Consider the following 114820-nt stretch of genomic DNA (forward strand, 5'->3'; position numbering starts at 1 on the left):
GTCGGATTTTGCTGGACGTTGAAGATCAGGTTGACCGTATCGCTCGCGCCGTTGCCGTCGGTCACGGAGGGCGTGACGGTGTCGGTCGGCGCGGTGCCGGGGTGATAGGTGAGTGCCGACGATACCAGCGCCGCGTTGATGTCGGCGAGGTGCCCCGCTTGCGCGGGCGGTGTCACGCTGCTGCCCGAACCGACCGTCGTCGCCGCCAGCAGAAAGTTCTCGGTAGCCGTGGCGTCGATATCCGTCACGGTGAGGCCGGAGATCGTGTCCGTCCCGTTTGGATTCTCGGTGATGCTGATGTTGTCGGTGTGGATCACAGGCGCATCGTTGGCGCCGATGACGTCGACCGTCAGCGTCGCCGTTCCGACGGCGCCGTGCACGTCGACCGTCTCGACGGTGAAGGTGTCGGCATAGGTCCCCTTGGGCAGCGCGTTGATCGCGGCAGCATCGGGAACGTAGCTGTAGGTGCCGTTGGGGTTGACGGTGAGCAAGCCGTAGAGACCTGTGATCTGCGTGACCGCGGCGTGGTCGGAATTGAGGGCGGCATAGGTCAGCGTCGCCGTCTCGCCGTCGTCGACGTCGTGGCCGTGCAGCGTGCCGGTGAGTGGGCTGAACGTGTCGTAGGCGGCGGTATCGGTCAGCGTGCCGGCATTGACGTCGGCGAGCGTCGGCGCGTCGTTGGCGCCGTGGATGGTGATCGTCACGGGCGTGTTGACGATGCCGCCATGATGATCGTCGAGCTGGATCGTGTAGGTCAGCGTCAGCGTCTCGCCGGCGGCGAGATAGTCGAAATTCTTGTCCGCGGCCGAGAACGTCCAGGCCTGCGATCCGGTCATCCCGTTCGTCGAATCCGTCAGCGTCCCCAGCGACAGCCAGTTCAGGATGGTGGATTGATCCTTGGGCAGGCCTGCGGTCGCCCCGGCTTCGGCGACGCCGGTGATGGTCATCGTGTGGGTGTCGCTGAGGTCCACATCGGTGAAGGTCACCACGCCCGATGCGCTGTCCGGCTTGGATGAGCCCGTGGTGTTGGGCTGCTCGGCGATGCTGGCCGTCTGCGCCGCCGACGTGACCGTCGGCACGTCGTTGCTGCCGGTGATCGTGATCGTCACCGGCTGGCTGACCACACCACCATGATGGTCGTCGACCTGGATCGTGTAGGTCAGCGTCAACGTCTCGCCGGCGGCGAGATAGTCGAAACTCTTGTCCGCGGCCGAGAACGTCCAGGCCTGCGATCCGGTCACATGGCCGGTCGAATCCGTCAGCGCCCCAAGCGACAGCCAGTTCAGGATCGTTGGCTCGCTCTCAGGCAGGCCCGTGGTCGTCCCCTGCTCGGTCACTCTGGTGATGGACACGGTGTGGGTGTCGCTGAGATCGACGTCGGCAAATCCCACCACGCCCTGGGCCACGTCCGGCTTCGATGAACCCGTCGTATCGGGCTGCTCGGCGATGGTCGCGGTCTGCGGCTCGGTGGTGAATGTCGGAACGTCGTTGGTGCCCGTGATGGTGATGGTGACGGGCTGGGTGACGACGCCGCCATGATGGTCGTCGACCTGGATCAGGTAAGTCAGCGTCAGCTTCTCGCCGGCCGCGAGATAGTCGAAACTCTTGTCGGCGGCCGAGAAAGTCCAGACGTCCGTTCCGGTCACGCCGCCGGTCGAATCCTTCAGCGTGCCGAGCGACATCCAGCTCAGCACCGTCGCCTGATCGGGGAGCCCTGACGTGACGCCGGCTTCGGTGACACCGGCGACGGTGACGCTGTGGGTGTCGCTGAGATCGACGTCGGTGAAGGTCACCGTGCCGGACGCGGTATCGTGGCTCACCGAACCGGTCGTCTCCGGCACCTCGGTGATGGTTGCCGCCTGCGTCGGCGACGTGATCACCGGCTTGTCGTCGGTGCCGACGATCGTGATCGTGACGGGGACCGTGACGACGCCGCCATGCTGGTCATCGATCTGGATCGTGTAGACCAGAGTCAGCGTCTCGCCGGCGGCGAGATAATCGAAACTCTTGTCGGTTGCCGAGAACGTCCAGGCGCGCGATCCCATCACGCCATCGGTCGAATCGGTCAGCGCGCCCAGCGACAGCCAGCTTAGCACGGTGGCGTGGTCGGCGAGTCCCGTGGTGACGCCGGCTTCGGTGACGCCGGTGATGGTGACCGTATGCGTGTCGGTCAGATCCGCATCGGTGAACGTGATCGCGCCGTGCGCGGTATCCGGCGCGGCGGAATTCGTCGTCCATGGCAGCTCGGTGATCGAAGCGACCTGCGGCGCAGATGTCACCACCGGCGTGTCGTTGGTACCGGTGATCGTGATGGTGATGGTCTTGAACGCGGTCTCGTTGCTCGGCGCATAGTTGTTATCGACGCGCACCAGATAGGTCAGCGTCAAGGTCTCGCCGGCGGCCAGGAAGTCGAAGGCGCCGTCGGCAAGGCTGTAGGTCCAGGTCGCCGAGCCGACATTGGTGTTGTTCGGATCGCTCTGCAGCAGCAACGGGATCTCGACCGCCTTGATGGCCGCCAGTTCCGCCGCCGTCAGCTGCGAGGTCACGTCCTTGCCGCCGGCGTCGTGGTAGCTGAACGTGCTGAAGCTGACCGCCGCACTGGGCCTGTCGCCGAGATTGACGTCCGTCCAGGTGATCTGGCCGGTCACCGTGTCGGGCAGCGCGCTATGGGTCAGCCCGGCCTGTTCGGTGAACGAAGCATTCTGGGTCACGACATGCGGCGCACCGGGAGCGTGGTCGGGCTTCGCGGAAGCGGCCTCTGGCCCGGCATTGCCGGTCAGGGCCAGCAGCAAGCTTGTCGGCAGGATCACATCGCCGGTCGCGAGCTTGAGGATTGTCGTGACCGGGACGATGCTGTCGGTGAAGTTCGTCGTAAGCTTGGTGTTGGGATTGTTGTTGTCGGTAAACTTCAGCGCGAAGACGTCCGAGATCAGCTTCTGCGCATCGGTCGACAGCTGCGCCGACGAGACGAAGCTGACGCTGCCCTGGCCGTTGACGATGGTCTGGGTGCCGGCCTGATCGACGGTTGCGATCGGATTGAGCGTCGTCTTGTCGAACAGGATGTAGGAGCCGGTGCTGCCGTCGGGCTCGACCAGCACCTGAAATTTGGCCGGCGGCACGCCGCCCGAGCCCTGCACGTCGAAATCGATCTCGACCAGCACCGCGGTGCCGCGGATGCCCATGGTCGCGACCGGCGTATCGACCTTCATGTCGCCATGCTTGGCGGTGGCGCCGGCGACGAACGAGATGGTGCCCGAGACGAGGCTCATCAGCGACGAATTGCTCGACCCGTTCGGGTCGTAGATCATCTCGTTCAGCACCATCTTGGCGTTCGGTCCGAGACCGAACACGGTGCCGTCGATGAAGGTGATGCCGAGCGTCGAGTCGCTGCCCGACTGCACCACATCGCCCTTGTTGACGTTGTCACCCTGGTTCAGGACAACAGCGACGCCGTTGCGGATGGCGGTGGCGCCGCCCGTGAGCTTGGTGACATGGCCGATGACCTTGGCCGGCTCCGCCGCGCCGCCGGCCTGGGCATATTGGGTGTAACCGGTGAGTGCGTTGACGAGGTTGCCGGTGAGGTGCGCGCCTTCAGGCGAGGCCAGCGCCGCGCGCTTCTCGCCCTTGAAATAGTCGTGCAGGACGAGTTCCCGATCGTCCTTCGAGATGACGAGATCGAGCCCGGTTCGCTTGAAGTCGCCGGTGAACAGCAATTGCCCGTCGTCGACCGTGATCGCGCCAGGCGGAGCATTCGAGGTAACGCTTTCGACGTATGCCGATCCGCGGGCGTAAGCGTCCGCGCTCGGCAAATGGCCGTCGAATTTCTCGACAAAGTTCACTGCGGATCACCGCACGAGGGTTAATATTGGTAAAATATCCGAATGATTACGCCTGCATATCATCGGATAAAGCTTGGCGAAACCATCCTTTGCTTTCGCAAGGTGCTCCGGTCGCGCGGTTTGAGCGGATGTGACTTGGCTCACTCTCACATGAGTCGTGTATTCCGAACTCGCCTGACGGTACCATGAGATGGGATTTGAGCCAAGATGGGTAGTGAGCCACGTATTCGTGGTATTGACTGGCATTTCTGTACTTGCCTTTATTTCCCCGCAGCCCCGAGAGGGCATTTGACCCGATTTTTCCGGCTAAAGCTGTGACTTGGCTTACAAATCGCAGCTATCCCATGCGCGGATTGGCCGGGTTAACCAGTAGGCAAGGATGAGGCGTTTCGCGGTGGAAAAAGGTTCGCGGGTTCGTTTCACAAACCGGTAAAGTTTTCGGGACCCGGGCCACGCGCCCTTCAGCCTCCTGCCCGGATTTCCCACCTCTTAAGTCGATTCGAAGGGTCGTTTGCGATGCTGTCGGCATCAAACGATCCGTCGCGTGCGCGGTGTAATCTCCACCCGCCGATGAGCGGACAGGGGGTGTCACATGGGATTCTCGCTTCGCTCGTTTGCGCTGCGCTCCGTCGTGTTAGGCTTCGGCCTGGTTCTGGCCGCGCCAATTGTCGAGCTCAATGCCGCCTCGCTCCTGTCGCCCGGCCCGGCGACCCTGCTCAGACAATCAACCGAACCGTTCGGCCTGGCGACCAACCTGCTTGCCGGCGGCGGCCTGCATGACAAATGGCGCGGGGTGCAGCGCCAGCTGGCCGACGAATTGGCGCAGCTTGCAGCCTGCGAAAGCGACCGCGCGGGCTGCGCATCGCCTGAGGCGCTGCGGTTCCTGGCGATCGTCGATGCCGGCCGGGCACGCGATGGCCGCGCCCGGTTCGGTGAGATCAACCGCGCGATCAATCTGGCGATCCGCCCGGGCAGCGATCTTGCGACCTACGGCGAGCCAGACGTCTGGTCCACGCCGCTCGCCACATTCGCCCGCGGCAGCGGCGATTGCGAAGACTATGCGATCGCGAAGTTCGTCGCGCTCGCCAAGGCCGGCGTCGCGCCGGACGATTTGCGCATCGTGGTCATGCATGACCTGCTCGGCGGCGAGGACCACGCCGTAGTCGCGGCGCGGCTCGACGGCCACTGGCTGATGCTCGACAACCGCCGCATGGCGATGATCGAGGACACCGATATCAGGAGCTTCCGGCCGACCTTTGTGATCGACCAGAACGGCGTCAACCGGTATGGCGATGCGCGGCTCGTCGCCGAGACCGCGTGGCGGCCTCAAGCGCGGTGAACTGAGGCGACGCCTGCCGCCGGCGGCGACATCGGAATGCTGAGCCGGACCTAAAGCGCGATGAGATTTGGTTGAATCATCATCGCGCTTCAGACCTTTGTTTGAGCATGATCTTTTCGGAAAACCGCTTCGCACTTTTCCGGATCATGCTTTAGAGCAGCTGGCGCGCCGCGAAGTCCGCGAACGGGCCAGGGCGCGCGACAAGTTCGGCGTAACTTCCCACCTGGACCACCTTGCCGCCCGACAGCATGATGATGCGGTCGGCCTGGCGTACGGTACTCAATCGATGTGCGATGACGAGGCGCGTGATAGGAAGCCGCTCCAGCGAAGCTGCGACGATCGCCTGTGTCCGATTGTCGAGCGCGCTGGTCGCCTCGTCAAAGAGCAGGATCCGAGGCGCCCGCGCAAGCGCCCGGGCGATCATGACCCGCTGCCGCTGGCCGCCGGAGAGCGTGTTGAAGCCTTCGGAAACCAGCGTATGCATACCCATCGGCATCTGCTGGATGTCGGTGTCGAGACCGGCCTGCCTCGCTGCCTCCCAGGCCTTGTCCTGCGACAGATCGATGCCGCCGCAGATGTTCTCGTAGAGGCTGCCCGTCGCCAATTTGGTGTCCTGAAGCACCACGCCGAGTTGTCGGCGCACCGCACTGATGTCCAGCGTGTTGAGCGCCTTGCCGTCATAGAAGACGGAGCCCGTCTCCGGCTGCTCGAAGCCGAGCAGCAATCGCAGCAGCGACGATTTTCCGCTGCCCGACGGGCCGACGATGGCGACATATTCTCCGCGCTGAATCTTCAACGTGACATCGTCGAGCACCGGCGGACCACCTTGCGCATATCGGAAGCCGACGCCGGAAAGCTCGATCTCACCGGACAGCGCTCCGGGTGGCCTGCGCTCTTCGCCGATCTCGGCGGCAGTTGACATCAATGGCTTCAACCGCGCCAGCTGCGGGACGGCAACCAGCGCTTCACTGATGCTCGACGCCCAGTTGCCGACCGATGCCAAGGTCTGGCCGAAAGCCGCCAGGAAGCCGAGGAAAGCGCCGAGATCGCGCAGGATCTCGCTGTTGTCATGGAAGGCAATCGCGAAGATGACGAGCGTCGCAAGTGTCGGATAGGAACTCTCGAACGCGCTGAGCGCATTCGAGACCTTCTGCGACGCGGTGAAATAGCGCTTCTGGACCGAGAAGCGTTCCGACCACAGGGCGAGCGCGCGTCCGGTCGCCCGGGCCACACGCAGCTTGCCAACGCCGGTGATCAACTGGAGAACGAAGCCGCCGATCTTTCCCTGCAGATCGAGGTAGCGGGCTTCGTAATAGATACGCAGCCCGCCGGCGGCCATGATCGCGGCCGCACGCACCGCCACCAGCAGAACGGCGATGCTCCCCAGCTTGACGTCGTAATACAACATCAGGGCGATGCTGAAGAGGCAGAACAGAAGCGCCGTGAGGCCGCGGAGATTATGGACGGTCAACGTCTTGCGGACGGCGTCGATGCCCATCGATCGATCCACCAGATCGCCTGCCGTGTAATCGCGAAACAGGGAGGCCGGCAACCTGAGCAGCCGATCGATCAGCGCCGCCTGAAGCCTGTATTCCGCGAGGCCCTCGAGCCGCAGCATCGCCATCCCCTGCACGACCTGCAGGCCGGCGATGGAGAGCGCAGTTTTGTGATGGAGCGCACGCGCGGCCACGCGCCTCGCCGCAAGCGCGGCCGTGCAGGGCGTTCCTGAGAGGCTTTGCAAGCACCGCTCCCAGCGCAACCGTCTGGGTCGTAGGCGGACAGGGCTGCTGACGGCCGGTCGCCTGCCTCCATCATCCCACGATCTCAGGAGAACAACATGCGTTCGAATACCACGTCCTAGTCAGATCCTCGCCTCGCGTTGACCGCTGAGCAGTTCGAGGCCGTCAGTGGCGGCATGAGGAACATGGATACTCCCGCCTACAAGGCTTTCGCCCCGGGTCTGATGCAGGGCTTCGCCGAGGCCGGCGGAGTTGTCCTCCTCAGTTCGGATGGTTGCTAGCTCGATCCCATCCGACGAAGAGGCCGCTTCGCTTGAGCGGCCTCTTCCCACAACGCCATGATCCTCTCGGGAATCCAGTGTCAGCTTTTCCGGATCATGCTCTGGACTAGAACATCAGGTTATCCTTCACCAGAACCCAGCGGCCGCCCTTGACCTGCTGCACCTGGGTGATGGTGTTGGCGAGATGATCCGTCTTGGAGAACTTGGTCGGCGGCGAACTGAAAATGTCGAGGAACTTGTCGCCTGACTCCAGCGCATCCAGCATCTTCTGGCCGGTGAGATCCTTGCCCGCCTTCTGGGCGTAGAACGCGAACGTCATCACCGCGTTGTAGCCGATGATCGCCTGGGTGTTGGCGTCGGTGTTGAACATCTTCTTGTAGTTGACGAGCCAGTCCTTCACCTTGCCCTTGGCGGTGTCCTCGTAGGGAATTTCGAAGCCCGAGGCCGCATAGAGGCCCTCGACGGCTTCCTTGCCGAGCGCGGGCACTTCGAGCACGTTGGTCGGCGTAGCGCCGAGGAAGGTCACGTCCCAGCCGAGTTTCCTGGCCTCGTTCATCGCGCCGATGGTCTCGCGGATCACGGTGCCGAGCACGACGAGATCGCAGCCGTCGGCCTTCATCTTGGCAACCTGCGCCGAGAAGTCGGAGGCGCCGCGCTTGTAGCTTGTGGTCGAAGCCGGCTGCACCTTCATCGCAGCGAGCTGCTGATTGAAGCCGTCGAGCACGTTCTTACCGTACTCGTCGTCCTGATGCAGGATGCAGGGCTTCTTGAAGTTCTTCCAGTCCATCATGTATTTGAGCGCGGCGCGCGTGCTTTCGACATAGGGCAGCAGGTTGTTGAACTTCAGCCGTTCCTGCGGCTTGCTCGGATCGAATTTGAAGGTGAATTCGGCGGCTGTCAGCGGGAACAGCTGCAGCACGCCGGCATCGAACAGGATGTCCTGCGCGGCCAGCGTCGGCGCCGAACCCATCGAGCCGATCATCGCAAAGATCTTGTCGCGCTCGACCATCTTCTGCGAGGCCAGCACGCCCTTCTTCGGGTCGTAGCCATTGTCCTCCAGAATCATCCTGATCTTGCGGCCGTTGATGCCGCCGCTGGCGTTGATCTCCTCAACCGCCATCTTCATGCCGTTGGACACCGGAACACCCCAGACCTTGATCGGGCCGGACAGGTCCTGATGCGTTCCGATCACGATCTCGGCCGGCGAGATGCCTTCATTGGTGACCTTGGTCTGGGCTGCGGCCGGCAGACAGGTCAGCGCCAGCGCGCTGACCGCAAAGCCCAGCGCCTTCAGCGATTTCGACATTGCAGTCTCCTCCTTCACAACGGCCCATGGTGAGCGAAGGGTCGGGCCTTCTCGCTCCTTCGCCAAACGTCTTATCGCCTGCTACGCGACTGCGCGTTCGCCATACATGGCGTCGATCTCGGCCGCGTAGCGCTTGTTCACGAAGCTGCGCTTCAGCTTCATGGTCGGCGTCAGCTCCTCGTCCTCTGGGGTGAGCTGACGTTCGATCAGGTAGAATTTCTTGATGGTCTCGACCCGCGCGAACTTCGCGTTGACCGCCTCGACCTCGCGGTGGATCAGGTCCTGGATCTCGCGGGCACGGCACAGGCTCGCGTAGTTGGTAAACGGGATGTCCTGGTCCTGGGCGTATTTCTCGACATTCTCCTGATCGATCATGATCAGGCAGGTCAGGTATGGCCGCTTGTCGCCGATCACGACCGCGTCCGAGACGTAGGGCGAGAATTTGAGCTGGTTCTCGATCTCGGACGGCGTGATGTTCTTGCCGCCTGACGTGATGATGATGTCCTTCATCCGGTCGGTGATCTTCACAAAGCCTTCATTGTCGATCGTGCCGACATCGCCGGTGTGCAGCCAGCCCTTCGCGTCGATCGTCTCGGCGGTCTTCTCCGGCTGGTTGAGATAGCCCATGAACAGGTAGTCGCCCTTGATCAGGATCTCGCCCCTCGGGCAGATCATCACCTCGCCCCAGGGCGCGGCCTTGCCGACCGAGCCGAGCTTGATGCGGTCCGCCGGCATCATGGTCGCCACGCCGCAATTCTCGGTCTGGCCATAGACCTCGCGCATGTCGATGCCGAGCGCGAGATACCAGCGGATCAGATCCGGCGAGATCGGCGCCGCGCCGGTCAATGCGATCCGGCAACGGTCGAGCCCGAGCATGCGGCGGATGTTGCGGAACACGAGCCAATAGGCGGCACGGTTGGCGAGCCGCAGCGACAGCGGCGGCGTCTCGCCCTCCAGCCGGCATTCGGTCATCCGGTTTCCGATCGCGAGCGCGCGGGCGTACATCCAGTTCTGGAACGGGGTCGCGTCCTTCAGCGCGATGGTGATGCCCGAATAGAACTTCTCCCAGATCCGCGGCACCGCGAGGAACGCGGTCGGCTGCACCTCGCGCAGATTATCCGGCACCGTCTCCGGGCTTTCGGCAAAATTCATCACCGAGCCGAGCGCGAGCGAGATGTAGTAGCCGCCGACCCGCTCGGCGACATGGCAGAGCGGCAGGAACACCAGCCGTTCCTCGCTGTCGGTCGAAGGGTAGAGATCGTTGGCGTGGCGCATCTGGTGCGTCACGCTGCGGTTGGAGTGCATCGCGCCCTTGGGCGGGCCCGTGGTGCCCGACGTATAGACCAGGATCGCGAGATCGGACGCGGTGCGGCTGCCGGTCATTTCATCCCACAGGGCATCATTGCCCTGCGCATGATTGCGGCCGAGTGCCGTGAACTCGGCGAGCGACAGCACCATCGGATCGGAGAAGCCGGAGAGGCCCTCCATGTCGAACACCACGATCCTGTCCAGCGTCGGACAGCGCGACCGGCAGGTCAGCACCTTGTCGAGCTGCTCCTCGTCTTCGACGAAGATCACCCGGGTGCAGGAATCATTGAGAAGGTATTCGACCTGCGCCGCCGCATCGGTCGGGTAAATGCCGGAGGAGACGCCCCCGGCGCACAGGATGCCCATGTCGGCATAGACCCATTCCGGCACCGCGTTGGCGATGATCGAGGCGACGTCGCCGGGGCGGAAGCCGGTCGCATGCAGGGCGCAGGCGATGTCCCTGGATATCTCAAGCCATTCGCGCCAGCTGGTCGGCTGCCAGATGCCGAACTTCTTCTCGCGGATCGCGGGCCTGTCGCCGCGCGTTTGCACCGCGAGCAGAAAGCTCCTCGCGATCGTGTCGGCGACCGTCAGCACCGCTGGTCCTGCCATGCGCGCTCCCTCCTCTGCCGCCCGTCTCACGCGCCGGCCTTGTTGCCGGTCTTGTTCGCGAAACAGGCCTGAAATCTAACTCCGACTCGCTCTCAGTGCCAAACCAACTTTAGTCAGCACCAAACCTCCCTAACGCCACGTCTTCTTCTTTTTCCAGCGCCGCTCGCCCCGCGCGCCGGCTTCCTTGGCGCCGAGATAGAACTCCTGGATATCGGGTGAACTCATCAGCCGCTCACAGGTATCGTTCATGACGACGCGGCCGATCTCCAGCACATAGCCGTAATGCGCCGTCTCCAGCGCGATCTTGGCGTTCTGCTCGACCAGCAGGATCGACATGCCGTGCTCCTGATTGACGCGGCGGATGATGGTGAAGATCTCCTTCACCAGGATCGGCGACAGCCCGAGCGACGGCTCGTCGAGCAGCAGCAGCGTCGGCCGGTTCATCAACGCCCGCCCGATCGCCAGCATCTGCTGCTCGCCGCCCGACAACTGCCCGGCGGGCTGGCCGAGCCGCTCCTTCAGCCGTGGAAAATAGCCGTAGACGCGCTCGAGGTCCTGCGCCACACCGTCGCGGTCCCGGCGCAGATAGGCGCCCATCATCAGGTTCTCGCGCACCGACAGGAACGGAAACACCTCGCGCCCCTCCGGCACATGGCTGAGGCCGAGCCGCACGATCCGATCGGCCTCCATGCGCTGGATCGGCTTGCCGAGGAATTCGATCGAGCCCTTCTGCGGGTCGAGGATGCCGGAGATCGTCTTCAGCACCGTGGTCTTGCCGGCGCCATTGGCGCCGAGCAGCGTCACAATCTGGCCGCGCGGCACCTGGAGGCTGATGCCGCGGATCGCCATGATCGGCCCGTAATAGCTTTCGACGTTGGAAAGCTTCAGGATGATGTCCGGTGTGCTCATGGCATCATCCTCATGCGCCGAGATAGGCTGCGACGACGTCGGGATGGTGCTGCACCTCGGACGGCGAGCCCATCGCCAGCACGCGGCCGTAATTCAGCGCAATGACGCGATCGGAGACCCGGTTGACCAGTGTCATGTCGTGCTCGACCATCAGCACGGTGATGCCGAGCTCGCTCTTCATGTCGCGGATCCAGAACGACATGTCGTCGGTCTCCTCGACATTGAGGCCTGACGACGGCTCGTCGAGCAGGATCAGCTTCGGCTCCGAGCACAGCGCGCGCGCCAACTCGATCACCTTGCGCACGCCGTAAGGCAGGCCCGAAATCAGCTTGTCGCGGTAAGGCTCGAGGTCGAGGAATTCGATCACCTGCTCGACCCGGCGGCGATGCGCCTTCTCGCCGGCGCGGACGCTCGGCAGGAATAGCAGCTCCTGCCAGAGCCGGGTGGTCGAATGGCGATGCCGGCCGACCAGGAGATTGCTCAGCACGGTCGCGTTCTCGAACAGTTCGATGTTCTGGAAGGTGCGCGCGATGCCGAGTTTCGCGATATCGTAGGCCGGCTGCTGGGTGATGTCCTGATCCTCGAAGAAGATCCGGCCCGAGGTCGGCGGGTAGATGCGCGAGATCAGGTTGAAGATCGAGCTCTTGCCGGCGCCGTTCGGCCCGATGATCGAGAGGATCTCGCCCTTCTCGACCGCGAAGCTGACGGCATCGACCGCCTTGAGGCCGCCGAAATGCAACGACAGGTTCTCGGCGCGGAAATAGCTCATCGGTTCCGCTCCGATTTCACATAGATCTTCTGCCGCTTGAAGGTGGCGCGCTTGTACAGCGGGAAGAGCTGGAAGAAGAGTTTGATCTTGAGCCAGCGGCCGTAGAGCCCGAGGGGTTCAAACAGCACGAACACCACGATGATGATGCCGTAGATCGCGCCCTTCAGCCCGTTTGCCGAGGCGAAGGCTGCGACCGCATCCTGGATGCGGCCGGCGCGCTCCGTGCCCGCGCCCAGTGCGGCCGCGGTGCCAGCGATCACGCTGGGCATGTCGTCCTTCAGGTAGGTCAGGAACGGATCGATCATGACCAGGAAGATCGCGCCCAGCACCGCGCCGTGCAGGCTGAAGGTGCCGCCGATCAGGATCACGATGATGAACTCGATCGAGAGCTGCAAGGTGAACATCTCAGGCGAGATGAAGGACAGCTTGTGCGCGAACAGCACGCCGGCCAAGCCGGTGATACCAGCCGAGATCGCGAACGACTTCACCTTGTAGAGCGCGACATTGATGCCCATGCTGCGCGCTGCGGTCTCGCTGTCGCGGATCGCGACAAAGGCCCGTCCGGTCGGGGAGCGCAGCAGATTGAGCGTGCCGACGATGGTCAGCACCAGCACCGCAAGGCAGATATAATAGAAGGTCGGGCCGTCGCGCGACACCGTGGTGCCGAGCAGTTGCATGGCCTTGATCCGCATGCCCTCATTGCCGTTGGTCACGCTTTCCCAGCGCGCCAGGATTTCCTCGACGATGAAGGCAAACGAGATCGTGGCGATCACCAGATAGATGCCCTGCAGCCGCAGCGCCGGAAATCCGACCAGTGCGCCGACGACGCCGGTCAACAGCCCCGCGGCGAGGAAGTAGACCGGAAACGGCACGTTGAACTGCTGCAGATAGGCCGCGGTGTAGGCGCCGATCGCCAGGAAGGCGGCGTGGCCGAGCGAGGCCTGTCCGGTAAAGCCGGTCAGGATCATCAGCCCGACGCCGACGGTCGCATAGATGCAGACGAAGACCAGCTGGCTCATCAGATAGCTCGACAGCACGTAGGGCGCGATCAGCAGCACCGCGAGCAGCAGGCCGTAGGAATAGACGTAGCCGGAATGCGGCAACAGCCTGATGTCGTCTTCGTAATCGGTCTTGAAGAGAAACCGCATATGTCGCTCCTCAAACCTTTTTTCGGACGTGAAGGCCGAACAGGCCTTCGGGCTTGAGCAGCAGCACCGCGAGCAGCACGATATAGGGCGCGACGTCCTTCCATCCTTGCGGCAAATAGAAGCCGGCCATGCTCTCGATCACGCCGATCAGGACGCCGCCGACCACCGCGCCCGGGATCGAGCCGAAGCCGCCGAGCACCGCGGCCGGAAACGCCTTCAGTCCCAGCACCAGGCCGACATTGGAATGGATGAAGGTGATCGGCGCCAGCAGCACGCCGGCGCAGGTTGCCACCGCCGCCGAGATCGCCCAGACGATCGAGACCACGCGCTTGACCGGGATGCCCATGTAATAGGCAGCCAGCATGTTCTCGGAGCTGGCGCGCATCGCGGTGCCGAGCGTGGTGCGATTGAAGAACAGATAGAGCAGCGCGCACAGGATGATGGTCGCCGCGATCACCGACAATTTGTCGTAGGCGAGCACCAGGCTGCCGATCCGCAACACGCCCTGGCTGAACGGCGTCTCGATCTTGAAGTCGTCGGTGCCCCAGATCATGCCGGCGACCGAGCGCAGGAAATAGCCGAGCCCGATCGTCGCCATGATGATGGAGAATTGCGGATAGCCGAGGATCGGCCGCACCACGAGCCGCTCGGCCAGCATGCCGAACAGCGCCATGCAAATCACCGCGCCGGCGAAGCCGACCCAGTAATTCAGCCCGAGCATGCCGATGAAAGTGAAGGCGAAAAAGCCGCCCAGCATCATCAAATCGCCTTGCGCGAAATTGACGACTTCGGTCGCTTTGTAGACCAGCACGAAGCCGAGCGCGATCAGGCCGTAAACGCAGCCGAGCGCGATGCCGCTGACGAGCTGCTGAACGAAGTCCAGCATCGTTCCCTCCCCGATGCCCGGCGATTCTTATCCGATCGCTCGTTGCATCCCGCCTTCACGCCCTTGTGTCGGAAGCGCTGAAAGCCACCTACGTCCGCCCGGATTGAGCCAAATGGCCCGATCCCTGTCAACAAACCCCTGATCCCGCTGTATCATCACATTTGCGGAGGTATGCCGCAGCACGGAGTAATACGGATATCGCCTGCGATTTGCCCCGTGCGATTCACTGCACCGAAACGGTTTTTGTCCAAGTTGCGCAACCGACGAGCGAAATCCGGGATCGCCACACAATGACGTCGCAACTGTCCGCACTGGCCGTGCGAGGGTTAACCAAGCGTTTTGATCGCCCGGCGGTCGACGCGCTCGATCTCACCATCCGTGTCGGCGAGTTCTATGCGCTGCTCGGGCCGAACGGCGCCGGCAAGACCACAACGCTGCGCATGGTGGCCGGGCTATTGCGGCCCGATGCCGGCTCAGTGTCGATTTTGGGCATCGATGCGTTGGCCGATCCGGTCGCCGCCAAGCAGATCATGGCCTGGGTGTCCGACGAGCCGATGATCTACGACAAGCTGACGCCGCTGGAATACCTCGAATTCGTCGCCGGCCTGTGGGGCATCGATCCCCGCACCTCGGAGAAGTCGGCACGCAATCTCCTGATCTCGCTCGGGCTCGAGCCGCATCTGAACGAGCGCTGCGAAGGCTTCTCCAAGGGCATGCGCCAGAAGGTGGCGCTCGCCGGCGCGCTGGTGCACGACCCCCGCCTAATCATTCTCGATGAACCGCTGACCGGCCTCGACGCGCTGTCGGCGCGTCACGTCAAGGGGCTGCTGCAGGAGCGCGTCCGGGCCGGCTGCACCGTGATCATGACGACCCATATTCTCGAAGTCGCCGAACGCATGGCCGACCGGATCGGCGTGATCGCGGCCGGCAGGCTGATCGCCGAGGGCACGCTTGCCGAGTTGCGCGAGCAGAACGGCCGCAACGACACCACGCTCGAAGACATGTTCATCGCGCTGGTCGATACCGAAGCGGCGGCCGCGTGAGCTCGACCGCCCATCTCACCTGGTTCGCCCGCCACGAATTCCGCCTGGCCTGGCGCGAATGGCTGGCGATGATGACCGGCGGCCGGCGGCGGCGCAATCACGCCGTGATCGGCCTGTTGGTCTTCGCGGCGATCCTGCATCTGCCGGCCTATGCCGTGGTCGCCCGCTATGTCGACTTGCGGTTTCCGCTCGATCCGTCCTCGCTGATCGTGCTGACCGCGACGATCTTCCTGTCCTGGGCGCTGATGCTTTCGCAGGCGATCGAGTCGGTGACGCGGGTATTCTATGCCCGTGCCGATCTCGATCTGATCATGTCGTCGCCGGCCAAGCTCACCAACATCTTCTCGATCCGGATTGCCGCGATCGCGCTGACGGTGAGCAGCATGGCGCTCTTGCTGTCGACGCCGTTCATCGACGTGCTGGTCTATCTCGGCGGCGCGCGCTGGCTCGCCGGTTTCGGCGTCGTCCTTGCGATCGGGCTATCGGCGGCTGCCGCGGCGATCGCCGTCACCGCGTTGCTGTTTCGCGTGATCGGGCCGAGCCGGACGCGGCTGGTGGCGCAGATCGTCTCCGCCGTGATCGGCGCCGGGTTCGTCATCGCCCTGCAGGTCGTCGCCGTGCTGTCCTACGGCACGCTGTCGCGCTTTGCTTTCCTGACCTCGGATACCGCGGCACGTATCGCCCCTGCCCCCGATAGCCCGCTCTGGTGGCCGGCGCGCGCAGCGCTCGGCGATCGCGAAATCATGCTGCTGCTGCTCGCAGCAAGCCTCGTGCTGCTCGGCGCCGTGATGGCGGCGTTCGCGCCGCGGTTTGCCGACACGGTCGCCCGCGTTGCCGCCAATCCGGCTGCGGTCGCACAGGGCCGTGCCCGCACGTTCCGGCCCGGCTCGCGGCAGCAGGCGCTGCGCCGAAAGGAGTTCCTGCTGCTGCGCCGCGACCCGTGGCTACTGTCGCAGAGCCTGATGCAGATGCTCTATCTGCTGCCGCCGGCGCTGATGCTGTGGCGAAGCTTCTCCGGCACGTCGACCGCGATCGTGCTGATCACGCCGGTCGTGGTGATGGCCGCGGGCCAACTCGCCGGCGGGCTCGCGTGGCTGACCATCTCGGGCGAGGACGCGCCCGATCTGGTGGCGACCGCGCCGCTGCCGCCGTCACGCGTGACCCGCGCCAAGGTCGAGGTCGTCCTGATCGCCATCGCCGTCGTGTTCGCGCCGCTGGTGGCCGCACTGGCCTTCGCCTCGCCAGGGCAGGCCGTGGTCACGGCGATCGCGATCATCATCGCGACCGCATCCGCCGCCGCGGTCCAGCTCTGGTTCCGCGCGCAGGCCAAGCGCAGCCAGTTCCGCCGGCGCCAGACCTCCTCCCGCATCGCGACCTTCGCCGAAGCCTTCTCCTCGATCGGCTGGGCCGCGACCGCGGCGCTGGCCCTGACGATCCCGGTGGTCGCGCTCGCCAGCGGCATTCTGACGCTGTTGACGCTCGCCATCGCCTGGAAGATCAGCCCGCGACAGGCGTGAGACCGAGGTTAGGCCCTCATCACCTCGATTACCGCCGCGGCAAATGCCTCCGGCGCCTCTTGCGGGACATTGTGGCCGGCGCCCGGAATCACGCGATAGGCCAGGCGGCTTGTGTATTTTGCCGCGGTGCGGCTGCCGTCGCTCACGTACGTCACGCCATCATCGGCGCCGTCGAGCGAGATGGCTGGGACCGTGATCACAGGCAAGGCGTCGAGCCGCCGCTGCACAGCGGCATATTGCGGGTCGCCTTCGACAACGCCGTAGCGATGCCGATAGCTATGGATCACGACGTCGACATAATCAGGGTTGTCGAACGCCACTGCCGTCCGCTCGAAGCAGGCCTCGTCGAACGTCCAGGTCGGGGACCATTGCGACCACAGGATCCTTGCGATGCCGCGCCGGTTCGCGGCAAGCCCCGCCCGGCCGCGCTCGAGCTGGAAATAATACTGATACCAGAGCGGCACTTCGCGCTCCGGCGGCGCCGGCTGCATTGCGTGCGCGATGTCCTGGATCATGTAGCCGTTGGTGCAGACCAGTCCGCTACAGCGTTGCGGCCACAGCGCGGCGCCGATCGATGCGGCACGGCCGCCCCAGTCATAGCCGGCGAATACCGCACGCTCGATGCCGAGCGCATCCATCAGCGCCATCAGGTCGGCGCCGACCGCGGCCTGCTCGCCCGAGCGCGGCGTTGCCTTGTCGCGGAACAGTGTCGGTCCGTAGCCGCGCAGATACGGCACGATGACCCGGCAGCCCTGCCCGACCAGGATCGGCGCGACGTCGACAAAGGAATGGATATCGTAGGGAAAGCCGTGCAGCAGCATCACGGCGGGGCCGTCGGCCGGACCAGCCTCGTAATAGGCGATGTTGAGCACGCCTGCGTCGACATGGCGCAATGGCTCGAGCCGCTTGGTCGATGACGCGCGCGGCGTAGGGGCAACGTCGGTCACGCAGAACTCCCTGATCTCCGATGTCTGCGCGGCATGGTAGCGCGTCCCGGAGCAAGAATCGCCTGGATCGTGTTGCAGTCAGCGCCATGGAGCGATGCGCCGGCCTCATCATGACGGCAAGCCAATTGCGCGATAGTCTCGTATCGGCCGATATCGCCGAAGACGGAACAGCTCATGCTGAGATTGCTTGCCGCGCTCGTCTTGCTGGGATCATTGACCGTCCATGCCTTCGCGCAGGACGCCCAGCGCAGCGAATGCCTGGCGATGGCCAATGCTCCGCCGCGCGCCGTCCCGGTGAATTATCGGCGCGTCGCAGCGGCTAAAGCCGACGAGGTCGCGATCACCTATGCCGGCCATTCGACCTATTATATCGACACGCCCGGCGGCGTCCGGATCGCGACCGACTACAACGGCGTTTACCAGACCGGGCGCTTGCCCGACGTCGCGACCATGAACCGCGCCCATGCGACGCATTACACGCTGTTCCCCGATCCCAGGATCGCCCACGTGCTGCATGGCTGGGGCGAGAACGGCCAGGCCGCGCATTACGCCGAGCGCATCGGCGACGTCTATATCCGCAACGTCACGACCGACATCCGCCGTTATTAGGGTGAGGACCCCGGCGGCGAGATGATCAAGGACGGCAACTCGATCTTCATCTTCGAGGTCGCCGGCCTCTGCATCGGCCATCTGGGCCACCTCCACGTCAAGCTCGACGACAGCCAGTTCGCGGCGATCGGCCGGCTCGACATCGTGATGGTGCCGATCGACGGCACCTACACGATGTCACTCGACGGCATCTCCGCGATCACCAAGCGGCTGCGGGCATCGGTGGTGCTGCCGATGCACCGCTTCGCCACCCCGCTCGACGAGTTCATGCACCTGATCGGCCAGCAATTCGAGATCGACCGCCGCGGCGGCGAGCGGACTTTAAGGATCTCGCGCGACACGCTGCCCATGACGCCGACTGTCATCATCCTCGACGGCGTGTAAGGTCTCTGTTCAAGAAGAAGCAAAACCAAACGGGAGTGAAAAATCCATGGCCAGCACCCTGCCCGCCTCTGCCAGCGGGCTCTATGCCAATCCGCGCGAAGACTGGCTCGCCCAGTACACCGAGGCGATCATCGATCCCGACAGGCCGATCGTCGACCCGCACCACCATCTCTGGGATCGCGGAGGCTTGCGCTATCTGATCGAGGAGATGCGCGACGACATCGCCTCGGGCCACAACATCGTCGCCACCGTCTATGTCGACTGCCGGTCGATGTATCGCGCCGACGGGCCGGAGGCATTCCGCCCGGTCGGCGAGGTCGAGTTCGCCAACGGCGTCGCGGCGATGGCGGCGAGCGGCGGCTACGGCAGGGCGGCGATCTGCGCCGGCATCGTCAGCCATGTTAACCTCCTGATCGGCGACCAGGCCAGGGCGGTGCTGGAGGCGGAGATTGCCGCCGGCAACGGCCGGTTCCGCGGCATCCGCCACTCCTCGGCCTGGGACGAGGATCCGAATGTCGCGCACATGTATGCGAACCGGCCGAAGGGCATTCTGCTGGATTCCACCTTTCGTAGGGGGTTCGCGTGCCTGGCGCCGCTCGGCCTCAGCTTCGACGCCTGGTTGTTCCACCCGCAGATCGGCGAGCTCACCGACCTTGCCCGCGCCTTTCCCGACACCCGGATCGTGCTCGACCATTGCGGCGGGCCGGTCGGCACCGGCCGCTTCGCCGGCAAGCGCGAGGAGACCTTTCCGGTCTGGAGGGCCTCGATCCAGGAGATCGCCCGGTGCCAGAACGTCGTGGTCAAGCTCGGCGGGCTGGCGATGTGCCTGCTGGGCTACGACTTCCACCTTCGCCCCCGGCCGCCCTCGTCCGAGGAACTCGCCGCCGCCTGGCGGCCTTATGTGGAGACCTGCATCGAGGCGTTCGGGCCGAACCGTTGCATGTTCGAGAGCAACTTCCCACCTGACAAGGGACAGTGCAGCTATCAGGTGATCTTCAACACCTTTAAACGGCTTGCATCACAATATAGCGAAGTCGAGAAGACGGCGTTGTTCTTGAATACGGCAAAGGATGTCTATCGGCTCGACATCGGGTAAACTTGCGACTCATGGATGACGGCATCACCATCCGGCCGCTTCGAGAGGCTGATGCGGAAGCGGTGGTCGAACTCTACGCAAAGGCAGCTGTGGTGGAACCGCGGCTGGGCCCTGTTGCGCTGCCGCAGTGGGACCAGTTCCTGAAACTGCCGCAGAACCGTGGCGGGCGCGACTTCCGTGTTGCCGAGCGAAATGGCCGACTGGTCGGTCTCGCCGAATCCTCGTTGCGCGATCAGGGCGCGCATCAGTCCCGGTTCCTCAAGATCGTCGTGGCGCCCGAGATGCGGCGGCGCCGGATTGGTCTGGCCCTGTTCGACGACATCATCGCAATCGAGACCGATCCCGACCTGATCGTGCAAACATTGGTGAGCAGTGACTGGCCGGCCGGAATGGCCTTCGTCTCCGCTTTCGGGTTTGTTCATCTCGAGTCCGAGATCGGGATGAAATGCGTCGAGCCATTGCAGCCGGCGCGCACCCTCGCGGCGGCCCGCGCCACCATCGAACAGGTCAGCGACGTGACCGCCTGCGCGGCCGAGGTCGCGCGCATCCACAACGCCGCCTATGCCTCGGACGCCGCCTTCCGCCTGTACTCGCCGGAGGAGATGGCGCAGGTCCTGACCGAGACCGAGGTCTGGATCGCGTCGGAAGACGGACAGATGTCGGGCTACTGCCTGACCGAGCCGGAGCGGAACTCGATGTGGATCGAGTCGGTCGCCGTCGACCCGGCGCGGCAGGGACGCGGGCTCGGCCAACTCCTGGTCTACCGCGTACTCAGCGCGCATGACGTCTCGGTCGAGCATCCCTGCTGGCTCAACGTCTCGAGCCGCAATGCCCCCGCGCTGAAGATCTATCGCCGGCTCGGCTTCCGACCGCAGCACGAGACATGCCGCTTCAGCGCCACGCGGGGCGACCTGCTCGCCGCGCGGGAGCGGAGGTTCCGCTAGCGGGCTGTTACGCCCACTCGCCCTTGCGGAACACCGGCACGCTGCGGCCGTCGGCATGGATGCCGTCGATGTCGGTATGGGCGGAGCCGATCATCCAGTCAATATGAATGAGGCTCTTGTTGCCGCCCTGCTCGGCGATCTGTTGCGGTGTCAGTCTGTCGCCGTTGACGAAGCATTTCGAGTAGCACTGGCCGAGCGCGATGTGCGAGGCGGCGTTCTCGTCGAACAGCGTGTTGAAGAACAGCAGGCCGCTCTTCGAGATCGGCGATGAATGCGGCACCAGCGCGACCTCGCCGAGACGGCGCGCGCCCTCGTCGGTGTCGAGCACCTTGTTCAGCACTTCCTCGCCGCGCGAGGCCTTGGCCTCGACGATGCGGCCCTCTTCGAACCTGACCGAGATATTATCGATCAGCGTGCCCTGATAGGACAGCGGCTTGGAGCTGACGACATGGCCGCTGACGCGGCGGCAGTGCGGCGTGGTGAACACCTCCTCGGTCGGGATGTTGGCATTGCAGACGATGCCGTTCTTCGCGGTCGAGGCGCCGCCTTCCCATTCATGACCGTCGGCGAGGCCGATGGTCAGGTCCATGCCGGGGCCGGAATATTTCAACGCGTGGAAGCGCTGGCCGTTCAGCCATTCGGTGCGCTCGCGCAGTCTCGCGTTGTGCCTTTCCCAATTGGCGACGGCGCCGTCCTGATCGACCCGGGAGGCGGAGAAGATCGCATCCGCGAGCTTTGCCACCGCAACGTCCTCGGCATCATCAGGGAATACCTGCTTCGCCCAGGACGTGCTGGGATAGGCGATGATGTTCCAGTTGGTGTCGAAATTGACGATCTTCTGCAGCGCCGGCTGGTAGGCGATCGAATTGGCCTTGCTGGCGCGGGCCACCTTGGTCGGATCCTCGCCCGACAGCAGCATCGGATTGTCGCCGACGATCGCAAGCCTCGCGGTGTTGGCGCCGAACGCCTTCGCCATGCCCTCGTAGAGCCAGCCGGCGGCGCGATCGAAACTCGCATCGTTGCCGTAGCGGTAGCGCGCCAGCGTGAGCTCCTCGTCCGAGAAGAACGGGGTCACGAGACCCGCGCCGGCCTTGTAGGCATGCTCGACGACCCGCCGCACCAGCGGCATCGCCGCGGCGGGCGCCGTCAGCAGCAGATCCTGCCCCGGTTGCAGCTGCAGGCCGACCTTGATCGCGACTTCGGCGAGCCGATCGAGCTTCACCGGATCGATCGAGGCGGAAAGGTTGCGTTGATGTGCGGTCATGAAGCGCCGTGTCGTTTGAGGATCTCTTCAGGATTCGTAGTCCAATTCGATCCGCATCCGCAAGGTTCCAGCCTGCCGCGCCCGATCACGCGGCAGCGAGCATTCGCGTCGAATTTACCGCTCCGGCGCGTGTCCGCCTGTTTGGCCCCGGCGCGAACCCTACGCCTTCGGAGGCGCCTCGCCGAACACCTCGGCCGCGATCTTGCTGGTCTCGATCGCAGCCGGAATGCCGCAATACATCGCAACCAGCAGCAGCACGTCCTGCACCTGCGCGGCGGTGCAGCCATTGGCCAACGCGCCCTTGGCATGAACGCGGAACTCGGCGGGCTTGCTGCTCGCCGCGGTGATGCCGAGCATCACGAGGCTGCGGATCTGGTCAGACAGCCCACTGCGCTCCCAGACGTCGCCATAGACGTAGGCATTGATGATGTTTTGCAGCGGCGTGCCAAAATCGCCGGCGGCCGCCATCCGCTTGGCGACATCGACCTCGCCGAACATCTTCTGGCGCCGGCGCAGCCCGCGCGCATGGAGATCGCTGATGTCCACCATCGTCATCTGGCTCCTCTGAATGGGCTATTTATACGGATAAATTTGCCGCGTCTCAATATTCCGACGGGCCATCTGCTTGCATTTCAGACTTATTTGTCCGTATAAATTTGGGAAAAGCAGGCACGGGAAGGGACCGGGATGAAGTTACGGCTGGGGCTGCTCGTCGTCCTGCTCGCTGCGCTTCGGGTCCTGCCGGCGGTCGCCGCGGACGATTTCCCGCAACGGCCGATCCGGATCATCGTGCCCTTCCCGGCCGGCGCCGGCCCCGACAATGTCGCGCGGCTGGTTGGCCAGCATCTGCAGGATGCGTTCGGCCAGACCGTGCTGATCGAGAATCGCGCCGGCGCGCTCGGCAGCATCGGCACCCAGGAAGTCGCCCGCAGCGCGCCCGACGGCTACACGCTGCTGATGGGCACCAACACCACCCATGCCAGCAACGTCGCGACGTTGAAGAGCCTGCCCTACGACCCGGTGAAGGATTTCGCGCCTGTCATCCGCACCACCACGACGGCGATGGTGCTGCTGGTCAACCCGAAGCTTGCGGCCAAGGACCTGCCGCAGTTCCTCAGCTACGCCAAGGCCAATCCAAATCTGACCGCGGGCTACGGCTCCGGCGCATCGCAGATCTCGGTCGCGCAGCTGCAGTCCCGCGGCGGCCTGTCGCTGATCGCGGCATCCTACCGCGGAGTGCCGCAGGCGATGACCGACGTGATGGCGGGGGTGATCGACCTGACCTTCGGCGATTTCTCGGTCGCGATCCCGCAGATGCAGGGCGGCACGCTGCGCGGCATCGCAGTGACGTCGGCGGCCCGCAACGAGCTCACCCCCGGCCTGCCCGCGCTGTCGGAAGCCATGCCGGGCTTCGAGGCCACGATCTGGTACGGGCTGTTCGCGCCGGCCGGCACGCCGGCCCCCATCGTCAACAAGATCCATGCGGAGTGCGCGAAGTACCTCGCGATGCCGGAGACCAGGAAGAAGCTCGCCGATGTCGGGGTGATCGTGGCACCGCTGACGCCCGCCGAGTTCGGCGCCTTCGTCAAAAGCGAGGTCGTGCGCTGGTCGGCGGAGGTCAAGGCGGCCGGCATCCAGCCGCAATAGCGCGAAGCGGCGGCGCATCATGGCTCGCGAGACACCTGTCGGCATGATCGGCCTGGGCCTGATGGGATCAGCGCTCTCGGCACGCCTGATCGATGCCGGCATCGGCGTGATCGGCTTCGACGTCGATGCTGCGAAGCAGGATGGACTGCGGGCCAGCGGTGCCGAGTTCGCGGCCTTCGCTGCCGACGTCGCGGCGCGCTGCCGCGTCATCGTCATCGCAGTGTATGACGCGGCCCAGGTCGAGGGCCTGCTGCCGGACCTTGCGAACACCAGGCCGCCGCCGCTCGTCATCTGCACCACCACGTGTGCGCCGGGCGAAATCACTGTCATCGCCGAATTCGCGGCGCGCTCACGCCTGCCCTTCATCGAAGCGCCGATCTCGGGCACCAGCGCTGAGGTCGGCGCCGGCACCGCCACCGCGCTGGTCGCCGGCGACGCCGACATCATCGCCGCCGCAGCAGCGACGCTCGACGTCCTCTGCCCGCGGCGGATCAATGTCGGCGCGATCGGTAATGCGAGCCGCACCAAGCTCGCCATCAACCTGATCCTGCAGAACAACCGCGCCGCTTTGGCCGAAGGCCTCGCCCTTGCCGAAGCGCTCGGCCTCGACGGGGCGACGTTCCTTGCGACCGCGCGGCAATCGGCGGCATATTCCAAGGTGATGGACAGCAAGGGACCAAAGATGCTGGCGCGGGACTTCTCGCCGCAATCGCATCTCGCGCAGACCTTGAAGGACGCCGAGCTGATTCTGCGCGAGGCAGGTCGATGCGGCCTGCGCTTGCCGCTGACGTCAGTGCAGGCCGAGTTGCTGCGCGCGGCGATCGCGCTTCGGGGCCCGGACAGCGACAGCGCCGCAGTGATCGAGGCGATCCGGGCCGGACGCAGTCAGGACAAGGAACATTCATGATCAATTGTGCGATCGCGGGCCTCGGCCGCTGGGGCCGCGCGCTGGTCGAGGCTGCGCAAGGCGAGCCACGACTGAGGATCACCAGCGCGGTGGAACCCGATGTCGGCGGCGCCGCGGGCTTTTGCGCGACGCATGGCCTCTCCCTCACCCCCAGCCTGGACGATGTCCTCGCCGAGCCCGGCATCGATGCCGTGCTGCTGGCAACACCGCATTCGCTGCACAAGCGCCAGGTCATCGCGGCCGCCGGAGCCGGCAAGCAGGTGTTTTGCGAGAAGCCGCTGGCGCTGCGGCGCGACGATGCGGCCGAGATGTTCGCTGCCTGCCGCAATGCCGGTGTGTTGCTCGCGGTCGGGCATAACCGAAGGTTCTGGCCGTCGATGCAGGCGCTCCGCGCGATCACGGCCAGTGGCGAGCTCGGCACGATCCTGCATGTCGAGGGGCACAACAGCAACGAGAACTCGCAGGCCATCATGCAGGGCTGGCGGTTGTCGCCCGAGGAGTCGCCTGGCGGCGGGCTGACCGGCGCGGGCCTGCATGTGCTCGACGGCTTCGTCAGCCTCCTTGGTCCTGCCCGACAGGTTTATGCCCGCTTGAATGAACGCGAGGCCGGACCGCCGCCGCTCGACGCTGCAACTTTAGCGATTGAATTTGTGAATGGCGTGAGTGCAACCCTTGCTACGGTCCGCGCAACACCGTTCTATTGGCGCGTGCATGTGTTCGGGATGAAGGGATCCGCAGAAGTGCTCGACGAGGGGACGATGGTGCTACGGAAATCCGGCGAGGCGCCTGCAACGACACGCTATCCGGCAGTCAACACGCTGACCGCGGAACTTACCGCCTTTGCCGACGCGGTCGAACGCAAGCAGCCGTTCCCGGTGCCCCAAGCTGACGTGCTGGCGACGCTCGCGGCATTCGAGGCCGCGCTGCAATCGATGCAGTCGGGACATCCAGTCGCCTGCCATTTGGCATACCAGTGATCTGCCATGTCTGAACAACCGGACAGGGCGAGATCGTCCCGCTATCGCGACATCGCCACCGGGCTGCAGAAGGATATCCGCCTCGGCACCTACGCGGTCGGCAATCTGCTGCCGACCGAGACCGAACTGATGGCGAGCTACCAGGCGAGCCGCCAGACCGTGCGCGAGGCGCTGCGCATCCTGATCGATCAAGGCCTGATCGTGCGCCGCGCCGGCCTCGGTTCGGTGGTGATCGCCTCCGAGCCGCCGGTGCTGTTCACCCACAGCGTCAAGTCGCTCGGCGAATGGCTGCGCTATTCCAACGAAACCTACCGCGACGTGGTTGGCAGCAGCGACATCGTCGCCGATCGGAAGCTGGCCGCGCAGTTGAAATGCGAGCCCGGCAAGAGCTGGTTCCTGATCGAGGCGGTGCGCCGCTCCGACCAGTTCGCCGCCCCGCTCGGCTGGACCGAGATTTACGTGCTGCGCCGATTCGCCGATGTCGTGACCCGCAGCGACCACGGCCGCACCCCGGTGCACGAGCAGATCGCGAAGATGTACGGCCAGGTCACCGAGCGTGCGCAGATGGAAATCTTCGTGCGGGGGATGCCGGCGCCGATCGCCAAGGCGCTCGACGTCAAGACCGGATCGCCGGCGCTCACCGTGGTCCGCCGCTACTACGGCCTGCGCGAGGAACTGTTCGAGGTCACCATCACCACGCACCCGGAAGGGCGCTACACCTACACGATGGATATGCAGCGCTCGCTGCGGCCGAAGCTCTAGCGAGCCCGCGCCAGATGCGTGGGGGCAGATGTATGTGCCATCTGCGGCGCGCCGCTCACGCCCCAGATCGCGACCGCGATCAGCGCGGCCGCCCAGACATATGGCACAGCATTCGGCTTCTTCATTTCCGAGATCATCCCCAGCGTCTGACGAGTACTGATTGCACGACCTCGGTCGTGAATCTCACGACCGCATTGTCAGCGTCTCATCAGGCACCCGTTGTTCACAACGCTACTAAGGTTAGACCTTGTCGGTTTCAGGACGTCTTCGTGCGATTTCGGAAATGATTTCGAGGGAACCGGGCACTCTCATCCGAATTGATGAGAGCGCAAGCCCGACCGGACGCGACTCCATTCGAACCAAGGCATAGGTCGAGGCCAGGGAGAATTTCCTGCTCAAATTGGAGTCAGATGCCCAACAAACGTTCCAAATGGCGTCCGCTGAATTCTTTTTGATTGTCGCCGCGACTCTGGCCGTGGCATGCCTGCACCTGTGACACTGTGATGACAAAGGATCCCCGTGACTGCCCAACCGGCCAAACCGCATGGCGGCTCCCGCCGCCACTCCCAGCAAACCCAGGACGAGGTTGCGCGGTCGCTGGAACGGGAGCTGAGGTTCTTGTCCGAAGAACGCCAGGAGCGCGCCCTTCAGCTCGGGCTCGACATGTCGGCCAAGACGCCGAAGACCGACCACTAGAGTCTGCTACCGGTTCGACTGTCAAACAGCCCCATGTTCTCGGTGTCATCACCCGCGCATGCTGCGCGGGTGATCCATCAAGTGAGTCCATGACTCCTCGCGGGCGTCGTCCCGGCGAAGGCCGGGACCCATAGTCCGCGGCGGATGTCGTGAAGCGGACTCGTCGTCCCGGCATCGCTCAACAATGACCATCGGTGGTTATCGGTCCCGGCCTTCGCCGGGACGACAGTGAGCGTGTGGCATTGTTCGTGAGCCGTATGTTCGCATTCTCAAGACAGGAATTGTCCGAGCATTGCATTTCGTTTCGCCCCTTCAGCGCCTTCCCGATTCCGGATTCTCGCCTTTGCCGGCGCCTCAATCACGCTATTGCGCACCGGGCGTCTCCGCATCGACCTGCACGTCGTGGCCGAAGCGATCCTTGCCGCTGAGCCTCGCCTTGCCGCTGCCAAACGAGAGCAGCCATTTGCGATCGGTGTCGCCGCCGACCAGGCGCAGGTCGATCGCGAGCCTCTCACCGTCCAGCCACGTCCCCTTGAGCGCCATCACGCCGAGCGGCGTCGGCTGGCCGAGACGGTAGGTCCCGTCGAGCCCGATCGGTCCCGTCAGTTTGATCACCGGCCGCGCCGGATCCGGCGTCGCCGTTTCCAGCTCGTAGCGCGCGGACGGATCGGTCAGATGCAGTGTCAGCGCCCGCAGGTTGAGGCCGTTGGCCGGGAAGCGCCAGGTCTTGCCCGAGATGGCGGCAGCGGTCTCGGGCATGGCGCCGACGGCCGATGGCTTTTCCGTCGCGATCTCGCGCAGCGCGGCAGCAAGCTGATTGCCGCCGGCGGAATTCACCGGCAGCGCGGTGTCGGACTTGACCGCGCCGGAAATGTCGTCGGCCATTCTGCCGAACGAGCAGTAGTCACGCGCGGTCACCACCGCGACGATGTCGAGCGCGAGAAATATCATGATCAGCTGGCAGCGATCGCCCACCGCCATGACGACCTGGCGCTTCGGCATCACCCAGAAGAAATTGGCATAATGCAGGGAAGGATCGAATGAAGCGTGCATGTCTGTCGTCGCGTGCCTGATGCGATCGACCCAGCCCGACTGCAGCAGCCGCTGTCCCTCCCATTCGCCGTCATGCAGATAGAGCAACCCGATCTTGGCGGCGTCGCGCGGCGCGAGCAGCAGTCCGCCGCCGCCCTGGGTCAGCCCCGGCCCGATGCTGTGCCAATAGGGCGCGGCAATTCCGAGCGTGCGAAACAGCTTCGTCACCGCATAGTCCCGCGCGCTCATCCCGGTGAGCTTGTTGATGATCGCGGCCAGGAGCTGCGGATTGCCGGTGTTGTAATAAAACGCCTCGCCCGGCGCCTTCGCCATTGGACGGTCGAGGATGAACTGGATCACGTCGGGGCTACGCTCCCATTCGATCAGCGAGTCCGGCCGCCCGCCCTCGACGCCTTCGGTCCACGCCATGCCGGAAGTCATGTCGAGCATGGTCTGGACCGTGATCGCCCGCTTGCGGTCATCGAGATTTGCAATGGTGCGGTCGCCGAAGAAATCCACCAAGCGATGGTCGAGGCTATCGAGCACGCCCTCTTTAAGCAACATCGCAACCAATGTACCGGTCACCGCCTTGGTGACGGAATTGAGGAGGTGCGGGATCTCGGGCGTGTACGGCGCATAATAGGCGTCGAGCACGATCTGGCCGTGACGCGCGATCAAGAGGCTATCGAAGCTGCGCACCGCGCCATAATTGACGAGCCTCGCCAGCGCCGCAGAGTCCATCCCCTGTTCTTCCGGTGTCGCGGTCTGCCATTGCCGGCTCGGCCACATCGGATCGGGGGCACCACCCTGTGCGCCAGCAGCACCCGACAGAGCCAGGACCGCAAGCCCGGCAAGCATCGACAGAGCCCATCGTTGAACTTGCATCGGTGTCTCGCTGCGATACGGCCGTGCCGCCGCACCATCGGCGACGCATCGCGTTCCTGTCAATCTCCGCCCTCGCTAATATTCGGATAATTGGCCCTGGCAATGCACGCCGTGACACTGCCGTTGACGAGCATCGGGCTTCCGTCGATATGGCCGCAACCGCTTTCCAGCGGGCGTACCGGCCGGAATATCCAGGCAAGTGGCAGCGCCAAGCCGTGCCTGCATCTCCCGGGACCGGCGATACACCCCCGTTGAAGTTCGATGGGTTGAAGTTCAACGCCAGCCTTCCGGAGAAACCACATCCGGACAGATTGTTCGAACAAATGCAGGTCGTCGCGTCTGCGTTCGATACGAGAAGACCCGCGGCAAGGACGACCAATGCCGCAATCCTGCGCATCGCCGACTGCGATCCAAACCTTTGTTCATCAATGTCGCACCGATCTGCGATCGTGACCACTCGGCACTTGCAAATCGATCTGTAACTCCGCCAAATCCGGGAGATTCGATACGCGATCAAGCTACGCTTTTTAAAAGCGCGGAAGTGCACTGGCAAAGTCAACGGAGCGTTTGAGGCCAAGCACGATGCGGAAGCCAGCCAAGGAAAAGGCAGTCGATCAACTCGAATATGAACGCCTGTCACTCTCGTTCAAGGCCATGGGAGGCGGCCTGTGGGATTACGATATCGACGCCGACATGCTGTTCTGCAACGAGCGCTGGTACGAGATTTTGGGGCTGGATCAGGCGACGCACCCGATCACGTCGATAGAGGCTTTCAAGCCCTATATTCATCCTGACGATCTGGAGATCGCGACCAGAATAGACGACGCCGAAGTATCCGCGTTGCTCGCGAGAAACGAATACTACCGCGTCGAATTCAGGATCGTGCGGCCATCCGGAGAAATACGTTGGCTGCGTTCGGTCGCCTGCCTGATCCTGGATTCCTCCAGCCATCACCGTCGCGCGATCGGCTGCGTCACCGACATCACCGAATTCCGGACGGCCGCAGCAGGACAGGCCGCGCGATGGCCCGACGAGCCCAACGACCCGCCGGCCGCTCGAAATGCGGCAGACGACTATCGCCGCGAGACCGTCGAAGGCGATCTCACCGACAAGGAGCGCGAGTGCTTGAAATGGGTCAGCGCTGGCAAGACCGCTGGAGAAACTGCAGCAATCATAGGCAGAAGCGCCAGAACAGTTGAATTCCACCTGCGCAACGCCACGCGCAAATTGAATGCGACGAACAAGGTGCATGCTGCAACCATCGCGATCCGCCTGAAGCTGTTGTAGGATGTGCGGCACGATCACGGCGCGCAGAACTAGTAAAGTTACGAGGTGAATTGCGCACGCGACGTATTACGCTCCGCGCGATGTTTCCGATTTCGTGACCGGCCTCGGGCTGTTCCGATTTCTTGGTGCCGATCGCGGCCTGATGTTTCCGCTCCGAAACACTCAGCGCAACGCATTGGCCGAACTCTTCTTTTGTACGCGGACGAGCGGGACTATGCTTTGAATGGGACGCATCATCGATCTCCAGCAGTTCCGCAATCGCGCCCATCTGTCGAAGCAGACGGCTTCATCGGCGAGCCGGCCGCAGGGAGATATCTCTGCGGCCCTGTTGGCCTGCCTCTCGGTCCGGCGCCAGATCGGTGGCATTCTCGAGGTCACGACGGCCATCGAGGAACTAATCGAGCGCCAGGCTGACCCTAGGTCGCGCGACGAGTTGCTCGAAAGACTGTGGATCTCCCGCAAGGAGTTCATGGCCGCATTCAAGAGCCTATCGACGACCATCGAGATGCTCTCCAGAGCGACGGCCTCCAGCGCTCGTCACGCACCGACGCCGCCGGAAGGTCCCTAGATGCAGACTGCTGCGAACTCCCGGAGACTCGAATGCTTGGACGCCCCGACGACAAGGAAGCCCTGCGGCTCACGCTGGCGTTCTATTGCATCATGGAGCCGGACAAGCGCGCAATCGTCCTGAGCCTTGCCGAACAATTCGCGCGTACGTCGCAAACCGTCGAAGGCTGCGTGCACTTCCTGTTGCTGGACGACAGCCTGCCGGCCAGTCACGACGCGATGCAGGAATTCCTGAACCGAAAGCGGCTGACCTGAAGCGTGATGCGATCAGGTTGAACTGGATCGGCAGCGGAGGCTCCATGATCGTCAATGATCGGCGCAGCGCTCGCTTCGATCACATCAGGAAATGCGGCCCGCCAGTCTTACGGCGCGGACGGTGCCGCAAGGCTCGGCAGCGGCGCGAATTGCATCTCTGCGACGGCCGAGCCTGCATAGGCGCTGGCGATCAGGATCATGACTCGAATGGCGACGAACATGGTGGCCTCCTCAGTCTTTTTCTTGATCCCTTGATGCCAGAGACTCCTTGCAGGCTGGTGAGCAAAGCTGGTTGCCGTAACCTTGAGGGCGTTGGTAAGCGAGCCGTTTACGTCCGCATTCATGAGTTGAGAACCTTACCGGCCGATCGGCCGGGCAGCTAAACGCGCGGTTCACCGTCGCCGGGCATTGTCCGCCTCAATCAAGAAGGCGCAAACACAATGCCGTTTTTCAGAACGATCCTTGTTGTCGTATCGATTTTTCTTGCCGTTTTGTACGTCTACGACACCTGCCGCAGCGACGGCCTGCTCATGGCGGCACCCGTCGGCGACATCTTTGTACGGCGATGGCCTAACCCGGATGAATTTCGTGTCGCGGCCGCCCCTGCTTCTGCGACCGCCCCCGACGCGACGCCGGCGGCGCGCGTTAGGGAAACGTTTGCGATGTTCATCCCCAGAGACGCGCGACGTCACACGATGCAGCGCAGCCTCTAAAGCGCGATGAGATTGGGTTGAATCGTCATCGCGCTTTAGCCCCTTCTTGAGCATGATCTTTCCGGAAAACCGCTTCGCACTTTTCCGGATCATGCTTCAGGGCCTCCGGTTCAGCCCAGCGATACGCCGGCCTTGGCGCGGCTGATTCCGAGTGTCACGATCCGGTTCAACAGACCCGGGTAATCGAGCCCGACATGCCCGGCCGCCATCGCGAACTCCTGGCTCTTGGCGATCTCGGGATTGGGATTGGCTTCGATGAAATACGGCACGCCGCTGGTCGACAGGCGGAAGTCGATGCGCGCGTAGCCGTCGAGCCCCAGCGTCCGGTAGATGCGTTTCGCCAGCCGCTGAATATGCGCGGATAGTTCGGGCGTGAGGTCGTCGGCCGGGCCATCCGCAATCCCGATGCGCTCCTGATAGTTGGTATCGTGCTTGGCTTTTTCGGTCGCGATATGCCGCGCGCCGGGGCCGCCCATGCTGCCGAACTTCAATTCCCACACCGGCAGCACCCGCAGCCGGTTGTTGCCGAGCACGCCGACATAAAGCTCGCGGCCCTCGATGAACTGCTCGGCGATGGCCGCGGTTCCGATCCGCTCGTGGATGAAGGCGACGCGCTCCACCAGCTTCTCGTCGGTATCGACGATCGACGCCTGCGAGATGCCGAGCGATCCGTCGCTGCTCAGGCTCTTGACGATCAGCGGCAGTTCGAGACGCGGCGGCCGCTTGACCTTGCGGCGCATCGGAAACACGGCGAAGGCCGGCACCGGGACCCGGCGATGATGCACCAGCGTCTTGGACAGATCCTTGCCGCGCGCCAGGATCAGGCCGCGCGGGTTGCACCCGGTATAGGGGATCTTCATCAGCTCGAGATAGCTCGCGATGTGCTGGTCATACACCACGTCGTAGTGAAACTCCTCCAGCAGCGTGAACACGATGTGCGGCTTGAAGCCTTCGATCGCGTCGCGCACCGGCTTGATCTCCTCCTGCACGCCGAGCGGCCGAACCTCATGGCCGGCCGTACGCAGGGTGCTGACGACATCGTATTCGGTCTTCCACTCGTTGATTTCCCGCGCGGAATATCCATCGCTGCTATCGGGCGGCACACAGTCGGGATGCATCAGCACCAGGATGCGGAAATGCTTCATAGCGCGATCCATTTGCGGCGCGACGGACCGAACAGCGCGTGCATGGTCTTGGCGGTCAGCAGGATGATGAAGTTGGTCACGAGCTTCTGCTCGGGGCCGACGGCACGCAGATTGAGCTCGCGGCAGCGCGAGATCATGTCGTCGAGCACGGCATCGAGCGTCAACTGATTCTCGCCGGTCCAGCGCGCGACCAGCTGCCTGATGTGAGCACGATGCCGCCTGATGAACACTGCAGCCGGCTGATACCGCTGATGCCGCGGATCGGCGGAGAACAGCTTGGACAGATCGCGGTCATAGGTCTTCGGCGGCGTGAATGCGTAGAACGCCTGCTTCTTCTTGTAGTGCTCGCCGAGCGTCTGCTTGAGCTCGCGCAACGGATCGACGCGCTCGCGCGTCGTAAGCAGCGGCCGCTTGCCGGCGATCTCGCCCATCAGCTCGTCGACATATTCGAGCTTCTTCAGCGCCGGCCAGCCGGCATAGCGCGTCCGCCAGTTCGAGCGCGGCCGCAGCCACACCGCGAAGGTCTCGGCGAAATCCTCGTCCGGATGGCTCTGCGCGTACCAAAGCCGCAGATGCTGGACATAATTGCGGCTGGCCGGATTGGGCCGGTAGTAGCGCGGGTAGTGCTGCGACGATGGACCGAACAGCTGCTGCCAGCGGCGGCGGCGTTGCAACTGGTAGCCGTGCTGCACGGCGTGGCCCGCCTCGTGGCGGAGAATGGCCATGCACTCGGACCACGAGGCGCCCTCGACGTCGAGCATCATCTTCTTCTCGAGCTTCATCAGGCGCGGATGGGCGAGATAGAACGGAATCGCGATGCCGGGCACATCCGCCGGGCTGAACCATTCGCTCGAGATCCAGGTGTGCGGCCGCAGCCTTATGCCGCGCTCCTCGAGCTCTTCGTAGAGCGTGCCGACGCAATCCGCGAGCCAGGTGCCTTCGACCGCAACCCTCAGACTGCTGAGGCGTTGCTTGAGCAACTGTTCGTCCGTGAGCTGCTCCCAGGCATATTTGCGGCGCGGCATGGGCTTCCAAAAGTCAAGAACAAACCGGAATCGGGATGGTGTCATAGGTTGCCGCCGGCAACAACCGCCGGGCTTCTGCAGCAGGCCGTGGTCCGTCCCGGTTTTGGGGCAGCCACGGCCGCTGCGACCCCAGGTCACTGACGGACGGCTTCGTCCCGTCTGCTATGATCGGCCATTGACCGGGCGATCATTTGAGGGGGCGGGAATGGATTATCGGCGACGGCTGCTGTTTCACGGCATGGCCTTGTTCCTGATCGGGCTGTTGACCGGACTTGTCGAGCAGCATTTCACCAACGTCCGGATGGGACTCGCGGCCCATCTCGAAGGGGTGATGAATGGCACCTTCCTGCTCGCGGTCGGGGCGATCTGGAGCGAGGTCAGGCTGGCGTCGGGCCCGCGCGCTGTCGCCTATTGGGCGCTGCCCTGCGGCACCTACGGCAACTGGGCGGTGACGACGCTCGCCGCCATTCTCGGAACCGGCGCGCTCTCGCCGGTCACCGCGCCCGGGCGTAGTGCCCCGCCGTGGCAGGAGACGCTGGTCACCGCCGGGTTCGTCTCGATCGGCCTTGCGATCATCGCGGCATCGGCCCTGCTGCTCTGGGGGCTGCGCGGCAAGGCGGCGCTTGTCCATGACGTGCGATGATCTCTCCTGACGACCACCGTCAGTGCTGCTCGCGCTCCTGCGCCGCGCGCGCGGCGGCCGCGGCGCGGCGCTTGAGGAACTCACGCTCGCGTGCGTTGCCGGCCAATGCGGCGGCGGCCTCGAACGCTGATTGCGCCTCCGCGAAGCGGCTCAGCCGTTGCAGCAGATCGCCGCGCACGCTCGGCAGCAGGTGATAGGATTTCAGCGCCGGCTCGTCGGCGAGACCGTCGACGATCGCAAGCGCGGCCTGCGGCCCTTCGGCCATGCCGATCGCAACCGCACGGTTGAGCGCGATGACGGGCGAATCGAGCAGCGCAGCGAGATCGCCATAGAGCGCGGCGATGCGGCGCCAGTCGGTCGCGGCGGGCGCATCGGCCTCGGCGTGGCAGGCGGCGATCGCGGCCTGCAGCACATAGAAGCCGCCGGCGCCGCCGAGCTCGCGGCCGCGCGCCAGCGCCAGCTGGCCGCGGCGGATTTGCAGGCGATCCCACAGCGCGCGGTTCTGGTCCATCAGCAGGATCGGCTCGCCGGCCGCATCGGTGCGCGCCGCCATCCGCGAGGCGTTGAACTCCATCAGCGCCAGCAGGCCGTGTGCTTCCGGCTCCGATGGCGCGATCGAGGTCAGCACGCGGCCGATGCGCAGCGCCTCGTTACAGAGCTGCGGTCGCAGCCATTCGTCGCCGCGTGCGGCGGTGTAGCCCTCGTTGAAGATCAGATAGACGACCTCGAGCACCGAGGCGAGCCGTTCGGACAGCGCCTCGCCGCGCGGCGTCTCGTAGGCGAGGCCCGACTCCGACAGCGTGCGTTTGGCACGCACGATGCGCTGGGCGACGGTCGCTTCCACCTGCAGGAAGGCGCGCGCAATCTCCTCGGTGGTGAGGCCGCAGATCATCCGCAACGCCAGCGCGGCGCGTGCCTCGCGCGACAGCAGCGGATGACAGGCGGTGAAGATCAGCCGCAGCAATTCATCGCCGATGTCGTCGTCGAGCGCGGAATCGAAATCGGGCATGGTCTCCTGCTCCCACGCCAGATCATGCGCCAGCATGCCGTGCTTGCCGGTCAGCATGCTGTTGCGCCTGATGTGATCGAGCGCACGCCGCTTGGCGGTCGCCATCAGCCAGGCGCCCGGCTTCTCCGGCACGCCGTCGGCCGGCCAGTGCTCGAGCGCGGCGACCAGCGCTTCCTGGGTCAGATCCTCGGCGAGCGGCACGTCGCGCAGCATCCGCGACAGGCTGGTGATCAGCCGCGGCTGCTCGATGCGCCACACCGCAAGGATCGTGGACTGGATGTCGGCGGCCGTCATCGCCGCCGACTTGACGTCTTGCCGTGTCGCGCCTTCTTCACGCGGGCTGGAAGCCACTTCGCTCGAAAACGCTCCCTCCGCGGCCCGTCAGGCGACGGCGGACACATCGACCTGGCAGGCGACGTCAACGCCCGGGGTCGCGAGGTGGCGCACCTCGCAGGTCCCTTCCCAGCCCGGCATATGCTCCTTTTGCAGCTGCATGAACTCCACGGCGGCCGCGACGGCCTCTTCCTTGTTGCGCAGCTCGAAGATCGCGTAACCGCCGATCATCTCCTTGGTCTCGACGAACGGCCCGTCGATGACGTTGAGCTTGCCGTCGGTGATGCGGACCTGGGCGCCCATCGCGACCGGCAGCAGCCCGCCGGTGTCGATCATGCGGCCGGCCTTGATTTCCCGCTCGGCGAGCTTGCCCATCGCCTCCATCAGCGCCGGCGTCGGCGGCCGCGGGGGCTGGGACGAGGTGACGATATACATGAACCGCATCGGAAAACTCCTGTTTTAGGCGAGAAGCGACGATAACCGCCGCAAAACCGGCTCGCTACTGGTGACGACGATCCGGCGCGAACCGGATCGACAGGGAGTGGGGAATTATTTTCGGGCTGGACGACGGAACAGGGCAAACTGCGGACGCATCGGCGGCTTTACGCCGCCGCGGATGCGCGGGGTCAAAAATATCGAAAACAACCCCATGCAAAGCAGCCGGCGGGCTGCCGGCGTCCGATACGGGGACCTTGACACGTCGGGCAAATCAGGGAGATATTTCCAATATTCCGAAATCGCGCAAATTTGTCGGCGAGTACCGCATGCGGAGGCGGTGATATTTCGCCGGCCCCCTATTGCTCCCGCAACATGATCAGCGGATCGGCGCTGTCGGGGATGCGGCGCCACTGGGCGTTGTCGTCGGCCTCGAACTGCCAGCTCTCGCCCTTGGGCGACATCAGGATCATCTGGCCGTGGTCGAGCCGCCACAGCGTCGGGTTGAAGGTCGCGACCGCGGGATCGCATTTGCCTTTCATGAACACCTGGAAATTGTCGTTGCCGGCGTCGGTGTTGGTCAGCACCAGCGCGCAGATCGCCTGGCCGTTGCCACGGACCATCGACCAGTCGCCGATCATCTGGTCCATCGACTTGGCGAGCGAGCGGGCGGCGGCGAGATTCTGCAGGATGTAGACGCCCTCGTTGGTGCGCATGCCCTCGAAGATGCCGGCCTCGACTTCTGTGAAATCGATCACCGCCTCGCCGGCCGCGTTGTGTAGCCGCACGATGTCGCCGAGGCCCTTGATGCTCCAGCCGGTGATGTCCTTGGTGAAGGGCAGCGCGGCGGCGCAGGCCGGCTCGAGCTCGAGCTTGAAGCCTTGCGGCGTCGCGTCGCTCTTCAGCGTCACGACGCAGGTCTTGCTGCGCTCGGTGGTGGCGAGCTCCCACTGTCCGATCATGTCCTTCTTCAACGTCGTGACGTCCTGCGCGGCGGCTGGACCGGATGCGGCCAGCAGCGCGAGCAGCACGACGCTGAAGCGGGACAATGCCATCAGCGATCCCTGACCGGGGTTTCGGCGACCGGCGTCAGCGGCGGCTTGCCGGCGAACCAGTTCCTGATGTTGTCGACCACGAGCTGGTCCATTGCGTTGCGCGTCACCACCGAGGCCGAACCGATATGCGGCAGCAGCACGACATTCTGCATCGCCTTCAATTCGTCCGGCACGTTCGGCTCGGCCGCGAACACGTCGAGACCGGCGGCGAGGATGGTGCCGGATTTCAACGCCGCGACCAGCGCCGGCTCGTCGACCACGGAGCCGCGCGCCACATTGATCAGCACACCGCGCGGGCCGAGCGCCTTCAGAACGTCGGCATTGATCATCTTCGCGGTCGAGGCGCCGCCCGGCACGATGACGATCAGGGTGTCGACCGCCTTCGCCATTTCGATCAGGTCGGGATAGTGCTTGTAGGAAACGTCCTTGGATGGGTTGCGCGAGTGATATGACACCGGCACCCGCGAGGCTTCCAGGCGACGGCCGATCGCCTGGCCGATCCGGCCCATGCCGACGATGCCGATCTTGCGATCACGCAGCGAGCCGACGCTGAGCGGATAATTCTGGGTCTGCCACAGGCCGGAGCGCACATAGCGGTCGGCCTTGACGAATTCGCGCAAGGTCGCAATCAACAGACCCATCGCGACGTCGGCGACCTCCTCGGTCAGCACGTCGGGCGTGTTGGTGACCACGATATTGTGATCGCGCGCATAGGCGGAATCGACGTGGTCGTAGCCGACGCCGAAGCTGCCGACGATCTCCAGCTTGGGAAACAGCGCCATCGCGGTCTTGTCGGTCGCCATCGTGTGATAGGTGACGGCGATGCCGCGGATCTTGGCCATCGTGTCCATCGTCAGCCGTTCGAGGTCGCCGCGGCTCTCGGCCTTGTGCAGCACGTATTGATCGGAAAAGCCGTTTTCGAGGATTGGCCGGATCGGTCCGTAAATCAGCAGATCGATCTTTTCGGAAGAAATCGGGGCCATCAACTGTCCTTTCCTAACGCGCTTTCATGCCAACGCCGCAACAAGAGGTGCGAAACTAGCGCCAGCACCCCATAGATGACAATCCCGGCCAGCGATAGCAGCAGAAGGGCTGCAAACATGCGGGGAATATTCAGCCGGTAGCCCGATTCAGCGATCCGGAACGCGAGGCCCGAGCCGGCACCTGCACTGCCCGCTGCGATCTCCGCGACCACGGCGCCGATCAGCGACAGCCCGCCGGCGATGCGCAGGCCGCCGAGAATATAAGGCAGCGCCGCAGGCAGCTTCAGGAACAACAGCGTTTGCAGCCGTGACGCGCCATAAAGTTGAAACAAACCGGCGAGGTTGCGATCGACCGAGTTGAGCCCGAGCGTGGTGTTCGACAGCACCGGAAAGAACGCCACGATCCAGGCGCAGACGATCACCGCGGTCTGCTGCTGCAGATAGATCAGGAGCAGCGGCGCGATCGCGATCACGGGCGTGACCTGCAGCACCACCGCATAAGGAAACAGCGAATATTCCAGCCATTTCGATTGGTTGAACAACAGCGCCAGCACCACGCCGCCGACCGCGGCGGCAACGAAGCCTTCGAGCGTGGTCAGCAGCGTGACGCCGAGCGATTGCGACAGGATCGGCCAGTCTGCAACCAGCGTCTTCAGCACCAATAGCGGGCTCGGCAGCACGTAGGGCTGGATGCCATAGGCGCGGACGATCGCTTCCCAGAGCGCGAGCCCCGCAGCGAACACCGCGACCGGAAGCAGAAAGCGGATGAGGTCTTGCGGAGACTTCATGCGCCGGCCTGCCCCGCATAGGACGGCGCCAGCGCATGCGAGACCTCGCGGCAGTAGGCGGCATATTCGGCCGAGGTGCGGAACTCCTCGCCGCGCGGCTCGGCCGAGTTGATATGAAACTCGGCGCCGATCCGGCCCGGCCGCGCCGTCATCACGATCACACGCTCGGAGAGATAGACCGACTCGAACACCGAGTGCGTCACGAAGATGACGGTCTTGTGCAAATCGCGCCACAGCGACAAGAGATCGTTGTTGAGGCGAAAACGCGTGATCTCGTCGAGTGCCGCGAACGGCTCGTCCATCAGCAGGATATCCGGATCGGTGACCAGCGCGCGCGCCAGCGACACCCGCATCTTCATGCCGCCGGACAATTCGCGCGGATAGGCACCGGCAAACTCCGCCAGCCCGACCTGATCGAGCGCCGCCTCGATGCGGGCATCGGCATCGGTCGCCGGCGCGCGGGCGAGCTTCAGCGGCAGGCGGACATTGTCGCGCACATTGGCCCACGGCATCAGCGTCGGCTCCTGGAACACGAAGCCGATACGGTGACTGCCGCGCCGCTCGACGTCGTGATGCGCGAGCTCGACCGTGCCTGTGCTCGGTGTGGCGAGGCCTGCGATAATTCGCAGCGCGGTGGATTTTCCGCAACCGGAGGGCCCGAGCAGCGAGACGAACTCGCCTTGCCGGACTTCGAGGTCGAGCGGCCCGAGCGCCATCACGCCGCTGTCATAGGTCTTGGTGACGCCGCGCAGGCGCACGGCGGAGCTGCTGGCGGCGATTTCCGACACGATGCTCTCTACCATCGACGGCTGGATTTTGCTGAGCGCGATCGTGCCGCGGGGAGCACCTCTCCCCATCGGGGAGAGGTCGGCGCGAAGCGCCGGGTGAGGGGGCGCAGGTCCCACGAGAGAGCGTCACCCCTCACCCGGATCGCATCTGGCGATGCGACATAGCCGAAGCGTTGCTTCGGCGTCGCTAGGTACGGCCGCCATGGGCGGCCTATGCCTCTCCCACAGGGGGAGAGGTGGACTACCGACGCTGCAACATTCGCGTCAAAGTTCATCGCGTCCGCACCGTCAGTTCTTGGGCCGGAGCTCGACGCCGACCGCCTTGTTGACGAAGCGCAGCGTATAGCCCTGGCGATAGTCGATGGTGCTCTTGACCACGCCGGCGCGCACCATCTTGTCGAAGAAGCTCGCCATCCGCTCGTCGGTCATGGCGCCGATGCCGTTCTTGATGGAATCGCCGGAATCGACGATGCCGTACTCGCGCATCTTGGCGACGCAATAGGCCAGCAGCTCGTCGTTCATGTCGGGATTGAGCTTCTTGATCATCGCATTGCCGGCCGAATTGTCGCCGTACACATAGGTGTACCAGCCGACGATCGAGGCATCGACGAAGCGTTGCACCAGGTCCGGCTTCTTGTCGACCAGGTCGCGGCGGGTCTCGATCAGCGTCGAATAGGAGTTGAAGCCGTAGTCGGCGAGCAGCAGCACGTTCGGCTTGAAGCCGGCGGCCTTCTCGACCGCGAAGGGCTCCGACGTGACATAGCCCTGCATGGCCGTCTGCTTGTTCACGATGAAGGGCTGCGGGTTGAAGGTGTAGGGCTTCACCTTGTTCTCGTCGAAGCCGTACTCAGATTTCAGCCACTGGAAGTAGCTGGTGATGCCTTCCTTCGAGATCAGCAGCGTCAGCGGCTTCAGATCCTCGATCTTGCTGACCTTGACCTCCGGGTGGGTGAGGAAGACCTGCGGGTCCTTCTGGAACATGGTCGCGACGGCGACCAGCGGCACGTTGTTGGTGACGGCGTCGAAGGTCTGCAGCGAGTTCGCGCTCATGAAGAAGTCGAGCTTGCCCGCGATCAGGAGCATGCGGTTGTTCTCGTTGGGGCCGCCGGGCACGATGGTGACGTCGAGGCCGTATTTCTTGTAGGTGCCGTCGGCCAGCGCCTGGAAGAAGCCGCCATGCTCGCCCTCGGCGACCCAGTTGGTGCCGAACGAGACCTTGTCCAAAGACTTGTCCGAGCTCTGCGCCCGCACCGGGAGGACACCTGCGGAAACGCCGAGGGTGGCGGCCAGCAGGGCTGTGGTTAACGCTCGCAGCAAAAAGGCCGGGATCATGGTTGGACTCCGTCTGATATAATGGCCCATGATGGAAGGCGGCAGGAGGTGGACCGCGCCCGGAGACGCGAACGCCTCACGATGTTAAACAAACTAGCCTGCAAATCCATCCCATGAAACGCTTGTATTGAAACGACAGCCTTGATGACCTCGACGCTTCCGCCCCGTGACTGGACCGCCATCCATTGGCCCGACATCGCCAAGGGCGCGGCCGCGCGCTGGATCGTGGTGCTGCCACTGGCCGCGACCGAGCAGCACGGGCCGCATCTGCCGCTCGGAACCGACGTCATGATCGGTGAAGCGTATCTGGCGCGGGTGCAGGCGCTGCTGCCAGCGGCCATCCCGGCGACGTTCCTGCCCGTGCAGCCGGTCGGCATCTCCACCGAGCACATCGATTTTCCGGGCACGCTGACCCTGCCGACCGAGGTGGCGCTGAACAGCTGGATGGCGCTCGGCGAGAGCGTGGCACGCGCCGGGGTCAGGAAGCTCGTGATGGTGACCAGCCATGGCGGCAACTCCGCCGCGATGCAACTCGTCGCGCAGGATCTGCGCGCGCAGCACAAGATGCTGGTGGTCACCACGAGCTGGTCGCGCTTCGGCACACCCGACGGGCTGTTCGATGCCGACGAACTGCGCCACGGCATCCATGGCGGCGCGGTCGAAACCTCGATCATGCTGGCGAAGTATCCGCAGCATGTGCGCAAGGATGCGATCGCGGACTTCAAGCCCGCGAGCATTCAGATCGAGCAGGATCACCGCTTGCTGTCGACCCAGCGGCCGGCACCGTTCGCCTGGCAGGCGCAGGATCTCAATCCAAGCGGCGCGATCGGCGATGCCACCAAGGCTTCTGCCGACAAGGGCGAGCAGCTGCTCGAGCATGGCGCGCGTGCGTTCTGCGAGCTGCTTGCGGACGTCGACAGGTTCGATCCGGGCGTATTCGCGGGCAACTGACTCCGTCTTGCTGACGCATGATGGATAAGGTTTGAGCAGGAAGCGCCGTGGATGGTTCACCTCTCCCCGACGGGGAGAGGTGCACCGAGCTCGCGGCGAGCCATTTAGACCCATCTCGCAGAGCTTTATTCGCGACGAAACAATCCACGAAACCATATTTCCCGGCCGGCGCTCGAACCGGAACCGGAAAGCCTCCGTCCAACGGGCATGCGGACCACACCGGACCGCGCTCAAACAGGATGGAGTATCCCATGTCGATCAAGACCAAGTTTGCCGCCCTCGCCCTCGCCGCGCTCGCCGTGACCGGCACCATCGCATCCACCACCTCGCAGGCCGAAGCCAAGCCGTATGGCTGGGGCTGGGGCGTTGGCGCGGGGCTGGTCGGCGCCGCCATCGTCGGCAGCGCGATCGCGGCCAGCGACGGCTACTACGACACCGGCTATCGCCGCTGCGGCTGGGTGCGCCAGTTCGACGCCTACGGCAACTACATCGGCCGCGTGCGCACCTGCTACTGATCGACGGGCTTTTCTAAAGGCTGCGGATCCTGCGTTCGGCACGGGTCCTCATCCACCCCGTGTCGCAACCGACCCGTCCGGTGATCCCCCCGGACGGGTCAAGCTTCGTCAGTCCGCCGCATGCGGCCTTTGATCACGGGTATCTTGGGTCACAGGTATGTTGGGTCACAGGTATTTCGCGATCAGCCGAAAGTCGCGCAGCACATTGCGGCCCTTGGGGCCCGATGCCTTCAACGTCTCCTCCAGGCTGTGGCCGATGTGATCGTGGATCAGCGCCTTCTTGGCGCTCTCGATCGCACTCTCCACGGCCTGCAATTGCTGGGCGATCTGGGCGCATGGCTTGCCCTGCTCGATCATCTCGACGATGGTCTCGAGATGGCCGTTGGCGCGCTTCAGGCGCCGGGCGATGGCAACATGCGGATGGTCGTCGGACATATGGTTCTCCTATCCTCCCGGGAGGATAATCGCGATCCTCCCAGGAGGATAGCAAATTCGGCTTGACACGTGTTTGTGTCAGGCGTAGTGCCCAATTGTCGGAACATTCGTTCCGCGCCGGGGTCCTACCCCGAAAGACCAACCCGACCACGAGCCAACACAGAAGGCACATGGGCAGTAGCAACTCAGGCGACAGTAGACCCTCGACGGGACTGTTGACGCCGCAACATAGCAAAACTGATCGCGCAGATTTCGCCTGCGTGGATGGGTGGTCGCGCCTTAGCTGACCGCCGCTCCTCACCGGCCTGCCGCGCGACAGCGGAAGTGGAGGTGAGCGATGTTCGAAAAGCTCGCAAAATTCCGGCCGTTCGAGCCGCAGCGCATGGCGCCGCGGCCGATTGCGGCCACCCATTCCAATGACAACCTCCCGGGTTTTCGCCACCCGGAGGGCCGAGGCCGGCGTCCAACCCCGGCACCGGCATGTCATTGGGTCTTGATCGACGGCCACCTGGAATGCCGGTGGACCGTCGAAACCAGCACCGAACCGACCAACGGTGAGCGATGCGCGGACCGGCCTTCCGGCCCGCGCACAACAATCGCGCGTGCCGCCAAGCTCAAGATGGCGGCGAGCGCCTGAAGCGCGATGAGATCAGCTTGAATCGTCATCGCGCTCTGGATTCTTGTTTAGGCATGATCGTTCCGGAAAACCGCTTCGCAGTTTTCCGGATCATGCCCTAGGGGACGAACATGGACGAGGGACCTAGTCGTCCCGTTGCCCGCCGTTCCGGCGCTGCAACGGGACACCCTTCGGGGAACGACATCACGTTTGAGAATGCCGCTGCTCACGGCAGCGGAGGTTGCGCGCGCGCGTAAAGCCGCTCCGCGTCCCTCGCGCCGTGCCTGACAGGCAGCGCGGAGACGATCGGAGCAGGTATGACTGAAACCGCCAGACAAACAGAGACAGAGCCGCCCCGCCGGCAGGGACGCTTGCGCCGCCAGGCCGGAGCGCCGCCGGTCGGCGACGGGCCGCGCGCGGCGACGGCCTCGCAGGGTGAACTCGATCGGCTGCATGCGTCACTCGACGCGGTGACGCCGGATAATCACCCGCGCACCGCAAGGCTGCTCACCTCGAGCACCCGCAAGATCGCCCAGAAGGTGATCGAGGAGGCCGGAGAGGTCGCGCTCGAGACCGTCAAGCACAACACGCAGGCGATCGTCAGCGAAAGCGCCGACCTGCTCTACCACCTCGTCGCATTGTGGCATCGCGCCGGCATCGAACCCGGCTCGGTCTGGATCGAGATGCGCCGCCGCGCCGACGAACTCGGGATTGCCGAGAAGCCGCCGAAATCCCGTCACCGGGATTCAGACCCGTCCATGCCAGCACCGAAGCGGACAGGAGACGAACATGAGCAAGGCAAATGACATCTTCGGGCCGGGCCGCCGGCCGACCGCCACGCAGACCGTCCGCAACACCGGTGAAGCCTACGATCCGCTCGCGCCCGTGATGCGAAGCGTCATCGGCATCATCAGCGAAAGCGCGGGCCTGGTACGCCACGTCGCCGCACTCGGCGTCGTGCTGGTGCTGGACACCGATACCGCGCCGAAGCGCCGACGCGCCGCAACGCCAACGCCCGCGCCTGATGCGACCAACATCATCCGCTTTCCAGCAGCCCGAACCACCAAACCACGCAAGTAAGAAGGAATGAGTCATGACCGTCGTCAATGACTTGGACATGCACGCCCCCGATCAAGCGGCTCTCGCCTCGAGCCGGACCGCGGTCCTGGACCGGGCGCATCTCGGCGATATCCACGGCGCGCTCGGCAGCATCGCGGAAGATGATGTCGCGCCGCGCGCGACCTTGACGGCGCGGTTGAAGACGCTGCTCGCGATCGTCGGCCCCGGCCTGATCGTGATGGTCGGCGACAACGATGCCGGCGCCTTCGGCACCTATACCCAGGCCGGCCAGAACTACGGCACCACGCTGCTGTGGACGCTGCTGCTGCTGATTCCCGTGCTTTACGTCAACCAGGAGATGGTGGTGCGGCTCGGCGCCGTCACCGGCGTCGGCCATGCGCGGCTGATCTTCGAGCGGTTCGGAAAATTCTGGGGCGCCTTCAGCGTGATCGACCTGCTGGTGCTGAACGCACTGACCATCGTCACCGAATTCATCGGCATCACGCTCGCGCTGAGCTATCTCGGCCTGTCGCAATTCTGGGGCGTGCTGGCCTCGGCCGCGATCGTGATGCTGGCGGTATCGACCGGCGACTTCCGCCGTTTCGAACGCTTCGGCATCGTGCTGGTCGCGGGCAGCCTGCTGCTGGTGCCTGTGATCCTGATGGTGCATCCGCCGATCGGGCAGATCGCCTCCGACTTCTTCGTGCCGAAGATGCCCGAGGGCGCCAAGCTCAGCGAAGTGATGCTGCTGATCGTCGCCATCGTCGGCACCACGGTGGCGCCATGGCAATTGTTCTTCCAGCAGAGCTACATCGTCGACAAGCGGATCACCCCGCGCTTCATCCGCTATGAGCGGATGGATCTGTGCATCGGCATCGTGCTGGTCGTGGTCGGCGCGGTGGCGATGATCTCGTTCTGCGCGCACGTGTTCTCCGGACAGCCCGAATTCGGCAACTACACCGACGCGCTCGGGACCGCGGTCGGGCTCGAGAAATATGCCGGGCGGCTGCCGGCTGTGCTGTTTGCCCTCGCTTTGCTGGATGCCTGCATCATCGGCGCCGCCGCGGTCTCCCTCTCGACCGCCTATGCGATCGGCGACGTATTCGCGGTCAAGCACTCGCTGCACCGCAAGCTGTGGGACGCCAAAGGCTTCTACAGCGTCTATTGCGGCCTGATCGTGCTCGCCGCCGTGTTGGTGCTGACGCCGGGCACGCCGCTCGGGCTGCTCACCAACGCGGTGCAGACGCTGGCCGGCGTGCTGCTGCCGAGCGCGACCGTGTTCCTGCTCCTGCTCTGCAACGACCGTCACATCCTCGGACCCTGGATCAATTCGACGAGGCTGAACCTGTTCACCGGCGCTGTCGTGGCGGGGCTGGTGATGCTGTCGGTGATCCTGACCGCCGCGGTGCTGTTCCCCGACCTCAGCGAGGCCTGGATCATCGGCATCCTGGTCGGCGGCAGCGCACTTGCCGTCGCCGTCACGGCGCTGGTCAAGCTGTACGAGATGTCGTCGCGCCGCCACGCCTCGTTCCGCTTCAAGCGGCACCAGCCGCCGCTGTTCGACCGCGACACCTGGCGGATGCCGCCGCTCGATCGGCTGCCGCCGGCGCGGCTCAGCCCGTTGAGCCGGATCTGGATGATCGTGCTGCGCGGCTATCTGGTCGTCGCCGCCGGGCTCGTGCTGTTGCGGATCGTGCAGCTCGCCACGGTGGGGGCGTGACGGTCGTGCCCCTCGGCCGCGGCCGTCGATGGGGCGCGGTCGTGCTGCTGAGGCTGGCGAGCGCCATCCTGCGCGGCGCAACCGCGCTCTACCTGAAACGCACAATCTCGAGCGCCGAGCTGCGCGCGGCGCTCTCAGTGGCGCGGACCTTCGAACGAGCCGGCGCGCTGATCGCGCTGGGACGAAGGCCGCGGCCGGAATTCACCTCGACAAGGAAAGTTAAAGACCATGACGGCATCGAATGAGCGGTGGGCCCTCGACCGGACTGCCACACCCGCGCAGCCAATTGCAGCGAAGCGCGCCGGCGGCTTCACCTCGTTACACGACTGTCATAGAGGCAGTGCACACCGGGAGGCATCCGGCGAGTCTCAGTTGCTATTGCGAACCATTTGCAATAAGGAACTGGGGGTGTTAGTTGCTGATCTGGCATTGGATGGAATGATGCAGATCAGACCGGGGACGGCGGGCGATGACTTCAAATCTCGGGTGGCACGCGGCCGCCAAATCTGCAGTGATGGCAGGGAATACCTCCAACCGCGCGGGGGAGATTGTCGCGTCATGACCTGCGTCCGCCTGTTTCGGGTCCGGATCGCCGCCGGCGCAGCGCTCGGCGCTGCAGCCTTCGGCACGCCCGCGGCCGCGGCCGACATGGCCGTCAAGTCACCGGCCATCAACACGGCGGTCTACAACTGGACCGGCTTTTACGTCGGCGGCCATGTCGGCTATGGCGACGGCAGCCTCGGTCCCGATACCAATCCGCTTCCCCTCCAGGCGGTCTTCTTTCCGCACAGCGTCACGGGCGGGGTCGGCGGCTTCCAGGTCGGATACAATCACCAGTTCGCCAACCGCTTCGTGCTCGGCGTCGAGACCGATGCGACCTTCGTGAGCCCGGTCGATCTGCCGCGGCGCACGCTCGGCCCCTTCAATGCCTCGATCGACTATGTCGGCACCGTGCGCGGCCGCGCCGGCTACAGCTTTGGCAGCTGGATGCCCTATGTCACCGGCGGCTTCGCCTGGGGACACACCCAGGTCAGGGTCAATGACGATTCGGGCAGTGTCGTCTCCGAGCCTGGGCAGTACCAGACCGGTTGGACCGCCGGCGTCGGCGCCGAGTTCGCGCTGAGCGGCAATTGGACCGCCAAGATCGAATACGAATATATCGACCTGTCGCGGCGGACGCTCGGGCTCAATGATTTCGGCATGCCCGGCGTCACCATGGACCCGCGGATTCATCTGCTGAAGTTCGGCCTGAACTACCAGCTTGGCGACTCGCCATGGTCGGCGACGCCGACCCAGCCGCGGTTGCCGGACTCCGACAATTGGACGATCCATGGCCAGACGACGTTGATCGGACAGGGCTACCCGGCGTTCCGTTCAGCCTTTAGCGGCACCAACAGCCTTCCGGCGGGCGGACAGGCGCAGCAGACCTGGACCACGACTGCGTTCCTCGGTGTGCGGTTGTGGGAGGGCGGCGAGCTCTACTTCAACCCGGAGACCGCGCAGGGCTTCGGCCTCAACGGCACGCTCGGCATCGCCGGCTTCCCGAACGGGGAAGCCCAGAAGGCCGGCGCCGAATATCCGAGGATCCGGCCGCAGCGCTACTACATCAAGCAGACCTTCGGCTTCGGCGGCGAGCAGGAAGACGTCCCTGACGGCCCAAACCAGATCGCGGGCAAGCGCGACATCGATCGGCTGACGCTGATCGTCGGCCGCTTCGCAGTCGGCGACTTCTTCGACGGCAATTCCTATGCGAAGGATCCGCGCGCCGATTTCATGAACTGGGCGATGTGGTCGTCGGCCGCCTATGATTTCCCGGCCGACCTGCCCGGCTACACCCGCGGCGCCGTGGTCGATTTCAACCGCAGGGACTGGGCGGTGCGCGGCGCCCTGTTCCAGGTGCCGGATGCGCCGAACAGCGACGTCCTGACCTGGAAGACCGGCGGCGCCGTCGTCGAGTTCGAGGGGCGCTACTCGATCTTCGACCAGCCCGGCAAGATACGCGTCGGCGTGTTCGGCAACCGCGGCTTCACCGGCAATTACAGCCAGGCGCTCGGCACGGTCGCCGCCGACCCGACGCTCGACATCAACGCCGTGATGGCGGGCATCCGCAAGGACAACCTGAAATACGGCTTCTATCTCAACGCCGAGCAGCAGATCGCAACCGATGTCGGCGTGTTCGGTCGCCTGAGCTGGAATGACGGCCAGAACGAGATCCTGTCGTTCACCGACGTCGACCGCAGCCTTTCGGGCGGCGTGTCGATCAAGGGCGCCCGATGGGGGCGGCCGGACGACACCATCGGCATCGGCGGCGCGATCAACGGGCTCTCCGCCTCGCATCGCGACTTCCTCGCCGCCGGCGGTACCGGCCTATTGATCGGCGACGGCGCGCTCAACTACCGCAATGAGGGCATCTTCGAGAGCTACTACGCCTATTCGGTCAACAAGCACTTCACGGTGACCGCAGACTATCAGTTCATCGCCAACCCCGCCTACAACGCCGACCGCGGCCCGGTGCACATCATCTCCGGCCGTCTGCACGGCGAGTTCTAGGGCTGCTACCTCCAACTGTCGTCCCGGCGAAAGCCGGGACGACAGCGAGTTTGCCGCGCCGGTCTTCGCAATGATGTTTTGGATTGGTTCGAGCGACAAAACGCCCTCTCCCCACTCAAATATATGTAGACCCCCCGGGCTTGCCGCAAGCCCGGGGTCATCCCGTAGAACGCGCGCCCAATCGAACGAAGGGAGTGCGGGATGCGGGAACATGCTGTGGTGATTGCCGGTGGAGGTCCGACCGGGCTGATGCTTGCGGGCGAGCTGGCGCTGGCCGGGATCGATGTCGCCGTCGTCGAGCGGCGCGCGGGAGCGGACCTGATCGGCGCGCGGGCGGGCGGATTGCATGCGCGCACCGTGGAGGTGCTCGATCAGCGCGGCATCGGCGATCGATTCGTCGCGGAGGGGACGCGGCATCCCGCGGTGCTGTTCCACTCGCATCTGGTTCCGCTCGATATCACCGACTTTCCGACCCGGCGCAATTTCACGCTCGGGCTGTTCCAGAGCCATATCGAGCGCATTCTCGGCGAATGGGTCGGCGAACTCGCGGTGCCGATCTATCGCGAACGCGACGTGACCGGGTTTGCCCAGGACGACGCCGGCGTCGATGTCGAGCTGTCGGACGGCCGGCTCCGGGCGCAGTATCTCGTCGGCTGCGACGGCGGCCGGAGCACCGTCCGCAAAGCGGCCGGCATCGACTTCGCCGGATGGGATCCGACCAGAAGCTGGCTGATCGCCGAGGCCGAGATGTCCGGCGAACCGCACTGGGGCTTTCGCCAGGACGACACCGGCACTTTCGCGATCGGCAAGGTGGAAGACAGCGGGCGGGTGCGGGTCGTGTTGACCGAGCGGCAGCTCGGCACGGACCGGGAGCCCACCCTCAACGACGTCAGCGAGACGCTGATCGCCGCCTACGGCACCGATTTCGGCATCCACAATCCGGTCTGGATCTCGCGCTTCACCGACATGACCCGGCAGGCGGTGAGCTATCGCAGGCAGCGCGTGCTGCTGGCCGGCGATGCCGCCCATGTGCATCCGCCGATGGGCGGACAGGGCCTCAATATCGGCGTGCAGGACGCGGTGAATCTGGGCTGGAAGCTCGCCCAGGTGGTCAAGCTGACATCGCCGGACAGCCTGCTCGACAGCTATCAGACCGAGCGGCATCCGGTGGCGGCCCGCGTACTGCGCAACACCATGGCGCACGTCGCGCTCAACCGCACCGATGCGCGCAGCAAGGCGCTGAGCGAGGTGGTCTCCGAATTGCTGCGCATGGAGGAGCCGCGCCGCCGCTTTGCCGCGATGATGTCGGGCCTCGACCTGCATTACGAGCTCGGCGACGGTCATCCATTGCTCGGACGCCGCATGCCCGATCTCGATCTGGTCACGGCGAGCGGCCCGCGACGGGTCTTCGCACTGCTGCACCAGGCGCGGCCGGCGCTGCTCAATCTTGGCGAGCCCGGCAGCTTCGACATCACCGGGTGGGCCGACCGGGTTCAGCTGCTCGACGCCGCCTATGCCGGCACCTGGGAGCTGCCCGCGCTCGGAGCGGTGTCGGCACCCAGCGCAGTGTTGGTCCGCCCGGACGGCTACGTGGCGTGGGTCGGAGACCGGACCCGCGCCGGCCTCACGGAAGCGTTGACCAGATGGTTCGGCGCGCCGACGTAAGTCGGACGCCCTACCCCGCCGGCTGGAACGAGTCCGCGCGCGCCATCGCCCAGGCTTCGCGGAAACGCGGATCCTGGGTGCCGTCGAGCAGCTCGCCCGGGCGCAGCGTCGGATACAGCTGCGCGAAGGTGCGCACGTCGGTGGTCGAGGTCCGCTGCGAGAAGTGGATCGGCCGCAGATCCTTGGTGTGCTCGAGGCCGGCGGCGGCGAGCAGCTCGGTCAGCGCGTGCAGGGTCGAGTGGTGGTAATTGTACACGCGCTCGATCTTGTCCGGCACATAGAGCGCGCGGTTGCGGATCGGGTCCTGCGAGGTGACGCCGGTCGGACAGCGGTCGGTGTGGCAGCTCAGGGACTGGATGCAGCCGAGCGCGAACATGAAGCCGCGGGCCGAATTGCACCAATCGGCCCCGATCGCCATCGCGCGCGCCATGTCGAAGGCGGTCGCGATCTTGCCGGACGCGCCGATCTTGATGCGGTCGCGCGCGCCGATGCCGATCAGCGCGTTGTGGACGAAATTGACGCCCTCGCGCATCGGCATGCCCAGATGGTCCATGAACTCGAGCGGCGCAGCGCCGGTGCCGCCCTCATTGCCGTCGACCACGATGAAGTCGGGATACAGCCCGCTCTCCTTCATCGCCTTGCAGATCGCCAGGAACTCCCAGGGATGGCCGATGCACATCTTGAAGCCGGCCGGCTTGCCGCCGGACAGCTTGCGCATGTTGGCGACGAATTCCATCATCTGGATCGGCGTCGAGAACGCCTTGTGATAGGCCGGCGAGATGCAGTCCTCGCCCATCGGCACGCCGCGGATCTTGGAGATCTCCTCGGAGACCTTGGCGGCCGGCAGCACGCCGCCATGGCCGGGCTTGGCGCCCTGGCTGATCTTGAGCTCGACCATCTTGATCTGGTCGTCGCCCGCGACGCTTGCGAACAGCTCGGGATTGAAGGTGCCGTCGCGGTTGCGGCAGCCGAAATAGCCGGAGCCGACCTCCCAGATGATGTCGCCCCCCATCTCGCGGTGATAGGGACTGACGCCGCCCTCGCCGGTGTCGTGGGCGAAGCCGCCCTTCCTCGCGCCGGCATTCAGCGCCCGCACCGCGTTGGGGCTCAGCGCGCCGAAGCTCATCGCCGAGATGTTGAAGACCGAGGCCGAATACGGCTTGGTGCAATCGGGCCCGCCGATCGTGATGCGGAATTTCTCGTCGGCGCGCGGCTTCGGCGCCACCGAATGATGCATCCACTCATAGCCCTCGCGGTAGACATCCTCCTGGGTGCCGAACGGCCGCTTGTCGAGCACCATCTTGGCACGCTGATAGACCACGGCGCGGGTGTCGCGCGAGAACGGCATGCCGTCCTTCTCGCTCTCGAAGAAATACTGCCGCATCTCCGGGCGGATTTCCTCGAGCAGGAAGCGGACATGCGCAGAGATCGGGTAGTTGCGCAGCACCGCGTGGTTCTTCTGCGTGAAGTCGCGGATGCCGAGCAGGGTCAGCGCGCCGAAGATCACCAGCGGGATCAGAATGATCTTGAAGACCTTGTGGTCGAAAATCCCAACCAGCAGCAGGAGCACCGTGACAACGGCGCAGATCGTCAGCACGATGAAGCGCGGCGAGAACGGAAGCAGTATCGTATCCATTGAATCCTCCGGTCTGCCTTGAATATCCCGTCGACGCTGAGCCTAATCCAACTCGCGGAACAAGTGCACTACGGTTATACGGCCGAGCAGTCACAGATGTGACAACCGCCCGGATGGGCGGGTGCGGGTGCCATGATCGTTCAACTTGATCCCACCTGCTGCAGTGCAACTAAGGTGGCCGCGTAAAGACTGCGCTCCCTCTCCCGCTTGCGGGGGAGGTGGAGGAAAAAGCGCAGCCGCCGCCCCCTCAATGGCCATGCGGCTGCAATTCGTGCGGGATGTGCCCCGCCTTGAGGCCATCGCCGGCCAGCCACGCATTGGTGGTGTCGAGGGCGCGTGCGATGTGATCTGAGGTTCGGGAGAAATCGTAGGGCGAGCCGACCAGCGGGCAGAGCGGCGGTACCACGAAGTACTCGACATCGGAGCCGATATTCTCGAGCTCGTTGACGAGTTGCCGCGCGATCAGCAATGTCAGCGCATGCAGCGCGTTGGCGAGCGCACCGACCGGCGGTGCCTGGTTGGCGCAGGCATGCCCGGTCGGCAGCACGATCAGTCGTTTTGCCCCCTGCTTCACGGCAACGCGGATCGGCGTGTTGCTGGAGATCGCACCGTCCGCCAGGAAATGATGGCGGTAATGCACCGGCGTGAACGCGCCGGGGATCGCGGTCGATGCCACGATCGCCTCCGCGGCGGAGCCTTCCGACAGCACGACGCTGTCGCCGCTGATAATGTCGGTCGTGACGATGTGGATCGGCATCCGCGCGTCCTCGAGATTGCGGAACGGGATGTAATCGTCGATCAGCTTGCGGACGCCGTCATGCGGGATCAGGAAATCGCGCCGCCACAGGAAGCCGACCAGTGTCCGCCAGGTCACCGGAAACACGTCCTGCCGGTTCAGGCCGCGCCAGATCTCGGCCAGCCGCGCTACTCCCGAGACCGTCGGATCACCGGCATAGAAGGCGCCGTTGAGCGCGCCGACGCTGGAGCCGACCACCATGTCGGCGACCACGCCATGCGCCGCCAGTGCCTGCAGCATGCCGACCTGGACCGCGCCAAAGCTGCCGCCGCCGGCAAACACAAAGGCGGTCTTCGGTGCATCCGGATCGGTGATGGACAAGGCGCGGCTCCCTGGTCGCCGCGTTCGGAAAGGGCTGCGCGGCGTTGGGGTGAGTTATAGCAACACACAAATGGTGCACGCCACCACCACAGCCGTCGTCCTGGCGAAGGCCAGGACCCATAACCCCAAATGCAAAAAGCTGAAGCCTGATGGGGCCCCAGCCTTCGCAAAACCGAGAGTGATGGTAATGGGTCCTGGCTTTCGCCAGGACGACAGTCTTAAGCGGTCTCAGCGCTCGACGAACGCCTTCTCGATCACGAAGTGACCGGGCGTGTTGCCGCTGCCTTCCTTGAAGCCGCGGGTCTCGAACAGCTGCTTGAGCTCTTCCAGCATCGCCGGGCTGCCGCACATCATGATGCGGTCGGTCTCGATGTCGAGCGGACCCTGATGCAGGTCGGTGAACAGCTGGTTCGAGGTGATCAGGTCGGTGATGCGTCCGCGGTTGCGGAACGGCTCGCGCGTCACGGTCGGATAGTAGGACAGCTTCTCGGACAGCAGCGGCCCGAACAGCTCGTCGTCGCGCAGCTTGGCGACCAGCTCCTCGCCATAGCCGAGCTCGGAGACCTGGCGGCAGCCATGCACCAGCAGGATCTGGTCGTAGCGATCATAGACCTCGGGGTCCTTGATCAGGCTCGCGAACGGCGCCAGTCCGGTGCCGGTCGACAGCAGCATCAGCCGCTTGCCGGGGATCAGATTGTCGGTGATCAGCGTGCCGGTCGCCTTGCGGCCGACCAGGATAGTGTCGCCCTCGCGGATCTTCTGCAGCTTGGAGGTGAGCGGGCCGTCCTGCACCTTGATCGAGAAGAACTCGAGCTCTTCCTCGTGATTGGCGCTCGCCATCGAATAGGCGCGCAGCAGCGGCCGGCCGTCGACCTCGAGGCCGATCATGGCGAACTGCCCGTTCTGGAAGCGGAAACCGGAATCGCGGGTGGCCCGGAAGCTGAAAAGCGTATCGGTCCAGTGCTGAACCGAAAGAACCTTCTCTCGATAGAACGCGCTCATGTGTTTTCGTTTTCTCGACTGACCAGGTTTAGAATGATTTGATTTCTAGACTGCTCGCGACGGCGCAGAAGTGGCCGAAATCATTGAAGATCTCGCGTGTCCATCGCCCCTGCGCATGAGATAGTCAAGATCAACTGGCGTGCAATTGCGATCTCAGAATGGCAGTCGTTCGATTTCGCGCAGGGGTTCAACCACGACCATCGTTAACGCGTGGCGCTGCACGTAATTTACTTGCTGAGATCGACGCCGATCTGGCAAATAATTGCTATGAATACTGTGGTGAAGGGAAAATGATCTCGTGGTCCTGATCAGCCAGCGAATCTTCCTGGAAACCATCAAAAAATATTGTCTGGCGCGCTCGATTGCGGTCGAGGTGCGGTCGGGCGGCTGGCTGGTCATCATGACCAAGGGCCGTCGGCGGCGGCTCGCGATCGGTTACGACATCGGGCTGAACAGCGCAGTCGCGCATCAGGTCGCCAACGACAAATCGGCCTGCGCGGAGGTGCTGGCATCGGCCGGCGTTCCCGCCATTGCGCACACGTTGTTTCTCGGCGGCAGGCTCAGCAAGCACATCCCGGGATCGGACTCGCTGGAGGCGATGCGGCTGCTGCTCGACCAGCATCCGCGCGGGCTTGTCGTCAAGCCTAACGAGGGGACATCCGGCGAGCTCGTCTTCCGCGTCACGACGCGGGCGCAGCTGGAGGCCGCGGTCGCGCGCATCCTTGCCGCACATCCAAGTCTCGCGATCTCGCCCTATGTCGAGATCGAGCACGAGGTGCGCGTCGTGCTGCTCGATGCGCACGCACTGATCGTCTACGGCAAGACGCGCCCGATGGTGGTCGGCGACGGCATCCATTCGCTCCGCGCGCTGGCGCAGGCGAGCGCGACCGCCGAGCAGCTCAAGACTCTCCCCGAGGATTTCGACGCCGCCGCGCTCGACGCCATTCCACCGGCCGGCGAGCGGCTCCTGCTGAACTGGCGGCACAATCTCGACGCCGGTGCCGAGCCCATGCTGATCGCTGATGATGCGACACGCGACGCCTGCACCGCGCTCGCCATCAAGGCCGCGCAGGCTGTCGGCATCCGCTTCGCCTCCATCGACGTCGTGCGTGCCGATGGTGCGTGGAAAGTGCTCGAGGTGAATTCCGGCGTGAAGATGGAGGCGCTGGGCCGCCGGCATCCGGCGTTGGTCGAAGCTGCGTATCACGCGGCGCTGGACGCGGTGTTTGAACAAGTTGGTCGCCCCGGCGAAAGCCGGGACGACGGGTGACATACCGAAGCTACTGGTTCTCGTCGAGCACCTTGAAGGCTTCCTCGAGCTGCGGTGACAGCGCGACGTTGAGCTTCTCGCCGGTCGGCAGGCGCGCGACGAACCATTTGTTGTAGAGCGGGATGATGTCGCGGTTCGAGGCGAGCTTGCGGAACGCACGCTCGACCACCTCTTTCATCTGCGGCTCGCCCTTGCGGTACATGATGCCGTAGGGATCGTAGGACAGATAGTCGCCGGTGACGCGGAATTTGTCCTGCGACTTGTGCCGCGCGATCAGGCCGTAGAGCAGGATGTCGTCGGTCGCGAACGCATCCGCCTTGCCGTCCACCAGCATCTGGTAGGATTGCTCGTGGTCACCGCCGGTGACGATGTTGAGGCCGAGCTGTTGCTTGGCGTCGACATTGTGGATCGCCTGCTCGTTGGTGGTGCCCTTGGTGACCACCACGGTCTTGCCCTTCAAATCGGCCACCTGGTTGACGCCCGAAGCTTTCGGCACCATCAGCTTGGTACCGGCCACGAACATCAGCGGCGAGAACGCGACCTGCTTGCCACGCTCCGCATTCGCCGTGGTCGACCCGCATTCGAGATCGATCTTCTTGTCGACCAACGCGGGAATGCGGTCGTCGGAGGTGACCTTGATGTAGTCGACCTTGAGGCCGGCGTCGTCGACCTCGGCCCCGATCTCGTCGACGATCGCATCGCACAGCTCGAGGCTGTAGCCGATCGGCCGGTTGGAGTGATCGAGGAACGAGAACGGCGGCGAACTCTCGCGATAGCCGATCCGCACCGTGTGCGTGGCCTTGATGTTGGCGAGCGTGGGGCTGAGCCCTTCGCCCGCCGGCTGTGCGGACGCCGGTCCGGTGAGCAGGCTTGCTGCCAGCAGACATGCCGACAGCAACCGGCGCTCAGCCCGGATCGGCCTCCAGCGGGCGCGATGCATGCATCCCTCCCGTCAATGGCCGGCCATCACGGCGCCGGGCACCGCGTCCTGCGGCACCGCGTCGTCGGGCCCGAGCTCGTGCTCGGCCTTCAGCTCGCCCTCCCACTTCGCGACCACGGCGGTCGCCAGCGAGTTGCCGATCACGTTGGTGGCGCTGCGGCCCATGTCGAGGAAGGTGTCGATGCCCATGATCATCAGCAACCCGGCCTCGGGGATGCCGAACTGCGACAGCGTCGAGGCGATCACCACCAGCGACGCGCGCGGCACGCCGGCGACGCCTTTGGAGGTGATCATCAAGGTTGCCAGCATCGCGAGCTGCGTGCCGAGCGACATCTCGATATGGTAGGTCTGCGCGATGAAGATGCTCGCGAAGGTGCAGTACATCATCGTGCCGTCGAGATTGAACGAATAGCCGAGCGGCAGCACGAAAGCCGATATCCGCGAGGAGGCGCCGAACTTGTTCAGCCCCTCCAGCGTCTTCGGATAGGCCGCCTCCGAAGAGGCGGTCGAAAACGCGATCATCAGCGGTTCGCGGATCAGCCGCAGCAGGTGACTGTAGCGCGGCCCGATCACGATGAAGCCGACCGCGACCAGGATGCCCCACAGGATCAGCAGCGACAGATAGAAGCCGCCCATGAAGACGATCAGCTTCCAGAGCACGCCGAGGCCGTTCTTCGAGACGGTCGCCATGATCGCTGCCCACACCGCGATCGGCGCGAACAGCATCACATAGCCGGTGACCTTCAGCATGATATGGGCGAGGTCGTCGATCAGGCTCATGATCGGCTTCGACCGCTCGGGCATGGCGCCGAGCGCGACCGCGAAGAACACCGCGAACACCACGATCTGCAGGATCTCGTTCTGCGCCATCGCATCCGCGATCGAGGTCGGGATCAGATGGGTCAGGAATTTCTCGATCGAGAACGCCGAGACCGGCAGGCCGGTGGACTGCGCCTTGTCGGGCAGTGTGCCGGGGAAATTGGCGCCGGGCTGCAACAGATTGACCATCACGAGGCCGAGCAGCAGCGAGATGAAGGAGGCGGAGACGAACCAGCCCATGGTCTTGGCGAAGATGCGCCCGAGCTTGGCGCCGCTTCCCATATGGGCAATGCCGCCAACGAGGGTGGCGAACACCAGCGGCGCGATGATCATCTTGATCAGGCGCAGAAACAGCATCGCGATCAGGTTGACGTCGGCGGCGATCTCGGCACGGCTGTCAGGAAGATAGTTGAAGACGATCGTCCCCATTGCGATGCCAAGGACCATCGCAATCAGGATGTACTGCGTAAACCTGTTCGACATTCTCTTACCCCCGTAAGTTCCCGGCGTAAGGCAAGTGTGGCAGATTTACGCAGCTACGCAACACGCTTCGCGTCCAGCGGGACTTTGCCGATCTGTTCCCGTTGTGGAATGCCAGCGCCGGGACTAGCGTTCATGCAGCGCACAATCTGTGCACTAAGCTGCGCGCGTCGCAGTCAAACTGCATGCGAAACGACCAACGCGAGGGGGAGACATCGCCAATGAACGACACCATCAATCGCCAGATCCTGCTGGTTGAAAAGCCGACCGGCAAACTCGGCCCCGAGCATTTTCGCCTGACCAACGCCACCATCCCCGCGCCGAAGGAGGGCGAGGCGCTGGTGCGGACGCGCTACATCTCGCTCGATGCCGCCAACCGCGCCTGGATGCACGGCGCCACCTACCGTGCTGCGGTCGAAGCCAACACCGTGATGGCCGGCGGCAGCATCGCCGAAGTGGTGTCGTCGAATGACCCAGGCCTCAAGCCGGGCGATATCGTGTTCGGCGACACCGGCTGGCAGGATTACGCCACCGTGCCCGCCAAACACCTTTCGAAGATGCCGAAGCTCGAGCCGATGACGCACCTGCTCAGCGTCTACGGCATCGCCGGCCTGACCGCCTATTTCGGCCTGCTCCATGTCGGAAAGCCCAAGGAAGGCGAGACCGTGGTGGTGTCGGCGGCGGCCGGCTCGGTCGGCTCGATCGTCGGCCAGATCGCCAAGATCAAGGGCTGCCGGGTGGTCGGCATCGCCGGCGGCAAGGACAAGTGCCACTGGCTGACGTCAGAGCTCGGCTTCGACGCCGCGGTCGACTACAAGGACGGCGCCACCTACAAGGCACTGCGATCAGCGGCGCCGAAGGGCATCGACGTCTATTTCGACAATGTCGGCGGCGACATCCTGGAGGCCTGCCTCTCCCAGATGAACAACCGCGGCCGCATCGCCTGCTGCGGCGCGATCTCGCAATATGACGGCGTGCCCTCCGCGCACGGCCCGCGCGGCGTGCCCGGCCTGATCGTGGTGAAGCGGCTGGTCATGCAGGGCTTCATCGTGATGGACTACATGGACCAGCGCGACGCCGCGCTCGCCGACCTGCAGTCCTGGGTCTCCTCCGGCAAACTGAAAGTGCAGGAGGACGTCATCGACGGCATCGAGAACACGCCGCAGGCGCTGATCGGGCTGCTCGCCGGCGAGAACCGCGGCAAGCGCATGGTGAAGGTGTAGGGGCAAAAGCTCTCGGTTCCGTCATGCTGAGGTGCGCGCTCTTGCGCGCCTCGAAGGATCCACGGCCCCGGTTTGGCGGCGCAGATGGCGCCGAGCCGTCGACCCTTCGAGACGGCCGCTTTGCGGCCTCCTCCCGCGACAAAGGCGAAGCCTTTGCGCGGGGGTGACGGGGATAGGTAGGTGCGCGGGGCTAATGCGCCGTGCCCGGCGCCTGCTGCGCGGCTTGCGGCCCGGCCGCCTTGCCCTTCTTCGCCTTGCGCCAGTTCTCGAAATTCTGCACCACGACGAAGAACGCCGGCACGAACAGCACCGCGAGGCAGGTCGAGGCGATCATGCCTGAGAACACGGTGATGCCGATCGACTTGCGGGCGTTGGCGCCGGCGCCGGTCGCGATCACCAGCGGCAAGACGCCGAGGATGAACGCAAACGAGGTCATCAGGATCGGCCGGAACCGGGCGCGCGCCGCGTCGATCGCCGATTCCAGCACCGGCTTGCCGTCGCGGATGTGATGCTCGAGCGCGACCTCGACGATCAGGATCGCGTTCTTGGCCGACAGCGCGATCAGCAGGATGGTGCCGATCTGGGTGTAGAGGTTGTTCTCGATCCGGAGCGCAGTCAGCACCAGCATCGGCCCGAGCAGCGACAGCGGCACCGCCAGGATCACCGAGATCGGCGCGTACCAGCTCTCATATTGTCCGGCGAGCACGAGGTAGACCAGGAGCAGCGCCAGCGCGAACACGAAGTAGATCTGGCTGCCGACCTCCTTCTCCTGGTACGACATCGCCGTCCACTCATAGCCGGTGCCCGGCGGCAGCGTCTTCGCGGCGATCTCCTCCATCAAGCTCATCGACTGGCCGGAACTGTAGCCCTGCGACGGCAGGCCGATGATGGTGGCCGACGGATAGAGGTTGTAGAGGCTGATCAGCGACGGCCCGACCGACGGCGTGATGTTCGCCACCGTGCCGAGCGGGACCATGTCGCCATTGCTGTTGCGCACCATCATGTTCTGGATGTCGCGCAAGGTCAGGCGGTATTGCGCATCGGCCTGGGTGTAGACCTGGAAGGTGCGGCCGAACTTGGTGAACTGGTTGACGTAGCTGGCGCCGAGATAGGACGACAGGGTCGAGAAGATCTGGTCGGTGGTGACGTGCAGGGTCTCGGTCTTGACGCGATCGACCTGGACGTCGAACTGCGGCACCATCGAGCGGAACGACGACTGCACCCGCTGCAGCGCGCTTTGCGTCTGCGCATTGCTGACGACGGCGCCGGTGACCGCCTGCAGCTTGCCGTAGTCGGCGTTGCCGTCGCGCAGCTGCACCTGCATGGCAAAGCCGGCGGCATTGCCGATGCCCTGGATCGGCGGCGGCGGGATGACCAAAATGCGCGCCTCCGGGATCACCGCAAGCCGGTCGTTGAGGCCGTAGACCAGCGAGCGCAGATCCTCGCCCGGGCCGCGCGAGCCCCAGTCCTTCAGGATCACATAGGCGACGCCGGCATTGGCAAGGCTCGACGAATTGTCGAGCGCGGAGATGCCGGCGATGGAAACCACCTGCTCGACCCCCGGCGTCTTGCGGGCGATCTCGGTGACCCTGTCGAGCACCTGCTGGGTGCGATCGATCGCGGCGCCGTCGGGCAACTGCACGGCGGCCAGCAGATACCCCTGGTCCTCGATCGGGATGAAGCCGGTCGGCACCCGCGACAGCCCGTAGCCGGCAATTCCGATCAGGACCAGCGCAACGAGGACCGAGGTCTTGGCGTGGGCGGCAATGCCACCGATGATCCGCGTGTAGCCCCGTTCCACCCGATCATAGACTGCGTTGAAGCCGCGGTAGAAGAAGTTGCGCTGCTCGGGCGGCACCGGCGGACGCAGCCACAACGCACACTGCGTCGGCTTCAGGGTCGCGGCATTGACGGCGCTGAGCAGCGCGGTCGCCGCGATCACCAAGGCGAATTGCGCGTACATCCGGCCGGTCAGCCCCGGCAGGAACGCCGCCGGCAGGAACACCGAGATCAGCACCAGCGTGATGCCGACGATCGGCGCGAACAATTCGTCCATCGCCTTGATCGCGGCGTCATGGCCGGACATGCCCTGCTCGATATTGTGCGCGGCGCCTTCGACCACGACGATGGCGTCGTCGACCACGATGCCGATCGCCAGCACGATCGCAAACAGCGTCGACAAATTGATGGTGAAGCCGAGCGCGGCCATCGCCGCGAACGCCCCGATGATGGTGACCGGCACGGTGGTCGCCGGCACCAGCATCGCCCGCCAATCCTGCAGGAACACAAGGATCACGACCAGCACCAGGAGGCCGGCCTCGATCAGCGTCCGGTAGACCTCGTCGATCGAGGCCTGGACGAATTTGGTGGTGTCGAACGGCGTGTCGTATTTGATGTCCTGCGGGAACTGCTTGGCGAGCTGCGCCACCTTCTTCTGCACTTCCTTCTCGACCTGCAGTGCGTTGGCGCCCGGCGACAGGAACACGCCGATGCCGGTGGCCGGCTTCTGGTTGAGCGAGAACACCTGGCTGTAGGTCTGCGCGCCGAGCTCGACCGAGCCGAGATCGCGGACCCGGATGACGTCGCCGACATTGCCGGTCTTGACGATGATGTTCTCGAACTGGCTCGCGTCGTCGAGCCGGCCGTTGACGTTCAGCGTGTACTGGAACGCCTGCCCCTGCGGCGCCGGCGGCGCGCCGACCTGGCCGGCTGTGACCTGCTGGCTCTGCTGCTGGATCGCCTGGATCACGTCCTGCGGCATCAGCCCGCGTGCCTGCAGCTTGTTCGGATCGAGCCAGACCCGCATCGAATATTGCCCGGCGCCGAACACGGTGACGTTGCCGACGCCCGGCAGGCGGGACAGCTCGTCGCGGATGTTGATGGTGGCGTAGTTCGACAGGAACAGGCTGTCGTAGGTCTTGTTCGGCGAGGTCAGCGTCACGAACAGCAGGATCGAGGTCGACCGCTTCTGCACCGTGACGCCCTGGTTCTGCACCGCGGTCGGCAGTTGCGACAGCGCCGAGGAGACGCGGTTCTGCACCAGCACCTGCGCGAAGTTGAGGTCGGTGCCGATCTTGAAGGTCACGGTCAGCGTGTAGGTGCCGTCGGCGCCGCTGTAGGACTGCATGTAGAGCATGTCCTCGACGCCGTTGACCTGCTGCTCGATCGGCAGCGCCACGGTGTCGATCACGGTCTTTGCCGATGCGCCGGGATAGCGCGTCGTCACCTGCACGGTGGGCGGTACCACGTCGGGATATTGCGCGACCGCGAGATTGAACAGCGCGACGCCGCCGATCAGGATCATCAGGATCGCGATGACGTTGGACAGGACCGGCCGCTCGATGAAGAATTTCGAGATCATGGCGCGCCCCTCACTTGGCCGCGGCCGGCGTCGCGTCGCCCTTCTGCATCTGCGGATCGACCTTCTGGCCGGGGATCGCGCGCAGCAGCCCGGCGGTCACGACGCGATCGTCCGCCTTCAGCCCGCTCTCGATGACGCGCAGGCCCTCGTCGAGCGGACCGGTCGTCACCTTGCGCTGCTCGACCACGTTGTCGGCATTGACGACCAGCACGTAGCGGCCGCTCTGGTCGCTGCCGATCGCAACGTCCGGCACCAGCAGCGCATTGTCCTGCTTGTCGATCGGCACCCGAACGCGGACATAGAAACCCGGCAGCAGCACGCGCTCCGGATTGGGGACCAGGCCGCGGACGGCGAGCGTTCCGGTCGACTGGTTGATGGTCGGCGAGATGTAGTCAAGCTTGCCCTTGTGCGGATAACCGGTCTCGGTCTGCAACCCGACCTCGATCGGCAGCTGCCTGAGGTCGGTGGTCGTGATGCCGCGGCGGCGCGCTTCGTCCCGCACCCGCTGCACGTCCTGTTCGTTGACGTTGAAATTCACATAGATCGGATCGAGCTGCACGATGGTGGCAAGCTGGGTCGGCGACGCCACGCCGACCAGTTCGCCGACCGAGACCAGATGGTTGCTGACGATGCCGTCGAACGGCGCGGCGACATTGGTGTAGCCGTAATTGACTGCAGCGAGCTTGGTGTTGACCTGGGCCTGCTGCAGGCCGGCCTGGGCGTTGTCCCGCGTCGCGGTCGAAGTATCCAGCGTCGCCTGCGACACTGCCTGGCGCTGCACCAGATCCTGCTGCCGCTTGAAGTCGAGCTCCGCCTGCTTCAGCGTCGCCTGCGCACCGACTTCGGCGGCCTGCGCCTGCTCCAGCTTCAGCTTGTAGGTCTCCGGCTCGATCGTGAACAGGGTGGTCCCCTGCTTCACCGGCGAACCGTCCTGATAGTCGATCGACTGCAGGAAGCCCTGCACACGCGCGACCAGATCGACGGTCTTGATCGGCGCAGTGTTTCCGGTTGCGTCCAGATAACGCGTGATGGCGCGCTGCACAGGCGGCGCGACGTCGACCTTCGGCGGCGGCGGCGGAACAAAACTGTTTTGCTCGCAGGCACTTAAACTGAGGAAGGCCGCTATGGCGCAGACCGTGCGCATAAGTGGCGCATTTCGCAGCCGCACAAAATTGCTCTGACCGAAATGTGCGGACGCGCGCGCATGCCTCATTTCCGAGCCTCAGTTCAAATGACCTAATTCAAACGTGGTAGGCGCAAAAAATTCAGTCTGCTTCATCCATAGCAACAATCCGCTTGCAGCGGAACTCGAAAGCGAAAATGATGTCGCTCGCGTACAGCAAGACATTTCAGAACGCAGTTCAGTTGGGCCGGCAGCTTCCGGCGCAACGAGAGGATTTATTCAAATGATCAACGCGTTGACACGTGCAACGAAGCTGTGTGCATGGCTTGGGCTCGCGACATTCATCAGCACCGCGCCGGCCCTGTCGCAGGCGCCGACCCAGGCCCAGCGCGACGCCATCAAGTCGCAATGCCGCAACGACTACATCGCACATTGCTCGAGCGTGCCACCGGGCGGTGAGGCGTCGCTGCAATGCCTGCAGAAGAACATGGCAAGCCTTGCCCCGGCCTGTGCCAGCGCGGTGAAGGCCGTGGAAGCGCCGGCCGCCGCGCCTGCGGCAGCCAAGACTGATGCGGCGCCCGCGACCACCGCGGCCAAGCCCGCGGAGACGGCAGCACCGAAAGCTGCCGCCGCAGGCAAGCCGAGCAGCGCGCAAATCTCCGCGATCCGCAGTGCGTGCCGCTCCGACTATCCGAAGGTTTGCGCCGGGGTGCCGACCGGCGGCGCGCCTGCATTGCAATGCCTGGAGAAGAACAAGGCGAAGCTTTCACCGGCCTGCGAGAAGGCGGTTGCGGCGGCCGGTGGCGGCGGCGCCGCACCGGCCGAAGGCGCGGCGACGGCGGCAGCCCCGGCGGCCGCGCCGGCAGCGATCACGCTGCGGCCACTGCGACCACGCGAAGAGCTGTTCGTGTTGCGCTCGGCCTGTGGCGCCGACGTCCGCTCGATCTGCGGCGGCGTCCAGCCGGGCGGCGGGCGGATCGTGCAGTGCCTGGCGACCAATGCCGGCTCGCTGTCACCGGCGTGCCGTGACGTGCTAGCGCCGTTCGCGGCGCGCTGATGCCGTTTTCACCCGACTGACCGGAACAGGGAGCGATCGATGCTGCGTATTGTCCTGACCGCCGCCTTGCTGTGCGGCTCAACCGCCGTCTTTGCCCAGGAGCTGACTACGGCGCAACGCGACGCCTGCATGGGCGACTACCAGAAGTTCTGCAAGAGCGTGACGCCCGGCGGCGGGCGCATCATCGCCTGCCTCGCCAAGGAAAGCGACAAGCTGACGCCCGCCTGCAAGAAGGTGCTGGCGGAAGCCGAAAAGAAATAGCCGCACAAGCGGCGCGACGACCTGTGCCCGGCGACTGTCGGGCACGAAGCCGCAGCACCTTGTTGTCATCCAGAGGCCAACCAGTCCTCACTCCGGGAGAGGGAATATCATGCGCTCATTATTGCTGATCGCTGCAGCCCTGCTGTCCTTTGCCGCGACCATGGCCTTCGAGTCCGCCGACGCCAACGCGGTCGTGTGCGGGCGCGGCCCCTATCGCGCGGGATGCGCCGGCCATCGCGGCGCGGTCGTCGTCCGCAAGCCCGTCGTCGCCGGCTGCCGCTGGATTTGGGTCGACGGGGTCAAGGTCCGCCGCTGCTACTGAACTTTTCGGCACCACGCTTGTAGCCGCTGCGCGCATTTTCCCTCTGGCGTTCCCGCCAGAGGGAGATTAGTCTCGATCCAAATTGTAAGTACACTGTCAATCTGGGAGGCAGACGTTGCGGATCGCCGTGATCGGCGGAGGGCCCGGCGGGCTCTATTTCGCCTATCTCTGGAAGAAGCGTCATCCCGACGCCGAGATCGATCTGTTCGAGCAGAATCCGGCCGGCGCCACCTGGGGCTTCGGCGTGGTGTTCTCCGAGCAGGCGCTGGACTTCCTGCGCGCCGACGACCCCGAGACGGTCGACGCCATCACCCCGCGGATGGAGAGCTGGAAGAACATCACCCTCAATCTGCGCGGCGAGAGCGTCGAGATCGATGGCGTCGGGTTCTCCTCGATCGGGCGGCTGGCATTGCTGACGCTCCTGCAGGAGCGCGTGCGCAGTGTCGGCGTCACGCCGCAATTCGACACTGCTGTGCAATCGGTCGGTGAGCTCAAGGGGTACGACCTGATCGTCGCTGCCGACGGGCTGAACTCGATGGTTCGCCGCGGTTTCGAGACCGCATTCGGGGCATCGGTCTCGCACTCGACCAACAAATTCGCCTGGTACGGCACCACGAAGCCCTTCGCAACGTTGTCGCAGACCTTTGTGGCAACCGACGTGGGCTGCTTCAACGCCCATCACTATCGCTATGCGAAGGACATGAGCACCTTCCTGGTCGAGTGCGACGCGGCGACCTGGGCGGCCTACGGCTTCGCCGACAGGAGCATCGAAGAGTCGCAGGCGATCTGCGAGGAGGTGTTCGCCGAGACACTGGATGGCCACCGGCTGATCTCGAACAAATCGGTGTGGCGCAATTTCCCGTGGATCTGGAACGAGCGCTGGTCGCACGGCAACATGGTGCTGATCGGCGACGCGCTGCATTCCGCGCACTTCTCGATCGGCTCCGGTACGCGGCTGGCGATCGAGGACGCGATTGCGCTGACCAAGGCGCTGGAGAGCGAAAGCGGCGTTGCCGCAGCACTAGCGCGCTACGAGAGCGAGCGTAAGCCGATCGTGAAGAAGCTCGTCACCGCGGCGCGGACCAGCGCCGACTGGTATGAGCATTTCCCCGCGCACATGAAGCGCGACCTGCTGGATTTCGCCTACAGCTACATCACCCGCTCCGGCCGCATCGACGACGCGCGGCTGCGCGCGATGTCGCCGGCCTTCATGGCCCGGTACGAAGCCGCAAAGGGACCGTCATGAGCCTGATCGCCGACCAGGTTCCGCAGGACAGTCCCGGTGCGCGCGAGATCGGCTTTGCGATTCCCGCGCACTACAATGCGAGCCGCATCCTGTTCGACAATCTCGGCAACGGCAATGCCGAACGCCTGGCGCTGACCGGCCCGGCCGGCACACGGACGTATCGCGAGCTCTGCGCCGACGCAGCACGCTGGGGTCACGCATTCCTGTCGCTCGGGCTGAAGCGCGGCGACCGCGTGCTGCTGTTCCTTGACGACACCCCGGCCTACCCGGCGGCGTTCTTCGGCGCTGTGCGCGCCGGTCTCGTGCCGCTCCTGATCAACACGCTGACGACGCCGGAGCTGCTGCAATTCTACCTGTCCGATGCCGGCGCGCAGGTCGCCGTCACCGATGCGGAGTTCTGCTCGCGCTTCAACGCCGAGGCCTGCAAGGATACGCCGCTGCGCACGCTGATCGTGGTCAACGGCGCCGCGGGCGGTCATGCCGTTGCGGAGACGCGTGATGCCGGCGAATGGCTGCAAGGATTTCGGAGCGAGCTCGACGCGGCCGACACCCATCGCAACGAGATGGCGTTCTGGATGTATTCGTCAGGCTCGACCGGCCGCCCCAAGGGCATCGTGCATTTGCAGCACGACATGGCCTATAGCGAGCTCGCCTTTGCCCGCAACGTGCTGAAGCTCAAGCCCGGCGACATCTGCTTCTCGGTGCCGAAGATCTTCTTCGCCTACGGCTTCGGCAATTCGATCACGTTTCCCTTCTCGGTCGGCGCCGCCACGCTGCTGCTGCCGGGCCAACCGAAACCCGCCGCGATCTTCGCGGCGATCGGTCAGTATCGGCCGACCGTATTCTTCGGGCTGCCGACGCTCTACATCACCCTGACCAAGGCCGAAGGCGCGGACGCTGCGGACTTCTCCTCGCTGCGCATGGCGGTCTCCGCCGCCGAGGTGCTATCGGCCGATGTGTTCAACGGCTGGAAACAGCTCACCGGGCTCGAGATCATCGAAGGCCTCGGCTCGACCGAGGTGCTGCACGTCTATCTCAGCAACCGCGCGGAGCAGAAGAAGCTCGGCGCCGCCGGCCTGCGCGTGCCCGGCTACGAGATCATGCTGCGCGACAGCGACGGCCGCGAGGTCGGCGACAATGAGGAAGGCATTTTGTGGGTGCGCGGCGATTCCGCAACACCGCTGTACTGGAACCGGCCGGACAAGACCGCCGAGACCGTGCGCGAAGACGGCTGGATCTACACCGGCGACCGCTTCGTGCGCGACAGCGACGGCTTCCACTTCTTCCGCGGCCGCGCCGACGACCTTATCAAGATCTCCGGCCAGTGGGTCTATCCGCTGGAGGTCGAGCTCTGCCTCGCCGATCACCCCGACGTCCGCGAATGCGCGGTCTACGGCGCCGAATTGCCCGACCGCCGCATGACGCTGCGGGCCGTGGTGGTGATGAACAAGGCCGGCTTCGACAGCGATGAGGCGACGCGGCGGTTGCAGGACTACGTCAAGACGAAGCTCCTGCCCTACAAATATCCGCGCGAGGTGAAGTTCATCGACGAACTGCCGAAGACCGGCACGGGCAAGATCGACCGGCAGGCGGTGATGCGGATGTAGCGACGCCGGCTTGCGCACCACAGCGGCCACACATTCAATGTCGTCCCGGCGAAAGCCGGGACCCATAACCACAAATGCTTGTGGCGCGAAGATCGGGGCCCCAGCTGCCTCAACAACGACTATTCGTGGTTGGGTCCCGGCCTTCGCCGCGACGACGACTGAGGGTGTGGCGAACGCGTACGTCAGCCACTACTAGCTAACCGCCCAACCCCGTTCCGCCATACAGCCACGCGATATCGTCGCACCATTCGTTCTGCGACTTCGCGCTCATGATCGCATTGCGGATGCGGGCGTGGTCGCCGGCCGGGTGATAAACGTGCTCGCCGATCGCACGGGACATCAGCTGCACGCGCGCGGTGCGCGGGAAGCGTTGCGCGCGATAGGCGTCGAGCGCCGCCGCCTGATCATCGTGATTGGCCAGCATGTGCGACAGGCAGACCGCGTCTTCCATCGCCTGGCAGGCGCCCTGCGCGAAATATTGCAACATCGGATGCGCGGCGTCGCCGAGCAGCGCGACGCGGCCGTCGATCCAGCGCTCGGTGGGATCGCGGTCGCAGAGCACCCAGAGCTTCCAGTTGGTGCCGTGGCGGATGATATTCTGCGCGCGTTCGTGGACGTGGGTGAAGCCCTTCATCACCTCTTGCTCGGACACCGGCTTGCCGGCGACCGGCTCCGGCGCGTCGTTGTGATAGGTGACGACGAGGTTGAACACCTTCCAGCCCGACAGCGGGTAATGCACGATATGGCATTTCGGGCCGGCCCACAGCGTCGCCGCGTTCCAGCGCAGATCCTCGGGCATCTGCTCTGTCGGGATCACCGAGCGATAGGTGGTATGGCCGGAGACGCGCGGCGGGCCGTCCGCCGTGACCTGCTTGCGGATGTTGGACCACAACCCGTCGGCGCCGATCAGCAGGCGTCCGGTGACGCGCGCGCCATTGGCGAGCTTTGCGGTCACGGACGATCCGTCCTGCTCGTAGCCTGTCACCTCGCTGGAGACGCGCAGCTCGATCAGTTCGTGCCTCTCGCAAGCGCGCAGGAACACGCCATGCAGGTCGCCGCGATGCACCACGGCATAGGGGTTGCCGAACCGCGCGCGAAACGTCTCGCCGAGATCGATGTGGGTGATCTCATCGGCGGTCAGCGCATCCATCAGCCGGAGCTGGTCGATATAGACGGCCATGTTGCGCGCGGCCTCGCCGACGCCGAGATAGTCGAAGGCGTGGAACGCATTCGGCCCGAGCTGGATGCCGGCGCCGATCTCGCCGAGCGCGGCCGCCTTCTCCAGCAGGATCGAGCGGATGCCCTTCTGCGCGAGGCCGAGCGCCACGGCAAGGCCGCCGATGCCGCCGCCCGCGATCAGGACAGGTCGCGTCTCCGCCATCAGCCCGACCTCCCCAGATGTTCGAGCGCGTCCTCGGCGCGCAACGGCACCCGCGACGCCTCGTTGTTGAGATCGACAAGCTGGGTCAAGAGCGAGAGCAGCGTTTTGCGGTCGGCCGGCTTCAGCGGCTCGAGCATCCGTGCCTGCGCCTTGTCGACCGAGGGCATGATGTCGTTGAGCACGCCCGCGCCGGCCTTGGTGAGATAGAGCAGCTTGACGCGCTTGTCCTCCGCCGCCGGCTTGCGAACGATGTATTCCTTGGCCTGCAGCCGCTCGATCACATTGCCGAGCGTGGAGCGGTCGAACGCGATCACGGCGGAGAGCCTGGTGGCGTCGATGCCGGGATGGGTCGAGATCGTGACCAGCGCGGCATATTGCACCGGCGTCAGGTCGAACGCCCTGCACTCCTCGATGAAGAGCGCGACCGCGATCTGCTGCATGCGCCGGAACAGATAGCCGGGCGCGGTGTAGACCGCGTCCATGGTGACGGGCGTCGGCTTGCTACTCGGCATCGGGCTGCCTGTCCGGGGCGGCGTCGGCGAACGCCTCGACTTGCTTTGTCGCGGCCTCGGCCTTGAGCAGGCGCGGATAGGCCGAGACGTCGACGCCGAAGCGCCGCGCATTGGCGAGCTGCGGCACCAGGCAGAGATCGGCAAGCGTCGGCGTATCGCCGAAGCAGAACGGCCCGGCCTCGTCAGCGATCAGGGTCTCGCAGGCCGCAAGTCCTTCGCGATTGGCCCAGGCCGCCCATTCGGTCACCTGCTCTTCGGGCAGGCCGAGCTTGCGCAGCCGCGCCAGCACCTTCAGATTCTGCACCGGGTGGGTGTCACAGGCGATCGCCTGCGCGAACGCCCGCACCTTGGCGCGCCGCAGCGGATCCTTCGGCAGCAGCGGCGGATTGGGGTTGGTCTCATCGAGCCATTCGATGATCGCGAGCGACTGGGTGAGGATCGCGCCGGCGTCGCTCTCCAATGTCGGCACCAGCCCCTGCGGATTGATGGCGAGATAGGCCGGCGCGCACTGCTCGCCCTTGCGCAGATGATGCGGCAGGTGCTCCGGCGTCAGCCCCTTCATGTTGAGGGCGATCCGGACCCGGTAGGACGCGCTGCTCCGGAAATAGCCATGCAGCTTCATCGGAACCTCCCTTGCATTTCGTTAGATTGACGCTAGCCATATTGTGAGTATACTGTCAATTAAATTGCACCGACAAGAACGATGGGAGGCTTGCCATGGAAGCCGTGCAGAAGACCCCGGAGCGCGAAGCGTTCTACAAGAAGATCGACGGCCAAAACCTCTCGGCGTTGTGGAACGTGATGAACGATCTGATCACGCCGGAGCCGAAGAGCGCCTGCCGGCCTCACTTGTGGAAGTTCGACCAGATCCGCGATTACATGAACGAGGCCGGCAGACTGATCACGGCCAAGGAAGCCGAGCGCCGCGTGCTGGTGCTGGAAAATCCCGGGCTGCGCGGCCAGTCCAAGATCACGACCTCACTTTTCGCCGGCGTGCAGATGGTGGTGCCGGGCGATATCGCCCCCGCCCATCGCCATGCGCAATCGGCGCTGCGCTTCGTGCTCGAGGGCCAGGGCGCGTTCACCGCGGTCGACGGCGAGCGCACCGCGATGTCGCCGGGCGATTTCGTCATCACGCCGTCGATGACCTGGCACGACCATTCCAACGAAACCAATGAGCCGATGTTCTGGCTCGACGGGCTCGACATCCCGATGGTGCAGTTCTTCGACTGCTCGTTTGCCGAAGGCGCCAAGGAAGACCAGCAGTCGATCTCCAAGCCGGCCGGCGCCAGCTTCGCGCGCTACGGTCACAATCTCCTGCCGATCGATCAGAAGCGGACATCGAAGACCTCACCGATCTTCAACTACCCCTATGAATACACCCGCGAGGCGCTGGAGAAGGCCAGAACCAGCGACGAGTGGGACGCCTGCCACGGCCTCAAGCTGAAATTCTCCAACCCCGAGACCGGCGATTTCGCGATGCCGACCATCGGCACCTTCATCCAGCTGCTGCCGAAGGGCTTCAAGACCGCGCGCTATCGGTCGACCGACGCCACGGTGTTCGCCGCGATCGAAGGCAAGGGCCGCACCCGGGTCGGCGATCAGACCTTCGAATGGGGCCCGCGCGATTTGTTCGTGGTGCCGAGCTGGCACTGGGTCACCCACGAGGCCGATACCGACTCGGTGCTGTTCTCGTTCTCCGACCGCCCGGTGCAGCAGAAGCTCGACCTGTTCCGCGAGGATCGGGGCAACGCGTAGCCAGAAACGTGTAGTCGTCGTCGTCCCGGAACCACCGTCGTCCCGGGCAAGCGAAGCGCGACCCGGGACCCATAACCACAGGGTCGTGTTGTTGGAGGTGCTGGGGCCCCAGCCTTTCCTAACGACGACCTCCTGTGGTTATGGGTCCCTGCTTTCGCAGGGACGACATTTGAGTTTGCCGCCCTCGCGCCCCTCACCGCCAGTGCAGCAGCCGCGTCTCCAGCAGATTGATCAGCTTCCCGACCGCGAGGCCGAACAGCGACAGGATCACGACGCCGGCCAGCAGTTGGTCGGTCTGCATCAGATTGCCGGCCTGCAGCACGAAGGCGCCGATGCCGTATTGCGCGCCGATCATCTCGGCGCTGACCACCAGCAGCAACGCAACGGATGCGGTGATGCGGAAGCCGGCGAGGATCGAGGGCAGCGCGCCCGGCCAGATCACGCGGCGCACGATGGCGTGGAACGGCACGTTGAAGCTCTGTGCCATCCGGATCAGGTTGCGCGGCACCGCATCGACGCCGCTATAAACCGAGATCGCGGTCGAGAAGAACACCCCGAGCGCAATGGTCGCGATCTTCGGCTCCTCGCCGATCCCGAGCCACAGGATCAAGAGCGGCAGCAGCGCGATCTTCGGGATCGGAAACAGCGCCGAGATGAAGGTGATGCCGACACCGCGCGCCATGGTCGACAGCCCGATCGCAAAGCCGACAATGACGCCCGCTGCCGTGCCGATCATCCAGCCGGTGCCGATCCGCATGATCGACCAGGAGAGGTGCTGCCACAGCGCGCCCGACGTCGCGAGCTTATAGATCGCGACCGCGATCGCCGACGGCGCCGGCAGGAACAGCGGATTGACCCATCCGGCACTGCCGGCGAGCTGCCAGATCGCGATGACGAGTGCGAGCGCGAGCCAACCCGCATAGCGGCTGCCGCCCGGCGTGAAGCCGGCGCCGCGAAACGCGACCGGCCGCGTCGCTTCGCCCAATTGGTCCTTCGTGTCCGGCGGCGCGCGGTCAAGCATGCTGGACCTCGCGCTCGGCATCGATCGCCTCCTTGCGGATCAAAGACCACAATTCGCCCTGCAATGCGGCCATCTGCCCGCGCGCATCCGCCGTGCCGCGCTCGGCGCGCGTCATCGGAATGGTCACGATCTCCCGGATGCGGCCGGGACGCCGCGACAGCACGACGACGCGGTCGGCGAGCCGCACCGCTTCCTCGAGATTATGCGTGACATAGACCGCGCCCATGGTGCCGTCGGCGAGCAGACGCACGAAATCCTCCATCAGGAGCTCGCGGGTCTGCGAGTCCAGCGCCGACAGCGGCTCGTCCATCAGCAGGATCGCGGGACGCACCGCCAGCGCCCGCGCAATGCCGACGCGCTGGCGCATGCCGCCGGAGAGCTGCTTCGGATAGGTCGCGCGGAAATCCGTTAAGCCCGTGCGGCGCAGCGCGTCGTCGATCACGGTGCGGCGCTCGCCGGCGCTCAGGCCCGTGTGCAGCAGCGGGAATGCGACGTTCTCCTCGACCGTATTCCACGGCAGCAGGGCAAAGTCCTGGAATACGAAGGTCAGCGGATTGAGGCTTCCTGCCGGAGGCGCGCCGCGCAACTCGGCGGCGCCCTTACTCGGCCGCAGCAGGCCGCCGAGGATCGAGAGCAGCGTGCTCTTGCCGCAGCCGGACGGACCGACGATCGCAACGACCTCGCCGGCGCGGACCGTGAAGGAGACGTCGCTGAGCACGTCGAGCGCGCCGAAACGATGGCTGATATGGTCGGCGATCAGGTCCATTCAGTGCCCCACGACCCGACCCGTCACCCCGAGGAGCGCGCATTTGCGCGCGTCTCGAAGGGTCGACGGCCGAGCTGCTGCATTCGGGCCGTCGATCCTTCGAGACGCCGCTTCGCGGCTCCTCAGGATGGCGGGTCGAGAATTGCGCATACGGCTCATCATCAATCCGCCTTCACATAGTCCTTGGCGATGATCGCATTCGCATCAAAACCCTTGTCGGCGAAACCCTGCTCCTGCAGCCATTTGATCTGGTTGTCGACGTTCTTCACGTCGAGCTTGCCGTCGGGATCGACATAGGCGCAGTTGCCGACCACCTGCTCGACCGGCAGGTTGGTGTATTTGGCGATGATCTCGAGCAGCGGTCTTGTCTTCTCGTTGATCGGAACCACGCCGTCCTTGATCGCGGCCAGAACCACATCGTGATATTCGCGGTCGGCGCGGGTCAGCGCGGTGAGCAGCCTCGTCACCAGTTGCGCATGGGTCAGCGTCTTCGGCGACGCGAAGATGGCGCCCAGCTGCCACGGCGTCTCGTCGCCGACCCAGCCGAGGAATTTCGCGCCGTTGGAATCCATCAGCGTCCGCGCCGTCGAGATCGGCAGCAGCGCGGCGTCGACGGTCTCGCCCTTCAGCGCCGCGGCCGCGTTCGACAGCGATTGCAGCGGCACGATCTTCACGTCGGACAGCTTGAAGCCGTATTTGTCGGCGAGCAGGCCGAGCGAATAGTGGAAACTGGAGCCGACCTGGGTCACCGCGACGCGCTTGCCGGCGAGATCCTTCGGGGTCTTCAGGCCGGCCGCATAGGCGTTGTTGCTGGCGAAATACCCGATCAGGGGATAGCCGGCCTTCTCGCGGCTCATGCCGCCGATCACCTTCAGCGTGCCCTTTCCGGCAAGATTGTAGAGTCCGGCGGTGAAGGCAGTGATGCCGAAATCGACATCGCCCGACGTGGTCGCGACCGCGATCGGTTGCGCGGCGTCGAAGAACTTCAGCTCGACATCGAGCCCGGCGTCACGGAAATAGCCCTTGTCCTGCGCGATGAACACCGGCGCCGAGGACGACAGCCGCAGCACGCCGATCTTCGCCTTCAGCAGATCGTCGGCCCGCGCGATACCGCTCGCGGCCCACATCAGCAGGCCCGCGAGTGCGAGCCGCGCCCAACCCTTCATTTCATCCTCCGCCTAGAGCCCGTTCCGATCAAATCGGAACGGGGCTCTCGATTCCTGTTTTGACGCGTTTTCTTCACGCGAACCGGGATCCACTTCGCCTGAAAACGCCCTAGATTCCTTCGGGCACGGGCCGATCGCGGCCGATGAACGCGCCCTGCTGCGTGAGCTGTTGTTGCAACTTTTCGACGGAAATGTCGCGCGGAATCGTATTGCCCGAGAGTGCCAGCGCGGCCGCGGTTCCCGCCGCCTCGCCCATCACGAAACAGGCACCGGAGACGCGCGCCGCCGATTGCCCTTCATGGGTCATCGACGCGCAACGGCCGGCGACCAGGAGATTGTCGACGCCGTCAGGTATCAGCATGCGGTACGGCAATTCGTTATAGCCGCGGCTCTCAGGGATCGGCGGAAACTCGAAGGTCACATCGCCGGGCACGTGCTTTTCCATCGGCCAGCCATTGACGCCGATCGAGTCCTCGAACGAGGCGCAGCCCAGCACGTCCTCGCCGGACAGCATGTAGCCGCCGATTACGCGCCGCGTCTCGCGGATGCCGAGCTGCGGCGGCAGATCGACGATGTAGGAATTTTCGAAGCCGGGCACGGTGCGCAGGAACTTGAACGCTTCGACCGCCTGGCGGCGGCCCTCGATCTCGCCGCGCGTCATCTCGTCGGGATCAATACCGGAAATGGCGCCGCCATCGCTGCGCGTCACCTGGGTGAAATTCACCCGCCATTCGATCTGCGATTTCTGCGGCCGCACGATCGCGGATTTGCGCGGGAAGGTGTGGGTGCCGGCGGCCTCGGCCTGCGCCATCCGCTCCGGAATCGTCCGCCAGGCATCGCCGGCCTTCGCCGGATCGATGCCGTTGAGGCGGAACATCATCGAGGGATAGAGCATCCCGCCGGCATTGTCTCCGACTTCATAGGGTGCACCGGCCCACACTGCGAGGTCGCCGTCGCCGGAGCAGTCGATGAAGATGCCGGCGCGCACCGCCTGACGGCCGGCCTTGGTTTCCACCATCAGCGCGCGGATATGGGTGCCATCCATCACGACGCCGGCGCCGAGCGCGTGGAACAGGATATCGACCTTGTGATGCGCCAGAAGATCGTCGGCCGCGATCTTGTACGCCGCGGTGTCGTAGGCCTGCGCAAAAATCTTGCCGAGGATCAGATGCGGCGCATTCAACCCGCCGAGCCGGTCGATCCGCGCCAAGAGGTCGGAGGCGACGCCCTGCACCACCCGATGCATCCCGCCGAAAATATTGGCGTGCAGGCCGCAGAAATTGGTCACGCCGGCCGCGGTGCCCATGCCGCCGAGAAATCCGTAGCGCTCGATCAACAGCGTCCGCCGCCCGGCGCGCGCCGCGCCGACCGCAGCTGCAATGCCGGCCGGGCCGCCGCCAAGCACCACCACGTCATATTCGCCATAGAGGGGGACCTGCCGCGCAGGTTCTTCGATCGTGCTCGCTCGCATCATTTCCGCCCTGAACAGGGTTGATTGGGCCGACTATGAATTGATGCAGATTGCAGTACAATCCACCAAATTATGTAATCAGCTTTCGCGAATCGAGAAAAGCGGAGAAGTATTGGGGAGGGCAGATGGATACGCTTGTGAACCTCGAAGCCTTCCTCGCCACTGCCGATGCCGGCGGCTTCTCCGCCGCCGCGCGCAAGCTCAACGTTGCAACATCGGTTGTCGCCAAGCGCGTCACCCAGCTCGAGGAGCGGATCGGCACTGCGCTGTTCCATCGCTCGACGCGACAGTTGCGGTTGACCGAGGCCGGGCAACAATATGTGCACCGCGCCCGCGGCGTCGTCGCCGATGTCGGCGATCTCCTGTCGCGGATGGGCGAGAAGCAGCGCGACCTCTCCGATCATTTGCGCGTCAAGGCGCCGACCTCGCTGACGGTGGCACGCCTCGCCGATGCCTTCACGATCTTCCAGCGGCAAAACCGCAGCGTAAAGCTCGAGATCGTAATGATCGATCGCCCGGTCGATCCGGTGACCGAAGGTTTCGACATCGCGATCGGCGCCTTTCCGCATTCCTTCGGCGGCGTGGTCGACGAGCCGCTGTGCCGGCTGCCGCGGCTATTGTGCGCCTCGCCGTCCTATCTCAGGAAGCACGGCACGCCCAAGCATCCGCGCGATCTGGTCGATCACCGCTGCCTCAGCTTCCTGCCGACCGGTCCGGAATGGCCGTTCGAGGGGCCGCGCGGCCGCATCAACATCCAGGTGCGCCCGATTCTCTCGTCGAACGAGGGCCGCGTGCTGACGCAAAGCGCGATCGCCGGCAACGGCATCGCGCTGCTGTCGCACTATCTGGTCGCTGACGCGCTGCGCGCGGGCACGCTGCAGCCGATCCTCACCGAGTTTCCGATTCCCGAACTGTGGGTGAAGGCCGCCGTTCCCGAACGCCGCATCGACGCCGCCGCGGTGCAGGCGCTGTTGAAGACATTGAAGAAGTCGCTGTCGCGATCGCTGTGATGCGATGGCGGCCTTGCCCCGCCGCCCGCCGACCTGAGACAAGGACGCGAAAGGATCGCCCGCTTGAAACTCCTGATATCAGCCTCGCTCGGCCTGATCTTCGTCGCGACACCAGCGGCGGCGATCGAGACCTGCCGCTTCATCGAGCCCAAGGCAGAGCGCGAGGCCTGCTACCATCGGCAGGAGCAGGAGCTCGCGGCCAAGCGCAAGCCCGAATCCAGGTCCGAGCCGGCGGCGCGATCGAACGAATCGAAGACGTTTGAATCGCTGGAGCAGATGCGCCGCGACGACGCGGAGGTCTATCGCAGCATCCGCGGCATCTGCAACGGCTGCTGAGCTGGCTTACGCCGCCCCGCTCCAGCGGCCCGCGCGCTTCTCGGCAAAGGACGCAAGTCCCTCGGCGGCCTCGGCGGTCTGCCGCTTGGCCGAATGCAGATGGACCAGACGCTTGTAGGCCGCATCGTCGACGGCCATGCCGCCGAACGAGCTTTCCATCGCCAGCTTTTTGGTCTCGGCCAGCGCATCCGGGGCATTGCCGAGCAATTGCTCCACGACCTTGGCGCCGGCGCTGTCGAGATCGGCCAAGGGCACCACCTCATGGACGAGACCGATACGGCGCGCGTCCTCGGCGCCGAACCGTTCGCCGGTCAGTGCGTAGCGCCGCACCTGGCGGACGCCGATGGCGTCGCAGAGTTGCGGGATGATGATCGCCGCCGTCAGGCCCCAGCGCACTTCGGTGATCGAGAACAGCGCGTTGTCGGCCGCGATCACGATATCGCAGGCCGAGATCACGCCGGTGCCGCCGCCGAAGCAACCGCCCTGCACCAGCGCCACGGTAGGCACCGGCAGCGTGTTGAGCCGCTGCACCGCCTCGAAGGTGGCGCGCGACGCCGCCTCGTTCTCGTCAGGTGATTTCGGCCGCACGCCGTTGATCCATTTCAGGTCGGCGCCGGCCTGGAAATGCTTGCCGTTGCCCTTGAGCACGACGACGCGGACCGGCTTGGTCGAGAGTTCGTCGATCGCGGCCAGCACGCCGGCGATCAGCGCGCCGTCATAGGCGTTGTTGACCTCGGGCCTGTTCAGCGTGACGGTCGCGACCCCGCGCGCATCGAGGCTCCACAGGACTGGGCTGGCCGACATGACGTTTCTCCCTCGTTCGGCATTGCTGTTACCCGCACTATGGCGAGAGCAAAGGCCTTGATCCATCACTTTCGGGCGGGCGCGACCGCGCCATGCGCATGACGGGTTGCGCGATGCCCTGCGCTTGTGGAAACTGACGCGGCACGTTGCAAGGACCAGTTCCACTCATGCGTATTTGTATTTTCGGCGCGGGCGCCGTCGGCAGCCATTTCGCGGTCCGGCTGGCCCGTGCCGGCCACGAGGTGTCCTGCGTGATGCGCGACCCGCATCTCGATGCGGTCAGGGCCAACGGATTGACGCTGAAGGTCGGCGACAGCAGCGTCACCGCACGGGTAAGGGCGTCGGCCGATCCTGCCGAGTTGGGGCCGCAGGACGTCGTCATCAGCACGCTGAAGGCCACCGGCGTCAGTGCGCTCGCAACCGGACTGTTGCCGCTGCTTGAGCGGGACACCGCAATCGTGTTCGCGCAGAACGGCATTCCCTGGTGGTACGGTCTCGGTCTGCCGCCGCAGCATCCCGCGATTCCCGATCTCGGCTTCCTCGATCCCGGCGGGCGTCTGCGCAATGCCGTCCCGCAAGAGGGCATCATCGGCGGCGTGATCTTCTCCTCCAACGAGGTGATCGCGCCCGGATTGGTGGCGAATCTGTCGCCGGATCGCAACCGCCTCCTGATCGGCGAATGCGACGATCTCCGGAGCGAGCGCATCACCCGGCTGCGCGCGGCGCTTAATGAGGCTGCGATCGAATCGCCTGACGTCACGGAGATTCGCGAGACGATCTGGTCGAAACTGCTCACCAACATGTCGATGTCGGTGCTCTGTCTGCTGACCGGGCTGACCGCGCGCGGCGTCCGCGACGATCCCGACATGCAGGAGGTGATCCCACGGCTGCTCGACGAGGCCAATGCGGTGGCGACGCGCTATATCCCCGGGGTCAAGCGCGTCACCCGTTCGGGACCCGCGCCCGACCACAAGCCGTCGATCCTGCAGGACTACGAGCTCGGCCGCGCCATGGAGATCGACGTGCTGGTGCGCGCGCCCGCGGCCTTTGCCCGCGCAGCAGATATTCCGACCCCGATGCTCGACCTGATGGCCGCCCTCGCGATCCAGAAGGCGCGTGACAAGGGCCTGTATCAGGGCTGACAATCCGGATCTCACGATAACAAGCAGGGGCATCGAACCATGCACGTCAAGGACAAGGTCTGTGTCGTCACCGGCGGCGCGAGCGGGATCGGCGAGGCAGTGGCGCGGGCCTATGCGGAGGCTGGCGCGCGCGGCGTCGTGGTCGCCGATCTCAAGACCTCGCGCGACCGGCTCGCCAGCGTCGCCGGCGATATCGACGGGCTCGCCGTCACCGCCGATGTCGGGCTCGAGGAAGACATCAAGGCGCTGATCGCCGCTGCCGAGGACAAATATGGCCCGGTCGACGTGTTCTTCTCCAATGCCGGGCTGTCGCGCAAGGGACAGGAAACCGCATCCGATGCCGACTGGGATGTGAGTTGGCGGGTGCATGTGATGAGCCACGTCTTCGCCGCGCGCGCGCTGGTGCCCGGCATGCTGGCACGCGGTTCCGGCTATCTGCTCAACACCGCATCCGCCGCGGGGCTCCTGGCGTCGCTGAACTCGATGCCCTACGGCGTGACCAAGAATGCCGCGGTCGCGCTCGCAGAGCATCTGGCGATCCAGTATGGTGATCGCGGCATCCGCGTCTCCGTGCTCTGCCCGCAATCGGTCCAGACCGGAATGACCACGCCCGGCCCGAGCGCGGCGCGCGTCGACGGCGTGCTGCAGCCGGGCGAAGTGGCGCGGATGGTGATCGAGGCGATGGCGGAAGAGCGCTTCCTGATCCTCTCGCATCCGCAGGTGCAGGAATACATGCAGCGCAAGGCCACCAATCGCGAGCGCTGGCTGTCCGGCATGCGCCGCCTGCGCGACCGCATCTATGGCGGTGCGGCGTTAGGCTGACGGCGGCAGCGTCTCGCAGTTGACGCTGTAGCCCGGATGGAGCGCAGCGCAATCCGGGACAGTGTCACATGCGGAACGCCGACCTCGTTACGAGTGCTTCGCCACCCACGCTGCGAACGCATCGAGCACTTCGGCCATCACCTCGCGATCATCGCGGCCGGAGCGCTTCAGGACATGGAAGGAATGGTCGGCCTCCTGCGCCAGGTGCAGCTTCGCCCGGCTGCCCAACCCCTTCACGACAGGCTCGAGCAGCTCGAGCTCGGCCAGCGCGTCGCGCGTGCCCTGCAGAAACAGCATCGGAATCTTGACCTCGGCGAGGTGCGCGGCCCGCTCGCTCGACGGCTTGCCGGCGGGGTGCAGCGGAAAGCCGAGAAACACCAGCCCGCGTACGCTTTCGAGCGGCGCCTTGGCCTGTGCCTGCGAGGTCATCCGGCCGCCAAACGACTTGCCGCCGGCGAACAGCGGCAGTTCGCCGCAATGGCGCGTCATCTCGGCCACTGCGGCGCGCACCGTGGCCTGCGCGACGGCGGGCGGATCGGGCCGCTTGCCGCCCTTCTCCATGTAGGGAAACTGATAACGCAACGTCGCGATGCCGCGCTCTGCCAGGCCTTCGGCCAGCGCGGCCATCGACGGGTGCGCCATGCCGGCACCGGCGCCATGGGCGAACACATAGGCCGCACGTGCCGCTTCCGGGCGCAGCAGCAGCGCGGACACCGTACTGACGTCCGAGACCGTGATCGTGAGCGGTTGTGCGCCAGACGCGTTCAAGACGCCATCCCGGAGAATTGTTGCCCCGGCATTTCTAGCCGCAGCCGTCGATGCGCGCAAATGCCGCCGAGGAGAGCACGCCGCAAGTGAACTGGCTCACAGCCAACCAAAATTTCCTTTGCGACATTTCCCTTGCAACATTTCCGTTGGTAGACCGAGCGGCGCCGCGATAGGATAGTGCACAGTGCAACACACGTTTAACGCGAATCTGTTTCGGCGACTTTTAATATCTCAGCAATATGACGCGCTGATACCGCGAATTGGGGGACGGGCATGCCTCGCAAGACGATCTTTTTCATCGGACTGCTGATTGTCGCCGGCGTCCTCTATTTCAAGGACGATATCGAGACGGTGGCGAGCGGCTTCCGCGTCAAGGCCGTCGACTACCAGCCGCCTGCGAAGACCGTGTGGCTGGATCAGAATGTCAGCGCCGAGCGGCTGCGCTGGTTCTATCACGCCGACCAGGGCACGCGGACGTTCCTCATTCCGAATGAATGGTTCATGGCGCTGGAGCAGCCGACGCTCTGGCCGTTGTTCACGGCAGCGCCGAAGCTCAGCGAGACCGATTATCTCGGCCGCTTCGGTTTCATTCCCGACACCGTGATCCCGGGCAAGCCGGATGCGCTGCCGATCGGGTTTGCGCCGAGCGGCCCGATGGTGGATGCCAACGGCGCGCCGTGGCGCAACCCGCACAGCAAGGCCGACATGAACGGCGTCGGGCTGACCTGCTCCGCCTGCCACACCGGAAGCCTCAGCTATCGCGGCACCGAGATTGTGATCGACGGCGGACCGGCCAACACCAATCTGTTCGAATTCCAGAAGAGCGTCGGCGTCTCGCTGCTGCTGACCAGGTTCTGGCCCGGCCGCTTCGCGCGCTTTGCCGACGAGATCCTCGGCAAGGAGGCCAGCGTCGAGGAACGCATGGCGCTGCGCGGCCAGCTCGATCTCGTGCTGCAGCAATATGCCAAGATCAATGCGCTTGAGAGCAAGGTCGCCGCCAACAGCGTCGAGGAAGGCTATGCGCGGCTCGACGCACTGAACCGGATCGGCAACCAGGTGTTTGCGATCGACCTGAACAATCCGAACAACTACGCCTCGCATTCGGCGCCGGTGCATTTCCCGCGGATCTGGAATGCGCCATGGTTCAGCTGGGTGCAGTATGACGGCTCGATCATGCAGCCGATGGTGCGCAATGCCGGCGAGGCGCTCGGCGTCAGCGCCGAACTCAATCTGCTCGATGCATCCAAGGGCCTGTTCAAATCGAGCGCGCGGATCGACACGCTGCACGAGATGGAACGGATGATCGCCGGCGAGCCGCCCAGCGAGGATAAGGGCTTTGGCGGCTTGGCATCGCCGAAATGGCCGGAGAACATCCTGGGGCAGATCAACATGGATCTCGCGAGGAAGGGTGGCGAGCTCTACAAGACGCACTGCCAGGACTGCCATGGCCCGGCGATCAACAGCAAGGCGCTGCCCGAGAGCGAGGCCTTTTCGCTGTTCAAGGACAAGAAGCGCTGGATCAAGAACGACGCCGGTCAACCGCTGCTCGACGTCGAGATGATTCCGATCAGCCATATCGGCACCGACAGCGCGCAGGCCGAAGGCCTGCAGACCCGCACCGTCGAGACGCCGGCCAATCTGAACATCAAGGACGGCAGCTTCGGGCCGGCGCTCGGCGAACTCGTCGAGAAGACCGTCGACTACTGGTACGACCAGAACAAGACCCCGCCCGAGGATCGCAAGCGCATCAACGGCTACCGGCCGAACGAGATCCAGGCGCCGCTCGCCTACAAGGTCCGGCCGCTCAACGGCATCTGGGCAACCCCGCCCTATCTGCACAACGGGTCGGTCCCGACCATCTATGCGCTGCTGTCACCGGTGAGGGAGCGTCCGCCGACCTTCTATCTCGGCAGCCGGGAATATGAGCCCAAGGATCTCGGCTATGTCTGGAAGGACAAGATCAAGGACGGCTTCATGCTCAATACCGCCAAGCGCGGCAACAGCAATTCCGGGCACGAATTCTCCGACGAGAAGGGCACCGGCGTGATCGGGCCGGGGCTGAAGGAAGACCAGCGCCGCGCCCTGATCGAGTTCATCAAGACACTGTAGCTGTCGCCGTTCGACACTCCCGCCGTCATGACCGGGCTTGGCCCGGCCAGCCGCGTCTCTTGCGCGGGCGGCATTGAAGGGGTACGCCGCGACAAGCCCGAGCACGACGAACGACGGATGCTGTGTCCTGCCTCGCGCTCCGTAACGCCTGCTCTCAACTATCCTTCAACTTGGGCACGGGCTGGCGGCGTGCCGGACGCGTCATCGCCTCGAGCTCGAGCAGCTGGTTGAGCTGATCCTCGGTCAGCAGCTTCTCCTCCAGCACGATGTCGGCGACCGAGCGGTTCTCCTTCAGCGCGCGGCGCGCCACACGCGAGCTCGCCTCGTAGCCGAGCGCCGGCGCCAGCGCCGTGATCAGGCCGATCGAGCCTTGAACCAGGCTGCGGCAACGCTCGCGGTCGGCCTCGATGCCGTCGACGCAGCGCTTGGTCAGGGTGTCGATCGCCGCCGTCAGCATACGCAGCGAGCTCAGCACGCAGTAGCCGATGGTCGGCTCGAACGCATTGAGCTGGAGCTGGCCGCCCTCGGCACACATCGTCACCGTGAGATCGTGCCCGATGACGAGGAAGGCGACCTGGTTGACCACCTCCGGGATCACCGGGTTGACCTTGCCGGGCATGATCGACGAGCCGGCCTGCACCGCAGGCAGCCGGATCTCGCCGATGCCGGTACGCGGCCCCGACGACAGCAGGCGCAGGTCGTTGCAGATCTTCGACACCTTGACCGCGACGCGCTTCAGCACGCCGGAGAACAGCACGAAGGCGCCGAGGTCCGAGGTCGCCTCGATCAGGTTCGAGGCCAGCACCATCGGCTGGCCCGACAACCGCGACAGCTCCTCGACCGCAAGCGCCGCATAGCGCGGATCGGCATTGATACCGGTACCGATCGCGGTGGCACCGAGATTGACCTCGCGGAACAGGCTGGAGATCTCGTTCAGCCGTGCGACGTCCTCCTTCACCGTGGCGTGGAAGGCGTCGAACTCCTGACCGAGCGTCATCGGCACCGCATCCTGAAGCTGGGTGCGGCCCATCTTGAGGACGTCGGCGAATTCCACCGCCTTGCCCTTGAAGGAATAGGCGAGATCGTCCAGCGCGCGCACCAGCGGCTGGGTGGCGAAGATCACCGCAAGCCGCAGCGCAGTCGGATAGGCATCGTTGGTCGACTGCGCCATGTTGACGTCGTCGTTCGGGTGCAGCGTGTGATAATCGCCGGGCTTCTTGCCCATCAGCTTGAGCGCGACGTTGGCGATCACCTCGTTGGCGTTCATGTTGGTCGAGGTGCCGGCTCCGCCCTGGATCGCGTCGACGACAAAAGACTCGGCGTAGACCTTGTCGGTCGCGACCTTGGTGCAGGCCTTGTCGATGGCATCGGCCTTTTCGGCCGCGAGATAACCGAGGCGCTTGTTGGCGCGGGCGGCGGCCTGCTTCACCAGCGCCAGCGCGCGGACGAACTCCGGAAAATGGCCGACCGGCACGCCGGTGATCGGAAAGTTCATCACCGCGCGCTTGGTGTGGATACCCCACAGCGCATTGGCCGGCACATCGTCCTCGCCGAGCAGATCGTGCTCGGTGCGGGACTGCGCCTGCTCGATCGGCACGGTGCGGACGGTTGCGATCGCAAGTTCGCTCACGCCGCCGCCGTCGCCGGAGGGTGGCGCGGCGCCTGCAGTGTTGGCGGTCTCAACCTTCGATTCGGCCATTGGTCCCTCCGGTTACCTGCTGCAAATCCTGGCGTCAGCGACACCAGCCATGATGCGCCCGACAGACATCGAAAGCCAATGCCTATCGGCAAAGTCTTGCATATTGGCGAACGGAACGTCGCGGAAAAGCGGCATCGACATGCGCGCCGCACCGGGAATCGAGGACTAGCCTTATCCGTCACGATAACAACAACTTATGGCTCCATGCCGGAGCTCGCCGGGCGACAGGCGCGATTGCTTTCTCCGCCCCGTCATCGCGTGCTAGATCAGCACCGACTGGCGCATTGGCGCTGCCGATATCGAACGAACCAAGGACCAGAACCGTGTCCAATAACAACGAAGCGATAACCATCAAATTCCGCTGCCCGGCGGAGCTCGAGGGCAAGATTCCGCCACCGGTGCCTGCATCATTGGGTCTTCCCGGGTGGCTCAAGGCGATGCCGACGCAGGCCTTCAATGCGATGAGCAATCGCGAAGAGGATACCGTCAAGCGCTGCCCGCCATTCGTCGATGCGATGACGTCAGGTTTCCTGTTGCCGCTGGTCTGCGATCTGAAGGTCGAGAATGGCGCAATGACCTGGGACAACGACCTTCCCGCCGGCGGGGCGCTCGAATTCCCGCGCTCGCCGATCGGATTCCACGACGAAAGCCAGGTGGTCGGCTCGCCGCTGTTCACGCCGGACCGCCTTCTCATCAAGTTCGTCAATCTGTGGACCATCGAGGCGCCGGCGGGCTACTCGCTGTTCTTCACACATCCGGTCAACCGGTTCGACCTGCCGTTCACCACGCTGACCGGCATGGTCGATTGCGATCTGTTCCACGACAGCTGGGTTCATTTCCCGGCACACTGGCACGATACCAATTTCAACGGCGTACTGCCCAGGGGCACGCCGGTTGCGCAATGCTTCCCGGTGAAGCGTGAAAACTGGGTCGCGCAGACCGCGGCGATGACGCCCGATGAAACAGCGCGCGCGCAGGAACTGTCCAACAAGATGGCCCGCGAGCCCGGGCTCTATCGCCGCCAGTTTCGATCGTAGACTGGACGCACGAGATTGCGTTGCGGATCGCACGCGGGCGATGACGGGTACGGAGTGGGCGAGACCCTCTCCGCGCGTCGTCCCGGCGAAAGCCGGGACCCATACGCCGCAGCAGATATGATTGATGGGACTCGTCGTTCCAACATCGCGCAACAAGCAGCATCGGTGGTCATGGGTCCCGGCCTCCGCCGGGACGACGGCGAGTTTGTGGCGCGGCCGGCAAATCCAGCCTGGATCGCCTAACTCAAGAATTCCGCAAACGCGCTGCGACGGAAGAAGAAGCGGCCATGCGATGACATGACCAGCGCGGCCGTCGTGCGGCCGATCATTTGCGGCCGGCCGCGCAACGCCAGACGCAGATTGGCTTCGCCGGCAGCACGGTCGCCCATTTCGAGAAGAGTGGCGGAGAAGCTGGTACGCGTCAGGGGATCGTCGGGGCGCTGCGCCAGCACCTGGCGGTAGAGATCCGCCGCGGCCGCGTATTCGCCATCGAGCAGCAGCACGCGCGCGAGTGCGCCCAGAACATCGGGATGTCCCGGCGCCGCAGCGCGCAGCTTCTCCAGAATCTGGCGCGCACGGCCGCGCTCATTGCGCTGGGGCAGGAGCTGCGCGAGCAGGAGCTGAAACTCGAGGCTCCCTGGTGCGAGCGCAATTGCGCTCTCAATGACGGCAACCGCCTCGTCGATACGGCCGTCCGCGTGCAATTGCCCGGCCAGCGCCTGAAATGCGGGCAGGTATGGTGGCCGCCGCGCGGTGGTTCGCCGCAGCACATCGATCGCCTCGTTGCGGCGACCGGCGCCGCCGAGCGCCGCGCCGAGCAGGGTCTCGAGGCCCGCATCCTCGACGCGGCGGGTCGCGCGCTCGAGCGGCGCGATCGCCTCCTCGTTGCGGTTCTGCATCATCAGCGCCCGCGCCAGGATCGAGGCCGCGCCGACATCGTTCCGGTTTGCCTTCAAGACCTCTGCCGCCAGCCGCTCGGCTTCGACGATCTGTCCCATCTGCAATGCGGCCACAGCGCGTTGCAGCGCCGGGGACGGATTGGGCCCGCGATTGGCGGGAGGGGGCGGAGGTTTCGGCATGCGATCCGTCGTGAGATGGCTTTCTCAGCCGTTATCACTGCTGCCAACGGAGCGTCCAGCGAAAGTCGCACCGGGACCGGGAATACTCGCACACATCAGCGTGCCGTCCAATGTTACCACCGTTCAGGAACTGCGCGCGACATCGCGGCACACGCTGCGACAGTCCAGTGCTGCGCTCCGTCGCTTGCAACTCCGCCGGTCGCGCCCCCACCAAGGCCCAGCTTAAGGCGCGACAACCTGGGGCGTGCATTGAACACAGGCAGGCGGAAAATGGCGATCCCGGGAAGACTCGAACTTCCGACCTACGGTTTAGGAAACCGTCGCTCTATCCGGCTGAGCTACGGGACCGCACCGCCCGCAGCGAAGCATGCAGGCGCAGCCCTCCCATAGCAGAGGTGCCGAATGATCGCCAGCCCGCGCCCCAACGGGCGCGCGAAGTTGTGCCTGGTTCGCCGCGTTGTGCCTTACGCCACTTGCCGCGCCGGGTTCGCGGCAGCATCCGTGGCGCCGGCCCGGCGCGCCGGCAGAAACTCGATCGCCTCATCCTTCAGCGATCCGAACCGCAGCGTCATGATATCGAGCGCATAGTTCTGGTACAACCGCCACGGCCGGCGCGAGCCCTGCTTGGGGAACCTGGCCGCGGCGCGCTGGATATAGCCCGAGGAGAAATCCACCCAGGGCAGCTCGGTCACATCAGGGTCGTTCCGCCGCGGCGTCACCTGCGCATAGCCGTGCGCCTTCATGTGATTGAGCATGCGGCAGACATATTCGCAGGTCAGGTCGCATTTCAGCGTCCAGGACGCGTTGGTGTAGCCGAACGCGGCGGCGAGGTTCGGCAAGCCGGAATACATCAGCCCCTTGTAGTTCATGGTCTTCGACAGATCGACCGGGGTGCCGTCGACCTTGATCTCGAGCCCGCCGAGCACCTGCAGATCGAGGCCCGTCGCGGTCACCACGACATCGGCGTCGAGCACCTCGCCGCTCTTGAGCTTGATGCCCCCACGCGTGAAGGTTTCGATCTGGTCGGTGACGACGGATGATCCGCCGTTGCGCAAGGATTGAAAGAGATCGCCGTTCGGCACCAGGCAGAGCCGCTGGTCCCACGGATTGTAGCGCGGTGTGAAATGCGTCGCGACGTCGTAATCGGGACCGAGCGCGTGGCGCACGCCGCCGAGGATCAGCTTCTTCACGCGCTCCGGATCGCGCTTGCAGAGCCGGTAGAAATACATCCCGAACAGCACATTCTTCCAGCGCGTGAGGCCGTAGGCGAGTTTTGCGGACAGCCGCGCCCGCAACCAGTTGGCGACCTTGTCCTCATCGGGCCGCGCCACGACATAGGTCGGCGACCGCTGGAGCATCGTGACATGGGCGGCGGTCTTGGCCATTTCCGGCACCAGCGTCACCGCGGTCGCGCCGCTGCCGATCACCACCACCTTCTTGCCGGCATAGTCGATGTCGTCGGTCCATTGCTGCGGATGGACGACGCGGCCGGCGAAATCGGCGATGCCGGGGAAGTCAGGCGTGTAGCCGTGCTCGTATTTGTAGTAGCCGCTGCACATGAACAGGAAGTTGCAGGTGAGATGCTCGATCGCCTTCTCCGGCCCGCGTTCGACCTCCACCGTCCATTGCGAGTCGGCCGACGACCAGTCGGCGCGCACGACGCGGTGGTTGAAGCGGATGTTCTTGTCGATGCCGTAGACGCGCGCGGTCTCGCGCACATAGTTCAGGATCGACGGGCCGTCGGCGATCGCCTTCGGCTCGGTCCACGGCCGGAACGAATAGCCGAGCGTGTACATGTCGGAGTCGGAGCGGATGCCAGGATAGCGGAACAGGTCCCAGGTGCCGCCAATGCAATCGCGACCTTCGAGAATGGCGTAGCTGCGGTCGGGACAGTTGGTCTGCAGATGATAGCCGGCGCCGATGCCCGACAGTCCGGCACCAACGATCAACACGTCGAAATGAGCGGACATGCTTCGACCCTCCCGCGGTAGAATTGACAATGCCTGTTGTCAGATAACTTGACATCTGACAATGGCTCATGTCAATAGGCTTCATGGCAAGCAGCGGGAAAGCCCGCCTCTATGGCGGCATGGACGCCGACGAACGCCGCAGCGAGCGGCGGCTCAAGCTGATCGACGCGGCAATCGAGGTCTATGGCGAGGTCGGCTATCGCGTCGCGACGGTGAAGGCGATCTGTGAGGCCGCCGAGCTCACCGAGCGCTATTTCTATGAGTCCTTCGCCAACAGCGAAGCCCTGCTGATCGCCGCCTATAACCATGTCGTCGGCCATCTGCACGAGGAGATGGCGGCTGCCGCAGCGGCTGCCGGCGACGATGCGGAAGCGAGGCTGCGCGCCGCGCTGACGCTGTATTTTACCCGGCTGAAGCAGCATCCGAAGCCCGCGCGGGTCTTCCTGCTGGAAATCTCCGGCATCAGCCCGGCGGTCGATGCCGTCAAGCTCGACGCCGGGCGCGTCTTCAGCGACATCCTGGTGCCGCCGATGCGCGATCCGAAACACGGCGACGGAAGCGCGGCAGCGGCGCTGCTCTCGGTCGGCATGGTCGGCGCGGTCATCTCGATCGCGCTGCGCTGGGTCTCGAGGCAATATCCGCAAGCCGTCGAGGACGTCGTCGCGATCGCCGCCGGCTTCTGCCGCGTGGCACTGACCGAGGCCGGTCACCGCTGGGATCAACGTTTGCCGTAGCGGCGGGACCGTCCGCTCGCCGATTTTCGATGATGTTTCGCTGGGGTTTTCGTGCCCGGCCTCGACCGTGGCGCTGATTTAACTTGCACGACGGGCGGTGCGGGTTGTTTTATGCACGGTACCGGGCGCAACCAGGCTTTTCCTGTTTCGCCTGCGAAACAATGAAAGTCTGCAGCAGGCGGAGCTTAAGCCTTTGGTCGACGTGCACAGGCTGGACGACGTGACCGCGCGCCTTGGCGACGTGGTTCTCGATCCCGCGACCTGGCCGTCCTTCATGGAGGGGGTCTGCGCTGCCGTCGGCGCGACCGGGGCTGCGATGCTTCAGAGCGACATCCGCACCGAAGACATTCCCCGCACCGACTCGATCACCGAGTATTTCTCCAAGAGCTACTTCCCCAACAACCTTCACCTCTCGGACATCCGTGCGGCACGCGGCGTGCCGCTGATCCTCGCCGGCACCAACGTCATCACCGACGCCGATCTGTTCGAGTCCGAAGCCGACATGTTGCGCGATCCGCTCTACGCTTCGCTCGGCGAGTTCGGATTGAAATGGTTTGCCGCCATCGGCTTCCGCTCGGGTCCGGCATTGTGGGGATTGACCATTCAGCGCTCGCCGAAGGAGGGCATGTTCGACGCCGACGAGGTCAAGGCGCTCTCGCGGGTGTCGGCGCGGCTCACCGAAGCCGCGACGCTCTCCGCCGTCGTCGGCCGCTCCGCGATCTCGGGCATCACCAGTGCGCTCGACCTGATCCAGATCGCGGCGATTGCCGTCGGCCGCTTCGGCGCCGTCATCGGCATGAACGGCCAGGCGGAGAGCTGCCTCGGCCACGACCTTACGATCCGCAACAACCGGCTCACTTTGCTCGACCGGCAGGCCAATGCCGATCTGACCAGGCTGATCGATCAGCTAGCCCGCAGCTCGGATCTGCAGCCCTTGCCGTCATCGCCGATCGTGGTGCGCAGGATCGACAAACGGCCGATCGTGATCCAGATGCAGCCGGTGCCTCCTGCCGCGCGGTCACCGTTCCTGGGCGCGCGCGCGATCCTGTTGATCCGCGATCTCGAAGGCAACGCCGCCTTCGATCAGGCGCTGCTGGCGGCGACGTTCGAGCTGACCCCGGCGCAGGCGCGCCTCGCCGCGCGGCTTGCGCGCGGCGATTCCGTCGAAACCGCCGCACAGGAAGCCGGCGTTGCCCTTGCCACCGCGCGCAATCAGCTCAAGACGATCTTCCAGAAGACCGGCACGCATCGGCAGGCGGAACTCGTGGCGTTGCTGCATCGGGTCAAGTGAACGATTCGAGACGAATTGTTGCAACTTCCGACGCGCCGTTACGGTAAGAATTCTTGAGATATTACAATTGCATGCCGCGATTATTTGATCAGGCCCCACGGCTGGTCTGCGACTTAATTGGTCAGGGAAATCGTTCGGTTCCAGGGTGACAAGCGTCACTAAAATGGCGACAATCCGGTCACTCTGTGTCGTTCGGGTTTGCTTGCAATGTCCGTGATGCCGTCACGATCATCGACGTTGGCTGTCGCCGTTTTCGTCGCCGCGGTTGCGCTGGCGCCGATGCGCGCGCACGCGCAATGGTGGCGCAGCGCCCCGAAGGATTTTGAGGATTGCGCCGACCTCGCCGAGAGGGCGAAGACCAAGCAGGACAAGACTGCGCAACTCGCCGACTGCAACGCCAAGTTTGCCGGGCGCCGCAAGCCTGGCGGCGGCTACACCTATTACGACTTCATGCAGGACCGCAGCTTCGACATCGCCGGTCCCAATCCGACGCCGGACGAGCAGAAGAAGATCGACCAGGAATATACCGGCTATCTCGAGAAAGAGCGCCGCTCCAGCATCGTCGCGGCGTTCAATGCCAAGCAGCTCGAGCGGCAGGAGAAGCAGCAGGAGCGGCCGCCGCAGATCCAGCAGGCGTCGCTGCACAGCGAGCCGGCGAAGGTCCCCGTCCCCGCCGCAAAGCCGGTCAAGCCGCGGATCGCAGCCGTGCCGATTCCCGAGCCGCGACCGCGGACACGCAGCTGCGTGAAGGGCACGTTCTCCTGCGATTGGCCGCGGCTGTCCGACGGGCTGAACGATTTGAAGAAGCTGTTCACGCCGGCATCGCCGCCGCCGACCAAGCTCGCGAAGCGCAACTAGTCGGTGATCACCATCGCCCAAAACCTGCGGTACGGCGACTTCGGATTGTCGACATAGGCGACGCCGACGCGCTTGGCGCCCGGCATCAGCAGGTTCTCGCGATGGCCCGGCGAATCCTCCCACTGCTTCAGCATCTCGGCGAAGGCGATGAAGCCGGCGCCGATATTTTCCGCGGCGCGCTGCTTCTTGAGCGGTGCAATGCGCGTGAAGAAGCTGCCGCCCGCGGAATGGCTGACCGATCCGGTCGCCGACATCGCCTGCGCCTGCTTCAGCGCCATCGCATTCAGCCTGGCGTCGAGCGTCACCGCGGGCATCCGGTTGGCGCGCCGGTAGGCACTGATCGAACCGGCATAGTCGGCGGCGTCAGTGGCGGTAGCGATGCCGAGTACGAAGGTGAGTGCGAGCAACAGCAGCTTCATCCGAGGCCTTCCATGCAATGAATCAATGCGCGCGACCGCGCTTGTGATGCCGGCGCGTGACCGGTTTGCGCGCCGTTGCGGCCGATTGACTCGCTGCCGCGCGCTGCTCCTGCAGACGCGCATCATAGCCTGGCGAGGGAACCACGGTCGGTGGCGCAGCACGCAGTGGGCTGGTGGCGAGCGCAACGAGCGCGAGCAACATGATGCAAGATCGTTTCACGATGTCACCTCCTCGGTTACCCAACGCGAATCTGCTCAGCCGTCAGCCCGGGCGCGCCCTTGCCGTCGGCCTCCGCTTTCCGGATCAGCGCGGTGATGCGGCGCGACAGCGGAGCCTGGAGGCCGCGGCGATCCGCGATCTCGGTGATCACGCCCTGCAGATAATCGATCTCGGTGCGACGGCCGCGCTGCAGGTCCTCCCACATCGAGGAGCGCGCTTCGGGATCGATCTTCATGGTGCGGCCGAGCAGCATGCCGAACAGCGCATCAGGCAGCCGCAGCAGATGCGGCATCCAGCCCGACGGCAGCGGCGTCGGCGACACCGGCACGATGCCTTCGGCGCGCACCGCGGCCAGGCCCTCCACCATCTGGTCGGCGAACAATTGCCGCCAGCCGCGCTGCGCGAGCTGCTGCCGCAATGGGATGTTGGACAACGCATTGAGCGCGTTGTTGAGATTGACGATCAGCTTGCCCCACTGCACGCCATCGATATTGGCGGAGGCCTTGATCGCGAGGCTCGGCACCGAAAGCCGTGCCGCGGTGCCGGCATCATCCTGCGCGATCACGATGTCGCCCGAGGTCGAGCGATGGAAGCGGCCGTCGCCGAGCGCGACCACGTTGAACGGCACCATGCCGCCGAGCACCTTGCGGCCCGCCAAGCGATCGCGCAGCAGCGACAGATTGCCGACGCCATTCTGCAGGCTGACCACCGCGGCATCGGTGGATGCGTGACGCGCGATCAATTCGGCGATCTCGCCGGTATCGGCGCTCTTCACCGTCACCAGCACCGTCCGGGCGTCGCGCAGGATCGATGGATCGTCGGACAGAATGAGCCGATCGGCGGCTACCCTCCGCTCCGAGCCGTCGAAACTGCTGACCCGCAAGCCGTTGCCCGCAATCTCCTGGATCAGCCGCGGGCGCGCCAACAATGCGACGCGGTAGCCGGACGCAGCCAGCATGCCGCCGACGAAGCAACCGATGCTGCCGGCGCCCGCAATTCCGATCGGCCGATCCTCGTTCATCCGGCTAAACATCCGTTCATCAAGGCTCGATAGCAGACCTCGGGCCGCCTGCCTATTTTCGGCGCGCCGCCGCCGGGTGGCCCGCCTTGTAACCGTCATGGGCCGCAGCTATGTTTCCCGCACGGGGCACGGTTGCGGCAGGAGACGATCATGGGTTTACTCGACGTACTCAACGGCATGCAGAACGGCCCCCGCGGTCCGAGCGCGCCAAGCACACCATCCGACAGTTCGAGCAGCGGCGGAATGTCGCCGATGACCATGGCCATCCTGGCACTGCTCGCCTGGAAGGCGGTCAAGCATTTCACCGGCGGCCAGCCGGGCGCGACTGCCCCTCAGCCGACCCCCGCGCAGGCGCCGCAACTCCCCGGCAATGTCACCGCTGGCCTGCCCGGCGGCGCCGCTGGTGGCGGACTCGGTGACCTGCTCAAGGGCGGCCTTGGCGGCCTTCTCGCCGGCGGCGCCGCCGGCACCGTGCTCAGCGGCGGCCTCGGCGATCTGCTCAACCAGTTGCAGCAGAAGGGCCATGGCGACGCGGCGAATTCCTGGGTCAGCAACGGCCCCAACAAGCAGATCTCGCCCGGCGACCTCGCCAACGCGCTTGGCGCCGACCAGATCGACTCGCTGGCGTCGCAGAGCGGCATGTCGCGCGACCAATTGCTGCAGGGCTTGAGCCAGTACCTGCCCGACGCGATCAACCATCTGACGCCGGACGGACGGCTGCCGAGCGGCGACGAGCTGCGCGGCCGGCTCTAGCGGCAGCGTTGATTCCATCTGAGGAGGACGACAGTCATGGGCGGCATCATCTGGGTCATCATCGTCGGTTTTGTCGCGGGGATCATCGCACGGTTCCTGTCGCCAGGACCGAACAATCCAAGCGGCTTCATTCTCACCACCGTGCTCGGCATCGCCGGCGCGTTTCTTGCGACCTTCATCGGCCAGGCGATCGGCCACTATGGTCCCGAACAGGGCGCGGGCTTCATCACCGCCACGATCGGCGCGCTGGTGGTGCTGTTCATCTGGAACCGGCTGGTCGCGGCGCGCGTGATCCCGGACATCGGAAACAAGTGACGGCAAGCCGAACACTGGTTCAAAGTAAAAATGCCCGGGCTGCCCCGGGCATTTTCATTTCTGCAGCGGCACCGCGTCACTGAATGAGATGCATGCCGGCATCCATGCGGACGAATTCGCCAGTCATGTTGCTGGACGCCGGGCTCGCCAGGAAGCAGACCAGATTGGCGATATCTTCGGCGGTTGACGCGACCTTCAGCGGCACCCGCGCGACCACCGCATCACGCACCTGCTTGGCGCCCTCCTCGCCGCGGCCCTTGGTGAACCACGGCGTATCGATATAACCCGGACACACCGTGTTGACGCGGATCAGCGGCGCCAGCGCGCGCGCCAGCGACTGCGTCATGGTGTTGAGCGCGCCCTTGCTCGCGGCATAGGCAACCGACGAGCCACCGCCGGAAATGCCGGCGACCGAGGAGACGTTCACCACCGCCGACGGACGGCCCGAGGCCTTCGCCCCGGCCTCCAGAAGCGCACGCGCGGCACGGACCATCTGGAACGGGCCGATGGTGTTGACCGCGTAGATGCGTTGGAAGTCTTCCGCGGTCAGGCCATCGAGATCATGGTGCGGGACATGCTTGGTGGTGCCGGCATTGTTGACGAGCACGTCGACGCGGCCCCAGCCCTGTGCCGCGGCCGCAATCTTCTTGCAGTCCTCATCGCGCGAGACGTCGCCCTGCACCACCAGCACCTCGGCGCCCTGCTTGCGGCAAAGCTCGGCCGTCGCCTCGGCCTCCGCCTTGCTGTTGGAATAGTTGATGACGAGGCGCGCGCCCGGCGTGGCGAGGATTTGCGCGGTGGCGGCGCCGAGTCCCGATGCCGACCCCGTCACGATCGCGCACAAACCGTCCTTGGACATCTGCATTTTCCTTGTTGTCGTGAGCCAGATGAACTCCGGCGGTGGCATACCATATCGCGCGGAAATACATCTGCAAACCGCGCCGGTCCATCACAAATAGGCGTTCGGGCCCTTCTGCAGGCTGGCCCATTGCGCATCGTCATGGCCGCAGATGATCTTGACACCTGATGCCTCGAGCCTGGCGATCTCGTCGAGCGATTTCAGGAATTGATCGACATCGAGACTGTTCCGCGGCGAGACCCGCTGATCGAGATTGGCGCGTACGCTGAGCGAATCGGATGCGAGCAGGTATTCGCCGCTCTGGTCCAGCTTGACCAGCGCACCGGTCGTTCCCTTCGAATGTCCCGGCAACGGGATCAGCGTCAACCTGCCGTCGCCGAACACATCCGTCTGGCGGTCGAAGATCTCCATCTTCAGCGGATGATCCCAATCCGCCTTGATGTATCCGCGATCGAGCGCGTTGGACGCATTGGCGGCCTCGAGCTCGAGCGCGTGGACGAAGACCGTCGCCTTCCTGAAGAAGCCGTTGCAGCCGCAATGGTCAGTATGCAGATGGGAGCAGATCACCACATCGATATCGTCGGGACCGAGGCCAACGGCCTTCAGGCTGGTCAGCACATGGTCGTCCGCCGTCGTGATCGGCTGCATGAACCTGGCGAGCGTGCCGAGCCGGCCTTCCGGATCGGTCGCGACATCGGGATGGCATCCGGTGTCGAACAGCACGTTGCCCTGCGTATGCCGGAGCAGCACGCAGGACACCGGAAGCTCGATCATCTCGCCGCGCTCCGCATCCGGCAGATAGGTCCGCTTGGACATCCGCAGCCGTCCACCCGACAGCATATGCATCTTCATCGCATCACCTCTGATCTTGGTCTCGAGCTAAACACGGGTCGACGAAAACTCATATGCCCCTCGCGCCGACCGGTCTCGCCGATGGCCGCGCGTCTGAACCTGCCGCCTCATGGGCGCGGCGACCAGTTTCATCTGGCGGACTGAACCGGTCCGGCCCGCCTATCTGCTGCAGCGCGTGGCATACAAACCGACGCGCCCGAATGTTCACTCTACGGAATTCATGCGTCTGGTCGGGCTTCATGCCATCTGCGCAAGTGGCCCTGCGGGCCACGCTTGTCACGGCTATGGCTTTTCCGCATCATTGAGCGCAAGACAACACCGCAAGCTGGGCCTGCCTGATGGCCGGACCCAAGCCAATCAACACGAGGAACGCTGTGGCGGAGAGTGAAAACATCGTCGCCGAGACCGCGGAAAAGATTTTCGCCGATCTCGCGGATGCCCAGACCATCAATCATGACAAGAAGGGCGCATGGAAGGCGCCGCTGTGGCAGGCGCTGACCGACGCCGGCCTGCCGCTGTCCTGGGTGCCCGACGATCTCGGCGGTTCCGGCGCCAGCCTCGCCGAGGGATTCAGCGTGCTCAACGTCGCCGGACGGCATGCGATCGCTATTCCGCTGGCCGAAACAATGCTGGCCGGCTGGCTGCTGACGCAGGGCAAGATCGCCTCGCCGGAAGGCGAGATGACGGTCGTCCCTGCGAGCCCGAAGGATCGCGTCACGCTGAACGCCGATGGATCGCTCTCCGGCCGCGCCCGTGGCGTGCCGTTCGCAAAGGACGCTAAGCATTTTGCGGTGCTGGCAAGCGGAAACGGCGGCATCTCGATCGCGCTGGTCGATGCCGCGAAGTGCCGGATCGAATCGGGCATCGGGCTTGGCGGCGATGCCAACGACACCGTCACGCTCGCCAAGGTGCAGCCCGTCACCACCAAGCCGGCGCCTGATGGCTTTGACCAGACCACGCTGATGCTGATGGGCGGCGTCGCGCGCAGCTTGCAGATCGCGGGCGCGCTGGAAGCCATGCTCGACATCTCGGTGCGTTATTCCAACGAGCGCGTCGCCTTCGAGAAGAAGATCTCCAAATTCCAGGCCGTGCAGCACAACCTCGCGCGCCTCGCCGGCGAAAACGCCGCGGCGCTGGCCGCCGCGACCTCCGCGGCCGATACCATCGTCAACACCAAGTCGCTGAATAGCGATGCGGTGTTCCTCGAAGCCGCGGCGGCGAAGATCCGCTGCTCGGAGGCCGCCGAGAAGGGCAGCGGCATCGCCCACCAGGTGCACGGCGCGATCGGTTTCACCATCGAGCACATCCTGCACCGCTACTCGCTGCGCGCGCTGGCGTGGCGCGACGATTTCGGCTCGGAGAGCCACTGGGCGGTCGAGCTCGGCAAGCTCGTCGCCGACCGTGGCGCCGATGAATTGTGGCCGCTGGTGGCTTCGCGCTGAGATCAGGCAGAACAATCAGGACTGGACATCATGACTGCAGCCCTTCGTTTCGATCCGATCCGCCTGCCCGAGAAATGCGAGCAACTCCGCAAGGAAGTGCGCGCCTTCCTCGCCGAGGAGATCGCCGCCGGCACCTTCGATCCCCACGCGCCGAACCGCGAGGACAATGACGCGCCGGAATTCTCCCGCCGCGTCGGCGCCAAGGGCTGGCTCGGCATGACCTGGCCGAAGAAATATGGCGGCCAGGAGCGCTCTTTCCTCGAGCGCTACGTGGTGACCGAGGAGATGCGGGTGGCGAACGCGCCGACCCGCCGCTTCTTCGTCGCCGACCGCCAGAGCGGCCCGGTGCTTTTGAAATACGCGCCCGAGCACATCAAGATGGACATCCTGCCGCGGATCTGCCGCGGCGAGGTCTGCTTCGCGATCGGCATGAGCGAGCCGAACTCCGGCTCCGATTTGTTTGCGGCGAAGACCCGTGCGACCAAGACCGACGGCGGCTACCTGGTCAACGGCACCAAGATCTGGACTTCGTCGGCGCATATCGCCGACTACATGATCGCGATCTTCCGCACCTCGCCGCCGACCAAGGAAAACCGCCGCCACGGCCTGACCCAGTTCCTGGTCAAGATGAAGCAGCCGGGCATCCAGGTGAATCCGATCGGCCAGATCACCGGCCAGTTCGAATTCAACGAGGTCGTGTTCACCGATTACTTCGTGCCCGACGATCACGTGCTGGGCGAGGTCGACGGCGCCTGGAAGCAGGCGACATCAGAGCTCGCCTATGAGCGGAGCGGCCCCGAGCGCTTCCTCGAGACCTATTACGTGCTCACTGAGCTGGTGCGTGCGGTCGGCAAGAACCCGGATACCCGCAGCGCCGAAGGCATCGGCCGCCTGGTGGCGCAGGTGCACACCATGCGGCGCATGTCGGTGTCGGTCGCGGGCATGCTGCAGGCCGGAAAGGAGCCGGTGGTGGAGGCTTCCATCGTCAAGGACATCGGCACGGTGTGGGAGCAGCAGCTGCCGCATCGGGTGCGCGATCTCGCGGCCTTCGTCGAGGAGACCGCGACCAATCGCGAGACGCTGGAAAAGCAGCTCGATTTCGCCATCAAGACCGCACCCAAGCTGACGATCCAGGGCGGCACCACCGAGGTGCTGCGCGGCATCATCGCCCGCGGGCTCGGCTTGCGCTGACGACCAATGGGACCGATGATCTCACCGCAAGCTCTTGCACCTCTCCCTCCGGGAGAGGTCGGCGTGCAGCGCCGGGTGAGGGATCACGGTCCCTCGAGAGAGCTCAACCCCTCACCCGATTTGCTGGCGCAAATCGACCTCTCCCCTTGGGAGAGGTGACACCTTTTGCGCCGAGAGATTGCAGCCTTACCGGAGATAAGACACATGACCAAATACACTGATATCGGCGTCGAGATCCACGGCCATGTCGGCCTGATCGAAATCCGCAAGCCGCCGCTGAACTTCTTCGACGTCGCGCTGATCAACCAGATCGCCGACGCGCTGGAGGAATTCGACAACAATATCGAGATCCGCGCCTCGGTGCTGGCAGCCCAGGGCAAGGCGTTCTGCGCTGGCGCCAATTTCGGCGACCCGGCCCGCCAGGAGCAGGAGGAGCGCGCCAAGAGCGATCCGGCCTCGAACCTGCCGATCAATCATCTCTACGTTCAGGCGGTGCGCATCTTCCGCAACAAGAAGCCGATCGTCGCCGCGATCCATGGCGCCGCGATCGGCGGCGGCCTCGGACTTGCGGTGTCGGCCGACTTCCGCGTCGCCTGCCCGGAAGCGCGCTTCGCCGCGAACTTCACCAAGCTCGGCTTCCATCCGGGCTTCGGCCTCACCACGACGCTGCCGGAGCTGATCGGCAAGAACAATGCCGAGCTGATGTTCTACACCAGCCGCCGCGTCACCGGCGAAGAGGCCTATCGCTGGGGCCTCGCCAATGTGCTGGTGCCGCAGGACCAGGTGCGTGCGGAAGCAATGAAGCTCGCGCAGGAGATCGCCGAATGCTCGCCGCTCGGCCTGGTCTCGACCCGCGCCACCATGCGCGCCGGCCTCGCCGACCGCGTGCTCGCCGCGACCAACCACGAGTTGGAGGAGCAGACCAAGCTGCGCGCGACCGAGGACTTCAAGGAAGGCGTCAAGGCCACCGCCGAACGCCGCGTCGCGAACTTCAAGGGGCGGTAACCGCGAACGCCGCTCTCTCCACGGGTCGTCCCGGCGAAAGCCGGGACCCATACGCCGCGGCCCATAGGAAGGGCACGCGGCGTCGGCTTCTCCCACAACTCTCTTCGGTGGTTATGGGTCCCGGCCTTCGCCGGGACGACGTGGGGAGATAGCTCGCTAACTCCTCGGCACCACCAGCGCATCGACGATGGTCACGCCCTGCCCCTCCGGATGCACCAGCACCGGATTGACCTCGATCTCGGCGATCCGATCCGCATGCTGCGCCGCCAGCACTGAAATCTGTGAGATCAGTTGCGCGAGCGCTGCAACGTCCGCCTTCGGCGCGCCACGGAAGCCGTGCAACAGCGGCGCGGCCTTCAGCGTCTCCAGCATCGTGGTCGCCTCCGCCGCACTCACCGGCGCCGGGCGATAGACCACGTCCTTGAACAGTTCGGTGGTGATGCCGCCGAGCCCCACCATCACCATCGGACCGAAGGTCTTGTCCGTCATGGTGCCGACGATGATCTCGACGCCCTTCTTCGCCATCGGCCCGACCAGCACGCCCTGGATCGCCGCGTCCGGCCGCGCCTTCTGCACGCTCTCCAGCATGTCGCGATAGGCGGTGAACGCCGCGCCCTTGGCGGCGATATTGACGCGGACACCGCCGACCTCGCTCTTGTGCGCGATGTCAGGCGACTGGATCTTCATGACCAGCGGAAATCCGGCGCGCTCGATCGCCGCGTCGAGCCCGTCGCGATCGGTCACCAGCACCTCGTCCGGCAACGCGATGCCGGCCGCGCGCAACAGCGACTTGCTGTCATGTTCGGAGAGCGTCTCGGCCTTCAGATACGCGGAGAGATCGTGCGCCGGTGACTTGGCCACCATTTCCGGCGCAGGCTTGAAGCCCGCATAGTCCGCCAGCCGCCGCATCGCGACACCGACATGGGTCAGTCCCGAGAGCACCACCACGCCGGACTTCGCCAGCTCCTGCCGCGCGAATGGCGACGGCAGCGTGTAGGAATAGAACACCACCGGCTTGCGCTGCGCCGAGATGAGCGGCTTCAGCTCGGCCTCCTTGAACGGCATCCGCGTCTCGCTCGACAGCGACAGCACGACCAGCGTCGCGTCCACTTCATCGGACGCATCGAACAGCTCGATGCTCTTCTGCAGGCCGCCGGAGGAGACGCCTTGCGCGGTGACGTCGACGGGATTGCCGGCCGCGCCATAGGACGGCATCCATTGCTTGATCTGGCTCTGGATTCCGGCCGAGAGCTCCGGGACACGCAAGCCCTGCATCGAGACGGTGTCGGCGCCCCAGATACCGGCGCCACCCGACACCGTCAGCACCGCGACGCGATCGCCCTTCGGCAACGGATTGGTGGTCAACACGGCAGCAATCGTAACCGCCTCGTCGAGATCGTTAGAGACGATGAAGCCGTATTTCGCGAACACGGCGTCATAGGCCGCCGACCAGCCCGCCATGCTCGCGGTGTGCGAGGCCGCCGCGCGTTCGCCGGCGCCGGAGCGGCCGACCTTGGTGACGATGACCGGCTTCCTGAGCTCCGCCGCGCGCTTCGCCGCCGCCAGGAACTTGTCGACGTCGCGGATACCCTCGATGAACAGCAGGATCACGTCGGTCGAGGCATCGTGCACCATGTAGTCGAGGAATTCGCCGGCGCCGAGATCGCTCTCATTGCCGGCACTGACCACATAGCTCAGCGCGACGCCGAGCGCCTTGGCGCGGTGATAAATCGCAAAGCCGATGCCGCCGCTCTGCGCGACGATGCCGATCCGCCGCTGGCTCGCGACCAATACCGGCGCATCCGGCTTGACGTCGACCGTCGGGCTGAAGGTCGCGGCGACCTTCTGCACCTGGCTGTAAAAACCTTCCGCGTTCGGACCGGAGATCCGCATGCCCGTCCGCTTCGCCAACGCCACGATCGCGTCCTGCATGTCGGCGCTGTCGCCGCCCTCCTCCGCAAAGCCTGAGGAGATGATGACCGCGTTCTTGACGCCGGCGACCGCGCACTGCTCCAGCGCCGGCAGCACTGCGCGGGCAGGAATGACGATGACGGCGAGATCGACCGGCGCGCCGACCTCGGCGATCGACTTGAAGCATTTCAAGCCGTCGATCTCGTCATAGTTCGGATTGATCGGATAGAGCGCGCCCGGATAGCCGTTCTTGCGCAACATCGCGAGCAGCCGGCCGGGAATCTTCTCGTGATCGCGCGACGCGCCGATCAGTGCGATGCTCTTTGGGGCAAAGAAGGTATCGAGCGGATGCGGCATGGGGGCGCTGTCCAATTATTCTTGTTGGGCTCGACGATATTGGATCGATGCGGCGAGCTCAACCTCTCCTCCCGGATGCACCGCAGCGCAATCCGGAAGAGCGCTGCCCCGGGTCACGACGCTACGAGGTCAGACGGAAGTTCACGCCGCACAGGAAGAACTCATCATCACTTGCCGCGCAGCCTCTGGCCTTCGCGGCATCCAGTACCTTCGCCTTGTCAACGACCTTGAACGTTAGCCCGCTCATGATCTCGCTGCCGCCCTTGCCGAAGCGAAAAATGCTGTTGGGCAGCTTCACCACGGTGCCGTCGGCGGGCGTGCCGACGATCTTTCCCCAATGCGCCGCCAGCGCCTCGGGCTCGGGGCTCTGCATCTCGACCTCGGTCAGCGCCAAAGTCGTGTCCTTGCGAATCGACTTCTGCCAGTCCGGGCCGGCCGGTGGATATGGCCCCAAGATGTCGTCGCTGCCGTCGGTGTGGTTGAACTCGATGAAGGCGGCGCGGCAGTCGCGTGGATGCAGCTGCACGCCATGATACGGCGCGTGCGTGATCACGTTCGCGGTGCGCACACCCATCGCATTGGCTTTGGCGCCGCGCGTGTCGGGATCTTCGCAAGCGAAGATCGCCATGTAGCCGCCGCGGCCGCCGGTCTTCTCGATGAAGCGGCCGGCTGCGGTGCCCGGCCCCGGCTGGAACGGCGCCACGACTTCGAGGAGGATCGTATCGACCGGCAGCAGCGCGTTCTCGAGGCCGTATTTGGCGACGTTGCCGTCGCGATAGCAGACATCGAGGCCCATGATCGTGGAGATATCCGCGATCACAGGCGCAAGCTGCGGCGCCACCAGGCAGATCTGCCGCAGCCGCATGTATTCGGCCATGTGATTGGTCACGGCCTACTGCCCCTGGAAGGTGGGCTTGCGCTTCTCGACGAAGGCTTTCGCCGCTTCCTTGTGGTCGGTGGTCTCGCCGGCACGGGTGTGGTGGATCGCCTCGCCGTCGAAGCAGGCCTCCAGCGTCATGGTCTCGGCATTGTTGATGTTGCGCTTGATGTAGCCGAGCGCGACCGACGGGCCCTGCGCCAGCGAGCGCGCCAGCTCCAGCGCCTCGGCCTCGACGTCGGCATCGGGCACCACCTTGGAGACCATGCCGAGGTTATAGGCTTCCTGCGCCGATAGCACCGGCGACATCAGATAGAGCTCGCGCGCCTTGGCGCTGCCGAGCATCTTGGTGAGGAAGTAGGTGCCGCCATAGTCACCGGAGAAGCCGACCTTGGCGAAAGCCGTGGTGATCTTGCAGGAGGCGCTGGCGACGCGAAGGTCGCAGGACAGCGCGATCGAGAGCCCGGCGCCGGCCGCAGCACCATCGAGCTGCGCCACCACCGGCTTCGGCATCGTGTGCAGGATGCGGGAGACCTCCATGCCGCGGCGCAGGTTCGCCATCTTGGCCTCGAACGGCAGCGGCGCGCGGCCGGCCGCCATCGACTTGACGTCACCGCCGACGCAGAACGTGCCGCCGGCGCCCCGGATCAGCACCGCGCGCACCTCGGTATCGTCCTGCGCCCGCCGCGCCGCCTCGACGAGACCTTGCGTCATCTCGGGATTGAGCGCATTGCGCCGATCCGGGCGGTTCATGGTGATGGTGAGCAGGCCCTTGTCGAGGGATTGAAGGACCATCTGGTTATCGCTCATGGCGTTTTGCCTTTCGTTGTTGTTTTCAACCCGTCACTTCTTCACCAGCGGGCAGCGCGAGTCTGCCAGCGGCTGAAACGCCTGGTCGCCCGGCACGGTCGCGAGCAGCTTGTAATCATCCCAGCGGCCCTTCGATTCCGAGGGCTTCTTGACCTCGAACAGATACATGTCGTGCACCATGCGGCCGTCCTCGCGAATCCGGCCGTTCTTGGCGAACATGTCGTTGATCGGGGTCTCCTTCATCACCTTCATGACGGCGGCGGCATCCGTGGTGCCGGCGGCCTTCACCGCCTGCAAATAATGCGTCACCGAGGAGTAGACGCCGGCCTGCGCCGAGGTCGGCACCCGCTTGGTGCGTTCCATGAAGCGCTTTGCGAACGCGCGGGTGTCGTCATTGAGGTCCCAATAGAACGCTTCCGCAAGCAGCAGCCCTTGCGCGGTCTCGAGCCCGACGCTGTCGATATCGGTGACGAAGGCGAGCAGCGGCGACAGCCTCTGGCCGCTCTTGGTCAGGCCGAACTCGGCGGCCTGCTTGATCGCGTTGATGGTGTCGCCGCCGGCATTGGCAAGCCCGATCACCTTGGCTTTCGAGGCCTGCGCCTGCAGCAGGAAGGACGAGAAGTCCGAGGTGTTGATCGGATGCCGCACGCTGCCGAGCACCTTGCCACCCGACTTCACCACGACGCTGCTGGTGTCCTTTTCGAGGTCCTGGCCGAAGGCGTAGTCGGCGGTCAGGAAGAACCAGGTATCGAGGCCGGATTTCACCGCGGCCAAGCCGGTGACATTGGCCTGCGCGAAGGTGTCGAACACATAGTGCACGGTATAGGGGCCGCAGGCCTCGTTGGAGAGGCGGATCGAGCCCGGACCGTTGAACATGATGATCTTGCCGCGCGCCTTGGCGATCTCGGCCGCGGCGAGCGCGGTGGCGGAGGCCGCGACGTCGAAGATCATCTCGACGCCCTGATTGTCGATCATGTCGCGGGCGATGTTGGCCGAGAGATCGGCCTTGTTGAGATGGTCGCCGACCACGATCTCGATCTTGCGGCCGAGCACCGCGCCGCCAAAGTCCTCCGCCGCCATCTTGGCCGCGGTTTCGCTGCCGGAGCCGGTGATGTCGGCATAGAGGCTCGACATGTCGAGAATGCCGCCGAGCTTCAGCGGAGGCTTGTCCTGCGCCAGCGACGCATTCGCCGAGATCGCAAACACACAGGCCAACACGCCGGCCAAAACTCGTCTCATCAAATCCTCCCGTTGAAGCGCGGACCTCATTCCATCAGGTCCGTTTCGAGGGGCGGATCATGCCGCATGGCTCGCACTGCAGCAAGCCGCGCGCGACAGCAATCTGTTTTCCATCAAGCGGAATGAAGCGCTGCGCCGAAGCGCTTGGCGCAGCGATCAGAGGTGAAAGTCCGGGACGGTCTGATAGGGCGTTCCGGGCGGCAGGCCGAGGAACAAATACTGCAAGCCATATTGTCCGGCGAACGCCGACGCCACGGTGTCCATGATGACGTGACCGCCCAGATCCAGTTGCAGCTCCGGTCGGGTGATCGGTCCGAGCGTGTAGGCCGGCACGACGGTCTCGTTGATGTGCAGCGCATCGAAAGCGGCGGACACGGCCGACAGCGAGGCCGCATTGCCGGCCAGGTCGACGACATCAGCGCTATTCGCGACGAAGCCGGTCACGGACAGCGAGCCGGCGCGGTCCGTCGAGGACACGAAGTGATCGAACACCAGCTTCGAGGAATCGCCGAGCAGTGCCGTTGCCGCAGCGTCGTAGATTGCCTTGCCGCCATCGTTCAGCGTCAGGATCGGCGTGCCGCCATCGACGCGCACCGCCTCATTGAAGCCAACGGTCAGTTGCACCAGCGCGCCCGTCGCCGCGACGCCGCCGGAAGGCGTCGCCGTGATGCCGGTGAGGTGGGGCGCTGTGGTGTCGAGGGTGAAGGTCAGGCTGGACGATGCGCTGACATTGCCGGCGGCATCGACCTCCTGCACCGTCACGGTGTGCACGCCGTCGGTGGTGAACACCGGCGCCACCGTCGAGAAGCTAGATGCGCCGTCGGCCTTGAAGCGCAGCGTGTCGGCCGAATCGGATTTGGTGTAGTCGATCAGCAGATTGCTGGTGATGTGATCGGAAGCCGAGAAACCGGTGTCCTGATGCAGTGCCAGGCTTGGCGCCGCCGGCGGCTTGGTGTCGCCGCTGAAAGCGATGGTGCTGCTTGCCGCACCGGCATTGCCGGCGATGTCGGTATAGCTCGCCCCGCTAACGGACAGATTGGCCGACAGATGGTCGGTGACATCGGGCGTGAACAGCGCGGTGTAGACGTCCTGGCCTGACACGTTCAGTCCGACATGGACCAGGCTGCCCAGCAGGCCGCCATGGACGACGATATCGCCGAGCCCGAAGCCCGCGACCGCCTCGGAGAAGGTGAACGTCATCAGCGCGGCGTCGCCCGCATGCAGCACGGTGTGGTCAGCTGCGATCGATACCGTCGGCGGACGCGTGTCGCCGCCGATCGTGGCGGTGTTGCTCGCGGCACCGGCATTGCCGGCGTCGTCGGTGTAGCTCGAGGCCGTGACCCGGATCGAGCCCGTCAGGACATCGTTGATATCCGGCGCGAAAGTCGCGGTGTAGACGTCGTGGCCCGACACGTTGAGTCCGACATGGACCAGATTGCTCAGCACACCGCCGGCGACGACGGTATCGCCGAGCGTGAAGCCTGCGACATGTTCGGAGAAGGTGAAAGTGACAAGCGAGCTCTGGCCGGCCAACACCCTGCTCGGGCTCGCCGCGACCGACACCGTCGGAGCCTTGGTATCGCCGGTGAAATTGAGGATGCTGCTCGCCGCGCCCGCATTGCCGGCTACGTCGGTGTAGCCGAACGCGGCGACCTGCACCGAGCCCACCTCGGCATCGCTTTCATCCGGCGTGAAGGTCGCGGTATAGACGTCCTGGCCCGACATGTTGACGCCGACATGGACCAGATTGCCGAGCGCGCCGCCATGCACGGCGACGTCGCCGAGCGCGAAGCCTGCGATTTGCTCCGAGAACGTGAACGTCACCAGCGCGGTCTGGCCCGCCAGCAGCGCGTTGCGATCCGCCGCGACCGACACCGTCGGCGCCAGCGTGTCGCCGCCGATCGTGGCGGTGTTGCTGGCCGCACCGGCATTGCCGGACACATCGGTATAGCTCGACGCATTGACCTTCACCGAGCCTGTCTCGGTGTCGCTGACATCTGGCGTGAAGGTCGCGGTGTAGACGTCATGACCGGAGCTGTTGAGCCCGACATGCACGAGATTGCTCAGCGCACCGCCATGAACGGTGGTGCCGGCGAGCGTGAAGCCCGAGACGGCCTCCGAGAAGGTGAAGGTCGCGACCGAGACGTCGCCGGCGAGCACCGTGTCCGGGTTGAGCGTGACCGACACCGTCGGCGCCAGCGTATCGCCGGTGAAGTTGACCGTATTGCTGGCTCCGCCGGCATTACCGGCCGTATCGCTGTAGCTGGATGCGTTGACCTGGACCGAACCGGCCTCGGTGTTGGTCACGTCGGGCGTGAAGGTTGCGGTGTAGATGTCATGGCCGGAGCCGTTGACGCCGATATGGACGAGGCTGTCCAGGCTGCCGCCGCTGACACTGACGTCGTTGAGGGCGAAGCCCGCGACGGCCTCAGAGAAGGTGAAGGTGACGACTGCGCTCTGACCGGCGAGCAGCGCGCTGTGGTCAGCAGACACCGTTACCGACGGCGCCCTGGTGTCGCCGGTGAAGTTGATCGTGTTGCTCGACGAGCCGGAATTGCCCGCGACGTCGGTATAGCTTGAGGTGTTGACCTGCACCGATCCCGCTTCGGTGTTGGTCACATCGGGTGTGAAGGTCGCCGTGTAGATGTCATGGCCGGAGCCATCAACGCCGACATGGATCAGGTTCCCCAGCGCCCCGCCATGGACCGTGACATCGCCGAGCCCGAAGCCGGTGACGGCCTCCGAGAAGGTGAAGGTGACAAGCGCAGTATCGCCCGCCGTCAGCGCGCTGTGATCGGCTGACACCGACACCGTCGGCGCCTTGGTGTCGCCGGTGAAGCTGATGGTGTTGCTCGCGGCGCCGGCATTGCCCGCGACGTCGGTATAGCTCGACGTATCGACCTGGACCGAGCCCGCCTCGGCGTTGGTCACATCGGGCGTGAAGGTCGCAGTGTAGATATCCTGGTGCGCGGCGTTGAGGCCGACATGGACAAGGTTGCTCAACGCCCCGCCGCTCACCGTCGTGTCGGTCAGCGCGAAGCCCGTGATCGCCTCGGAGAAGGTGAAGGTGACGGTCGAGGTCTGCCCGGCCAGCAGCGAGGCCGGGGTCGCGGTCACCGACACGGTCGGCGCGATCGCGTCGATCACCAGATGCAGATCGGTCGCCGCATGGGTCACGTCGGCGTCCTGGCCACCGGGATCCTTGATCGTGCCGCCATTGAGCGCAAGGCTTTGCACCTGCAGGTCGGACGTGCTGTCGCCATCCTGCACGGTGTAATTGAACACCAGCGTGTGCGAGCCGCTGCCGCTGAGATAGGTCGCGGCCTTGCCGTCATTGAGCAGCAGCTGCGGCGCGCCGGTCACGCTCACGACGTTGCTGAAGTCGACAGATATGGTGACGACCTTGCCGGCGTTCAGCGTCGTGAGGTGGCCGGTGGTGTCGGCCATGACCGAGGCGATGCTCGCCTGCGACCTGAGCTCGAGATGCGGCGATGCCGAGCCGTCGGACGCCAGCATCAGCGAGCCGAACGAGGCGCCTGATCCGAAGCTCAGGTTCAAGGAGGCTAGCGTCGTGCCGCCGCTGCTCTTCACCAGCAGCACGCCGTTCGCATAGGACAGCGTCGCCGTTGCGTCATAGGCGAGATTGCCGAAGTCGATGGTATCGCCGCCGGCAAAGCCGGTGATCGATGTGCCGAACGAGGCGCCGGAGAATGCCGCGGCATCGAGCACGAGCTTCTCGGTAGAGCCGTCGGTAAACGCGATCGCGCCGGTGCCCGCCGCGCCGCTCGCCGCCAGCTCGAGGATGGAGCCCTTGATGACGGTGCCGCCCGAATAGGTGTTGTGCGCCGACAGCAGCAGCCGGCCGCCGCCGGTCACCTCGACATCGCCCGGCGTCGCGCCATCGGAGATGACGCCGCTCTGGGTGACCGTCTGACCGGCCGCAACATTGAATACCGGATCGCCCGCGACCGTGATGTTGTGGGTCTGCGTGAAGCTGCTGGTGAAGCTGATGCCGGTGCCGTCGCCGAGCTTCAGCACGTTGGTGACCGCACCGAGATTGACGTTGGACGCGATCGATACCCGCGTGCCGGTGCCACTGAGTGTGGTGTTGCCGGTATAGGTGTTGTTGCCACCGAGGATGACGGTGCCGCCGCCGCTGATGACGAGCCCACCAACACCCGCGTTGGCGGCGATGCCGCCATTGCCGCTCTGGTCAGCGATGTCGTTGGCGATCGTCAGCGTCTGCCCGCTGCCAGGGGCGAAGCTGAGATTGTTGTTGCCCTGGATGAAAATGCCGGAGCCGTACGCGGAGCCGCTGGCCTGGCCGCCGCCATTGGTGCCGCCCTTGACCGCGTTGAAGCCGGAATCATTCGAGAGCGAGCCGCCCTTGACGGTCAGCGAGCCGCCTTGCTGAACGAACACAGTGCCGCCGGCGCCAAGGCCGCCACCACCACCCGCGGTGCCGTTTCCACCACCGAAGCCGCCGAGCCCGCTGACGCCGCCACCACCGCCGAAGCCGCCGTTGCCGCCGTAGCCGCCGCCACCACCGAATCCACCATTGCCGAACGCCCCGCCGCCACCGCCGTAGCCGCCATTGCCGCCGTCGATTGCGTTGCCGCCGCCGACGCCACCGCCGGTGCCGTGCGCGCGGTTATTGTCGCCGAGGAAGCCACCCGCTCCGCCGCCGCCTCCGTTTGCGCCGCCCGTTCCACCATACCAGTAGAGCATGGTCCCGCCTTCGAACGGGATCAGGTAGCCGTCGACGCCCTTGCCGCCCCCTGCGGCGCCGGGAACGATGCCAGCGGCCCCGTTCTGGAATGCGGCGGAGTTCGCGCCCTGCGCGTGAAGGCCGATGCCGCCGCCGCTGCTGTTGCCGCCCTGGCCGCCCATTCCGCCACCACCGCCGAAGCCGTCGAGGTTGGCGTTGCTCGCGGTGCTGCCGGTTCCGCCGTTGCCGCCGTTCGCGGCACTGTTGTGAAATACGACATTGTCGAGCGTGGCACTGCCGTTCGCCGAGACGAACAGGGCGCCGCCGAGCCCGGCACCACCGCCGCCGCCGCCCTGGATGACGCGGCCGCCCGCGGCCACCGTGTTCTGGATGGTCAGGTTCTCGAGATTGACGTTGCCGGCATAGACGAAGAAGCCGCGCTGGGCGTTGAGGCCGTCGATCGTGTAGGCGCCGCCGTGACCGTCGCTGCCGTTGATGGTGACGCTAGATCCGCTCAAGAGATTGAGCGCGTACAGCTCCGACGAGAGGCTGAAGCTGGCGGTGATGTTGATGGTGTAGTTGGCATTCGGCGCGGCGTTCTGGCCGCCGGAATCCATCTGCAGGATGGCCGCGTTGAGCTCGGTGACGGTCGAGACGTTGAAGACGCGCGTCGACGCGAGCTGCACGACCGTGCCGCCATTTGCATCCTGCGAAAGCTGGAAGCGGGCGCCGCCGTCGAGCCCGTTCACCGTCAACGTATCCGTCGCCGTGCCGTTCGAGACCGTGAGGACGTTGCCGGAAAGACTGACGGTGTTGAGCGCGGTGTTCTGGGTGTTGTAGTGCAGCCCGGTCAGGTCAATGGACTGGCCGGGATTGAAGTTGGAGATGCTGTTGGTGAACGCGTTGCCGGTCAGCGCGGCATCGTCAATCTTCAGCGTGCTGGCAAGTCCTGGGGTGAACGAGATGTTGCCGGCGCCGGCTGCGCCGGCCGTGGTCAGCCATACCGTGCCCGAATAGATCGTCGTGCTGCCATAGGTGTTGGCATGGCTGAGGACGAACGTGCCGCCGCCGTCGATTCCGAGATTGCCGCTGCCACTGATCAGGGCGGTATCGGTGACGGTTGCACCGTTCGCGATCTTCAGGAGCGAGCTGCCGCCGACCGAAATCGAATCGTCGAACGTGCCGCTCGTTGTCAGCGACAGATGCCCGCCGCTCAAATTGAGCGTCCCGGTCAGCCCTGCGAGCTGACCAAGCCCGAGTTGCAGCGTGCCGGCGCCCGACAGCGTGAACGTGCCTGAACCGCTGATGGCGCCAGTGTCGGCAATCGTGCCGGACGAGATGTCGAAAGTGCCGCCATTGGCGGTGACCTGGATGTCGTGGGTGAAGGTGTAGCCGCCGGTCGTGGTCAGCGTGCCGCCGTTGAGGATGAGCGCGCCGGCCGAACCGCCGATATTGTTGTCGGCGGCGATCGAGAGCGTATTGCCGCCGTCGATCTGGGTGCCGCCGACGTAAGTGTTGGCGCCGGTCAGCGTCAGCGTGCCGCCGCCCGAGATCTGCAGCTTTCCGCTCGTGCCGGTGCCGCTGATGCCCTTTTCATCCGCGATCGTGTCGGCGATCGTCAGCGTGGTGACGGTCTGCAGGCCCTCGAAGACCGTGGAAACGGTGTGCGTCGGCGTGACGACCATCGTGCCCTGGATGAAGATGTCGCCATGGGCGGAGCCGTTGCCGGCACCATTGGCGCCGGTGCCGCCGGTCTCGGTGGCACCGGACAGGGTGCCGCCGATCACGGTCAGCTTGCCGCCTTGCTGGACGAAGATATCGCCGCCGGCGCCGAGACCGCCGCCACCGCCGCCGGCGAGCGAGCCGCTGCCCGCGCCGAACCCGCCGGTGCCGGGCGTACCGTTCGAGCCGCCGCCACCACCGCCGAAGCCGCCATTGCCGCCGGTATGCGCATATCCGCTGCCGTTGCCGGATCCGCCGCCGCCACCAGCGAAGCCGCCATTGCCGCCGGCGAAGATGCCGCCGCCGCCACCGCCGCCGATACCACCCGCGCCGCCGAAGCCGATCAGCGTGCCCGAAGGGCCGCCGCCGACCGAGTTGCCGCCACCGATGCCGCCGCCGCCGCCGCCGACGCCGCCGGCACCACCGCCACCATTTGCGCCGCCGGAGGCATGCGCGCCGTAGCCGATGCCGCCGTAGTTGTCGGCGCTCTGTCCGCCGCCTGGACCGACGACGGTCGCCGGCGTGCCGCTGGAACCCTGCGCGCCTGTTGAAGGATGCTGGCTATCAGAGCCGGCTTCGCTGTAACCGTTGGCGCCATTGCCGTGGTCGCCATAATAGTCGTGACCGCCGAAGCCGCCGCCACCACCGCCGCCGCCATTGCCACTGCCGCCATCGGCACCGATGCCGCCGCCACCGCCGCCACCGCCGGCCGGATCGACCGCGCCACCATTGCCGCCCTTGGCGGCGTTGTTGCCGAAATTGACATTGTTGAGCGTGACGTCGGCGTTCTGCCCGACGAACAGGCCGCCGCCGAGACCCGCACCGCCGCCACCGCCGCCGGTGCCGCCATTACCGCCGCTCGCAACCGCATTGATGATGGTGAGGTTCTTGAACGTCACCTTGCCCGCGGTGACGACGAAGCCCTGATAACCGCGCGCGTCGATGACGTCGCTGTAGTCCTGCCCGCCGAGCTGATTGTTGTAGTCGGAGTTGCCGTCGAAGGTGAGCGTCGAGCCGTTCATCAGGTTGATGACCGGCAGATCGTCGAGCAGCTGCAACGTGCGGGCACTGGAAGAGAGCGAGAAGTTGATGACGTAATCGGTGTTGGCCGCAGCGAGGCCGCCGCCGACGCTGATCGCCGAGATCGCGTTGTAGAGCTGGGTGTAATCGTGGACGGGATCGCTGGTCGTCAGCGTCAGAACAACCGGATTCGACACAAGGACCTCGGCAATATGCGTGAGCGACCGCGCTTCGGCCGCTATTTCGAAAAATTGCCGATTAGTTTGCTTGCGCCGCAAGTCATTGGCAATAATAACAAATTCTCATTCCGCGCACGGAGTTGCGATGGTCAATGGGTAAGGTTGACGGGCGCGGAGAGCGCGCTGCGCAGGTTCTGGCGCCAATCTTCATCGCGATCGGCGATCCGGCGATGGCGCGGCGGGCGCCCAACGATGTGAAACACGCGGCATGACGATGCGCGCAGTGAGAAGTGCCGCGACAAAATGTTCAGCGGCGCATCGCCGAGCCGTGTCGGCCCCATCGATGCGGTCTCGCCTGTGGCTCCGAAACGATCTTTCGGCCAGACTGTTCGTGTTGGCGAACACGCCCCGAACGGCGTGTGCCGGAGCGACGAGTGCAGCATGACGTCTCCACGCGATAGAGCATGTCCTCGCCGTCAGCGGACGGTTGCGATGACAGCGTGTGCGCTTGCGATCGCCGCATGCATCGGACGCGCCGAAGCGGCCGGGTGCAATTTCGAGATTCAGGGCGAAGGTCGCGTCACCGCCGTCGTCGACGCACGCAGCCTGCGGCTGGACGACGGCCGCGAGGTCAGGCTCGCCGGGATCGAGGTGGCCGACCGGGCGAAGGCCACCGCAGCGCTGGGCGCGCTGCTGGCCGGCCGAGAGGTGACGTTGCGCGGACAGGACGACACGCCGGACCGCTATGGCCGGCAACCGGCCTACGCATTCCTCGAAGGCAGCGAGACGCCCGTACAAAGAGAGTTGCTGCGCCAGGGCGTCGCGCTGGTGTCGTCCGACATCGCCGACAAGGATTGCGCCGCGGCGCTGATGGCGGCGGAAGGCGAGGCGCGCGCCGCCCGATCGGGAACCTGGGCGGAGGCCACGGTCATAAAAAACGCTGAAAGTCCGGACGATATTTTGGCCGGGATCGGGCGTTTTACCGTGGTCGAGGGCAGGGTTTTGTCCGTGCGCCAGGCGGGCGCGACGACTTACCTGAATTTCGGCCGAAACTGGACACGGGACTTTGCTCTGACTATTTCAAGGCGCATAGTCCCTGCGTTCGAGGCGGCCGGGCTTGCGCCCAAGTCTCTGGAAAATCGCAGGATTCGTGTGCGAGGCTGGGTGGAAGCGCGACGTGGGCCGCGAATCGAATTGCTCCGGGTGGGGCAGATTGAAGTGCTCGGCGGGAACTAGAGGCTCTGGCTACAGCCCGGCCGATTCACGGGACAATTTGTGAGTTTTTGACGTGATTGAGCGCGCTGGACGGCGTGAAGATGGGACTGGCCGCCGCCTTTCGGCAGCGCCTGCGCTCGTCTGCGCGGCCCTCACGCTGTCGGCCTGCGGCAATGTCGGCCGGTTCGAGCAGGTCACCCCGGCGGCGGCGGCGGCGCCGGTGAAGCCGAACCGGGTGGTGCAGCAGACGCCCAACAGCGAGCGCGAGCATGAGCGCATCCTGTCGTCCTATGGCGGCGCCTATGACGACCCCAAGCTCGAGGCCTTGATCAGCAAGACCGTCGAGCGGCTGGTCGCCGCCTCCGAGCGGCCCGACCAGGCCTACAAGGTCACGATCCTCAATTCCGGCGCGGTCAACGCCTTCGCGTTGCCGACCGGCCAGCTCTACGTCACCCGCGGTCTCATCGCACTCGCCAGCGACACCTCCGAGCTCTCCTCGGTGCTGAGCCACGAGATGGCGCATGTGCTGGCCAAACACGCCGCGATGCGCGAGGACCAGGCGCGCCAGGCGGCGGTGGTGACGCGCGTCGTCACCGACATGAGCACCGACCCCGATCTGACGGCGCTGGCGCTCGCCAAGACCAAGCTGACGATGGCGAGCTTCTCCCGGCAGCAGGAGTTCGAGGCCGACGGCATCGGCGTCGGGATCGCCGCGCGCGCGCATTTCGATCCCTACGGCGCGGCACGCTTCCTGACCGCGATGGAGCGCAACGCCGCGCTCAAGGTCGGCAA

101 protein-coding genes, 1 tRNA gene and 1 pseudogene (2 of these 103 only partly in view) are annotated in these 114820 nt (G+C 65.1%); 48 read left to right on the plus strand and 55 right to left on the minus strand.

All coding sequences use genetic code 11. The features are described from left to right. A protein-coding gene (locus tag ACTUWL_RS13190) for a VCBS domain-containing protein (RefSeq protein WP_021080290.1) crosses the window boundary here: on the minus strand, positions 1-3839 show its 5' portion. 316 nt of this gene lie to the left of the window's left edge; 3839 of the gene's 4155 nt are visible here — the first part of the coding sequence; its start codon is at positions 3837-3839; its stop codon lies off the left edge, out of view. A gap of 592 nt (positions 3840-4431) precedes the next feature. On the opposite strand from ACTUWL_RS13190, the gene ACTUWL_RS13195 reads away from it, so the two are divergent. Then, the gene (locus tag ACTUWL_RS13195; RefSeq protein WP_021080289.1) at positions 4432-5178 is read left to right on the plus strand and encodes a transglutaminase-like cysteine peptidase; all 747 of its coding nucleotides are present in this window, start codon (positions 4432-4434) and stop codon (positions 5176-5178) included. Positions 5179-5329: 151 nt separating this feature from the next. Here the strand turns inward: ACTUWL_RS13195 and ACTUWL_RS13200 are convergent, their stop codons facing one another. From ACTUWL_RS13200 to ACTUWL_RS13230, 7 genes are all read right to left on the minus strand, one after another. After that, positions 5330-6919: an ATP-binding cassette domain-containing protein gene (locus ACTUWL_RS13200; RefSeq protein ID WP_021080288.1), complete on the minus strand. Its 1590-nt coding sequence runs from the start codon at positions 6917-6919 to the stop codon at positions 5330-5332. Positions 6920-7304: 385 nt separating this feature from the next. Then, positions 7305-8504 (minus strand): ABC transporter substrate-binding protein, encoded by a 1200-nt coding sequence (locus ACTUWL_RS13205; RefSeq protein WP_021080287.1) that lies wholly within the window; start codon positions 8502-8504, stop codon positions 7305-7307. An 81-nt stretch (positions 8505-8585) separates the two neighbouring features. Next, the gene (locus ACTUWL_RS13210; RefSeq protein WP_021080286.1) at positions 8586-10424 is read right to left on the minus strand and encodes an AMP-dependent synthetase/ligase; all 1839 of its coding nucleotides are present in this window, start codon (positions 10422-10424) and stop codon (positions 8586-8588) included. A gap of 129 nt (positions 10425-10553) precedes the next feature. Then, positions 10554-11333 carry an ABC transporter ATP-binding protein gene (locus tag ACTUWL_RS13215; protein ID WP_021080285.1) on the minus strand — a complete coding sequence of 260 codons (780 nt, stop codon included), beginning with the start codon at positions 11331-11333 and terminating at the stop codon, positions 10554-10556. A 10-nt stretch (positions 11334-11343) separates the two neighbouring features. Continuing rightward, positions 11344-12102 (minus strand): ABC transporter ATP-binding protein, encoded by a 759-nt coding sequence (locus ACTUWL_RS13220; RefSeq protein WP_021080284.1) that lies wholly within the window; start codon positions 12100-12102, stop codon positions 11344-11346. Continuing rightward, entirely contained in the window at positions 12099-13250 is a 1152-nt protein-coding gene (locus tag ACTUWL_RS13225) for a branched-chain amino acid ABC transporter permease (RefSeq protein ID WP_021080283.1), read from the minus strand. Before ACTUWL_RS13225 ends, ACTUWL_RS13220 begins: the two co-directional genes overlap by 4 nt. 10 nt (positions 13251-13260) lie before the next feature. Then, the gene (locus ACTUWL_RS13230; RefSeq protein ID WP_021080282.1) at positions 13261-14136 is read right to left on the minus strand and encodes a branched-chain amino acid ABC transporter permease; all 876 of its coding nucleotides are present in this window, start codon (positions 14134-14136) and stop codon (positions 13261-13263) included. Positions 14137-14426: 290 nt separating this feature from the next. On the opposite strand from ACTUWL_RS13230, the gene ACTUWL_RS13235 reads away from it, so the two are divergent. Beyond that, positions 14427-15179 (plus strand): ABC transporter ATP-binding protein, encoded by a 753-nt coding sequence (locus tag ACTUWL_RS13235; protein WP_021080281.1) that lies wholly within the window; start codon positions 14427-14429, stop codon positions 15177-15179. Beyond that, positions 15176-16696 (plus strand): hypothetical protein, encoded by a 1521-nt coding sequence (locus ACTUWL_RS13240; RefSeq protein WP_021080280.1) that lies wholly within the window; start codon positions 15176-15178, stop codon positions 16694-16696. Before ACTUWL_RS13235 ends, ACTUWL_RS13240 begins: the two co-directional genes overlap by 4 nt. A gap of 8 nt (positions 16697-16704) precedes the next feature. On the opposite strand, the gene ACTUWL_RS13245 is transcribed toward ACTUWL_RS13240, so the two are convergent. After that, a complete protein-coding gene (locus tag ACTUWL_RS13245; protein ID WP_021080279.1) occupies positions 16705-17643 on the minus strand; it encodes an alpha/beta fold hydrolase in 939 nt (312 codons plus the stop codon). Positions 17644-17817: 174 nt separating this feature from the next. On the opposite strand from ACTUWL_RS13245, the pseudogene ACTUWL_RS13250 reads away from it, so the two are divergent. From ACTUWL_RS13250 to ACTUWL_RS13260, 3 genes and pseudogenes are all read left to right on the plus strand, one after another. Continuing rightward, a pseudogene (locus ACTUWL_RS13250) lies at positions 17818-18636 on the plus strand (MBL fold metallo-hydrolase). A gap of 46 nt (positions 18637-18682) precedes the next feature. Continuing rightward, positions 18683-19732: an amidohydrolase family protein gene (locus ACTUWL_RS13255; RefSeq protein WP_021080276.1), complete on the plus strand. Its 1050-nt coding sequence runs from the start codon at positions 18683-18685 to the stop codon at positions 19730-19732. Between the two features lie 11 nt (positions 19733-19743). After that, positions 19744-20676 carry a GNAT family N-acetyltransferase gene (locus tag ACTUWL_RS13260; RefSeq protein WP_021080275.1) on the plus strand — a complete coding sequence of 311 codons (933 nt, stop codon included), beginning with the start codon at positions 19744-19746 and terminating at the stop codon, positions 20674-20676. Between the two features lie 7 nt (positions 20677-20683). Here ACTUWL_RS13260 and ACTUWL_RS13265 read toward each other — a convergent pair whose 3' ends face one another. Then, positions 20684-21940, minus strand: coding sequence for an aminopeptidase (locus tag ACTUWL_RS13265; RefSeq protein WP_021080274.1), 1257 nt, complete (start codon positions 21938-21940; stop codon positions 20684-20686). 159 nt (positions 21941-22099) lie between these two features. Continuing rightward, entirely contained in the window at positions 22100-22495 is a 396-nt protein-coding gene (locus ACTUWL_RS13270) for a carboxymuconolactone decarboxylase family protein (RefSeq protein ID WP_106940352.1), read from the minus strand. Positions 22496-22627: 132 nt separating this feature from the next. On the opposite strand from ACTUWL_RS13270, the gene ACTUWL_RS13275 reads away from it, so the two are divergent. Genes ACTUWL_RS13275 through ACTUWL_RS13290 form a run of 4 tightly spaced genes read left to right on the plus strand, consistent with a single transcriptional unit; the run spans position 22628 to position 26233 of the window. Then, positions 22628-23587 (plus strand): Bug family tripartite tricarboxylate transporter substrate binding protein, encoded by a 960-nt coding sequence (locus ACTUWL_RS13275; protein ID WP_021080272.1) that lies wholly within the window; start codon positions 22628-22630, stop codon positions 23585-23587. 19 nt (positions 23588-23606) lie between these two features. Next, positions 23607-24494, plus strand: coding sequence for an NAD(P)-dependent oxidoreductase (locus tag ACTUWL_RS13280; protein WP_021080271.1), 888 nt, complete (start codon positions 23607-23609; stop codon positions 24492-24494). After that, on the plus strand, positions 24491-25471 hold the full coding sequence (locus ACTUWL_RS13285; protein ID WP_021080270.1) for a Gfo/Idh/MocA family protein: 981 nt from the start codon (positions 24491-24493) through the stop codon (positions 25469-25471). Before ACTUWL_RS13280 ends, ACTUWL_RS13285 begins: the two co-directional genes overlap by 4 nt. A gap of 6 nt (positions 25472-25477) precedes the next feature. Continuing rightward, positions 25478-26233 carry a GntR family transcriptional regulator gene (locus ACTUWL_RS13290; RefSeq protein WP_021080269.1) on the plus strand — a complete coding sequence of 252 codons (756 nt, stop codon included), beginning with the start codon at positions 25478-25480 and terminating at the stop codon, positions 26231-26233. On the opposite strand, the gene ACTUWL_RS13295 is transcribed toward ACTUWL_RS13290, so the two are convergent. After that, positions 26230-26358, minus strand: a complete 129-nt coding sequence (locus tag ACTUWL_RS13295; RefSeq protein WP_021080268.1) for a hypothetical protein — start codon at positions 26356-26358, stop codon at positions 26230-26232. The two genes, ACTUWL_RS13290 and ACTUWL_RS13295, sit on opposite strands and share 4 nt — an antisense overlap. Positions 26359-26752: 394 nt before the next feature. Here ACTUWL_RS13295 and ACTUWL_RS13300 point away from each other — a divergent pair, with 394 nt between their 5' ends. Beyond that, positions 26753-26929, plus strand: coding sequence for a hypothetical protein (locus tag ACTUWL_RS13300; protein WP_021080267.1), 177 nt, complete (start codon positions 26753-26755; stop codon positions 26927-26929). A gap of 363 nt (positions 26930-27292) precedes the next feature. Here ACTUWL_RS13300 and ACTUWL_RS13305 read toward each other — a convergent pair whose 3' ends face one another. Further along, positions 27293-28846 carry a serine hydrolase domain-containing protein gene (locus tag ACTUWL_RS13305; RefSeq protein WP_035652159.1) on the minus strand — a complete coding sequence of 518 codons (1554 nt, stop codon included), beginning with the start codon at positions 28844-28846 and terminating at the stop codon, positions 27293-27295. 582 nt (positions 28847-29428) lie between these two features. On the opposite strand from ACTUWL_RS13305, the gene ACTUWL_RS13310 reads away from it, so the two are divergent. The 3 genes from ACTUWL_RS13310 to ACTUWL_RS13320 all read left to right on the plus strand — a co-directional run bounded on the left by ACTUWL_RS13310 (position 29429) and on the right by ACTUWL_RS13320 (position 30955). Next, positions 29429-30133, plus strand: coding sequence for a helix-turn-helix domain-containing protein (locus tag ACTUWL_RS13310; protein ID WP_021080265.1), 705 nt, complete (start codon positions 29429-29431; stop codon positions 30131-30133). A 223-nt stretch (positions 30134-30356) separates the two neighbouring features. After that, a complete protein-coding gene (locus ACTUWL_RS13315; RefSeq protein ID WP_021080264.1) occupies positions 30357-30701 on the plus strand; it encodes a hypothetical protein in 345 nt (114 codons plus the stop codon). 32 nt (positions 30702-30733) lie between these two features. Beyond that, on the plus strand, positions 30734-30955 hold the full coding sequence (locus ACTUWL_RS13320; protein ID WP_021080263.1) for a hypothetical protein: 222 nt from the start codon (positions 30734-30736) through the stop codon (positions 30953-30955). Between the two features lie 107 nt (positions 30956-31062). On the opposite strand, the gene ACTUWL_RS13325 is transcribed toward ACTUWL_RS13320, so the two are convergent. From ACTUWL_RS13325 to ACTUWL_RS13340, 4 genes are read right to left on the minus strand one after another with little or no spacing between them, the layout of a single operon-like run. Further along, complete coding sequence (locus ACTUWL_RS13325; RefSeq protein WP_021080262.1) at positions 31063-31299, minus strand: hypothetical protein; 237 nt, start codon at positions 31297-31299, stop codon at positions 31063-31065. A gap of 48 nt (positions 31300-31347) precedes the next feature. Beyond that, positions 31348-31761 carry a hypothetical protein gene (locus ACTUWL_RS13330; protein WP_158267773.1) on the minus strand — a complete coding sequence of 138 codons (414 nt, stop codon included), beginning with the start codon at positions 31759-31761 and terminating at the stop codon, positions 31348-31350. A gap of 17 nt (positions 31762-31778) precedes the next feature. Continuing rightward, entirely contained in the window at positions 31779-32813 is a 1035-nt protein-coding gene (locus ACTUWL_RS13335; RefSeq protein ID WP_021080260.1) for a D-alanine--D-alanine ligase family protein, read from the minus strand. Next, positions 32810-33838 carry a putative zinc-binding metallopeptidase gene (locus ACTUWL_RS13340; RefSeq protein WP_021080259.1) on the minus strand — a complete coding sequence of 343 codons (1029 nt, stop codon included), beginning with the start codon at positions 33836-33838 and terminating at the stop codon, positions 32810-32812. The genes ACTUWL_RS13335 and ACTUWL_RS13340 overlap by 4 nt, the downstream gene beginning before the upstream one ends. 205 nt (positions 33839-34043) lie before the next feature. On the opposite strand from ACTUWL_RS13340, the gene ACTUWL_RS13345 reads away from it, so the two are divergent. After that, complete coding sequence (locus tag ACTUWL_RS13345; protein ID WP_021080258.1) at positions 34044-34481, plus strand: hypothetical protein; 438 nt, start codon at positions 34044-34046, stop codon at positions 34479-34481. A 19-nt stretch (positions 34482-34500) separates the two neighbouring features. Here the strand turns inward: ACTUWL_RS13345 and ACTUWL_RS13350 are convergent, their stop codons facing one another. From ACTUWL_RS13350 to ACTUWL_RS13380, 7 genes are all read right to left on the minus strand, one after another. Then, a complete protein-coding gene (locus ACTUWL_RS13350) occupies positions 34501-35784 on the minus strand; it encodes an RNA polymerase sigma factor (protein ID WP_021080257.1) in 1284 nt (427 codons plus the stop codon). Positions 35785-35871: 87 nt separating this feature from the next. Continuing rightward, positions 35872-36267 carry a YciI family protein gene (locus ACTUWL_RS13355; protein WP_021080256.1) on the minus strand — a complete coding sequence of 132 codons (396 nt, stop codon included), beginning with the start codon at positions 36265-36267 and terminating at the stop codon, positions 35872-35874. A gap of 350 nt (positions 36268-36617) precedes the next feature. Beyond that, positions 36618-37313, minus strand: coding sequence for an AprI/Inh family metalloprotease inhibitor (locus tag ACTUWL_RS13360; RefSeq protein WP_021080255.1), 696 nt, complete (start codon positions 37311-37313; stop codon positions 36618-36620). Beyond that, positions 37313-38296, minus strand: a complete 984-nt coding sequence (locus ACTUWL_RS13365; RefSeq protein WP_021080254.1) for a 2-hydroxyacid dehydrogenase — start codon at positions 38294-38296, stop codon at positions 37313-37315. The genes ACTUWL_RS13360 and ACTUWL_RS13365 overlap by 1 nt, the downstream gene beginning before the upstream one ends. Next, positions 38296-39084, minus strand: coding sequence for an ABC transporter permease (locus tag ACTUWL_RS13370; protein ID WP_021080253.1), 789 nt, complete (start codon positions 39082-39084; stop codon positions 38296-38298). The genes ACTUWL_RS13365 and ACTUWL_RS13370 overlap by 1 nt, the downstream gene beginning before the upstream one ends. After that, positions 39081-39887 (minus strand): ABC transporter ATP-binding protein, encoded by an 807-nt coding sequence (locus tag ACTUWL_RS13375; protein ID WP_035652155.1) that lies wholly within the window; start codon positions 39885-39887, stop codon positions 39081-39083. The genes ACTUWL_RS13370 and ACTUWL_RS13375 overlap by 4 nt, the downstream gene beginning before the upstream one ends. 273 nt (positions 39888-40160) lie before the next feature. Further along, positions 40161-41204 (minus strand): ABC transporter substrate-binding protein, encoded by a 1044-nt coding sequence (locus ACTUWL_RS13380; RefSeq protein WP_021080251.1) that lies wholly within the window; start codon positions 41202-41204, stop codon positions 40161-40163. A gap of 144 nt (positions 41205-41348) precedes the next feature. Here ACTUWL_RS13380 and ACTUWL_RS13385 point away from each other — a divergent pair, with 144 nt between their 5' ends. After that, positions 41349-42155: a creatininase family protein gene (locus tag ACTUWL_RS13385; RefSeq protein ID WP_021080250.1), complete on the plus strand. Its 807-nt coding sequence runs from the start codon at positions 41349-41351 to the stop codon at positions 42153-42155. Between the two features lie 251 nt (positions 42156-42406). Next, a complete protein-coding gene (locus ACTUWL_RS13390) occupies positions 42407-42670 on the plus strand; it encodes a hypothetical protein (protein ID WP_021080249.1) in 264 nt (87 codons plus the stop codon). Between the two features lie 165 nt (positions 42671-42835). Here the strand turns inward: ACTUWL_RS13390 and ACTUWL_RS13395 are convergent, their stop codons facing one another. Next, positions 42836-43105, minus strand: coding sequence for a metal-sensing transcriptional repressor (locus tag ACTUWL_RS13395; RefSeq protein WP_021080248.1), 270 nt, complete (start codon positions 43103-43105; stop codon positions 42836-42838). 337 nt (positions 43106-43442) lie between these two features. On the opposite strand from ACTUWL_RS13395, the gene ACTUWL_RS13400 reads away from it, so the two are divergent. From ACTUWL_RS13400 to ACTUWL_RS13430, 7 genes are all read left to right on the plus strand, one after another. Further along, positions 43443-43742, plus strand: coding sequence for a hypothetical protein (locus tag ACTUWL_RS13400; RefSeq protein WP_021080247.1), 300 nt, complete (start codon positions 43443-43445; stop codon positions 43740-43742). 296 nt (positions 43743-44038) lie between these two features. Further along, complete coding sequence (gene hisE / locus ACTUWL_RS13405; protein WP_021080246.1) at positions 44039-44527, plus strand: phosphoribosyl-ATP diphosphatase; 489 nt, start codon at positions 44039-44041, stop codon at positions 44525-44527. After that, positions 44511-44801, plus strand: coding sequence for a hypothetical protein (locus ACTUWL_RS13410; protein WP_021080245.1), 291 nt, complete (start codon positions 44511-44513; stop codon positions 44799-44801). The genes hisE and ACTUWL_RS13410 overlap by 17 nt, the downstream gene beginning before the upstream one ends. A 13-nt stretch (positions 44802-44814) precedes the next feature. Then, positions 44815-46500: an NRAMP family divalent metal transporter gene (locus ACTUWL_RS13415; protein ID WP_021080244.1), complete on the plus strand. Its 1686-nt coding sequence runs from the start codon at positions 44815-44817 to the stop codon at positions 46498-46500. Then, positions 46497-46745 carry a hypothetical protein gene (locus tag ACTUWL_RS13420; protein WP_035652153.1) on the plus strand — a complete coding sequence of 83 codons (249 nt, stop codon included), beginning with the start codon at positions 46497-46499 and terminating at the stop codon, positions 46743-46745. The genes ACTUWL_RS13415 and ACTUWL_RS13420 overlap by 4 nt, the downstream gene beginning before the upstream one ends. Positions 46746-47058: 313 nt before the next feature. Next, positions 47059-49050, plus strand: a complete 1992-nt coding sequence (locus ACTUWL_RS13425; RefSeq protein WP_021080242.1) for a carbohydrate porin — start codon at positions 47059-47061, stop codon at positions 49048-49050. 201 nt (positions 49051-49251) lie between these two features. Further along, positions 49252-50715 (plus strand): FAD-dependent monooxygenase, encoded by a 1464-nt coding sequence (locus tag ACTUWL_RS13430; protein ID WP_021080241.1) that lies wholly within the window; start codon positions 49252-49254, stop codon positions 50713-50715. Between the two features lie 10 nt (positions 50716-50725). On the opposite strand, the gene ACTUWL_RS13435 is transcribed toward ACTUWL_RS13430, so the two are convergent. The 3 genes from ACTUWL_RS13435 to ACTUWL_RS13445 all read right to left on the minus strand — a co-directional run bounded on the left by ACTUWL_RS13435 (position 50726) and on the right by ACTUWL_RS13445 (position 54470). Beyond that, positions 50726-52351, minus strand: a complete 1626-nt coding sequence (locus ACTUWL_RS13435) for an FMN-binding glutamate synthase family protein (RefSeq protein ID WP_021080240.1) — start codon at positions 52349-52351, stop codon at positions 50726-50728. Positions 52352-52598: 247 nt separating this feature from the next. Then, a complete protein-coding gene (locus tag ACTUWL_RS13440; RefSeq protein WP_021080239.1) occupies positions 52599-53468 on the minus strand; it encodes a patatin-like phospholipase family protein in 870 nt (289 codons plus the stop codon). Between the two features lie 228 nt (positions 53469-53696). Further along, positions 53697-54470, minus strand: a complete 774-nt coding sequence (locus tag ACTUWL_RS13445) for a ferredoxin--NADP reductase (RefSeq protein WP_021080238.1) — start codon at positions 54468-54470, stop codon at positions 53697-53699. A 298-nt stretch (positions 54471-54768) separates the two neighbouring features. Here ACTUWL_RS13445 and ACTUWL_RS13450 point away from each other — a divergent pair, with 298 nt between their 5' ends. Then, positions 54769-55740 (plus strand): ATP-grasp domain-containing protein, encoded by a 972-nt coding sequence (locus ACTUWL_RS13450; protein WP_021080237.1) that lies wholly within the window; start codon positions 54769-54771, stop codon positions 55738-55740. Positions 55741-55750: 10 nt separating this feature from the next. On the opposite strand, the gene ACTUWL_RS13455 is transcribed toward ACTUWL_RS13450, so the two are convergent. Next, positions 55751-56680 carry an amino acid ABC transporter substrate-binding protein gene (locus tag ACTUWL_RS13455; protein ID WP_021080236.1) on the minus strand — a complete coding sequence of 310 codons (930 nt, stop codon included), beginning with the start codon at positions 56678-56680 and terminating at the stop codon, positions 55751-55753. Positions 56681-56692: 12 nt separating this feature from the next. Further along, positions 56693-57982 carry a dicarboxylate/amino acid:cation symporter gene (locus tag ACTUWL_RS13460; RefSeq protein ID WP_021080235.1) on the minus strand — a complete coding sequence of 430 codons (1290 nt, stop codon included), beginning with the start codon at positions 57980-57982 and terminating at the stop codon, positions 56693-56695. A 218-nt stretch (positions 57983-58200) separates the two neighbouring features. Between ACTUWL_RS13460 and ACTUWL_RS13465 the strand changes: the two genes are divergently transcribed. Beyond that, entirely contained in the window at positions 58201-59202 is a 1002-nt protein-coding gene (locus ACTUWL_RS13465) for an NADP-dependent oxidoreductase (RefSeq protein ID WP_021080234.1), read from the plus strand. 190 nt (positions 59203-59392) lie between these two features. Here ACTUWL_RS13465 and ACTUWL_RS13470 read toward each other — a convergent pair whose 3' ends face one another. Together ACTUWL_RS13470 and ACTUWL_RS13475 are read right to left on the minus strand one after the other, a co-directional pair. Beyond that, a complete protein-coding gene (locus tag ACTUWL_RS13470) occupies positions 59393-62563 on the minus strand; it encodes an efflux RND transporter permease subunit (RefSeq protein ID WP_021080233.1) in 3171 nt (1056 codons plus the stop codon). Positions 62564-62573: 10 nt separating this feature from the next. After that, positions 62574-63707, minus strand: a complete 1134-nt coding sequence (locus ACTUWL_RS13475; protein WP_168470978.1) for an efflux RND transporter periplasmic adaptor subunit — start codon at positions 63705-63707, stop codon at positions 62574-62576. Between the two features lie 262 nt (positions 63708-63969). On the opposite strand from ACTUWL_RS13475, the gene ACTUWL_RS13480 reads away from it, so the two are divergent. The 5 genes from ACTUWL_RS13480 to ACTUWL_RS13500 all read left to right on the plus strand — a co-directional run bounded on the left by ACTUWL_RS13480 (position 63970) and on the right by ACTUWL_RS13500 (position 68179). Beyond that, positions 63970-64743 (plus strand): cysteine rich repeat-containing protein, encoded by a 774-nt coding sequence (locus ACTUWL_RS13480; RefSeq protein WP_106940350.1) that lies wholly within the window; start codon positions 63970-63972, stop codon positions 64741-64743. Between the two features lie 39 nt (positions 64744-64782). Further along, a complete protein-coding gene (locus ACTUWL_RS13485) occupies positions 64783-65004 on the plus strand; it encodes a cysteine rich repeat-containing protein (RefSeq protein WP_021080229.1) in 222 nt (73 codons plus the stop codon). A 109-nt stretch (positions 65005-65113) separates the two neighbouring features. Beyond that, entirely contained in the window at positions 65114-65326 is a 213-nt protein-coding gene (locus tag ACTUWL_RS13490) for a hypothetical protein (RefSeq protein WP_021080228.1), read from the plus strand. 115 nt (positions 65327-65441) lie between these two features. Beyond that, complete coding sequence (locus ACTUWL_RS13495; protein WP_021080227.1) at positions 65442-66572, plus strand: FAD-dependent monooxygenase; 1131 nt, start codon at positions 65442-65444, stop codon at positions 66570-66572. Beyond that, a complete protein-coding gene (locus ACTUWL_RS13500) occupies positions 66569-68179 on the plus strand; it encodes a benzoate-CoA ligase family protein (RefSeq protein WP_021080226.1) in 1611 nt (536 codons plus the stop codon). Before ACTUWL_RS13495 ends, ACTUWL_RS13500 begins: the two co-directional genes overlap by 4 nt. A gap of 196 nt (positions 68180-68375) precedes the next feature. Here ACTUWL_RS13500 and ACTUWL_RS13505 read toward each other — a convergent pair whose 3' ends face one another. The 3 genes from ACTUWL_RS13505 to maiA are packed head-to-tail and all read right to left on the minus strand — an operon-like array spanning position 68376 to position 70694. Beyond that, positions 68376-69560, minus strand: coding sequence for a 3-hydroxybenzoate 6-monooxygenase (locus ACTUWL_RS13505; protein WP_021080225.1), 1185 nt, complete (start codon positions 69558-69560; stop codon positions 68376-68378). Beyond that, the gene (locus tag ACTUWL_RS13510; RefSeq protein WP_021080224.1) at positions 69560-70072 is read right to left on the minus strand and encodes a MarR family winged helix-turn-helix transcriptional regulator; all 513 of its coding nucleotides are present in this window, start codon (positions 70070-70072) and stop codon (positions 69560-69562) included. Before ACTUWL_RS13510 ends, ACTUWL_RS13505 begins: the two co-directional genes overlap by 1 nt. Beyond that, positions 70062-70694, minus strand: coding sequence for a maleylacetoacetate isomerase (maiA, locus tag ACTUWL_RS13515; RefSeq protein WP_021080223.1), 633 nt, complete (start codon positions 70692-70694; stop codon positions 70062-70064). Before maiA ends, ACTUWL_RS13510 begins: the two co-directional genes overlap by 11 nt. 95 nt (positions 70695-70789) lie before the next feature. Between maiA and gtdA the strand changes: the two genes are divergently transcribed. Further along, the gene (gene gtdA, locus ACTUWL_RS13520; RefSeq protein ID WP_021080222.1) at positions 70790-71830 is read left to right on the plus strand and encodes a gentisate 1,2-dioxygenase; all 1041 of its coding nucleotides are present in this window, start codon (positions 70790-70792) and stop codon (positions 71828-71830) included. 193 nt (positions 71831-72023) lie between these two features. Here the strand turns inward: gtdA and ACTUWL_RS13525 are convergent, their stop codons facing one another. From ACTUWL_RS13525 to ACTUWL_RS13540, 4 genes are all read right to left on the minus strand, one after another. Then, complete coding sequence (locus ACTUWL_RS13525; protein WP_035652134.1) at positions 72024-72851, minus strand: ABC transporter permease; 828 nt, start codon at positions 72849-72851, stop codon at positions 72024-72026. Further along, a complete protein-coding gene (locus ACTUWL_RS13530) occupies positions 72844-73617 on the minus strand; it encodes an ABC transporter ATP-binding protein (RefSeq protein ID WP_021080220.1) in 774 nt (257 codons plus the stop codon). Before ACTUWL_RS13530 ends, ACTUWL_RS13525 begins: the two co-directional genes overlap by 8 nt. 161 nt (positions 73618-73778) lie before the next feature. Continuing rightward, positions 73779-74783 carry an ABC transporter substrate-binding protein gene (locus ACTUWL_RS13535; protein ID WP_021080219.1) on the minus strand — a complete coding sequence of 335 codons (1005 nt, stop codon included), beginning with the start codon at positions 74781-74783 and terminating at the stop codon, positions 73779-73781. Positions 74784-74892: 109 nt separating this feature from the next. Continuing rightward, a complete protein-coding gene (locus ACTUWL_RS13540; RefSeq protein ID WP_035652143.1) occupies positions 74893-76254 on the minus strand; it encodes an FAD-dependent oxidoreductase in 1362 nt (453 codons plus the stop codon). A 125-nt stretch (positions 76255-76379) separates the two neighbouring features. On the opposite strand from ACTUWL_RS13540, the gene ACTUWL_RS13545 reads away from it, so the two are divergent. Both ACTUWL_RS13545 and ACTUWL_RS13550 read left to right on the plus strand, forming a co-directional pair. Next, entirely contained in the window at positions 76380-77264 is an 885-nt protein-coding gene (locus tag ACTUWL_RS13545; protein WP_021080217.1) for a LysR family transcriptional regulator, read from the plus strand. Positions 77265-77327: 63 nt separating this feature from the next. Beyond that, positions 77328-77600 carry a hypothetical protein gene (locus tag ACTUWL_RS13550; protein ID WP_021080216.1) on the plus strand — a complete coding sequence of 91 codons (273 nt, stop codon included), beginning with the start codon at positions 77328-77330 and terminating at the stop codon, positions 77598-77600. Positions 77601-77606: 6 nt separating this feature from the next. Here ACTUWL_RS13550 and ACTUWL_RS13555 read toward each other — a convergent pair whose 3' ends face one another. Beyond that, positions 77607-78404: an enoyl-CoA hydratase-related protein gene (locus ACTUWL_RS13555; protein ID WP_021080215.1), complete on the minus strand. Its 798-nt coding sequence runs from the start codon at positions 78402-78404 to the stop codon at positions 77607-77609. A 167-nt stretch (positions 78405-78571) separates the two neighbouring features. Here ACTUWL_RS13555 and ACTUWL_RS13560 point away from each other — a divergent pair, with 167 nt between their 5' ends. Then, complete coding sequence (locus tag ACTUWL_RS13560) at positions 78572-79546, plus strand: 2-dehydropantoate 2-reductase (protein WP_021080214.1); 975 nt, start codon at positions 78572-78574, stop codon at positions 79544-79546. Positions 79547-79585: 39 nt separating this feature from the next. Further along, positions 79586-80368: an SDR family oxidoreductase gene (locus ACTUWL_RS13565; protein WP_021080213.1), complete on the plus strand. Its 783-nt coding sequence runs from the start codon at positions 79586-79588 to the stop codon at positions 80366-80368. 87 nt (positions 80369-80455) lie between these two features. On the opposite strand, the gene ACTUWL_RS13570 is transcribed toward ACTUWL_RS13565, so the two are convergent. Next, positions 80456-81136, minus strand: coding sequence for an alpha/beta hydrolase family protein (locus ACTUWL_RS13570; RefSeq protein WP_021080212.1), 681 nt, complete (start codon positions 81134-81136; stop codon positions 80456-80458). Between the two features lie 273 nt (positions 81137-81409). Here ACTUWL_RS13570 and ACTUWL_RS13575 point away from each other — a divergent pair, with 273 nt between their 5' ends. After that, positions 81410-83245 carry a di-heme-cytochrome C peroxidase gene (locus ACTUWL_RS13575; RefSeq protein ID WP_021080211.1) on the plus strand — a complete coding sequence of 612 codons (1836 nt, stop codon included), beginning with the start codon at positions 81410-81412 and terminating at the stop codon, positions 83243-83245. A gap of 154 nt (positions 83246-83399) precedes the next feature. On the opposite strand, the gene ACTUWL_RS13580 is transcribed toward ACTUWL_RS13575, so the two are convergent. After that, positions 83400-84944, minus strand: a complete 1545-nt coding sequence (locus ACTUWL_RS13580) for an aspartate ammonia-lyase (RefSeq protein WP_021080210.1) — start codon at positions 84942-84944, stop codon at positions 83400-83402. A gap of 323 nt (positions 84945-85267) precedes the next feature. Between ACTUWL_RS13580 and ACTUWL_RS13585 the strand changes: the two genes are divergently transcribed. Further along, positions 85268-85981, plus strand: coding sequence for a hypothetical protein (locus ACTUWL_RS13585; protein ID WP_021080209.1), 714 nt, complete (start codon positions 85268-85270; stop codon positions 85979-85981). Positions 85982-86220: 239 nt separating this feature from the next. Here the strand turns inward: ACTUWL_RS13585 and ACTUWL_RS13590 are convergent, their stop codons facing one another. The 3 genes from ACTUWL_RS13590 to ACTUWL_RS13600 form a co-directional block, all read right to left on the minus strand. Beyond that, complete coding sequence (locus ACTUWL_RS13590) at positions 86221-87060, minus strand: tetratricopeptide repeat protein (protein ID WP_021080208.1); 840 nt, start codon at positions 87058-87060, stop codon at positions 86221-86223. 271 nt (positions 87061-87331) lie between these two features. After that, a tRNA-Arg gene (locus ACTUWL_RS13595) sits at positions 87332-87408 on the minus strand. Between the two features lie 116 nt (positions 87409-87524). Continuing rightward, the gene (locus ACTUWL_RS13600; protein WP_021080207.1) at positions 87525-89030 is read right to left on the minus strand and encodes a flavin-containing monooxygenase; all 1506 of its coding nucleotides are present in this window, start codon (positions 89028-89030) and stop codon (positions 87525-87527) included. Positions 89031-89113: 83 nt separating this feature from the next. Here ACTUWL_RS13600 and ACTUWL_RS13605 point away from each other — a divergent pair, with 83 nt between their 5' ends. The 3 genes from ACTUWL_RS13605 to ACTUWL_RS13615 all read left to right on the plus strand — a co-directional run bounded on the left by ACTUWL_RS13605 (position 89114) and on the right by ACTUWL_RS13615 (position 91913). Further along, on the plus strand, positions 89114-89764 hold the full coding sequence (locus ACTUWL_RS13605) for a TetR/AcrR family transcriptional regulator (protein ID WP_021080206.1): 651 nt from the start codon (positions 89114-89116) through the stop codon (positions 89762-89764). A gap of 220 nt (positions 89765-89984) precedes the next feature. Next, positions 89985-91055, plus strand: a complete 1071-nt coding sequence (locus tag ACTUWL_RS13610) for a helix-turn-helix transcriptional regulator (protein WP_146160382.1) — start codon at positions 89985-89987, stop codon at positions 91053-91055. A gap of 216 nt (positions 91056-91271) precedes the next feature. Then, a complete protein-coding gene (locus tag ACTUWL_RS13615) occupies positions 91272-91913 on the plus strand; it encodes a hypothetical protein (RefSeq protein ID WP_106940354.1) in 642 nt (213 codons plus the stop codon). Here ACTUWL_RS13615 and ACTUWL_RS13620 read toward each other — a convergent pair. Then, positions 91910-92332 (minus strand): CAP domain-containing protein, encoded by a 423-nt coding sequence (locus tag ACTUWL_RS13620; protein ID WP_021080203.1) that lies wholly within the window; start codon positions 92330-92332, stop codon positions 91910-91912. The genes ACTUWL_RS13615 and ACTUWL_RS13620 overlap by 4 nt on opposite strands. 236 nt (positions 92333-92568) lie before the next feature. Continuing rightward, positions 92569-93573 (minus strand): 2-dehydropantoate 2-reductase, encoded by a 1005-nt coding sequence (locus tag ACTUWL_RS13625; RefSeq protein WP_021080202.1) that lies wholly within the window; start codon positions 93571-93573, stop codon positions 92569-92571. 150 nt (positions 93574-93723) lie between these two features. Here ACTUWL_RS13625 and ACTUWL_RS13630 point away from each other — a divergent pair, with 150 nt between their 5' ends. Then, the gene (locus ACTUWL_RS13630; RefSeq protein WP_021080201.1) at positions 93724-94326 is read left to right on the plus strand and encodes a YidB family protein; all 603 of its coding nucleotides are present in this window, start codon (positions 93724-93726) and stop codon (positions 94324-94326) included. 36 nt (positions 94327-94362) lie between these two features. Continuing rightward, entirely contained in the window at positions 94363-94641 is a 279-nt protein-coding gene (locus ACTUWL_RS13635) for a GlsB/YeaQ/YmgE family stress response membrane protein (RefSeq protein WP_021080200.1), read from the plus strand. Positions 94642-94717: 76 nt separating this feature from the next. Here the strand turns inward: ACTUWL_RS13635 and ACTUWL_RS13640 are convergent, their stop codons facing one another. Together ACTUWL_RS13640 and ACTUWL_RS13645 are read right to left on the minus strand one after the other, a co-directional pair. Next, complete coding sequence (locus ACTUWL_RS13640) at positions 94718-95500, minus strand: SDR family NAD(P)-dependent oxidoreductase (RefSeq protein WP_021080199.1); 783 nt, start codon at positions 95498-95500, stop codon at positions 94718-94720. 90 nt (positions 95501-95590) lie between these two features. Beyond that, positions 95591-96352: an N-acyl homoserine lactonase family protein gene (locus ACTUWL_RS13645; RefSeq protein ID WP_021080198.1), complete on the minus strand. Its 762-nt coding sequence runs from the start codon at positions 96350-96352 to the stop codon at positions 95591-95593. Positions 96353-96726: 374 nt separating this feature from the next. Here ACTUWL_RS13645 and ACTUWL_RS13650 point away from each other — a divergent pair, with 374 nt between their 5' ends. The 3 genes from ACTUWL_RS13650 (at position 96727) to ACTUWL_RS13660 (ending at position 99990) form a co-directional block, all read left to right on the plus strand. Then, positions 96727-97794, plus strand: a complete 1068-nt coding sequence (locus ACTUWL_RS13650; RefSeq protein WP_021080197.1) for an acyl-CoA dehydrogenase family protein — start codon at positions 96727-96729, stop codon at positions 97792-97794. A gap of 30 nt (positions 97795-97824) precedes the next feature. Then, the gene (locus tag ACTUWL_RS13655; RefSeq protein WP_021080196.1) at positions 97825-98985 is read left to right on the plus strand and encodes an acyl-CoA dehydrogenase family protein; all 1161 of its coding nucleotides are present in this window, start codon (positions 97825-97827) and stop codon (positions 98983-98985) included. A 204-nt stretch (positions 98986-99189) separates the two neighbouring features. Next, a complete protein-coding gene (locus ACTUWL_RS13660; RefSeq protein WP_021080195.1) occupies positions 99190-99990 on the plus strand; it encodes an enoyl-CoA hydratase/isomerase family protein in 801 nt (266 codons plus the stop codon). A 156-nt stretch (positions 99991-100146) separates the two neighbouring features. On the opposite strand, the gene ACTUWL_RS13665 is transcribed toward ACTUWL_RS13660, so the two are convergent. The 6 genes from ACTUWL_RS13665 to ACTUWL_RS13690 all read right to left on the minus strand — a co-directional run bounded on the left by ACTUWL_RS13665 (position 100147) and on the right by ACTUWL_RS13690 (position 113256). Further along, entirely contained in the window at positions 100147-102258 is a 2112-nt protein-coding gene (locus ACTUWL_RS13665; protein WP_021080194.1) for an acetate--CoA ligase family protein, read from the minus strand. 121 nt (positions 102259-102379) lie between these two features. Further along, entirely contained in the window at positions 102380-103135 is a 756-nt protein-coding gene (locus tag ACTUWL_RS13670) for a peptide chain release factor 3 (protein ID WP_021080193.1), read from the minus strand. Between the two features lie 15 nt (positions 103136-103150). Continuing rightward, positions 103151-103945, minus strand: coding sequence for an enoyl-CoA hydratase (locus ACTUWL_RS13675; protein WP_021080192.1), 795 nt, complete (start codon positions 103943-103945; stop codon positions 103151-103153). Positions 103946-103978: 33 nt separating this feature from the next. After that, the gene (locus tag ACTUWL_RS13680; RefSeq protein WP_021080191.1) at positions 103979-105184 is read right to left on the minus strand and encodes an ABC transporter substrate-binding protein; all 1206 of its coding nucleotides are present in this window, start codon (positions 105182-105184) and stop codon (positions 103979-103981) included. A gap of 156 nt (positions 105185-105340) precedes the next feature. Then, entirely contained in the window at positions 105341-112831 is a 7491-nt protein-coding gene (locus tag ACTUWL_RS13685; RefSeq protein ID WP_021080190.1) for an Ig-like domain-containing protein, read from the minus strand. Positions 112832-112962: 131 nt separating this feature from the next. Beyond that, positions 112963-113256, minus strand: a complete 294-nt coding sequence (locus ACTUWL_RS13690; RefSeq protein WP_146160381.1) for a hypothetical protein — start codon at positions 113254-113256, stop codon at positions 112963-112965. Positions 113257-113305: 49 nt separating this feature from the next. Here ACTUWL_RS13690 and ACTUWL_RS13695 point away from each other — a divergent pair, with 49 nt between their 5' ends. Further along, positions 113306-114049: a thermonuclease family protein gene (locus tag ACTUWL_RS13695; protein ID WP_021080188.1), complete on the plus strand. Its 744-nt coding sequence runs from the start codon at positions 113306-113308 to the stop codon at positions 114047-114049. Positions 114050-114101: 52 nt separating this feature from the next. Then, positions 114102-114820 carry the 5' portion of a M48 family metalloprotease gene (locus ACTUWL_RS13700; RefSeq protein ID WP_021080187.1) on the plus strand. 775 nt of this gene lie beyond the right edge of the window, so only the first 719 of its 1494 coding nucleotides appear in the window; the start codon lies at positions 114102-114104; the stop codon falls past the right edge of the window.

It is taken from the genome of Bradyrhizobium sp. WCU1 (genome assembly GCF_053474805.1).

Excerpts from the sequence above, each read along its gene's own strand:
- ACTUWL_RS13530 (WP_021080220.1), bottom strand. The coding sequence starts at position 73,617 with ATGGACCTGATCGCCGACCATATCAGCCATCGTTTCGGCGCGCTCGAC.
- ACTUWL_RS13340 (WP_021080259.1), bottom strand. The coding sequence starts at position 33,838 with ATGCCGCGCCGCAAATATGCCTGGGAGCAGCTCACGGACGAACAGTTG.
- ACTUWL_RS13365 (WP_021080254.1), bottom strand. The coding sequence starts at position 38,296 with ATGGCCCCGATTTCTTCCGAAAAGATCGATCTGCTGATTTACGGACCG.
- ACTUWL_RS13370 (WP_021080253.1), bottom strand. The coding sequence starts at position 39,084 with ATGAAGTCTCCGCAAGACCTCATCCGCTTTCTGCTTCCGGTCGCGGTG.
- ACTUWL_RS13390 (WP_021080249.1), top strand. The coding sequence starts at position 42,407 with ATGTCGATCAAGACCAAGTTTGCCGCCCTCGCCCTCGCCGCGCTCGCC.
- ACTUWL_RS13425 (WP_021080242.1), top strand. The coding sequence starts at position 47,059 with ATGACCTGCGTCCGCCTGTTTCGGGTCCGGATCGCCGCCGGCGCAGCG.
- ACTUWL_RS13475 (WP_168470978.1), bottom strand. The coding sequence starts at position 63,707 with ATGCGCACGGTCTGCGCCATAGCGGCCTTCCTCAGTTTAAGTGCCTGC.
- ACTUWL_RS13480 (WP_106940350.1), top strand. The coding sequence starts at position 63,970 with ATGATCAACGCGTTGACACGTGCAACGAAGCTGTGTGCATGGCTTGGG.
- ACTUWL_RS13315 (WP_021080264.1), top strand. The coding sequence starts at position 30,357 with ATGGGACGCATCATCGATCTCCAGCAGTTCCGCAATCGCGCCCATCTG.
- ACTUWL_RS13535 (WP_021080219.1), bottom strand. The coding sequence starts at position 74,783 with ATGAAGGGTTGGGCGCGGCTCGCACTCGCGGGCCTGCTGATGTGGGCC.
- ACTUWL_RS13265 (WP_021080274.1), bottom strand. The coding sequence starts at position 21,940 with ATGACCGCACATCAACGCAACCTTTCCGCCTCGATCGATCCGGTGAAG.
- ACTUWL_RS13605 (WP_021080206.1), top strand. The coding sequence starts at position 89,114 with ATGGCAAGCAGCGGGAAAGCCCGCCTCTATGGCGGCATGGACGCCGAC.
- ACTUWL_RS13230 (WP_021080282.1), bottom strand. The coding sequence starts at position 14,136 with ATGCTGGACTTCGTTCAGCAGCTCGTCAGCGGCATCGCGCTCGGCTGC.
- ACTUWL_RS13215 (WP_021080285.1), bottom strand. The coding sequence starts at position 11,333 with ATGAGCACACCGGACATCATCCTGAAGCTTTCCAACGTCGAAAGCTAT.
- ACTUWL_RS13385 (WP_021080250.1), top strand. The coding sequence starts at position 41,349 with ATGACCTCGACGCTTCCGCCCCGTGACTGGACCGCCATCCATTGGCCC.
- ACTUWL_RS13195 (WP_021080289.1), top strand. The coding sequence starts at position 4,432 with ATGGGATTCTCGCTTCGCTCGTTTGCGCTGCGCTCCGTCGTGTTAGGC.
- ACTUWL_RS13580 (WP_021080210.1), bottom strand. The coding sequence starts at position 84,944 with ATGGCCGAATCGAAGGTTGAGACCGCCAACACTGCAGGCGCCGCGCCA.
- ACTUWL_RS13305 (WP_035652159.1), bottom strand. The coding sequence starts at position 28,846 with ATGCAAGTTCAACGATGGGCTCTGTCGATGCTTGCCGGGCTTGCGGTC.
- ACTUWL_RS13320 (WP_021080263.1), top strand. The coding sequence starts at position 30,734 with ATGCTTGGACGCCCCGACGACAAGGAAGCCCTGCGGCTCACGCTGGCG.
- ACTUWL_RS13510 (WP_021080224.1), bottom strand. The coding sequence starts at position 70,072 with ATGCCGAGTAGCAAGCCGACGCCCGTCACCATGGACGCGGTCTACACC.
- ACTUWL_RS13675 (WP_021080192.1), bottom strand. The coding sequence starts at position 103,945 with ATGAGCGATAACCAGATGGTCCTTCAATCCCTCGACAAGGGCCTGCTC.
- ACTUWL_RS13410 (WP_021080245.1), top strand. The coding sequence starts at position 44,511 with ATGAGCAAGGCAAATGACATCTTCGGGCCGGGCCGCCGGCCGACCGCC.
- ACTUWL_RS13290 (WP_021080269.1), top strand. The coding sequence starts at position 25,478 with ATGTCTGAACAACCGGACAGGGCGAGATCGTCCCGCTATCGCGACATC.
- ACTUWL_RS13430 (WP_021080241.1), top strand. The coding sequence starts at position 49,252 with ATGCGGGAACATGCTGTGGTGATTGCCGGTGGAGGTCCGACCGGGCTG.
- ACTUWL_RS13640 (WP_021080199.1), bottom strand. The coding sequence starts at position 95,500 with ATGTCCAAGGACGGTTTGTGCGCGATCGTGACGGGGTCGGCATCGGGA.
- ACTUWL_RS13225 (WP_021080283.1), bottom strand. The coding sequence starts at position 13,250 with ATGCGGTTTCTCTTCAAGACCGATTACGAAGACGACATCAGGCTGTTG.
- ACTUWL_RS13525 (WP_035652134.1), bottom strand. The coding sequence starts at position 72,851 with ATGCTTGACCGCGCGCCGCCGGACACGAAGGACCAATTGGGCGAAGCG.
- ACTUWL_RS13560 (WP_021080214.1), top strand. The coding sequence starts at position 78,572 with ATGCGTATTTGTATTTTCGGCGCGGGCGCCGTCGGCAGCCATTTCGCG.
- ACTUWL_RS13485 (WP_021080229.1), top strand. The coding sequence starts at position 64,783 with ATGCTGCGTATTGTCCTGACCGCCGCCTTGCTGTGCGGCTCAACCGCC.
- ACTUWL_RS13310 (WP_021080265.1), top strand. The coding sequence starts at position 29,429 with ATGCGGAAGCCAGCCAAGGAAAAGGCAGTCGATCAACTCGAATATGAA.
- ACTUWL_RS13415 (WP_021080244.1), top strand. The coding sequence starts at position 44,815 with ATGACCGTCGTCAATGACTTGGACATGCACGCCCCCGATCAAGCGGCT.
- ACTUWL_RS13350 (WP_021080257.1), bottom strand. The coding sequence starts at position 35,784 with ATGACGGCCGCCGACATCCAGTCCACGATCCTTGCGGTGTGGCGCATC.
- ACTUWL_RS13565 (WP_021080213.1), top strand. The coding sequence starts at position 79,586 with ATGCACGTCAAGGACAAGGTCTGTGTCGTCACCGGCGGCGCGAGCGGG.
- ACTUWL_RS13670 (WP_021080193.1), bottom strand. The coding sequence starts at position 103,135 with ATGGCCGAATACATGCGGCTGCGGCAGATCTGCCTGGTGGCGCCGCAG.
- ACTUWL_RS13575 (WP_021080211.1), top strand. The coding sequence starts at position 81,410 with ATGCCTCGCAAGACGATCTTTTTCATCGGACTGCTGATTGTCGCCGGC.
- ACTUWL_RS13270 (WP_106940352.1), bottom strand. The coding sequence starts at position 22,495 with ATGACGATGGTGGACATCAGCGATCTCCATGCGCGCGGGCTGCGCCGG.
- ACTUWL_RS13665 (WP_021080194.1), bottom strand. The coding sequence starts at position 102,258 with ATGCCGCATCCGCTCGATACCTTCTTTGCCCCAAAGAGCATCGCACTG.
- ACTUWL_RS13555 (WP_021080215.1), bottom strand. The coding sequence starts at position 78,404 with ATGTCGGCCAGCCCAGTCCTGTGGAGCCTCGATGCGCGCGGGGTCGCG.
- gtdA (WP_021080222.1), top strand. The coding sequence starts at position 70,790 with ATGGAAGCCGTGCAGAAGACCCCGGAGCGCGAAGCGTTCTACAAGAAG.
- ACTUWL_RS13620 (WP_021080203.1), bottom strand. The coding sequence starts at position 92,332 with ATGAAGCTGCTGTTGCTCGCACTCACCTTCGTACTCGGCATCGCTACC.
- ACTUWL_RS13490 (WP_021080228.1), top strand. The coding sequence starts at position 65,114 with ATGCGCTCATTATTGCTGATCGCTGCAGCCCTGCTGTCCTTTGCCGCG.
- ACTUWL_RS13545 (WP_021080217.1), top strand. The coding sequence starts at position 76,380 with ATGGATACGCTTGTGAACCTCGAAGCCTTCCTCGCCACTGCCGATGCC.
- ACTUWL_RS13460 (WP_021080235.1), bottom strand. The coding sequence starts at position 57,982 with ATGTCGAACAGGTTTACGCAGTACATCCTGATTGCGATGGTCCTTGGC.
- ACTUWL_RS13275 (WP_021080272.1), top strand. The coding sequence starts at position 22,628 with ATGAAGTTACGGCTGGGGCTGCTCGTCGTCCTGCTCGCTGCGCTTCGG.
- ACTUWL_RS13375 (WP_035652155.1), bottom strand. The coding sequence starts at position 39,887 with ATGGTAGAGAGCATCGTGTCGGAAATCGCCGCCAGCAGCTCCGCCGTG.
- ACTUWL_RS13695 (WP_021080188.1), top strand. The coding sequence starts at position 113,306 with ATGACAGCGTGTGCGCTTGCGATCGCCGCATGCATCGGACGCGCCGAA.
- ACTUWL_RS13205 (WP_021080287.1), bottom strand. The coding sequence starts at position 8,504 with ATGTCGAAATCGCTGAAGGCGCTGGGCTTTGCGGTCAGCGCGCTGGCG.
- ACTUWL_RS13645 (WP_021080198.1), bottom strand. The coding sequence starts at position 96,352 with ATGAAGATGCATATGCTGTCGGGTGGACGGCTGCGGATGTCCAAGCGG.
- ACTUWL_RS13380 (WP_021080251.1), bottom strand. The coding sequence starts at position 41,204 with ATGATCCCGGCCTTTTTGCTGCGAGCGTTAACCACAGCCCTGCTGGCC.
- ACTUWL_RS13625 (WP_021080202.1), bottom strand. The coding sequence starts at position 93,573 with ATGAACGAGGATCGGCCGATCGGAATTGCGGGCGCCGGCAGCATCGGT.
- ACTUWL_RS13345 (WP_021080258.1), top strand. The coding sequence starts at position 34,044 with ATGGATTATCGGCGACGGCTGCTGTTTCACGGCATGGCCTTGTTCCTG.
- hisE (WP_021080246.1), top strand. The coding sequence starts at position 44,039 with ATGACTGAAACCGCCAGACAAACAGAGACAGAGCCGCCCCGCCGGCAG.
- ACTUWL_RS13600 (WP_021080207.1), bottom strand. The coding sequence starts at position 89,030 with ATGTCCGCTCATTTCGACGTGTTGATCGTTGGTGCCGGACTGTCGGGC.
- ACTUWL_RS13335 (WP_021080260.1), bottom strand. The coding sequence starts at position 32,813 with ATGAAGCATTTCCGCATCCTGGTGCTGATGCATCCCGACTGTGTGCCG.
- ACTUWL_RS13400 (WP_021080247.1), top strand. The coding sequence starts at position 43,443 with ATGTTCGAAAAGCTCGCAAAATTCCGGCCGTTCGAGCCGCAGCGCATG.
- ACTUWL_RS13445 (WP_021080238.1), bottom strand. The coding sequence starts at position 54,470 with ATGAGCGCGTTCTATCGAGAGAAGGTTCTTTCGGTTCAGCACTGGACC.
- ACTUWL_RS13330 (WP_158267773.1), bottom strand. The coding sequence starts at position 31,761 with ATGATCCGGAAAAGTGCGAAGCGGTTTTCCGGAAAGATCATGCTCAAG.
- ACTUWL_RS13630 (WP_021080201.1), top strand. The coding sequence starts at position 93,724 with ATGGGTTTACTCGACGTACTCAACGGCATGCAGAACGGCCCCCGCGGT.
- ACTUWL_RS13635 (WP_021080200.1), top strand. The coding sequence starts at position 94,363 with ATGGGCGGCATCATCTGGGTCATCATCGTCGGTTTTGTCGCGGGGATC.
- ACTUWL_RS13280 (WP_021080271.1), top strand. The coding sequence starts at position 23,607 with ATGGCTCGCGAGACACCTGTCGGCATGATCGGCCTGGGCCTGATGGGA.
- ACTUWL_RS13235 (WP_021080281.1), top strand. The coding sequence starts at position 14,427 with ATGACGTCGCAACTGTCCGCACTGGCCGTGCGAGGGTTAACCAAGCGT.
- ACTUWL_RS13355 (WP_021080256.1), bottom strand. The coding sequence starts at position 36,267 with ATGCGGTTCATGTATATCGTCACCTCGTCCCAGCCCCCGCGGCCGCCG.
- ACTUWL_RS13590 (WP_021080208.1), bottom strand. The coding sequence starts at position 87,060 with ATGCCGAAACCTCCGCCCCCTCCCGCCAATCGCGGGCCCAATCCGTCC.
- ACTUWL_RS13260 (WP_021080275.1), top strand. The coding sequence starts at position 19,744 with ATGGATGACGGCATCACCATCCGGCCGCTTCGAGAGGCTGATGCGGAA.
- ACTUWL_RS13295 (WP_021080268.1), bottom strand. The coding sequence starts at position 26,358 with ATGAAGAAGCCGAATGCTGTGCCATATGTCTGGGCGGCCGCGCTGATC.
- ACTUWL_RS13470 (WP_021080233.1), bottom strand. The coding sequence starts at position 62,563 with ATGATCTCGAAATTCTTCATCGAGCGGCCGGTCCTGTCCAACGTCATC.
- ACTUWL_RS13455 (WP_021080236.1), bottom strand. The coding sequence starts at position 56,680 with ATGCATCGCGCCCGCTGGAGGCCGATCCGGGCTGAGCGCCGGTTGCTG.
- ACTUWL_RS13540 (WP_035652143.1), bottom strand. The coding sequence starts at position 76,254 with ATGCGAGCGAGCACGATCGAAGAACCTGCGCGGCAGGTCCCCCTCTAT.
- ACTUWL_RS13465 (WP_021080234.1), top strand. The coding sequence starts at position 58,201 with ATGAACGACACCATCAATCGCCAGATCCTGCTGGTTGAAAAGCCGACC.
- ACTUWL_RS13395 (WP_021080248.1), bottom strand. The coding sequence starts at position 43,105 with ATGTCCGACGACCATCCGCATGTTGCCATCGCCCGGCGCCTGAAGCGC.
- ACTUWL_RS13220 (WP_021080284.1), bottom strand. The coding sequence starts at position 12,102 with ATGAGCTATTTCCGCGCCGAGAACCTGTCGTTGCATTTCGGCGGCCTC.
- ACTUWL_RS13325 (WP_021080262.1), bottom strand. The coding sequence starts at position 31,299 with ATGAATGCGGACGTAAACGGCTCGCTTACCAACGCCCTCAAGGTTACG.
- ACTUWL_RS13500 (WP_021080226.1), top strand. The coding sequence starts at position 66,569 with ATGAGCCTGATCGCCGACCAGGTTCCGCAGGACAGTCCCGGTGCGCGC.
- ACTUWL_RS13210 (WP_021080286.1), bottom strand. The coding sequence starts at position 10,424 with ATGGCAGGACCAGCGGTGCTGACGGTCGCCGACACGATCGCGAGGAGC.
- ACTUWL_RS13255 (WP_021080276.1), top strand. The coding sequence starts at position 18,683 with ATGGCCAGCACCCTGCCCGCCTCTGCCAGCGGGCTCTATGCCAATCCG.
- ACTUWL_RS13435 (WP_021080240.1), bottom strand. The coding sequence starts at position 52,351 with ATGGATACGATACTGCTTCCGTTCTCGCCGCGCTTCATCGTGCTGACG.
- ACTUWL_RS13285 (WP_021080270.1), top strand. The coding sequence starts at position 24,491 with ATGATCAATTGTGCGATCGCGGGCCTCGGCCGCTGGGGCCGCGCGCTG.
- ACTUWL_RS13660 (WP_021080195.1), top strand. The coding sequence starts at position 99,190 with ATGACCAAATACACTGATATCGGCGTCGAGATCCACGGCCATGTCGGC.
- ACTUWL_RS13615 (WP_106940354.1), top strand. The coding sequence starts at position 91,272 with ATGCCGTCACGATCATCGACGTTGGCTGTCGCCGTTTTCGTCGCCGCG.
- maiA (WP_021080223.1), bottom strand. The coding sequence starts at position 70,694 with ATGAAGCTGCATGGCTATTTCCGGAGCAGCGCGTCCTACCGGGTCCGG.
- ACTUWL_RS13680 (WP_021080191.1), bottom strand. The coding sequence starts at position 105,184 with ATGAGACGAGTTTTGGCCGGCGTGTTGGCCTGTGTGTTTGCGATCTCG.
- ACTUWL_RS13655 (WP_021080196.1), top strand. The coding sequence starts at position 97,825 with ATGACTGCAGCCCTTCGTTTCGATCCGATCCGCCTGCCCGAGAAATGC.
- ACTUWL_RS13505 (WP_021080225.1), bottom strand. The coding sequence starts at position 69,560 with ATGGCGGAGACGCGACCTGTCCTGATCGCGGGCGGCGGCATCGGCGGC.
- ACTUWL_RS13690 (WP_146160381.1), bottom strand. The coding sequence starts at position 113,256 with ATGCTGCACTCGTCGCTCCGGCACACGCCGTTCGGGGCGTGTTCGCCA.
- ACTUWL_RS13360 (WP_021080255.1), bottom strand. The coding sequence starts at position 37,313 with ATGGCATTGTCCCGCTTCAGCGTCGTGCTGCTCGCGCTGCTGGCCGCA.